Genomic DNA, 91,150 nt, shown 5'->3' on the forward strand with positions numbered 1-91,150 from the left:
GAAGTTAAGACCTCCAGGGCCAATGATACTTGGGGCATAGCCCCTGGGAAAGTAGGTCATCGCCAGGTAACAAGCGACAGACTATCTCTAACGAGGTAGTCTGTCTGTGTTTTTAATCCAGTGATTGTATGTAAGAATCTTGGGAGTTAGGGGTTCCACCCGTTCGATCCACACTGCAGGAGAATGCGTTATGGGACGCAGTGTGGCGAAAAGCTCATCCGCTTTTCGTATACCGAACACGGAAGTTAAGACCTCCAGGGCCAATGATACTTGGGGCATAGCCCCTGGGAAAGTAGGTTATTGCCAGGTAAACAAGCGAAAGAACTATCTCTAACGAGGTAGTTCTTTCTATGTTCCATAATACTGCTATCGAACACGGAAGTTAAGAATCCACACTGCAGGAGTATGCGTTATGAGTCGCAGTGTGGCGAAAAGCTCGTCCGCTTATCGTGTTCGATCCACATTGCAGGAGTATGCTTCATGAGTCGCAATGTGGCGAAAGGTTCCCCTTCGCCACGTAGGTTCTTTGTGGTTGGTGGCACTCGTCCTTCGCCGCTAAGGATTCTTTGGGGGATCAGCGGCTTCGGCGAAACTCTCCACCGGAGACTTTCGTCACCGGACACTATCGTGCCTTTCGTTCGAGGGCCGATGAATGCTTGGGGCATAGCCCCTGGGAAAGTAGGTTATCGCCAGGTAACAAGCGGAAAACTACCTTTAAGTGAGGTAGTCTTTCGCTTGTTTTTTAATTGATATGAAATGTATATACATAATGATGGTAGTCGAAGAGACTGTTATGCCAGGTATGATCTTTGATAATTAGCCACATCAATAAAGCCATTTTGCAAATAATTAATTAGTGTTACAAAACCCATGTATATGGCATAGACAGATGTTAAAACAAGCGCATGTAGCGACAGTAAATAGAATTTTTTATCATCGCGCGGCGAGAAGACTCCCATCCTCTATAGGTGGTGAGATGAATCGTCGCCCCAAAATATTACCAGAACACCTGTTTCGAAACTGTTCTTCCCGTGGTAAAATAAGGGGATAGAACATTGGAGGGGGTGTTCAAAATAATCCGAGTCTTAAAGACAACATTCCATACTACTAAAGACAACATAGAACGTCTCTTTGCCTGTAATCGCACATCTTCCAATGTTTGGAATGACTGTTTAGGATTGGCCAAAGAGCATTTTCAAAAAAACGGTAACTGGATTGACCGAGGGACGTTGCATTTAGCAACCAAAGGTCAATACCCAGTCCACAGTCAGTCCATACAGGCGGTCTACGAAAGATACATTGATGCTCGAGAAAATGCCCATAAAGCAAGGGCATTGGGATTCACCAAAATTCGGTACCCTTACAAAGAAAAAAAGCATTTCAATACTAAATGGAAAAAAGATGGGTTTCGGGTTGGCGAAAACGGAAAAATCGAGTTAAGTTTGGGGCTTTTCAGGGGTAAACGTCAAAAACCTATAGTGGTTCGAGTCAAGGATTTGCCCTCCGGCAAAATTAAAGAGATGGAACTTGTCTATGACCGGGGTCTGCGGTTAGCTATAGCCTATGATGACGGCATAACGCCCAAAGAAAATGATCATCTTGGTATTGCGGCTATAGACCTGGGTGAGATCCACACCATAGCTTCAGTTTGTGATAATGGTCAAGGAGTGATTATTACCGGTCGGAAGATCCGAAGTCTCAAACGATTACGTAATAAGAAAATGAAGGAACTGCAAAAGAAGATAGCCAAATGTCAAAAAGGTTCTCGTCAATGGAAAAAGTACCGGCAAGCTTTGAATTACGTCTTGGGTAAGAGTGATGCCCAGTTGACAGATGCCCTTCACAAAACCACCCGTAAATTCACAAATTGGTGTCTAGAAAATAAAGTGAAGGAAGTCGTTGTAGGCAACATGGAGGGTGTACAGCGAAATACTTCTCCCAAAAAGAAAAAGAACAAGCACAAACGTTCTCGCAAACATAATCAAAAAATGTCTCAATGGCAATTTGGTCGAATCACAACCTACCTGCAATACAAATTGGCAGCCGAGGGAATAAGTCTACAAAAAGTCGATGAATCCTATACAACACAAACGTGTCCCGTTTGTGGGAGGAGAAAGAAACCATCCTCTAGGAATTACAGTTGTACTTGCGGATATCAGGAACACCGGGATATCCACGGAGCGAAGAACATCTTGAGCAACTACAAATATGGGAAGTTCCAGGAACTATCATTAGATCAACAAAAGTATCTACGGATCGCCTAAAGCGGGAAGTAGTAGATGCCATGAATCTGGCCCGTATGCAATTGCATATAGTTGCCGGCCTTACCGAAATAACGTACTCGCGCCTCAGGTGAGGTATCTCTAAGGGAGATGCCATTGAGACATACATTTTGGGCTTGCCGGAAGCCCCTACCTCTAATGTAGTGTAGGTGGGGGAGGTTCACAGGACAATATAGTTTCGATTCGTACCTTTGTATTTGCTCCCCCAAACGCCGATGCGACTTTGAACACATTTGCAAGCAGGTCGGTTTTATATTCAATAGGGAAATAGTCTTTGGCCCCCATTATACTGTTGGTGGTTGTGATCTGGGGAAGTTCTTTCCAGACGACCACGGTTTTGGTGGTGAATTTTGAAATTAGGCTTAGCAAGCTGTATTCATTGGCAATGCCAAAAGGAAGCCAGAACCTGATCAAAGGAAGAATCCATAAGACATATACCGCAAAACGTGGCAGAGCTTTGAGCTTACGCTGAGACAAAACAACCAATCCGGTAATACTGGCGATAATACTCATATTAAGTACCCAGTAGAATAGTTCGGATAGCATAGACTACCTCTTTTCCAGCAGCTTTTTTAATGCCTCAAGTTCCTCTTCGGAAACATCGTTTTCAATAAATGAAGCGAAAAAGGCCTTTTTAGAGCCCTTATACAACTTGTCGATCAGGCTTTGAGTTTCAGCCTTCTGTACAGCTTCTTTTTTGACCAGGGAAGTGCAGATAAAGTTCGGTTCAGTCCGTTCAAGGGCTTTTTTCTCGATAAGCTTTTTGATAATCGTATAGGATGTGTTCTTATTCCAGCCGATGGTTTCGGCGGCGATAAGAGTGATTTCCTTTGCCGATACAGGCTCCTTATCCCACACAATGTCCATAATTTTTAGTTCACTGTCAAATAATTTTACTGTTTCCAATGTTAAACCTCCAGACTATTCGAGTAGTATGCCTATATACTACTCGAATAGTCTGGATTTGTAAAGAGTATTTTGGTAGTCTGAATTTATCAATTTCGAGACGGGGGTTGTTGCAAAACAGCTTTAGAAAATGATCTATACAAAAATCAGCCTGAGAGGACGCATAGTGAAGCCTTTGGGGCTGATTTGCGTTTGATGGTAAATATTACATTAATTATTTGATATTACTTTGCAACACTGACTAATAAGTTTAGGTAATTAATCGTCGCTCTGTGATCTGGATAGGAGAGGTGCTGATTCTTTGGATATTGAGAAACCTTCAATAATCCCATATTTAACGACCAGAAAATTGAACCCTGAAAACCAGGAAACTCCTATTCATTTTCTTCGTCAAACCATTACACCGACTGAGTATTTCTTTATCAGAAATCACTTTGAATATCCAAGCCAAACCCAAGAAGCTTTCTTTCTTCCTATATTAGGGGAAGTAATGAGACCGACAATCTTTAAATATCAAGACATAATACGCATGCCCTCAAAACACCTGACTCTGCCACTTGAATGTTCGGGTAATAATAGGGCCTTTTTTGATCCGAAGGTCTATGGGGAGCAATGGGAAGACGGAGCTATTAGTCAGGGATTATGGAGGGGGGTACCTCTTAAAGATCTCCTGGCCTTAATAGGATTGAAAAGCACTTCGCTGGAGGTCGTCTTTGAGGCATATGATTATGGTAAAAGAAAGGATTTGGAGGGAAAATTTCATTTTACCAGGAGCTTACCTATTCAAAAGGCACTTCATCCCGATACAATAATTGCCTATGAATTAAATGGCAAGCCCATTCCATTTAAGCATGGCTACCCTTTAAGGCTGATTGTACCTCAATGGTATGCCATGGCTTCAATTAAATGGCTCAAAAGAATTGTGGTTATTGATCATCACTTCAGGGGACCGTTTCAGGAAATTGACTATAACTATTACCCATATAAAGACAATGATCAAGGAAAAACACCAGTAGCTCAGATTAACGTTAATTCAGTGATACAGCAGCCGCAAAACCGTTCAATTCTGGATAATAGAAAGCATGTCATTGAAGGTTTTGCCTGGACAGGGAGGGGTGTAATCACAGAAGTTGAAGTGACCACAGATGGAGGCGAAAGCTGGCATAAGGCTAATCTTGTTCAGGAGCAATCACCGTTATATTCTTGGACATTCTGGAAATTCGTCTGGAAAGTGCCTAATAAAGGCGAGTATTTGATTATGTCGAGAGCCAAGGATTCTTTTGGAAATATCCAACCCTTTAAAGCAAAGTGGAATAGAAAAGGTTATGGATATAATGCCGTATATACTGTAAAAGTCAAGGTAGAATAGAATCTCATTGACCAAGTCCAATAGGCACTATACAATAAATCATACACCCTTATGACATCCATCAACTATTAGTAAGGTGTTAGAAATACATAGTAGGAGATTTACGGTGATTAGCGAAAAGGATTTCTTTGAAGAAATCAAGGCCAGAGGTTTTGTTTTAACAGATCAGCAAAAACGGGCTGTGGTTCATAACCAGGGCCCTCTTTTACTTCTAGCGGTTCCTGGCGCTGGGAAGACGACGGTTCTCACTGTTCGTTTAGCTTATTTGATTCTTGTAAAAAACATAGATCCTCGAAGGATTCTTTGCCTAACCTTCGGACGAGCTGCAGCCAAGGAAATGCGAGAACGGTTCTTTGAGAATTTTAGGGCTATGGTAAGCGCTCAAACTGAAGGCTGTGGAGAAATTCAATTTTCTACCATACACAGCTTCGCTTATGAGGTAGTTCGAACCGCTTTTCGACAAAGAGGTACCAGATTTGAAATTATTGAGGAACAAACCGGGGCTGAAAGCAAGACAGGAGTTCTGCGTAGGATCTACGAAAAGCATAATGCTTCCTCAATTACCGATGAGCAGCTGGAAGGGTTACAGAATACTATTTGTTACGTAAAAAATACGTTAAGCAAACCCGAAGAGCTTTCGAATTGTGACATTAAAAATTTCTCCCTTATATATAAGGATTATGAGGACTATAAGGAAAGCAGCCGCCCACGTCTGATTGATTATGACGATATGCTCTCCCTTGCCTTTCAGGAGTTAGTGGAAAACCCGGCCTGCTTAGAGTATTATCGAAAACGCTTCGACTATATGCTTACGGATGAGAGCCAAGATACATCCCTTCTTCAGCACAAAATCATCGAAAGGGTCGTTAAGCCCCAGAACAATATTTTTGTCGTAGGGGATGATGATCAATCAATTTTTGGGTTTCGAGCGGCGGAGCCAAAGTACCTCTTAGAGTTTGAACAGACGTACCCTGGAGCAAAGATTCTGCGCATGGAGCAGAACTTTCGCTCGACTCCCCAGATTGTGGCCGTAGCCTGCGGTTTTATTCGTTCTAATAAGCTGCGGTTTGATAAAGCCATGTTTACTAAGAATCCAAAAGGGGGCGTCCTTCAGAGCAAACAATTTGAAGGTATTGGAGAGCAATATCAATTTATTATTCAGAAACTCCAGAGGCAAAAGGATTTAGCCCAGGTAGGGATTTTGTATCGGAATAATTTATCCGCCATTTCTTTGGCTGATGAGCTAGATCGAGCAGATATTCCCTTTTATATGCGTGAGTCAGGTAAACAGAGGTTTTTCTCCCACTGGGCCATTAACGATATGTTAAATTTCCTTCGCTTCTCGTTTAATGACAAAAGCTTGCCCGTCTTGGAGCGGATTTGGTCCAAGTTAAGTTGTCCAATCCGCAAGCAACATCTTGATTTACTAAGGCAAATGCCAATCGATCGTTCAATTTTTGACATTCTGGCTGAACAACCGGGAGTGACCAATAAGGGAAAAATAGAGTTTTTAGACCTTAAAAAGTGGTTTAAGGAGCTTAATACTCTTTCACCTGCGAAGGCAATCCCTTATATCCGAAACCAACTAGATTATGATAAAGCGATGAAGCGAATGTGTGAGTCCCTAGGCTTTTCCGAAGACTATGTAGTAAGCCTCTTGGATGTTCTGAGTTCAATTGCTCAGAAGGAACCCACGATTGTGGAGTTTGCCAATCGTTTAACCCATCTGGACAAGCAAATGATGACTTCCTATAAAAATAGGCACAAAAATGTCGTGACCCTTTCAACCATCCATTCGGCCAAGGGGTTAGAATGGGATCAGGTCTACCTAATTGATCTTGTCGAAGGGATCATTCCTGAATGGGAGACAATCAAGGATGATCAAGATGGCAAGAAGGAATTGTTAGAGGAGGAAAGACGACTTTTTTATGTAGGCATGACTAGGGCCAAACGAGAGTTAACCTTATGTTCTATGAATTACTATTATCAGAAACGGGTGAAAGCCTCTCGCTTCCTTGGCGAGGTCAGCCTTGTGCTGCAAGGTAAAAAGCCTCAAGAAGTGATCTCTCAAGTATCAACCCCGCTGAGTGATTTAGTCCCCGGGTTGGTTGTACAGCATAAATCATTTGGAGAAGGAGTTATTCTTAAGGATGAAGGAAATATGATTGTCGTTCGTTTTAAGGATAGTTCACAGCGTTCCTTCATGAAAGATATCTGTGCTAAGCAAAGGTTGATTTGGGCTGTTTGATTCTTAGTCCCTCCATTCAACACCCTACGAATGGAGTAGCTGATGAGGCTCTAAAACCTGATAACCCCAAGAAAAAGGAATCATCAAAGTTATAGAATTTGATGATTCCCAGAATGAAGGAGCATCTAAGCACGGTAGTATTTTAAGCAAGTTTGAAGACATGGATAACAAGACAAGAGTTACATTTATGGTAGTAGCTTGCTAAAAGAGAAACCAATCATGGAGCAGAGTGTTTTTAAAGGCCTGAAAGTCGAACCCCCATGTCAAAGGCGTTTTGACAATCGATGGGGAACTGCTCAGCTTTGATCTGGGACTTGTGATTTACGTCGAACATGGATGCTTCATACTTGGAGTAATCTTCAAACTGATAGGTATCTGCGGAAATCATAAATTCAGAGGTTCCATTAAGTAGTTGCAGCACAGTTTTGTTTTGTTGAAATAAAGCTTCGTAGTTAACTTGTTGAATATACTCCTTGGGAACATTCATGGTATAAATGAAACCAGAGGATAATTTCCCAGGAAAAACAGAGCGATGACCTTCATTATAGGAAAGGTTGGAGAATAACAAACGTTCTAAGAAAGAACGCATTAAACCGGTTACATTGCTAAAATAGATAGGTGATCCCAACAAGAGAACATCCGATTGCTGAACTTTTTCTAGAACTGCAGTTAGGTCATCTTTCATAGCACAGTGTCCGACGAACTTCGAGTTCTTCCTTTTACAGGCAAAGCAGCTGGTACAACCTTTAAAATTCAAGTCATATAAATGAACAGATTCTGTTTGCGCTCCCACAGATTTAGCTCCTTCGAGGGCTTTTTGCAATAACGTATCGGTATTCCAATTCTTTCGCGGACTGCCATTAACAGAAAGTAATTTTATCATTAAAATTCGTCTCCTATCTCCTATAAGTTACTTAGTTTTGATTTGTTCAATGACATTTTCATTATAATGTTCAGGAAGAATTAAACAAGTACGCACATTTTTGTGCCTATGTATTAATTCAGTAACACATTAGCTAAGTGCAGAGAAAAAAGACCTATCCTAACTATTGCTTTCCAAGCCAGTTTTTCCTCCGTTAGTAGAGCTTCTTAAATTCTCCGGCAATCTTAAATGCAACAAAACTAGCCTACCTTTAGGTGCTTTTAGGTGGGCTAGTTTTTTGTGATCAAAAGTCTATTTAGGCCTTCAATACTGTTACACAAGATTCTCTAGGACTATAGATTTCTCTTCATAGTTCGTTTATGACAGTATTTGTTAATCTAAATATACTCCTCCCAAGCATAGTATAACAATGTCATTTAGCTTGAGGGGAGGAGCTCAATTGGGACTGTAAAAGGAGGAACCCTTCGTGGTCTAGTGCTGTTAATGCTGGCAATCCTCATGATTGCCGACGTCAGCAGAGCAGACGATGATTCAAAACTTAGAATTACTCAAGTAGAGTCGAACTTACCGAATCTAAAATTATTTGTGGAATTAGAAAACGTTTATCTGGATAACAGCAAACTTAAAAAGAATTTGAACATTAAACTTAATGATATTCCAGTCCAAATAACAGACATTCAGTCTGTTAAGAACGGAAACAAAGTTGCTGAAAATACGGCCTACCTAGTTCTAGTCGATACATCGGCATCAATGCAAAACTCTATAAGTGAAGTTCAGAGTATGTTGGAAGAATTATATGGCTTTGTCAGTTCAGAGGACAAAATAGCTGTTTTTAGTGTGAGCAACAAATTGCAACCGGTCAAGGATTTTATGAGCAATGATTCTTCAGATCAGGTAAGTAGAAACCTTAAAAATGCTTTATCTTTGGATGCCACTGCAGGAACCTATTTATATTCGGGGATTCGAGAAGCTTATGACCGAGGAAGGACAGCCCCAGACATCCCTTCCCGACGGATTATTATACTGGTAACCGACGGCGGGGTTGAAGGAGACTGTCTCAGTTGTGATGACCTGAAAAGCTACTTGGATGTCGACAGATTGCCTGTTTATACCTTAATTCTAAACCAGCAAGCCTCGGTAGATGAGGATTTTAAGAACGCAGCTGATCAAATCGGTGAGAGGACGGGTGGACAATCCTTTGTTAGCATGAGTGGAAATAAGCTCTTCGCTCAGTTCAAGGCTTCTCAGGAGAAGAGCAGTATCCTTATGCTGCGCTGTGATAATTTTAAACCCCTAAACCTGCAGGCTAACCTTACTGTATCCTTGCCAGGGAGTCAGGGTGAAATCGAGCAAACAGTTAAATTCACGGCCACTCCGGCTGCGGATAATACAACGAAGCTTAATAACCAGCAAAATTTACGAACGAGCTATTATGGAGTTATGGTGATCCTGATTCCAATGATCCTTAGTTTGTTCTTTATCCTGGCTATAGGATGGGTATTATTGACTAAGGGTGAGCAGCCCCTTTAAGGTAGTTCGGGTGCAGAGTGCGGTTAGCTAAACATTTTATACAGCCCATGCTGCCCCAAAATCGGAAACGTTTTCGATTTTGGAGCAGTCCGTCAATCACTACGCATTCTGCTCAAGGCCGCAAATAGCACATAGTTCCGCTAAACTTGTGATTGTATAGGTGCTTTGAATTTCCGCAGAGGATTTTTGCGGTTTGCTATTGATCCAACAGGTATCTATTCCTGACAAGAGGCCGCCTTTAATATCAGTATTTAAGGAATCCCCGATAATAAGCGCATCCCTTATTTCAAAATCCTTGATATGACCAATTACATAATCGAAAAATTCTTTTGATGGCTTTTGGAATCCGATGCTTTGAGAATCAAATATGTCTTCAAAAAATCTATCTAGTCCTGCATGCTTCAAACGCTTTATCTGAGTGTTTGTTATTCCATTTGTAATGATAAACAGTCTATGGGACTCAGATAAACTCTGACACAATTCTAAAGCTCCGTCCATGAGTTGATGCCCATTGCCTAGAAGTTCTCGATATTGATTTTCCCATTCTATACCATCCACAGTTTTGCCCAATTTCAACAAGGTTTCTGAAAACCTTGAATTTAATACATCATCTAAGGCAATAGTTCCATTTTCATAATCAGTCCACAGTTGTTTGTTGACGGAATTGTATACTCCAAACAGCTCATCTGAAAAAGTATATCCATGTTGATAAAACAATTTGTTTAACGAATCAATTTCGTTAGCACTGAAATCTAACAATGTATCATCTAAATCAAATAGCAATATTTTATAACTCATTTTTTTGCTCCCCATAATATAAATTATCTGTAACTCTATATATGCTAGATGTAGAGAGAAGCTCATTGGCATTGTGCAGCCAATATCGGCTAAATAGAAAGGTGATATCATATGACTCTTGAGAAAATTAGGATTAATGAAATCATGGACGAGGCTAGTCTGGTATGTAGCCTAAATGTTATCAAGAATTCATTCACTACAGTTGCGAGAGAGTTTAACCTAACTGAAGAAAATTGTTCTTCAAATCCTGCATTCATAAACTAACTTTGAAAACCTTACGACGATGAAAAATTAGGGGATCGCTATGTTTGGTTTGTTTGAAAAAAGCAATCAAATCGGATTCGTTGCCGTTGAAAAGGCAGTTGAGAGTAAATGATCTCATAGGACCTTTCCTTAAGATTTCGAAGAATAGGCCGTCAAGATTTGTTGAATAAGCTCTTGCCGGCTTTCAGGCGTCTCGATTTTGAAATGCTCAAGATAATCAGCTACTTGCTTCGGGGAACCTCTTCGGCCGACGATGGCATAGGCTAAGTAGAATAAAGAGGTACCCCAATTGATCTTTTCCCCTTGTTTGTTTTTGAGACCGTTGCGAGGGAAATTCAAGAGATCATCTCCGATGTCTTGAACGATTTCATCGAGTTCCCCAATAGTTTTTACTCCGAGGTAACTAAAGACTGTAGTGAGATAGCCGAAAAAACGATCCTTTAATTCTAAATCGGCGTTGACGATATGACTAATCTTCTGGTCGAGTTCACGGATGTGTAGGGATTTTAGAACATAGGATTTTAGCGATGCCTGATTGATAAGCACCGTAGTGGGGGTCTTCTCAATTTGAGCTTCAACTTCGGCCTCGTAATTAGCCAGGTTAGAACGAATTTTGATAAACTCTTCATCTGCTAACTCCAGCAATCCGGCTAGTCGAGAGAAGCTTCTCCGGATTTCCCGGGGCACGGCGTGTTCATTTTTATACCCTAAGTCATGTTCGATTTCAGCCCAGGTATGTTGAAGAATGGAGCGGACTTGAATTTCCAACTTGCAATCTTTGAAGCGTTGGTACTCAATAAGCTGGAGCCTAAAGGAGGGGAGCTTGACCACATAGTGAAGGGATAGATAGCCAAATTTCTCAGGGTCAATTAATTCCCGCTTGTCCACGGAATTTGAACGATCTACTTCAAATTCCTCCTCCACGAAACTGGCGATAAGATCCACTTGGTCAGCAAAATAGGTGATAATCCGAATCCCGGCTAAATCGGTGATGTCCTCTAGCTTTGTGTATTTATCATCTTCCCGATTGACCTTTCTCTTTAAGCTTTCTCGGTTTTTTACCCGGGAAGTGATGGAGTGAACGTTGATACCCTTAAGCTGAAGTATTCCTTTTAACAAGTTTTCGGTGACATTGGTAAAATCGGAATATACCGGATAAACTTGATCAAATTTTGCAATGATGTCGGCTGAATTTTGATTGGTCATCTTAAATTTCCCTTCGGCTGCTTTAGTTTCTTTTAGCTATTATGTTATCATATTAACGGATATTTTTGGCCTCGATATAAAAATACACTGAAATGACCTTCTAAAGTCGAATATATATCTTTCGATGATGAAGAAAACCCAATATAACCATATAAAATATCACGTAAGAAAGCGAAAAATATAAAGAATCTAACCCATGTGCCCACGGACTTATGAGCCTTTCTGTGAACCAGATTCTAAAGGACATGGTTTTGCCGGAAATAGAATCATATATCGGAATTAGCCATAATGACCTTCCCATAAGTCCTGAAGTAAAGTAGATGAAAATTGCACTGGCCCCTATAACCTTGAATGGTATTAGGAATCTATCCCTTTTGAGGATATCTGTTACCAGATATAAAAAGGCTAATAATAAAATCCCCAGGCCAGATGTCAGTAGGACAAAGGAGCTAGACCAGAGGTTTTTATTATAGGGAAAGAATGCATTAGATAACTCTGCGGAGAATAGCAGCAATAAACCACTGCCAATGAGGAAAGACAGCCTAATAAGTCGCCTATAGGGTCTTTGAAGTATCATTCCGGCAACAACCCCTATAAGGCCTGAACTTAAAGCAGGGATTGTACTGAGAATACCTTCCGGATCCCAATTTGGCGTATATAAATGACCTTCAAGATATTTTAGGTCAATGTATTGAACAAGATTGCCTTGGAGATCCATTACTCCCCTTTCATATCCAGGAACGTGAACATATTTTAGTAAAAGATAATATAAAATGAGCAATAGAGCCGATGTTAGAAGTTGAACATTTATTTGTAATGTTTCTTTTTTGAAAACTGATCTGAGTAGTATATAGATAAGGGCTGAGACTAAATAAACCACAGCAATTCTCTGGAGAACTCCAGGAATCCTTATGACGGTTAAATCGAAGAAGGGAAACCCATTTAATAATAACCCTAAGAGAAATATTAGACTGCTGCGGCTTAAAATGTGGCCAATGATGGCTCCTCGGCTGGTGCCTTTTTCTAATCGATTTCTGGTTGATATCGGCACGACAACGCCCATGATAAAGATAAAAAAAGGGAATACCAGATCGGCTACCGTAACTCCATTCCAAGGAGCGTGTTTCAATTGTTGGGGAATATTGGAGGGATTCCCCGGATTACTAACCATGATCATTAGTGCTATAGTTAGCCCCCTAAAAATATCAATACACTCCATGCGTAAGCTTTTTTGCATATTTTAGCCTCAATTTTCCTGAGTTTTCTTATCATAACCATTGTGCATATTTCCTTCGGCTATTATACTTTGGCTTTGTTTTATTTCCTTTGGTAAATATCCCGGACAAATTTACCTTTTCAGAGGAAGGTCATTAATGATAAGATTAGATACGGCAGAAATTAATACTGGTTTTTGCCTTCCATGGCTGCAGCCTTCAAAAAATTTTAGGAGAGACTGACAAAGTACATGAAACATATAAATGAAATTTTTAGTGATTATGAAGCTGAGGGTAACCTTAATACTGCTATTGTACAAGCAGTGGTCTTAACTAAAAGTACGAAAACCTTAGAGATGAAAATCAGCTCTGATAAATATATTGAAACAAGAGAAATTGAAGCCCTCAATCGGTTTATCAGAGAACGATTAGCCTTAGAGGATTCGATCATCACGGTAGTTTACCCTGAGGGAACCCAGAGAAAACCCTTAGAAGAGGAACTCAAACATATTTTGTCAGTGTTGGCGAATAAACATCCCATCCTAAACGGAGCGCTTAGAAGTTGTGACTACGAAATCGCCGAAAATCATGGGATCAAATTTACATTTAAAACGGCAGTTTCCTACCTATTAAAAGCCAGAGGTTATGACAAGAAAATTCAGGAGGCCATCAAAAACCTCTACGGGGCTGCCTATCAGATTAATTTTGTCGATGATGTAAGCAGTGAAGAATTAAAAAGGTTGCAAGAAGCTACCGAAGCAAACGAGACTATGCTTCTTCAAAGGCAAGTTGCTGCTACAACAGCCACTGAATCCCCTATAGAATCTACGCCAATAAAATCGGAAGCTAAAGGGGACGACGGAAAAAAAGGTGATCCTTCCTTGATCTTAGGCAGAAACTCGACGATTAAGGACACGGTCATTAAAATTACGGACATCACACCGGATGAAGGCAGGGTAGCTATCCAGGGTGAGCTATCTAATATCGAAGCCAAGGAATTAAGAAGCGGAAAAACTTTAATTTCCTTTGATTTATATGACGGCTCAAGTTCCATGACCTGTAAGGCTTTCATTAAGCCCGGTGAAGATGGGGAGATAGTATCCCGGCTAAAAAAGGCTAAGGGTGTCAAGCTGGCCGGAAATGCCGGCTTTAGCCAGTTTTCCGGGGAAATTGAGCTGATTGCCAATACCATCGTAGAAACAGCAGGCAGGAAGAAGGCTCAGCGGCAGGATAAAGCAGAGGAGAAGCGGGTCGAGCTGCACATGCATACCCAGATGAGTCAGATGGATGCCATGACCAGTGCTACCGATCTGATTAAAAGAGCTATGAGCTGGGGGATGAAATCTATTGCCATTACGGATCATGGCGTAGTACAGTCATTTCCCGAGGCTCATAAGCTCTTAGGTCGAGATAATCCGAACATGAAGGTTATCTATGGCGTGGAAGCCTATTTGGCCCCGGATAAAAAGTCCTCCCTCACCAACGCTAAAGGCCAGAGCCTTGATACTACCTATTGCGTGTTGGACTTGGAAACCACCGGTTTCTCAGCAGTAACGGAAAAAATCACGGAAATAGGAATCATGAAACTCCAAGATGGCAAGGTCATCGACGAGTTCAGCTGTTTTGTTAATCCGGAAAAGCCGATTCCGGCAAGGGTTGTAGAGGTTACCAACATCACGGATGATATGGTAAAAGATGCCGAGACCATAGACCAGGTCTTTCCTAAACTGCTGGAATTTATTGAAGGAAGCGTTTTGGTTGCTCATAACGCTGAGTTTGATATCGGCTTCTTAAAGCATAATGCTAGAGTCTTAGGCTACGGCTTTGATTACACCTATTTGGATACCTTGTCCTTGGCCAAGGAGCTCTTTCCTGATTTTAAAACCTATAAATTAGGCAGAATCGCTAAGAACCTAGGCTTCAAGGTGGAGGTAGCTCACAGGGCCTTAGATGACGTGGATACCACGGTGAAAGTCTTTAAGGTTATGATGGAAAAACTTAAGCAACGGGGAGCGGAAACCCTTGAGGATATTGATCGCTACGGCTCCGATGCAGACGCCAAGAGCGTTGAGTATAAGAAGCTTAAAACTTATCATGCCATCATCTTAGCCAAGGACTATGTGGGCTTAAAGAATTTATATAAGCTGGTTTCCTATTCTCACTTAGATTATTTTTATAAAAAACCGCGGATCTTAAAGAGCCTGTTTAAAAAATACTCAGAAGGCTTAATCCTGGGCAGTGCCTGCAGTGAAGGGGAGCTTTACCAGGCCATCTTACTGGGAAAGTCCAATGAGGAAATTGAAGCCATTGCCGAGGCTTATGATTATTTTGAAATCCAGCCTCTCGACAACAATGAGTATCTAGTCAGAACCGAGCAGGTACCGGACAAAGACTATTTAAAGGAAATTAATCGTAAAATTGTAGCTCTTGGTGAAAAATTAAACAAGCCTGTAGTGGCCACCGGGGATGTTCACTTCCTGGATCCGGAAGATGAGATCTATCGGCGAATCCTGGAAGCCGGTCAAGGCTTTAAAGATGCGGATAATCAGGCACCCTTATATTTGAAAACTACCGAAGAGATGCTGGAGGAGTTTTCCTATCTAGGAGGAGCAAAAGCCTATGAAGTGGTGGTAACCAACACCAATCTGATAGCCGATATGTGCCAGCAGATCAGTCCTATTTCAGCGGAGAAGTGCGCGCCTCATATTGAAGGCTGCGAACAGACTATTAAGGACATTACCTTTGAGAAGGCCTATGCCCTCTATGGAGACCCCTTGCCGGAAATTGTTCAGCAAAGGCTGGATAGAGAGCTGGATTCCATTATTAAAAATGGCTTTTCTGTGATGTATATCATCGCTCAAAAGCTGGTCTGGAAATCCAACGAGGACGGCTATCTGGTAGGCTCCCGAGGATCCGTGGGTTCCTCGGTGGTTGCCTATATGACTGGGATTACGGAAGTAAATGCCTTGCAGGCCCATTACCGCTGCCCCGGCTGCCGATATTCGGACTTCTCTGATCATGGGGTTAAAATCGGCTTTGACCTACCGGATAAGGAATGTCCGGTTTGCGGAGAAAAGCTGGCCAAGGACGGCATCGATATCCCCTTCGAGACCTTCTTAGGCTTCAATGGGGATAAAGAGCCGGATATTGACTTAAACTTCTCAGGAGAATATCAGGCCAAGGCCCATAAATATACCGAGGTTATTTTTGGCAAGGGGACCACCTTTAAGGCCGGAACCATCGGTACCATCGCTGAAAAAACAGCCTTTGGCTATGTGAAAAAATATTATGAGGAAAAAAACCGTACCGTTAGCAAGGCAGAAACTCTGAGAGTCTCCAAGGGCTGCACCGGGATCAAAAGAACCTCAGGACAGCACCCGGGAGGAATCATCGTCGTGCCGAAGGGACGGGAAATCTTTGAATTCTGTCCCGTCCAGCATCCTGCTGATGACTCTAGTTCGGATATCATAACCACCCATTTCGATTATCACTCCATTGATTCTAACCTCTTAAAACTGGATATCCTAGGGCATGACGACCCGACGGTTATCCGAATGCTTCAGGATATCACCGGTGTGGATCCGCAAAAGATACCCATGGATGACCCGGAGACCATGTCCATATTCTCCTCCACGGAAGCCTTAAAGGTATCCCCGGAGCAGATCAATTCCAAGGTGGGGACCTTCGGCATTCCGGAGTTTGGTACGAAGTTTGTCCGAGGAATGCTTTTAGATACCCGGCCCAAAGCCTTCGAAGATTTAATCTGTATATCCGGTCTTTCCCACGGGACAGATGTCTGGTTGGGAAATGCCAAGGATCTAATAGATGCGGGAACCGTGACCTTAAGCGAAGCCGTCTGTACCCGGGATGAAATCATGACCTATTTGATTAAAAAGGGCCTGCCGCCCAATACGGCCTTTAAGATCATGGAGCTGGTGCGTAAGGGGAAAGCTTTATCCAACCCTGAAAAATGGGCTGAATATGAAGCCTTGATGAGGGAGCATAAGGTGCCGGAATGGTATATCGATTCCTGCCGAAAAATCAAATACATGTTCCCTAAAGCCCATGCTGCCGCCTACGTCATGATGGCCTTCCGCATTGCCTGGTTTAAGGTGCACATACCTCAAGCTTATTACGCAGCCTACTTCACCATTCGAGCCAAGGCCTTTGACGCTGAATTTATGATCTTCGGCAAAGAAAAGGTTAAGGCTAAGATGAAAGAGATTGAGGAACTGGGTAACACTGTCACCCCTAAAGATAAGGATATGTACGATGACTTGGAATTGGTTTTAGAAATGTATGAAAGGGGCTTTAAATTCCTGCCCATTGATTTGTACAAGTCCCATGCCACAAAATTTCTGCTGGAGGAAGAGGGTATAAGACCGCCTATCAACAGTATATCCGGCATGGGAACTGTGGCTGCGGAAGGTCTCTATAATGCCGCCCAGGAAAAGCCCTTCAACTCCATAGAGGATGTGAAGAAACGGGCGAAGATTGGGAATGCTACTATAGATTCACTGCGGAAATTCAGCTGCTTTAAGGGAATTCCGGAAAGTGATCAGATGAGTCTTTTTGATGTGATTTAAGATGTGATTAAAAAAGAAAAAAGAACGAACTAGCCACTGTTTTACTGTGCAACGTTGACTTATGGATCAAATAAATATATACTAATGGTTAGGTTTGAAAGAGTTTTGTCTTATAAAAAGTTAATAATTAAAGTTCTCTAGGGTTCCGCAGTTTCAACTGGTCTGTGACCAAGAGAGAACTCACAGTTTTATAGCTGTGTCACGGAAGGACAAAAGCCTGGGAGATATCAAGATGGTATCTTTCAGGTTTTATTTTTGTAATGAAGGTTAAAACATGGCTTTGATCCCCGATTCGTACACAACAAAAGAGCAATCCAGCTTACCTAAAGCATAGTTGGATGGAATTTAAGTTAATGAAAGTGAGGGTAAATTAATGTTTAGAGAAATGAGAAGAGGTAAGCAATTATTATCAACAGAAGACACCGTAGCTGTAATGGATAGATGCACAAATGGTGTCCTGGCGTGTTTAGGTGATGACGATTATCCTTACGCAGTTCCACTTAGCTATGTCTATCTGAATGACAAAATCTATTTTCATTCAGCCAAAGCCGGACATAAAATAGATGGTATGACGAAGAACCCAAAGGTATCTTTTTCAGTAATAGATGAAGATACGATAGTAAGTGAAAAATTCACTTCTTATTTTCGCAGCGTTATCGCTTTTGGAAAAGCTAGAATTGTAGAAGGTGGTGAAAGGATTGAAGCTTTTGAGGCTTTAGTTGAAAAGTATTCAGCAAATCAACCTGAAGAAGCCAAGCATAAGGAAATATCCGGATGTACGCAATCCTCTATGGTTGCAATTGACGTCGAGCACATAACTGGCAAGGAAGCTATTGAATATGTTAACGCTAAAAGATTAAGTGTGATGAACTGAAATTGAAAATCTTATCTAACTAATTCAAAAGGAAGTTGAAGAGGATATCAATAGAATCTATAAGTCAATTTGTGTTATAATATGGTAATACCATCAATCTTTGCAGATGAGGGGTGTTTATGTTGAGCTTAACTGAACCTCAAGCCATTACAATAGCCGAATATAACAAACTCAGAGAAAATTCCGAGAGTAGATTGGAATACATTGATGGGATTGTGTATATGACTCCATCTCCTTCGACGAAACATCAAAGGATTTCCAGTAGATTACATGCAAAGTTATTCAATTTCCTTGAAGGAAAAGAATGCGAAGTGTTTCCTGCACCCTTTGACATTGAACTTAGGACAGATGATGACCAAGGGGATCAGTCTGAAAAAACCAAGGTTGTTATTCCGGATTTATCAGTTATCTGTGATAAAACGAAACTGGCCGAAAATAAGTATGTTGGTTCACCTGAACTCATCATTGAAATATTATCTCCATCAAATCAAGCTCATGATCTCGTTAAAAAACTCAATTTATATATGCAACATGGCGTTAAAGAATATTGGATTGTCAATCCTCTTTTGAATACTGTACAAATCTATGTTTTAAATGGGGAAGGGCAGTATCACCAATTAGAGGTATTGAAGGAAACAGGGACAGCCCATTCCGAGGTTTTGAAGGGATTTAGTATAAATCTTGAAGACTTACTTAAATAAGTGGATAAAAGGATCTACCGTTCGAGCAAAGGCCATTGGTGCTAAATTTTATAAGAATAAGAACAAGCCACCGTTTAACCAAAAACGGTGGCTTATATAGTTAGTAGATGTGCTATTTTTTCTCCGTTAGTCCCTCCAGAAATAAATCTAACTTGTACTCAAGGTTCTCCTGGAAAGGGATTTGTGAACGGCTGGTTATAGCGGATTGGATCAGGCCCATGAACATCTCTGTTACCATTTCAATTGGAATAGTGACTCTAAATTCTCCTTTTTCTTGCCCCTCCCGAATAACACTTACTAAAAAATCTTTAAACTCCGGACCATGGGGCGGTTGTATTGGTGATAGTGACTGGTTACGGTATACTTTAAATAATTGTTGATTCTCTTCAAATATCTTACCTAAAATCAATAAAAGCTGAGAGATTTTTTGTGGGGGATTAGCCGATGATTGGTTCAGTTCTTCCAGCGACCTTTTAACCTCACTGATTTTCTCAGCTAGGGCATATTTGAGAATGTCTTCTTTAGATTGAAAATAGTTATAAAAAGTACCTATACCAAAGTCAGCACCTTCCATAATTTCAGCCACAGTTGTTTCCTCAACGCCTTTTTCTATGAACAGTTTAATTGCCACATCAACAATCGATTTCTGCACCTGCAGTTTTTTCCTTTGTCTACGATCCATTAAGTCCTCCGTAAGCTTATCTCCAATAAAGCTAATTCAACAATGAATTTATTCATTGATAATTATAGACAGTTATTCAATCATCGTCAAATGTTAGCATAACCCTTCTATAGCCTTTGAGTATGGATAGTAAAATCTTGTGGAGGCATTAAAAATGCATACCTATGTAGTAGAATTTGTCAGGTATGCATTTTCAAATTATCATTGAGGTATTATTACCAAATTTCTTCTACAAACTGTACGGAATCCCTAATTACGTTATTACATATTTTGTCAAATATCCCTGACTCATGGGCAAGTTTAACATTTTCCGGCTTTGTAAAATCTAAACCCGTAAGATCTTTGCAGGTATAACATCCATGCTTTGCTTTAATTTTCTCGATTAGCTCCTGGGTAAGATAGAAAGTTTTCCCTTGAGAGTCTGGGTCGGAGAGGCCCTCATGGTTCCCGTGTTTTAATCCTATGGCTAAAATTCCGCCACTAACAGCCCCACAAATATCACCATGACATGATATTCCTGCACCTAGACCCGTTGAAATCTTTAAGGCTAACTTTTGTTCTAAGCCAAGTTCTTCACTTAGTGCAGCAAAAACAGACTGACTGCATAAAAACCCATTTTTCATCATCATAACAGCCTTTTCAGAAACAGACATATTGTATCCTCCTCAAAATATGAATATGTTCATATTTGTATTATATTCATAAGTCTTAAGACTGTCAATCAAAAATGAATGTATTCATAAATGAAATGAAATGAATCCTTCCTATAGTTGTTTTAGTAATGAAGAACCACCCTAAATCAGCAGTGCCTATTTTGATGATGTGTGTGGTACTTGGAAGTTTAGTTGGGTTTGTAAAAGTGTCTACTTAAGAGCATAAGAGGAATAACAACAAGCCACCGTTCACAGTAAACGGTGGCTTGTAAAGTTTAAGTGGCGTTTAATGGCAACTTAGAACTTAATTATTTTTGGTTCACCGACAAAGGTAGCTATCGTAGCTACTGCATCCTTTAGATACAACACCTGGGTGTTGGGATCTGTTGCGGAATACCGAGACTGAAGTGAAGGATAGCTTTCCAGCATACTTTCCTTTGCTTCAATACGGTCATCCTCTACAGCAACGGCCTGGATACGAATCCACTCTTGCCCATTAAAAGCGCAGATTTCTATTTTGGGATTTGCAGTCATTTGCTTGGAAACGTCCTTTACCTTACCAGTTTGAATATAAAGCTTGCCCTCAAAAATATTGACAGTTCCGAAGGGACGAACTCGTGGTTGATCCCCATCAACTGTAGCTAAGTAATAGGTCTGGCAGTTCTTTAAGAAATCAAAAACTTCTTGCATTAAAGAAATCTCCTTTCAAGTTTATACAACAAATTTATAATAAAAGTCTTGAAATAACAAGTACGATTATTTATCATACATAGTATCTAAAAAGATACTATTAGGAGGGACTATGGAAGCGGAGAAAGATTTATTTGGGAAATGCCCTTATATGACAGCACAGAAGGTTCTATCTGGTAAGTGGTCAATAATGATTCTCTACCATCTCGGAAAAAAGACCATGCGCTTTGGAGAATTGCAGCGGCAGTTGCCTGATTTAACCCAGTCAACGCTGACTAAACAGTTACGCGCTTTGGAGGAGAACGGATTAATTGAAAGAAAGATTTATCCCCAAGTCCCACCAAAGGTCGAATACTCTTTAAGTGATATCGGGATAAAGTTTAAAAAAGTATTGGTTGAATTGGCAATTTGGGGGGGCGAATACATCGAAACTTTAAAGGATAAAGCAGATAGATCATGAATTATTTATAGCTTTACGCCAATATTGGTAAATTATTCAGCTCTTCTCTGAATTATAGATTCATAGGTTCCTTGACTAAGTAACGGAGTAATTTAGTACAGATAATATGAGAATTAATCACAACTCTTGTGGAGAAGAAGCTTGACTTTTAATCTAGACGAAGGGGTTGATTAGGAGTATTCTAAGATTGGTCGAAATTATCCCATAGAATAGTTTTTTCAATCTGAGAAAGAGGCGCAGTAATTTGAGCAATTTGTATTTGATTTTTTTGAGCATTGGTCATCTCGTTGTGGATTTAGGTCAGGGGATCCTGCCGATTTTAACACCTGTGTTAGCGAAAAGTTTTGATCTCAGCTATTTTCAAGTTGGTATAATCGCCCTTGCGTTTACCTTTAGTTCAGCTATTATCCAGCCGATTTTCGGAGTACTTAGCGACCGATACAGCATGCCCTGGTTAATGCCTGTGAGTCTTTTCCTTTCAGGTTTTGGTTTGGCCATGACAGGTATGGTTCATTCATACGGACTATTGTTGTTGGCGGTGCTATTAAGCGGTATTGGGGTAGCGGGCTATCATCCGGAAGGATCGAAGTTAGCCCATTTTCTCAGCGAGGACAGCAAAGCGGGATCATCAATGGCAATTTTCTCTGTGGGAGGTAATCTCGGCTTTGGTCTTGGTCCTATGCTGGCCGTGTTTGTCTTGAGTTTTGCCGGACTGAAGTCGATTCAAGGTGTTATGATCCCCGGGGCTTTGGCCGCGTTGCTCTTCGTGTTTTTACTGCCTAAATATAAGGCCATCTTGGCAGAAAAAAGCCACAAACAGAAAAAGGCTACAAAACAAACAGTAAAAAGCAAGGTTAGAACCGGAAGCTTAATCTTATTGCTGTTGTATGTAACCATAAGATCATGGATACAATCCGGTCTGGTTTATTTCATTCCATTTTACTTTCCAAGTTTTAGAGGAATTTCTGATCCCGAATATATAGTCAGTATATTTTTAATTGCAGGGGCAGTAGGCACGATTTTGGGCGGGCCTTTTGCTGACCGTTTTGGAGGAAAAAACGGGCTGCTGGTTTCTATGATTGTTAGCCTAATTGCAATCTATCCCTTTTTGCATTTAAACAGCACATTGATTCCTGTTCTGGCTTTTATTGTCGGAGCAGCACTGATTTCGACTTTTTCCACGACTGTGGTGTTCGGACAAAGGTTGCTGCCTAATAATATTGGACTTGCTTCCGGTATGTTGCTTGGTTTTGGAGTCGGTATGGGTTCAATTGGGGTTACCTTACTTGGAGGAATCGCTGACCACTTTGGTCTGCCCTTAACTATAAACATAATCAGTCTCCTGCCAATTCTAGGAATTATCCTGGCTGTTACTCTGCCGGATATTAGAGCACGGGAAGCTGTTGTTGAGCCGAATCCCGCTGCCTAGCAGAAGTCTGTCTCGTATGCAGAAAATGACCTGCCTCTGAAAATTTACCCTTTTCAGAGGCAGGTCTTCGATTGTATAGTTCAATTTGATCATAATATCGAAGGGTTTTGGTTGAGACCTTTCCAATTTTAGAAAACTGTCCGATTGTGTACACATTTCCTCCTCCTTTTTTGTCGACAGTATAAGTATAAACCTTCCAGTTAAGGGTAAAGTCAATACTAATCATTCTTAGTTCAGGAATATAATAATGGAGGACATGCCGTGAAAAAAGCAGATTATCATATACATTCTGATTTCTCTCCGGACTCTACACTTACCATGGATCAAGCCTGTGAGATAGCCATTAGTTTAGGTCTTGAGGAACTTTGTTTCACAGATCACTTTGAAATAGCTGAGGACATAAGAATCGACTATACCAAATACCGACAAGCTGTGTTTAGAGCAAGGGAGCGTTATGGAAAACAACTATCTCTAAAGGTTGGTTTAGAAGTAGGTTTTGATAAATACTCTCAACATCAGATTCAGGAGTACTTAGGAGACAAGGACTTCGATTTTGTGATTGGGTCCTTGCACAGGGCGGAGGGTTTAGATTTATTTAATGGAGACTTTTTTAGAGGAAAAGAACTAAAGGTTGCCTTCAGTGACTACTTCAAGGTTATTCATGAGTCCATTCCCAGCTTCGGTTTTTCTGTATTAGGTCATATAACGCTCATTAAACGTTTCTTCTTACTGCTTAAGGTTAATCCGTCGGATATCGATTGGAGTTATTACGACGAAGAAATACAGGCTATACTGCAGGACTTAATCGCCGGAGGAAAGGGAATAGAACTGAATCTGCGAAATCCCCTGATTGATTTGGATTTCCGAGTCCTTCGCCTCTACAAGGAGTTAGGGGGAGAAATCATCACCTTAGGGACAGATTCTCATCATACAACAAGTATGCATACAATGGAGGAGGGATTTCAAGCTCTTCGGGAAGTAGGCTTCCGATATTATTGCGTTTTTGACCAGTTAAAGCCTCTTTTCGTTTCAATCTAGCTTATTTTAAACATTTGAAGGAATTTTGTAAAACATGTCGAAAGAATTTACATAGTAACGAAGATATTCATTTTTTTAAATCTAAAAAGGAATAGTGAGCAATAGGGCTCTTCATTCAACCCTGGTTACCAGGGTTAAATGAAGAGCTCTTTTTTAATATAGGGAAGATTAAGAGGGGGGAGTTTTTTGAGTAATTGGTTGAAACGTTATCTTGTACTTATCGTATTTTCAGGGGTTATGCTTTCCTTAGGGGTCATGTTTAGGAATAGCAATTTTATTTTTCCGTTGCTTTTAGTTAGTATCGGCGGCTTCATGACTATTTGTCTATTACATATCAGAAAAACCTTCGAGCTATTAGATTACTCTATCGAATATCTAAAACGGGGATCTCTAGGGGATTATATGGTTTTAGAAAAGGGCGTAAAACTGGTTGAGCAGTTAAACGACCAAATAACAGCAATTCTGCAAAGTAATAATTTAGACCGTGAAATGATTATCAATATTCAGAAGAAATTGCTAAGGGAAAATCCTGAATTCATGGCTTTAAGTTCTTTTTGGGAACCCAATGCTTTTGACCAGAGAGACAGCAGTTTCCAAAATATCGATTACTATGATAAAGGTACTTTTACGGCCTATGTTTACCGTGATGAGGATGAAGGCGTTAAGGTCATTAGTCTTGGGGATATCTATAATCAGCCATGGTACACAGGGCCAAAGAAAACCCGCAAAATCACAATAACTGAGCCTTATGAGGAAAATATTAAAGGTAAAAAGATTTTAATGGCCAGTGTTGTTATGCCAATTATTTTTAAGGGTAAGTTCCTGGGGGTTATTCCCACAGACATTGTCTTGAATGAGATTGAAGAAATACAAACAGATGTCGTATTGTATAAAAATAGGTTCCAAAATACACTAACCGAAACAATCGTCACGTGTTTGATCAATAGAAACGATGAGTTTGGTATTCTCGGACAAGCAATCAAAGCGACAAATGTCAATCAAAAACAGATCTTGAATCGGTTGTTGCAAACAACAAACCAGGTTACGGAAACTTCTAAAGGACTAACAGTCATATCACAAGAGTCTGCCAAAGCTGTTGAAGAGATTTCTAAGACAATCGAACAAATTGCCTCCAGTGCAACCACCCAGGCCTTAGAGACAGATAATGGCGTCAATGAGATTACGGAGTTAGGTAAGATTATTGAACTGGATCAACAATATTTGAATGACCTAAATAATTCAGCTGAAACAGTTGAAAGAATGAAAAACGAAGGTATAATCGCTATAACCGAACTAATAGAGCGCACACGAGAAAGAGAACAATATACTGATCGGATAGAAGAAGGAATTATCAAAACGAATGTAAGCGCTGAGAAAATTTATTCTGCAAGTAAACAAATTCAAAATGTTGCAGATCAAACCAATTTGTTAGCTCTAAACGCGGCTATTGAAGCAGCCCGGGCTGGTGAAGCCGGAAGAGGATTTTCCGTTGTGGCAGAAGAAATTCGAAAGCTGGCGGAACAATCAAGCAACTTGACCAGCGAAATTAATTCCGTAATCGATGAGTTACAGTCGAATTCACAAAGTGCCGTAGAAATCATTGGCAAAAGTTCAGTCATTGCTGAGAAGCAAGAAAGCAGTGTTAAGATTACCAGTGAGCGCTTTGAAGGAATAGCCCAAGCCGTAGAACAGACCAAAGAAATTATTGGAAACCTAAATGTATCTGGTCAAAGTATGAAGAAGAAAGAGAATCAACTTATTAACATAGTAAAGAAATTAGATCAAATTGCCGAAGAGAATGCCGCCAGTACACAGCAAGTATCGGCAGCTTCTGAAGAGCAAACAGCATCAATGATCGAAATTGCCAATGCAAGTCAAGGTCTTTCTACTTTAGCTTATGAATTGCAACAGGCTATTAATAAATTTAAGTAAAGCTTTTATTACGAACCAAATTCCGGCCTAGATCCAAAAATACACTAAATATCACAAACCTTATCAAAGAACTATCTTGCATAGTGTGAATAGTCATCCCAAAAAGCAAATACCAGGCCTTCTGAAATTCAGGAAGCCTGGTATTTGCTTTTTCGTTAAAAGAGTACCACTAAGTAAGAGATAATGACCGTTCAGAATTACGATCCTTCATTTTAGGGGTGGGAAAGTAGTGGGAGGAATTTAGAAGGTTTAAACAATACTTAATAATTTCGCTGCGACGGACAATACCAATAAATATTCCGTTATCGTCGACAACAGAGACAAAATTTTGTTCCGTGGCGTAAGAGAAGAGATCTTCCATTTGGGCATCTACGTTAACCGGAATGTTAAACGAATGCCGTTCTATGTCTTTGAGGGGAATCTTTTGGGTATTCATAAAGGTTAGCTCAGGTGAATTTTTCATTTTCCAAAGGAGATCACCTTCTGTTAAAACTCCCACATATTTACCATCATCGTCGATGATAGGTACAGAGGTATACCGATGATATTTCATTCGCTCTAATGCCTGGCGCATGGTTGAATTTATGTTTAAGTGAATAACATCTTTTTTGGGTAAAAGGAAAAATGCAATATTCATTTCAAAACCTCCAATCAGGTTGGATTTACATAATTGCGTTTTGATATTACAAAGGTTACAAATGTAGCGAGAGATAATAAAAATGTACTACTTGTAAAGATATTCACAAGTATAGCCTAACATTTATGGGAACAAAAGTCCATAGAGTAATGGCATGGTAGATATAAAAGTATTCTATGGACTTCTCGAGGTCTGACGACTTAAAAAAAAGCGTGGTCAAGGATTGTCACCCTTGACCACGCTTTATTACTTATAGATTATCCTATTTACCTGCTAACATATTGGGAAGGTCAGTCTTCACATTTCCGGTCAATTGAAGATTGAAGTTATCTTGGAGGACACTCAATACACCAGGAGTAATGAATTCCGGAGCTTTTGGCCCAACGTAGATGTTCTTTACACCTAAGCTAAAGAGTCCCAATAGAATGGCCACGGCTTTTTGTTCAAACCAGGAGAGAACAATAGTTAGTGGAAGGTCGTTGACACCGCAGCCAAAGGCATCTGCTAAAGCTAAAGCAATTTTTACGGCTGAACCAGAATTATTGCATTGACCTAAATCGATATAACGGGGAATTCCATCAATCGTACCAAAATCATGGTCATTAAAACGGAACTTACCGCAGGAAGTTGTTAATATGACACAGTCTTGAGGAAGGGAGAGAGCTAATTCACGATAATAGTCGCCACCTTTTCCTGGTGCATCACAGCCGGCAATAACAAAGAAGCGCTTGATTTTCCCAGCTTTTACGGCTTCAATAATTTGTGGGGCAATACCTAAAACTGTGGTATGGTGAAATCCCGTCAGCAAAGTCTTATTTGATTTGACATCTGCTTTAGGCAAAGACAGAGCCTTTTCAATGATTGGAGTAAAATCGTCATTGGCGATTTTTTCGACTCCCTCCAAACCTGCCACATCGTAGGACCAGAATCGATTGCTATAACTTCCTTTAATCGGCATTACGCAGTTGGTTGTGCCAAGGATTGCTCCGGGAAAAGATTCAAAGAGCTGCCGCTGATCAAACCAAGATTTACCGATATTACCCTTCAAATGCTCATATTTTTTAAGATGGGGATAACCATGTGCCGGCAACATTTCAGAGTGGGTATAAATATTAACGCCTTTGCCCTCGCTTTGTTTTAGAAGCTGTTCTAGGGCAAACAGGTTATGCCCGGTGACTACAATACAATGCCCCTCAATTTTGTCTTCGGAAACGGTCACTGGTGTTGGTGTTCCCAGTAAAGCTGTATGAGCTTGGTCTAAGACATCCATAATCTTGACGGTTGCCGTTCCAACTTTAAGGGCCATGCCAATTGTTTCGGCAAGATTAAAATTTGAGTTGGTTAAGGTTGAATACAACGCTTCATGAGTTATTTTCTCGACTTCCGGGTCGCTATAACCCAGTTGCCGTGCATGTGTGGCGTAGGCCGCTACCCCTTTTAAACCAAAGATTATGGTGTCTTGCAGGCTGGCGATATCCGGGTTCTTACCGCAGACTCCGAATTTAGTGCACCCGCCACTAGGGGTTTGTTCACATTGATAACAAAACATTTGATTGATTTCTTTTGCAGAGGCTGTAACGTTTGGGGATTTACCACCAAATGTGAAAAGATCTTTTAATGACATTGTGTTTTAATCTCCTTTTGTTATGTGACTTATGAATTTATGATACTTTATGAAGAGGGATTAAGCTGTGACTAGTCAGCCCTTTTTTTAGTGCTATAAATCACCTTTGAACTGTTAACTGAATCACAAAACGTGTAGCGGCGCGTGTAGCGGGGACGGTCCTTTTAACACAAGAAATAGTGTTAAAAGGACCGTCCCCGCTACACGTTCTCTGTAGTGGTCAAATTTTGAGAGGGGGAATTCCTGTGGATAATCCATTAGGTACAGTGCCGGTCAGAGCAAAGAATTACGCCCGGGTCAGGGAAGCCTATCTAAAAGCTGCTATGGGAATAGTGTCCCTCCCTTAAACAGTTCGACAAGCTGAGCTTGTTCACTCTTGTCTATAATATACAATTCATCATTCATAAAGAATTCCGTGCTTCGCTGTTAAACTACGTACAAAGAGGTTCAGGGATAAACGGCAGTTAGTCTCACTGTCTGGCCTACCTTATCTCACTCAGGGTTAAATTTAAGGATGTATCAACTTAAGTTTCAGAGTTATTTAGGAATTGCAGGTTAAATTTTTCTTATCTAAATAAAGTCTTGAAATACCTTGATTATCTATGTATATTATACCTAGAAGATCAAGGTATTAATATTAAGGAGGGTTAATGTGAAAATTGATAAAGGTCTGCTCGGAGGAAGCACGCTTTTGTTATTATTGTCGTTACTGGCAGAAAGTGATAGGTATGGGTATGAGATAATCAAAGAGCTTGAACACCGTTCTGACAGTACCTTTCAATTTAAGGAAGGGACACTTTACCCTGTTTTACATAAACTTGAAAATAACGGCTATGTCAGATCATATATGGCCAAAGGGGACGCAGGCAAAGAGCGTAAATATTATCAAATTACAAATCAAGGAAAAAAGCAGCTTGTTGAGGAAAAGAAACAATGGCAAATCTATTCGATGGCAGTCAATAAAGTAATAGGCGGTGACGCCCATGCTTTCGCCTAAGGGGGAGAAGTATATTGAGGATATCTTATCCTATGTTAAATTTTCCTTTGATAGATATGCTATAAAAACTGAACTAGAAAGCCACCTCTTAGACAAAATAGAGGATTACACTAAAGCGGGTCAGGGAGAAGACGCTGAACAGTTAGCTATCACCGATATGGGAGATGCTAAGGAAATCGGTCTTGAACTTAACAAGCAGCATAGTCCCCTCGTTGGTTGGCTTTGGATGATCACGCGATTAGCGGTAGTACTATTGATCATAGTCGATCTTTTCTTTGTGGGATTACCGATTGCCATGTCCTTATTTGATAATAATCCCCTCAAGGATATTGCTAAAGCTAATATTGTGTATAACATCGCGGTGAATAAAACGGTTCAATTGGATGATAGAGTTATCAACTTTCGGAATGTTATATACGAACGAAATGGGAATCTGAATATTATTTATGATTATTATGAGGCCCGGTTCTGGGGGGCTCGGTGGAGTCTAGGAAGTATCGGGATCATTTCCGACAACTTAGGAAACAAGTATTTTGCAGGATCGGGCGGAGGAGGCGAAGGAATAAGGCCAATTCGTAGAAGAACGGTTGAGAATTTTTCCAATGAAGCGGAGACTTTAATTATAGATTATGACCAATACAATCGAAAATACAGAGTCGAAATCCCGTTAAAGGGAGGAATTAAGAATGAGTAGATCCAAGAAAATTGTTAGAAACCTGGTGATTTTTTTAGGATTATGTTTGTTATTTATAACACAAACAGCGCTTTATTTGACTCCTTTATCCGCTCACGAGCATTCTGAACGAAGTTTACATTATGGACCATCAGAGGTAGTTCATGTTGAAGATTTTGACGAAGGGAAATACATTCTTGCCAAATATGACAAATGGTTTTCTTGCAATAGTGTAGAAAGAACCCTCGGTTTCTTTTGGAGATCTGGTGGCGGTTCGAATGGTACAGAAAACGATAAGACTAAAGCTGTTGCTTTTTCCTGGTCGGCGTCATATGAACATTGCGTTGCTTACGGCATTATCAATGATGATCGAGTTAAAAGGATAGAACTTACGCTAAGCAATGGTCAGGTTCTGACCCAAACAAAGTTTTACGACAGGATGTTTTTAATTCTTTGGACTGAAAAGAATGGTAATAATTATTTCGAAAAACTTATAGGGTATGATGCTTCTGATAAAGTAATCTTTGAATCGGAATTACCTTGACGGATATTAACCAAACAACATTTGATATTTACAGAAATTCCGAACATATGTGACTAAAAGTATTTAAATGACACAAAAAGGAGACTGTTAAGATGATTTTTAGACAGGCGCTGCCCCAAGAGATAAATTATATCTTCAGTGAAGGTTTCAAAGAGTGGAGCAAAAACAGGACGTTTGAACAATATTGTTGCGATAATGCCAAGGAAGATGTGTATGGCACAAGATATGTCCTAGACGTCGATAACGAAATTGTCAGCTCACTGATACTATTAAAACTTAAGGATATTGCTGGAAGAAAAGCATTTGGTATTGGGTCTGTATTGACACCAAAAATTCACGCCGGCAAAGGCTATGCAACCAAATTGTTAAAAAACTGCATACAAAAAGAAAAAGAAGACTGCTTCTTTTTCTTATTCTCAGATATAAATCCTGAATTCTATATAAAATTCAATTTTAAGATATTGCCATCAAAATTTCAAAGATATGAAAAAAGTGTTTGCATGGTATATTGCAACGATGTCAACTGGAATGAACTTCTAAATTGTTCAATTGATTCTATTCCGAACTATTTTTGAACATGTTCGGCTGTTGTTAGTTGAATATCAGTTTGCTTCCAATCCTGGGAATAGTGCTTGCTGCTACTCTGCCGGATATTAGAGCACGGGAATCCTCTTCCGAGCCCAATTTCGCTTTATAGAAGATGTGTCTGTAAGGGTATCTAAAGATGAATATTGCTCTTGCGTTTCTTTTCTTTTATAATAGGCTGTTCTAACAAATTCATTTATTGGAGAAAACAATGATCAAAATTACTGACTTAATAGTAGCGCTTACCTATAATTTAAAAATGCTGAAGGCCATTGTGGCCAAAAGGCTACATATAGAGGATAGTCGAATAGAGCACCTCAGTATTCTAAAGCGCACGGTAAATGCAGGTAACAAACAGGATATCCATTTTAATATGACGGTGGTTGTACGCGTTTCTGGAGACGAAAATGAAGTCATTTCAAGAAACAAGCACAAAGATATCTCTAAAGAAATAGAGCAGATTTATACATTACCAAAGAACAAAAAACTGAAAGAGCGGCCTGTGGTTATCGGCTGTGGCCCTGCAGGGATGTTTGCAGCCTTGATTCTGGCCCAAGCAGGGGCTCGACCGATTCTACTGGAGCGGGGACTCGATGTCGATAGCCGCAAGAGAAAAGTGTCAAACTTTTGGCGGACAGGAATTCTTGATACTCAAACAAATGTACAGTTTGGTGAGGGAGGCGCAGGTGCCTTTTCGGACGGCAAGCTGAAAATCGGGCAGAAGAATTCTCGTAAGATGAAAGTGCTCAATGAGTTTGTGCAGGCCGGTGCCCCCCCGGAAATTGTGTATTTAAGTAAGCCGCATATCGGCACCGACCGATTGAATGAAACAGTTAAGCGCCTTAGAGAGCATGTGATAAGTCTTGGGGGCGAGGTTCGCTTTAATGCAACTGTAACAGAGGTATTGATCCAAGACGGACAGGTGACGGGGGTACGCTTTGACGAAAAGGGTCAGAAATCCGAAGTTTCTACAGATAATGTTGTGCTGGCCATTGGACATAGCGCCCGGGATACATTTAAGAGTTTGCTGGATAGCGGCGTCTATATGGAACAAAAGCCTTTTGCGCTGGGAGTGCGTATTGAGCACCCCCAAGCGATGATCGACAAGATTCAGTACGGCGGCTTCGCCGGGCACCCTCAACTGGGCGCAGCTGATTACAAAATGGTCGTGCATCTGCCAAACGGAAGAGGGGTTTATACTTTCTGCATGTGCCCGGGAGGAACAGTTGTTGCGGCAACGTCAGAGGAAAACCGACTGACTACGAACGGAATGAGCGTATTCGCGCGAGACGGTAGAAATGCCAATACAGCGCTCTTGGTGACTATCGGGAAGAATGACTTAGACAACGATGATCCGCTTGCCGGTTGCGCTTTTCAGCGCAGAATAGAGACAGCGGCCTTTGAAGCGGGTGGCGGAGGATATAAAGCACCAGTCCAAAGGTTGGAAGATTTTCTGCAAAAGCGTAAAACAACAGCTTTTGGGGATGTCCTGCCTACCTATTTGCCCGGAACGGAGTTTGCGGAGCTGGATTCCTTTTTACCGGACTTTATCACTGATTCGCTGCGGCAAGCAATCTTAGAGATGGATCTTTGGATGCCCGGCTTTGCCTATCCGGATGCACTGCTGACGGGAGCCGAGACCCGCAGTTCTTCCCCGGTGCGTATTACCAGAGGGGACAGCCTAGAGGCGATTGGTATCAAAGGCCTCTATCCCTGTGGGGAAGGAGCAGGATACGCTGGAGGGATCATATCAGCTGCAGTGGACGGATTGCTTTGTGCAGAACAGATTCTGAGATGATTGAGTTGATGAGCGCAACAGGCGGCAATCAGATTTATAGGCTGATTGCCGCCTGTTTGTCCTCTTTCCTATATAGTTTAGGCTACTTAATTTTCGCAAAGGCATCTTGAATGATAAAATACGAGGGTTTTAAGCGTTCGTGAAACGTGGGAGTATCCCATTCTTGCCAAGAAAATAAGTTCATCGTCGTTGATTCTACTACGTGATTATCCTTGAGTAAGATTCCTCCGATGTAAAACCCGTTTGTCTTAATTGATTGAATTCCCGCTTTATATAAATCGTCCATCACCATTGCGGTAGAAGGGTCGGTTACGTTTAACAGCGCCCAAGGGATTCGGATTTCTAAATTATTATCTTGGACGAAGAAATCGGCCAAAGAGTTGTAGTATTTGCTTAGAGGATTTCCGTTACCATACAGCAATTTTCCAGTTTCATATTTACTGAAGGGGAGTTTTTGTTTATCTACGGGTAAATATAGTTCTTTGTTTAAAGTTAGATATTCAGGATTGAAAATCCCGGAATTTCTTGCTTCATACGCAGGGTTGGCCTCAATTAGCTTGACACGTTTAGCGTATAAATAGTAAAACGAATCGTAGTAACTGTCGACCAAAACTCTTGAATTTTCCTTCCCGTTGAGAATAATGACAAACTCGGAGGGCCTCTCAAACGTTACGTTGTACTTAGGATAGGTACTGTTTCCCTGATTAGAAATAGAATCTATTGGGATTAAGATTGTATCCTTTTCAAAATCATAGGTTTGAGCTGCAATTCTCAAATACAGGTATTTTTCGTCAGATTTCACATAGATAGAAAAGTTAGGGTCACTGACAAGGGGTTCTGTATTTTCCCATTCTGAGACAACCCCGTCAACATAGGAGACAGAGGTCTTATTTCCCGGGTCAAAGGCCATTAACCCAAATTCTTGTTCGCTGGTTTGCGGATTAGACCAAAAGGGCCGTCGATCGGGAAGATCGAAATCCATAGTGTTCCAGCAGCGTTTGAACCACTCATCTTGCCAGGAGAAGATAAGCGCACCTGCATAACCTTCTTCATAAATATCTTGGAGCATCTGGGCATTCATGGTGCCTTGATCCTGCTCACTAAGCATTCCCTGGTTAAACCCCATTTTGCTGAGATGGGCCATTCCACGGGAAGCAGGTACTCCAAACTCCGCGACGAGTACCGGCATATCATGTTCTTTAATTAAATCTGCCAGATAGGCATTATAGGTATTTACTTTACCATCTTTGCTTTTGTAGTTAATATAGTCTTCTTGATAGTTCATAAAGTCAGGATAATAGGGATAAATGTGGTATGACGCGAACAATCCGGGTTTAAAATCTTGGGTTGCTTTGATATGACTGGGATTAACAGTTGCTGAATCTTCTTCCATGAGAGGTTCGTTTGTATGAACTAACATATCTGTGGTTACCCAATTAGCAAAGGATAATGGTCGTTGCATTTTGAAAGTCGATGTTTCATAACTAATTGCATAATCCCCAACTTCCGCTTGGAAAGCTTCAAAGGGAGAGGCACCTGCTTGGGTGTAAAGATATTGTCCCTTAAAGGTAGTCTTTGTGGGGTTTTTCGCATTTGTTTGGTTAATAAAATTAGCATCGATCTCTATCCCCAGAATAAAGCCGAGAACATACGAAGAAACATCTTTGGTATAGGTTCCACTGGCGTGTCCAGGTTGTGGGGCTATCGTTTGGTCTCCATGAAGTACTCCGATAATTTTCTCAATGTCATCTTTAAATGTATCGAGTATTTGAGGAGCATAGGCGTCTTGATAGGTTTGTACGTCCTCTTCATTCATCCATAAACCTTGAATTAAGTAAAGCTTATTTGTAGCAGTTTGATTGTATTTGTAAAAGGCCTCATAAAATTCGGGGCTTAGAATGGTATAGACACGGATGGTGTTAGAATTCATTTCTCCGATATAATTAAACCATCGCAAATATTCTTCCTTAGTTATCGCCATTTCACCGGGGAATTTGCCAGGAACGCTGGCACCCATGTTTACTCCTTTGATAAACTCCTTTTGCCATTGTTCATCTTTGTACAGAAAGAATGACTTTGAATCTACCTTGGCCGAATAAGAAAGACCATTTTCAGTATAAGAAGTCGTAGTTTGAGTCGAATTCTGACTAGTAGTAGTGTCTTTAGACTTTGGGGTACAGCCAATAAGTAATGTGGACATTAAGAAAAAAATAGATAGTATTCCAATAGTTTTTTTCACGCTTCACTCTCCTTATTTCAAACAGCCACTTCTTAAGTTAACCGCTGGTGGAAAAACCCTTTCTGTTCATTTCTCCCCAGGATCTTTTTCCAATAACGTATTCCAACAGGGCAATTAAGCGCCACCATGCTAGTAATTGACGGTAGCCAAAATTCTCAAGTATTCCATAAAGAAATAGTATTAATATATCACCTGTCTTTGGGTAACGTCGGAATGATAACTCTTCAAGTAACAGGGATGAAGCAGATAGTAATACACCAAGGAGTATGGCCATGCTTAAAAATAATAGCGCAAAAGGCCAGTTAACCCAACCCATAAATAAACTAAAGACAAAAACACCATAACCCAATATCTCAACGACGGGGCCTAATAATTCGAAGAAGAAAAAGAATGGATAAGCAAGCAGTCCCACCACTCCGGCGCGGGGGTTAAAAAACAAGGGTTTGTTGGCTTTAAGACTGTCATAAAGCCCCTTTTGCCACCGTTTACGTTGTTTGCATAACACTTGATGTTCTTCGGGAGCCTCGGTCCAGCAAACCGGATCGGGGACGAAGACTACTCGATAAGGAATCTTGTTTAAACGATAATGGCGATGCATGCGAACCACTAATTCCATGTCTTCACCGATGCAATCCTTGCGATACCCTCCGACAGTCAAAACTGCCGATTTGAGGAAAATACCAAACGCTCCACTAATTACCATAATTGCGTTTAAGTTGTTCCAGCCCATCCGCCCAAACAAGAAAGCACGCAGATATTCGACCACCTGAAAGCGAACCCAAGGGTTTTTGGATAAAGCGACCTCTGTGACACGGCCATTTGTCACTTTGCAACCATTGGCTATGCGGACGGTTCCACCTGTAGCAATGACTAATTTATCTTCCAAGAAGGGGCGTGTCGCCCTTAAAAGACCATCAGTTTCAATCACTGAGTCAGCATCGATAGAGCAAAGCAAAGGGTATTGGGAAAAGTTTACCCCAGCGTTTAGGGCATCGGCCTTTCCGCCGTTTTGTTTATCGACAACATGGAGCTGAGGAAATAACAGTGATCCGTAAACGGCATGGACTGGTTGAGTTTTAAGTTTTACTTGATAAACCCGATTAGAAGGCACTAGTCGAAACTCTTGTTTAAGGACTTCCAATGTTTGATCGGTTGATCCATCATTGATTACAAGAATTTCAAACTCCGGATACTGTAAATTTAGTAACGAATGAACACTAGAGACAATCGTGGCAGATTCGTTATAGGCAGGAGCAATTACTGTTAGGGGCTTATAAAAGCCTAATTCGAAGATTCTCTTAAGATTAACACTGCGAAGGTGATGGACATATCTCTGAATTTCCAGGAAAGCTCTTATAGTTAAGAACAAATAAATGCCATTCAAAACAAAGAAATAAATTAGTACTGTCCAATTATAGAACGTGAATAGTTGGAATAACACAAGTTGCCCCTCCCTCTCTTGTGAGAATGTAGCGCAACATATCTTTGGCGTATCTGTCCTCTAGTGGATTGTCTAGCATAATATGCAGTTCTTCACGTGGAGAAAGGTTAAGCATGGTTTGGGCGGCACGTAAGCGTACCCACCAATTACTGTCCCTAAGTAAGGGTCGTGCAAGAAGTGCTTGGTCAACTGCCCCGCTTGAGCTCAAAGCTGTGACGGCAGCTGCCCTAATTTCCCAGTCTGGGTTCTTCATAGCAGAAGCAATTCCTTCAAAAAAAGTTAGCTTCAATTGATTCCAAGCCCTTAGTGCTCGAATCTGAAGTTCATGGTCCTTGGAATAAAGAATATACTCTTTTAAAATGGCTTCTGCCCCTTGGTAGCCAAAATGTGCCAGCACAGCTAAGGCCAAACGTTCAATTTTCGGTGAGGTCTCTCCTTTGGATAATGCTGTTAGAAGTGCTGGGCAGACTTCTTCTCCCATTTCTGCAAAAATGCTAACACCCAAGTGTTCAGTCCAGTCTGAGCGGTTTCTTAAAGCCTCTAAAACTCTAGGTAAATTCTGTAGATCATTACGCGCTAAAGCAATAACTGAGGGATAAAACCAAAACATATTATCTGAATCGAGCCCAGTCTGGAGCAGAGGAAGAACTTGTGGTTCACGAATCAACCCTAGAAAGTAGATAGCTTGGGCTTGTTCCCAATCCTTTGCGGAATTTGCCTCTTGTAAAAGCCGCTTTACTAGGCCAGAGTAGTGAGCAACTGCCACAAGTTTCTCAAATGATTCACCCTTTAAGGATTCTAGATAGGGAAGTAAAAACTCCTGCAGATAACCGAGTTCATGAGCAGGAATGCGCACTGCCCATTGGTAGGGAAGGATCTCCTCGGCAAAAAGTGATAAGAGGAAGGTTTCCATTTTGGCAAATGCTTGCTTGCGATGATAGTTATCCTTTTTGAACTTGAATCGCAGCCTAAGTATAGATAGAAAGATCAAGCCAGTTAAGACAAAAACGCACAATACAATAAGGGTAAGTATGGGAATTATCATAAGCTAATACCTACAGGGGATTCCTTTTTGAGCATTATGAGAACAGTTTTAAAAAGCTGGGTTAAATCAACAGGTTTACTAAGAAAATGGGCATCAAATTCTGCTACACGAAGCTGATCAACATAACCAGATCGGTGAGATACGACTAATATTGGCAAGTAGGAGTAAGGTGAACAACGAATTGACCGTAAGAGGCTGAGGCCATCTTGTCCGTTTAACAGAAGTTCCATGATAAGTAAATCATAGTGGTCAGAGCTCAGTAAATTTAGTAATTCTTCATGATTGGCCATGACTCGAACGACATAGCCTAGGCGGGTAAGCTGACTTGCTAGTAAACGTGAAAAATAAATATTGTCGTCGACAATGAGGATGTTGTGTCCCATATTACCAAGCCTTTCTTTAGAATTACTTTAAAGACATCATAAGCTATAGAGTTCTTTATGTCGATATTTATTTTGTACAATAATAGAGACAAGTGGTATTGGAAAGGAATGAACAATAAAACAAATTTATTGTAGGATTGTGTGGAAGTATTTAGGGAATTTTGGTTATATTTTGAGACAAAATGGAAAGGATTTGATTTTCGAAAGATTATATCTATCGCATATCTGAGAAAATACTTGGCAAGACCCTAGCCAAAATATCCGGAATCTTAAAGTCCTTGGGACAAAAGGAAAGAATCCACGTTTTGGCTGTTAAGTCTATGCCTTAATTGGGAATTGTTAATTCAATAACAAAGGGGCTGATGCTCTACGAACAGAGTTCGTAGAGCATCGGCCCCTCGTTTATTAATTAATGAAAATTAAGTTGTGAAAATGATCAAGATTACGATCTCACCTAACTTTATTATTTTCAAAAAGGAAAGAGATAGAGTAAACCCCTGCTATACCTACTAGTGTATAAATAATTCTACTTAATCCAGATGAGGACCTTAGTGTATCTCCGCCAAAAAGAGTAGTGACAAGGTCCCATTGAAAGACGCCGACTAACAACCAGTTTATAGCTCCGATAATCACAAGTATTAAAGCAGTTTTTGACAACCAATTCATTAAAGTTTCCCCCTTAAAATTATAGTATAAGCATATCTCTATTATTGGTATATTTTAGTATTTTATACTCGCTCATAGATCCCGATTTCTCGAATAACCTAGGCAAACGATCCGGCCTTTTTCTTTTATTTTAGAATATTCAGCTAAAGTTGAAGGAATACAAGCAAAAATGTGGAACAAATCATTAAGAAAACTTGTTTTGATTATCTTGTCTTTGAAGAACAATCTAATTAGCTAGAGTTTCATATAATTTCCATAGAAGCTGGGGACTTCCATGGAGTTATTAATAAAAGAAATTGATTAAGTATGAATGAGGTGAGACCCATGTTTAACGCTTTCAATTCTTTAAAACAATTTTTTGAACCTGAATCAATAGCTATTCTCGGAGCTTCAAGTGATACAACTAAACCTAGCTCAAAACCCCATGTTTCGCTGATAAACAGAGGATATAAAGGTAAGATTTATCCTGTTAACCCAAAATACAAAGAAATATTTGGCCACAAATGTTACCCTTCTTTGGCAGATATACCTGGTAAAGTGGATTTGGTAATAATCTCAATACCTGCTCAAGGAGTCTATACCGCTTTGGAACAGTGCATTGCCAAAGGTATTTGCACAGCAGTCATTTTCAGTTCGGGATTTGCAGAAACCGGTTTAGAGGGGCGTATACTTCAGGACAAAATCACAGCGTTGGCTAAGGAGTCCGGTATTCGACTATGCGGACCTAATAGCGTCGGGTTGATTAATACCATTAACGGAGTTATGGCTTCTTTTGCTCATATTGTAGATATTCCAGACGTAGCTTCGAAATCTGTAGGTTTTGTTACCCAAAGCGGCGCTTATGGTGTTTTGATCTATGCTCAGGCACTTGCCAACGGTATTGGATTTAATTATTTCGTTAGTGTGGGCAATGAAGCGGACACGGAATTTGCTGATTTTTTAGGATATATGATTCATGATAGCGCCACCAAGCTGGTAGGAGGATATCTTGAGGGTGCGAGAGATGGGGCGAAATTACGCAGAGTGGCTGAGGAAGCAGCGAAACTTGAAAAACCCATAATGATTATGAAAGTGGGGCGAAGTAAGGTTGGAGCAAAGGCTGCCTCCTCACATACCGGGTCTCTGGCAGGGGTCGACCAGATCTATGACGGTTTTTTTAAACAAACAGGGATCATCAGAATTGATGGGTACGAAGAGATGATTGCTTTTGCCCCATTTACTTCAGCAGGCCGATTACCTCAGGGAAAAAACGTTGCCATAGTGAGCATTTCCGGTGGTATCGGAATTACTCTAGCCGATGCGTGCGAGGGGCTGGGTTTAACTCTTCCCATGCTTAAAGAAAGCACTATGGCAAAGATGAAAGAGGTTCTTCCTTTCTTCGCATCTGCCCAGAACCCCATCGATATGACAGGCAAGTTCATGACTCATCCCCATATACTATTGACCTGCTTAAATGCTTTACTTGAGGATGATAACATAGATATTATTTTTGCAAACTTTGAATTATATGAACCATACGGAGTTGAAATTGCCCGAGGAATTATTGATATTTATAACTCTACCAGTAAGACCATAGTCCTTAATCCCTGGGTTTACCCCGGTACTGACGAAGGCGAAGGGGTCAGAGAACTGCGTAGGGCCGGGTTGCCTGTGTTCTTTAATCCAACCTTGACAGTTCGTGCACTCGCTCAGATGGCAGATTATGCCGAGTTTCTGCGTAAACGGAAAAATAGAGAATATCAAATACCTGTTATAAATCAAGGGGAAAGAAGCAAAGTTGAGTTAAATGGCTTAGCAGGTGTTTTAAGCGAAGGGATATCTAAGAACCTCCTAGCCAGTTTCGGCATTCCGGTTACCAAGGAAAGCTTGGCCCAAAATGAGGATGAAGCTGCTTTCATGGCTGGGCAGATAGGATATCCTGTAGTTCTCAAGGTGGATTCACCGGATATTCCTCACAAAACCGAAGCCAATGCTTTAATGCTTAATCTGTCCTCGGAAGAAGAAGTAAGAAGGGCGTACAAGCTTGTACTGCAAAATGCAAAAAAACATAAGCCGGATGCCAGGATTAACGGGGTGTTAGTACAGGAAATGTTGTCGGAGGGTATAGAAGTAATAATTGGGGTTACCAGGGACAAAGTATTTGGCCCAACAATTATGTTTGGCTTGGGCGGAATTTATGTAGAAGTGTTAAAGGACGTTTCCTTCCGTGTAGCACCACTCAGTCCAGGAGATGCCCGGGATATGATAGAGGAAATAAAGGGTTTCGGGCTGCTCAAGGGAGTAAGAGGAAAGCCGCCCGCCGATTTAGATGCGCTTGTGGATGTAATTATGAAGGTATCTGCCATGGTAACGGAACTGAAGGATCAAGTTGAAGAGTTGGATATTAATCCCTTAATAGTATATCCTGCTCAAATGGGGGCTAAGGCTGCAGATGCTATGGTTGTTCTACGAAGCAGTTAAAATATTACTCGGCGGAACATATTAGGAGTCATCTTACGTGTCATTCAATTGCCTAGCAGAAGTACGAGTCAGAAGGAGATAGTGTTATGAGTCTAAAAATAATAGCCTGTGAGGTTATAAAAGAAGAACTACTTGAAATTGCCTCAGGTCGGGATATTGATTTTGAGTTTCTTCCCCAAGGAAAGCATAATTATCCGGATAAATTAGGTCAGGAATTGCAGGGCATTTTGGATGGGTTAAGGGGTTATTCTCATGTTATCCTGGCCTTTGGTCTGTGCGGCAATGCAACAAAGAATTTACGGGCGGGTGATTTTAAGCTGACCATCCCCAGGGTTCACGACTGCATTCCCCTGCTGCTTGGCTCACAGGAAAGCTTTGATAAACATCACCGAGAAGAGGTAGGAACCTTGTATATGTCCTGCGGTTGGACAAACAGCGAAGGCTCTGTTTTAGGAGAGTATAAACGTACTGTTCAAAAGTATGGGGCCCAAAAGGCCGCTCGAATTTATGACATGATGTATAATGGTTATAAGCGGGTATTATTTATTCGGACAGGACTTGCAAATGAAGAAAACTATCTGAAGATCTCCAAAGGGATCGGAGAATTACTAAAATTGGATCATCAAATCATCCAAGGGGATTTGACATATATTAAAAGGCTAGTCAATGGGCCTTGGCCTGACCGGGAGTTTATTAACATTCCTGCCTACGGAAGCATTGATGAGTCTTATTTTATGAGGTGAATCTCTAATTAGGCTATAAGGTTGAGATTGTCAAGGCACTGGTAAAAAGGGTAGTCCGGGGGTATGTCAGTATGAACAAAAATTCAAAATCCTCCAGAATCGAGTTTCTGGAGGATTTACTGTTTCTTCTGCTAATTAGACAGAATGGGGTTAAGCGGCAATAGCGTTAAAAGAGAACTTTAGTATTGGACAGTTATAACTAAAATAAGAATAGAACGTTTGACAAAATAAATTTTTGATTATAATATAAATTTAAAATATTCCTTTTGTTTATACCTGTATATATAAGAATAATTCTTGCAAAACCCTAAAATGGTTTGGGGAGGAAAAAGATGAATGACTTTACAGAGATAAAGGAATCACTAGTCAACTATGTGGAACAATTAGACGAAGAAAAGTCCCTGGAATTGGCTAGAGAAGCCTTAAATGCAGGGATTGATCCTCTAAGCCTCATTGATGTAATGAATGAAGGAATGAAGAGGGTAGGGATACTTTACGACTCTAAGGACTATTTTATTGCCGATCTAATCATGGCAGGGATGATTTTTAGACAAGTACTAGGGCTAAAGGAAATAACAGATTATTTCCATAGAACTAATCATAAAAAAATTGGAAAAGTAGTTATTGGAACTGTCAAAGGAGATATCCACGATATTGGAAAAGATATTTTCAGGTATATGTTAGAGGCCAATGGCTTTGATGTAATTGATCTGGGGGTAGATGTAGCGAGAGAAGTCTTTATTAAAAATGTCCAAAAGCATAGTCCGGATATCTTGGCCCTTAGTGGTGTTTTAACGAGTACCGTAGATGAAATGCGAGAAGTCGTAAAGGCTTTGACGGAAGTACAGCTTAGAGATAAAGTTAAGATCATTATTGGTGCTAATCATCTTACGGAAAATTCTTTCAGGTTCATAGGTGCTGATGGATTTGCTACAGATGCTTCAGTAGGCGCCAAATTGTGTAGGGAATGGATGAATCTTGGCCACGGGCAAGGAGTAGAAGGTAATGGGTGATCCAGTTTATATAAAAATTGTCGAAGATATTAAAAAGAAAGTTAACAGTGCAGAATTGAAGCCCGGTGACACCGTTCCTCCTGAAGCCGCGCTTTGTAAAGAATATGGTGTTAGCAGAATGACGGTCAGAAAAGGGTTAGCTATTTTATCGAGTGAGGGATATATTTATTCTGTTCCGGGTAAAGGAAGTTATGTCCAAAAACCAGAAGTTAACAAATATACGTTATATTATGATGAGATGAATAACCCAATTAATAGTGTAGATAAGGCAAAATTGTTGGAAGTAACGATTATCATGCCCGATGAAAAATTAGCAGATGAGTTGCAGATTACAAGAAATAAGCATGTTATTATGATTCGCAGGTTGTTCTATACTGATGGAAGCCCAGTAGCATACGATGTTAAATATCTGCTGTATAACAAAGGGATGCCTATTGTTGAAAAAGAGATTGAGCAGGCTACATTCCAGGAAATGGTGGCAAATTCTTTGCCTATTTTCGCAATAAAGAAGAAGATAAGTATTAGTGCAGAGATACCTAATGAAGATATTAAAAGATTTCTCAATATCTATGATGATCTGGCTTTATTGGTAGTTAAACTGAAACTTTACAACAATGAGAATAAACCTATTGGGATAGGCTTTACTAGTTACAGGGGAGATTATATAAAATTACAGGGTAGCAGTGATTAATTTAAGTCTCTTGGTCAGATGTTGAAGATATAGGGGGCGGAACATCGTGAACTATCACACAGTTGTTTTTCAACCAGGTGATGTGCTGCTGGAAGTGCCGGAAGGCAAAACGCTAAAAGAGGCCATGAATGATGCAGGTTTGGAGTTCGATTTTCCCTGCGGCGGCAGAGGAACATGCGGGAAATGCCGTGTCAGAATTTCTAAGGGATTGGCCGCACCGATTCCTAGAGAACAAGAGATAATTCAAGCTCAAGAATTAGATGAAGGTATTCGCTTAGCCTGTTTAACCACTGTAGTCAATGATTTGCTAGTTGAACTTCCAAACAAAAATCAACTTAAACACAATATCCTAATAACATCTGAGGCAAGGTCTTTCCAAATTGCTCCCCACCTGCAAAAACTGTATCTTGAAATTGAAAAACCCTCCCGTGAGGCTCACAGTTCTGATTGGCATCGCATAAAGGATAGTTTAATAAAACAGGGCTACAAGGAGCGAGAATTGGAGTCGGAGGTTTCAATTTTCAGGAAGATGCCAGATGTGCTTAGAGAGGCGGATAACTGTGTCACTGCGGTTATGTATGGAAGTGAAGTAGTTGGGATCGAACCGCTGGATTCCAGGAATACATTGCTGGGTATGGCCTTTGATATCGGAACCACTACTATTGTGGGCTATCTCCTCGATCTGTCTTCTGGGGAAGAGTTGAATGTAGTTTCGGCCCTTAATCCACAGACGGCTTTTGGGGCCGATGTTATTTCCCGCCTTACCTTTGCAAGCCATGAAGAAAGTGGCTTAAACAAACTGCACAACGCGGTGATTGAAGCTATTAATAAACTTATTGCCGAGGCAATCCAGAAGACCTCTATAGCAAGAGAGCAAATCTATGGAATCTCTATAGCAGCAAATACTTGTATGCATCATATCTTTTTAGGCATAAATCCTCAGAGCATTGCAGTATCTCCCTATGTTCCTGCACTCAGTGAGCCTTTGGTCTTAGATGCTTCAGACCTTAAAATTGACATTAATCAGGCAGGAAAGGTTTTTGTGCTGCCGAATATTGCTGGTTTTGTGGGGGCTGACACGGTAGCTGTGTTATTGAGCACTGAGTTGGATCAGAGTAAAGATATTAAGCTTGTTATTGATATCGGGACTAATGGCGAAATTGCCCTTGGCTCAAGAGAAAAGATAGTTGCCTGTTCAGCTGCAGCTGGCCCTGCCTTTGAGGGTGCCCAGATTAGTAGTGGGATGAGGGGCGCTGTAGGGGCGATGGATCATGTTTATTATCGAGACAGGCTTGAGTATTCTGTCATAGGAGGCGGCAAACCTTTGGGAGTGTGCGGCTCCGCTTTACTGGATACCGTTGCCGGATTAGTAGAACTTGGTATCCTAAATAAGAGAGGTAAAATCTTAGCGCCCGACCAATTAACAAATCCTGTGGCTCAAAGATTTAAGGAAAACCTTATTGAGTATGAGGGACAAGTGGCCTTTCTGCTGGCTAAGGAGAATGAAACAGGGCATGGCAGACCCATTATGATTACCCAGAGTGATATCCGAGAACTTCAGATGGCCAAGGGGGCTATGGCTGCCGGGGTTAGAGTTTTACTGGATGCCTATGGGATTGTGGTTCAAGATATTCAAGAAGTACTTTTGGCTGGGGCCTTTGGAAACTACTTAAACCCACATAGTGCTTGTGTCATAGGATTAATTCCTCCTGAGCTGGAAAGTAAGATTAAGATGATCGGCAATGCAGCAGGTACCGGTGCAAAGTTAGCATTGCTTTCGGCCAATGAATATGGAAGGGCAAGGGATATTGCTGAAGATGTAAAGTTTGTGGAATTAGGCAGTTACCCAAGATTTAATAGTATTTTTGGAGAATGCACTTATTTTAAAGTTCCATAACCTAAGGGCAAAATAAAGCAAGGACGAAGCACTATCTAGGTAGGCGCTTCGTCCTTGCTTTATTTGCCCAAAAACACAACAATCAAAGCATAAAAGACTAGCTCAGGAATTTAATATTTTAAAAATTTACAATATTGGCTTTTGTGAAAAAGATAATTTGACAAAAATATTGAATATTGCTAATATATGAACAAGATACATGTATATACAGGAATAGATATGCTTCGGGGAGGGATGTCTTTTATGATTATTATCGGAGAAAAAATTAATGGAACAATCCCGAGTGTTAAGAAAGCCATAGAGCAAAAGGATGAAGAGTTTATTCGTGACCTGGCCCTACGGCAGACGGAAGCAGGTGCAGATTATCTTGATATCTGTGCCAGCACTTCACCGGAAATAGAAGAAGAAACTTTAATATGGCTTATGCACATTGTGCAGAATGCTGTGGATACGCCCCTTTGTATTGATAGCCCTAATCCACTGATTATTGAGAAAGTTTTTCCCTATGCTAAGCGACCAGGATTAATAAACTCGGTATCTGAGGAAGGGGGGAAATGTGAAATAATTTACCCCATCATTAAAGGCACAAAATGGGAAGTTATTGCCTTAACTTGTGATAATAGGGGTATCCCTAAAGACACTCGAACAAGGGTGGTAATTACTGAGGTCATGGTTGAAAAAGCCCTTAAATATGATATAACTCCTGACCGAATCCATATTGATCCCCTTGTGATGGCCCTATCCGCAGATAATCAGTCTCTAGTAAACTTTGTGGAGACCTTAAAGGAAGTAAAATCCTTATTTCCTACAATTAAAGTAACTTCAGGTTTGAGTAATATATCCTTTGGAGCACCTTTAAGAAAAGTCATTAATCAACACTTCTTAACCTTGGCAATGTATGCAGGAATGGATTCAGCCATCCTAGATCCCTGTAACCGAGATATAGTGACGACTTTGTATGTAACAGATGCTTTAATGGGAAAGGACCGCTTTTGCAGAAATTACTTGAATGCTTACCGTAAAAACAAGATTGGTCCTGTAAAAGTACAAGAATAAGACTGGGCGGAAGAATTTTTTTGCAACCAACTTGTATATACAGATAAATAATGGTGTATCTAAGAGTACTTTTTCTCCCGATGGAACAACACCATACTATACAACATTTTAAAGAGACGATTTAACTAATTAGAGGAGGTTTCATCATGATCGATTTACAGGCACTAACTCAAGCAGTAGGAGACCTTGACGAAAAAACTATCATAACCATGATTGAGGACTTTGTAGCGACAAACCCCAGCGGTGAAGAGGCACAAAAGATTGTTTTTGCCTGCCAGCAAGGCATGGGGATCGTCGGAGAGTTGTTCGAAAAAAATGAGTACTATGTGGGCGACTTGATTTTTGCCGGAGAATTGCTATCCAAGACTATTGATCTGTTAAAACCTGTCCTAAACGATGTAGCCACGGAAAAAGTAGGATCTATTGTCATTGGTACCGTTCAAGGAGATTTACACGACATTGGAAAAAATATTTTTGGCAGTATGGCCGAGGCTGCTGGTTTTGACGTATACGAATTAGGGGTTGACGTATCTCCAAGTGCATTTGTTGAGAAAGTAAAAGAAGTTAAGCCACAAATTGTCGGGATGAGCGGGGTTTTGACCCTGGCGATTGATTCTATGAAAGAAACAGTCAAGGCCATCACGGAAGCAGGTTTAAGGGATAGTGTAAAGATCATTATTGGTGGAAATCCTGTCAATGAAGATGCCTGTAAACAAATCGGCGCAGATGCTTTTACTACAAACGCCGCAGAAGGGCTGAAAACTTGTCAAGGGTGGGTGAGTTAAGATGACTGATGCCATAGCAAGGACAAATGAACGAAACCAATTATTTAAAGATCTGTTCAGTGGAAACACTCCCAAAAGAGTACCGATTAGTAATCCTGCAACTCAGGACTTTGCAATTCAGTATGCGGGGTTGGACTTAGCTGAATGTCAATGGGATTTAACAAAGTTAGAGCCAGTCTACGATAAGTTTTGTCAAGATTTCTATACTGACACCTATCCTGGCGGTTCGATCAGAATTCCCTCCCATTATCAAATTTTAGGCTCTACTCCTATTGTCATGAGTTCCAGCGGATTCATGCAGCATCCGGATGTGGTTGGCATGTTGGCTGAGGAATACGACGAGTTTATTGCCTCCCCTTACGACTGTATAGTCGAAACCATTTTGCCCAGATTGTACACGGAGTTTAACGGGCCTCCCGGAAAAGTGGCAATGGCCTTAGCCAAAGCAATGAAGGCTCAAGCCGACGATCTAGCTTCATTAGGAGCAATAAGAGCAAAAATGAACGCAAAATATGGTTTTGCTACTATGGTTGGTGCTTTGACAGAAGCTCCCTTTGACTTTATGTCTGATTTTCTTAGAAGCTTTAAAGGGATTTCAGGGGATGTTCGCCGGTATCCGGATAAAGTTGCGGCTGCTTGTGAAGCAGTACTGCCCCTAATGATTAAAAAAGGTACGCTGCCGAACCCTTCTATGTTAGGCTACACCTTTGTTCCCCTTCACATGGCTCCCTATTTGCGGGAAAAGGACTTTGCTGCCTTATACTGGCCAACCTTTAAAAAGATGGTGGAAACCTTGGCTGGGATGGGACAAAGTGTCCAATTATTTGTGGAACAAGATTGGATGAGATACATCGACTACCTATATGAATTGCCGGAAAATACCATCATGAGGTTTGAATACGGAGATCCGAAACTTATTAAAGAAAAGCTCGGTAAAAAGCACATTATTTCGGGACTCTATCCTGTGACATTGCTGCAAACCGGGACAAAGCAACAGTGTGTAGATAAAGCCAAGGAATTATTGGATATACTCGCTCCTGGCGGAAGATATTGGTGGCAGGCGGATAAGAGCATTATCCATTTGGATATCAATGGTCCGGTAGTAGAAAATCTCAGAGCTGTCTTGGACTATGTGCATGAAAACGGAACCTACTAACCTTGAAAGGAGAGGATGAAATGGATACCAAATACTACACAACCTGGGAAGAATATTTGGCAGAACATCCGGAATTAGAGGGAAAACCTGAACAAGCGATCGCGCCAAAAATTGTGAAATATGAAGACGCAATGTTTACTTTTATTATGGATTTGTTATTGTAGGTCTTTAATGAAGTGTTATAGGGCAACACTGTACCTCGTAAAATCATTGCACTAAGCTGCAAAGAAATACTAAATCGAGGACGGAGGTTGCCCTCCATTTAACCCCGTATATTTCTGAATATTCCCAGTTGGGAAACAAATCTGAGTTTTAAACAGAAGGGAGTAAGGTTTACGGAAGATAAGAGATAGTAAAAAGAAATGATTTGAGAGGAGATTTTACTATGGAAAAGGGATTAAAGAAGTCCGTTATCAATCTTTACGGATTACCATCTTTCGGATTTCAGTTATTCGTCAATATGGAAGTGTTCTATTTTGCGGCGTTTCTAACTGATTTTGCTAAGCTCCCTATGGCCCTGGTCGGCACTGTCTTATTGATTACCAGTATCTGTGATATTCTGTGGGTTCCTACAGCCGGAGTCCTTTTGGAAAAGAGCAATATGAGATGGGGTAAATATCGTTCCTGGTTGCTTGTGGGTCCACCCTTTGCGGCTTTGTTCTTCATTTTACAGTTTTCTAAAATCGGCTCCCCAACAATCAATGCTATTATCATTACCATCGGATTCGCAGTCAGTCACTTAATTTGGAATATTTTCTACGCCGGGCATGTGGCCTTAAACTCGTCAATGACAACAGTCCGAGAAGAAAGAATCGCCATGTCAACGAATAGAGGGATGTTTAATTCTCTAGGTGCTATTGCATTTTCTTTAATTGGTATGAAGATGATCCTGTCACTTGGTAAAGGCAATCCTGCCATGGGATATACCCTTACCGTAGTAATTACAGGTGCTGTCATGATTGCTTGTTATTATACCTTGTTCTTTATGACCAAAGACTATGCTTTTCATGGAACTTCTGTTCAAACAGGTCAAATTGAAAAGAAAATGTCCATTGGCGAAATGTTGAAACAGATCATCGTCAATCCGCCGCTTATTGGCTTGATGTTAGGTGAAATTGGAAGATATTTAGGCAGGTTTGTTATCTTTGGCTTAGCGTTCTATTACTTTAAATACGTAGTTAATAATCTGGCCGTTATTGCTGTTTTCATGACTGGGCTAAACGTAGTAACTTTCGTCGGGGCCTTGATTGCTAACCCACTTGCCAAAAAATTCGGCGAGAGAAATACCTACATTTTATCCCTCTCAATCTTTATAGTGGGGCTGTTGGCTGTCTGGGCTTTACCTATGAATTATATCTCCTTCATGGTCATTATGTTCATTGCCTATTTGGGATACGGCATGCCTGATGCCTTAGGTGTAGTTATGTATTCATCTACCGTTGACTACGGTGAATGGAAAACAGGTAAGAATGCCAGAGGATTCATCATGTCCTTAATCAATTTCCCGATCAAAGTAGCAATTCTTGTCAGAAGCGTCATAATCACGGGTGTACTTGCCGGAGCAGGATATGTTGCCAATATGGAGGCAACACCTTTACTGGTAGAATCTATAAAGAATGGATTAACCCTAATCCCTGCAGTCATCATGTTAGTAGCATTAATCCTCATCACTCTTCTTTTCAGAATTACTCCTAAAAGCCTTGCTGAAATGCAAAATGAGATCGCGGCTAGAAAGGCATAGACTGACTCCTAAGTTAGGTCTAATGAGTCTCAAAAATTAAGAGAGATGACATGCTTCATCTCTCTTTCCTCTTAAAGCTTGGACAGTAGAGACTAAAGGAAATGGCTGTTACAACTGATGAAATTTTCTCAGTTTCTAAGCATTTGTAAGATTTTGCTGAGGTTCAAACAGTTGAGGAACTAATCACTCAGAAGAAGATATAACTACTTCTTACCTATTAAGAATGGATTATAGGAGGAGATGGTTAAAATGGCGGTGCTTAAAGAGAAGGGCTGGCAAAAGTATCACACGATTTGGATCATGCTCTTTATTGGTTGGGTAGTATCCTATGCTGACCGAACATTGACTGGCCCGGTGGTTACTTGGATGATTGCCAATAACGTTGGTTTTTTAGAAGCTGCCAGTAACCCTCATGCCCTGGGTGGACTGTTGGGAAGCTTATTTTTCGCCGGATATATGCTGACCCAATTTCCAGGAGGGTACTTTGGGGATAAATATGGTTATAGGACAATCGTCGTTATCAGTATCTTTTGGGCTGGTATCACCACCCTATTGACGGGCTTAACCGGTGGCTTGGTGGCATTTATTGCCTTGAGGGTTTTCACTGGACTTGGCGAAGGAGTTCTCTACTCAAATGACCGCTCCCTGGTTGCCGAGGTGACTCCGCCCAATAAGCTGGGCTTGGGTATGGGAGTAGTAATGGGCGGACTTACTGTGGGCTTGTCGGGAGCCTTGGTAGGGACAGTATACTTAATTGAGTTAGCTCAACCGGTGATGGGTGTCAACGCTTGGAAAGCCCCTTTTCTTATCTTGGGAACAGTTACAATTATTGCAGCAGTCTTTATCCGTCAGGCTCTAAAGCCTCAAGGAAATTTAGGGTCAGAGAATTTTGGCAAGGCCTTATTCAACTTGCTAAAATATGCCCTTGTCTTCTTGGTAGCGATTATGGCTGTTTATTTTATCACAGATGCTATGCATTTAAATGATGTGATGATTGCAGTTATCCTAACCTGTTTAGCCTTTGTCTTAATTGCTTTTATCTTTATCAGGAAAGGCAATGAAGTCAACCCGATTTTAAAGGACAAAAACCTTGTGCTTATCTATGTCTCCTATATTGCGGTGTTATGGCATCTCTGGTTTTATGGTTTTTGGGGAGGAGCTGTAATCAAGGATTTTGGTGGCGGTACTCTGGCATCTGCCCTCTTGGTTATCTCCTTTAACGCTATTGCTGGAGTAATCGGTTTTCCTTTAGGGGGAAAGATTTCTGATATGGTAGCCCATAAACCCAATGGTCGCCGCAATGTCTTAATCGGTATGGAAGCTCTATTGACGGTGTTTATCTTTGTTTTTGCTGCCTATGTCATGTCCGGAAGAAATGATATGGTTGTCCAATCGATTATTCTCTTTGTTTCAGGTTTAATCTTTTTTGCTTTACAAGCAGTTGCTCACGCTCTTACTTCAGAAATTGCTCCCGTTCATTTGCGGGGAGCTGCTTTTGGAATGCTGAATCTTGTATCGGAAATAGGAGCCGTATTATCTCCAGTGATTTCGGGAGCAATTCGAGATAGTACAGGAAGTTGGGGAACCCCCTTAATTTTGGACGGCGTTTTAATGGGAATCAGCTGCATCATGATTATGGGAGTAAGTACAAAACTCGCGAGTAATAAGGAGTAAATAAGGTGTATCTCGGTGTGTTGGTATCTGAATAAAAATAATTAAGCAAGAATAGGAGAATGCAACATGAAAAGTGACATCGAAATCGCCCAAGCAGCAGTAATGAAACCAATCCTGGAGATCGCCAAAAACCTTGACTTAAAAGACGATGAGGTAGAGTTATATGGCAAGTATAAAGCCAAAATCAATTTAAGTGTTTGGAACCGCTTAAAAGATAAGCCCAATGGCAAGCTCATCTTAGTTACCGCAATTAATCCTACCCCCGCCGGAGAAGGTAAAACGACAACTACAGTAGGATTAGGGCAAGCACTCTCGAAAATGGGCAAGAAGGCAATGATTGCGGTACGGGAACCATCTCTAGGGCCGTGTTTCGGAGTTAAAGGCGGAGCGGCTGGAGGCGGATATGCTCAAGTTGTGCCTATGGAAGATATTAATCTCCATTTCACGGGAGATTTTCATGCCATTACTTCAGCCCATAGTCTCTTAGCAGCGATGCTGGACAACAGTATTCAACAAGGAAATCCTTTAAATATTGATCCGCGGCAAGTGGTTTTCCGTCGTGTTGTGGATATGAATGACCGCGCCTTACGTAAAATTGTCATGGGCTTAGGGGGCAAGATGGAAGGAGTACCCCGTGAAAGCGGGTATGACATTACAGTAGCCTCGGAGGTCATGGCCATTCTCTGCTTGGCAAAGGACCTTATGGATCTCAAAGAACGATTTGGCAAGATTGTCGTAGCTTATACCTATGAAGGAGAACCTGTAACCGCTCATGATTTAGAAGCGGAAGGAGCCATGGCGCTTCTCATGAAAGATGCAATTAAACCAAATCTTGTCCAAACTTTAGAAAATACCCCAGTCTTTATTCATGGCGGACCGTTTGCCAATATTGCCCACGGGTGTAATAGCATCATGGCCACAAAACTTGGTCTAAAACTGGCAGATTATCTGGTCACAGAAGCCGGTTTTGGAGCAGACCTGGGGGCAGAAAAGTTTTTTGATCTAAAATGCCGTTATGGTGGCTTGAAACCTGAGGCTGTTGTCATTGTGGCAACTGTTCGGGCCTTAAAGATGAACGGCGGCCTGGCTAAAGATCAATTAGGTACAGAAGACTTGGGAGCCTTGGCACGAGGGGTAGTCAATCTCGAAAAACACATTGAAAACATGGCGAAATTCGGTGTGCCAGCGGTTGTGGCTATCAATAGATTCCCAACAGATTCGGAAGCTGAACTAAACCTAGTTCGCGAGAGATGCCAGGAGTTAGGGGCAGAAGTTGCCCTTTCCGAAGTGTTTATGCGCGGTGGAGAAGGAGGCGTTGAGCTTGCTGAAACAGTCCTTTCCGTGCTCCAACGGGAAGAAGCTAAATTTAAGGTGCTCTATGAATTAGATTTGTCCATTGAAGAGAAAATCCAGAAAATAGCCAAAGATATTTATGGGGCAGATGGAGTTATCTTCGATAAAGCTGCTCAAGCTTCTATGAAGAAATATGTGGAAATGGGTTATGGTAATTTGCCGATTTGCATGGCCAAGACTCAGTATTCTTTCACTGACGATCCCACTCGCTTAGGCAGACCGACAGGTTTTACCATCACTGTTCGGGAATTGCGTCTTTCCGCCGGTGCCGGGTTCCTGGTTGCAGTTACAGGTACGATTATGACCATGCCGGGATTACCAAAACGACCGGCAGCCACGAGAATGGATATTAATGCTGACGGAACAATTACAGGGTTGTTCTAATCCTAGGTGCATTCGTAAGTTAACTCTTTTGTTTTATAATTAAAGTCCTCATTTCCTGACTTATAGAAGATAAAAGGAAAAAGGCCGCCGATACCTTTGTAACATAAGGAATTCGGCGGTCTTTAAAATGTCTCAGCATAAAAACAATTAAAGAATAACTAAGCTAATATGAGTGTACAATGACGCTAGAGTAATATCAGAAAAAGAGTAATTCCCCTATGAGTCAACTAAGAATAGGAAAATAAACCTCCTGTGAGTTTTATCATTGTAAAATGCCAAAAAGAAGGATAAAGTGGAAAAAAGATTACGAGGTAACGAATATGACATTTCAACCGATAGACTATGCTTTTTTTCAACAACCTACCCTTAGCTTAGCTTCTGCTTTATTGGGGAAATTGCTAGTGAAGGAAACAGAGTTTGGCACAGCGTCGGGATGGATTGTAGAAACTGAAGCCTACATTGGACCGGAAGACCGGGCGGCCCATAGTTATGGCAACCGAAGGACTAAAAGAACTGAAGTAATGTTTGGACCACCTGGGTATGCCTACACTTATGTTATGCATACCCATTGTCTTATGAATGTAGTTAGTGGAGAAATCGGGTACCCAGAGGCGGTGTTAATCAGAGCCCTGGAGCCCTGTTCCGGATTTGATCTGATGTATCAACGCCGGGGAAAAGTAAAAAAAGAACCGGAGTTAACAAATGGACCGGGAAAGTTAACTAAATCTCTAGGTATAGTTAAGGAAGATTACGGGAGAGGGATGTTTGAGTATCCACTTTTTATAGCGGAAGGGAAAGAAGTAGGGTCCATTGCCGTAGGTCCAAGAATAGGTATTAATAACAGCAGAGAAGCCGTACACTATCCATGGCGTTTTTGGGTAGAGGGCAATCCCTTTGTATCTAAATAAGGGACAATGGCCAAGGACCTGCAGAAGAAGGCGGACCTCCGGAAGACAGTGGAAGACCATAGGGCAAGGAGTAACAAGGGCTTGAAGGAGAAATCGCCGGTTTGTTGAATATAGTGAGCATACCCGGATTACGAGTGAAAACAAAGGAATGGTTTGGATGTGTTGACGTTACTGGCACAAGTGCTTAGCAACGAGGATGCTTTAGGAATCATGTCCGAATAATATTGGAGAGGAGTGTTAACCTTGAACAAATATGTTCTAAATGAGGCTGAAGTTGTCCTATTGGTCATCGATATCCAAGAAAAATTAGTTCCTGTGATGAAATACGGAGAAAAGGTTATTCAAAACACCAACACATTAATTTCCGTTGCCAAGAAATTAGGTATTCCTATCCTTGCCACAGAGCAATATCCTAAAGGCCTGGGGAAGACTGTTTCAGAGCTAAGTAGCCAACTCGAGGGATCGTTGACCTACGAAAAGATGACCTTTTCAGGTTGGACAAGTGAGGTAACTTCGGCACTGAAGGGACTGGGACGAAAGAAAATCCTGATCACAGGAACGGAAACCCATGTTTGTGTTTTTCAAACGGTCAGGGATTTACTGGCCAATGGCTACCAGGTTTTCGTAGTGGGTGATGCGGTGTGTTCAAGAACTAAGGGGAATTATCTAAATGGATTATCCCTGATGTCCTCTATGGGAGCAGTAGTTACCAACACAGAAACAGTCTTTTTTGATTTGATAAAGCAATCGGGTACACCTCTGTTCAAGGAACTCTCCAGACTGATAAAATGACGCTCCTTTTCAAGGGTGTTATACTATACACATCGCAGTGAATGGGGCACAGGGGGACGGTTCTCTTGAGTCAAATTTGAATGCATGGTAGAATTTGAGAAAAGGAGAGAAGGGCGTGAAGGAATGCCAAGGAAGCCAAGAAAGAAGAGTGAAACAGGAATCTACCATGTTATAGTACGGGGAGTCGGCCAGCAGGATATTTTTCACGAAGAAGATGATTTTCTGAGATACCTGGATACCACAAAAAAGTTATCGCTAGACAGCGGGGTAAGCGTGCTAGGGTATTGCTTGATGACCAATCATGTTCATTTATTGCTAAGAGAAGGCTATGGCGATATATCAGTGTTTATGAAACGCTTGGGTATAAGTTACGCTTACTGGTACAACTGGAAATACGAAAGAATTGGACACGTGTTTCAAGATCGGTTTAAGAGTGAATGCGTGGAGGACGACGTATACCTACTAACAGTCATTCGCTACATCCACGAGAATCCGGTTAAAGCATTCGTTATCAGCAAACCAGAGGAATATGAATGGAGCAGTTGTTCTGCTTATTACAAAGCGGATCGAAATACTGCCACATTTCCTGATACCAGTCTAATCTTAAGCATTGTACATAGCGAAAAGAAAAAAGCAATTGAAGGACTTAAAAAACTCACAGAAGAGGGTAACGAAGACCACTGCCTCGATTGCGATAAGACAAAACGAATCAGCGAAAGAGAAGCATATGAAATCACCAAGAGAATAATGAAAGGTAAACCAGTAACGGCTTTACAGAAGATGGACCAGGATGCACGAAACAATATATTTAGTTGTTTAAGAAATGATGGATTAAGTCTAAGGCAAATATGCAGGATCACTGGCTTTCCATTTCACATTGTCCGAAAGGCTTAGACATTGACACAGAAGAACCGTCCCCTTGTGCTCGCCTTGTGCTCACCACACTAACACTAACACTTAGGTATTAAATCCATATACTATTAGGAATTAATGAAAGAGTGGGGCGGGTGACAAAGTTGCGGACATTAAGGCGGGGGACATGGGGAGACGATGTAAGATTACTGCAGACCAGTTTAATAAGCCTAGGGTATAACCCGGGACCAAATGACGGAATTTTTGGATCAAAAACAACAGCGGCTGTAATCCAATTTCAGCAAAATAACGGCCTAGTGCCTGATGGCATTGTTGGTCCATTAACCTGGAGTGCTATACAACGGCAACTTAATACCTTGGAGATTTATACCATACAGACGGGGGATACGTTCTACAAGATAGCGCTGGCTAAAAAAGTTCCTCTTTCGGAGCTCCTTGCAGTGAATCCAGGAATTGATCCGAATCGTTTGATGGTGGGTCAAACAATCAAGCTTCCTAAATCCACCGTTGAAGCTGTCCCGATCCCTATCACGATAGCCACTTTAGGATTTATCCCTGCAGATTCAGTGCTTGATTTAGTTAAGCCAATTCTCTATATGACAGATAATGCTAATCGTAGACTTTATGCAGTAAATTATCAAACGAAAACAATTTCCTTTATGCAGTTTGATCTTGCTCCAGAACGACTAACCTATGCTAAAGAAAAACTTTATATAGCCTTGCTTAAGTCTGGACATCAGTATTATACAACATCCCCATTAGAAGGCGGAATCGCCATAGTTGATACTAAGACGTTTACATTAATCACACAATTTGCCATAAACACTGACCCTTACGATATTGTAGTGGATCACGACGGGTATATCTATACAATGCCGGGTTCAAATCAATGGGAACCGATCGATAGTTTTACGGAAGATGGCCAAAAAGTCGCAAGTTCCGGTAATACAAGGTTCTGGAGTCCGTCTGAAATGCACCCTCTGATAAATAGAATTTACTCGGTGGATACAGATTCTTCGCCGAGAGATATGGAGTATTTTGATGTTTTAAATGGATTAGTACAATCGCAGAAAGATTCTCCCTATCACGGGGATTATAATATGGCAACAAACTTTAGATTGTCTCCGGATGGAAACTATGTATTTAACGGTTCAGGCGAAATATTTGATGCTAATCTAGGACATGTTACATCCCTGAATACTAAGTTCACAGACGTAACGTTTGATTTGGCAAACAATAAGTTCTACCTGGGGAATAAAGCTGGGAAGGGGATCATGGTTTTTGATTATGGTACTGACCTTAATAGAGTATTTAAACAGATAGGTTCGATTTCTACCAATGGTTATGTCCAAAACCTCTTCTTCCAAAACAATTCGCTAATTGCTTTGAGTAAAAATGACCCTGGACAATATATCATAGAAGTATTAAATCTTAGATAATCGTTTTGGTTTGGCGTGAAGTATTTTCCGACTACGAGTATTGGATAGTGTGGCACCATGACTCTGGAAATTGGAATAAAATAAACGGCATGTTAATTTCAGCGATTGACATGCTGCTTCGAAAGGCTTAGACATTGACACAGAAGAACCGTCCCCTTGTGCCTTGTGCTACCAGATTGAAGGCATAAATGATTCAATCAGTTATGAAGGCAGTAGTGTCAGTGAACTAAAGTCAGCATTTGAAGGAGCGGTTGAGGATTATCTTGAACTGTGCAATTTGAACGGTAAAGAACCTGAAAAGATGTATAAAGGTAGCTTTAATGTAAGAATAACCCCTGAGCTTCATAAACAAGCAGCACAAAGGGCCTAGATAGAGGGCAAATCATTGAATCAGTATGTTGAAGAAGCGATAGAACAGTATTCAGCAAAAGAACAAAAATGAATGTCTCCTTTAAATATCCATTCTTATTTTGAGTCGCCCTTCTGCAAAGTCCTAATAATTAAAATAACGATTTTTAGTGCTATTCCAAACGTAACTATAAAAAAGATAATTTCTATGAATGGATTATATTTTTTCATTAGTAAAGTAAAGTATTGAGCAAGAAAAACATACAAATAGATGAATATAGCTCCTAAAGCCATCGTCCTAAAAATAGATTTCATCAAAATCACCCATAACCATTATAAACAAATAGAAGGGGTAAAATCACCCCTTCTAAGCCACTTTCAAAACTTTGCTTTGTTATATGTCTATCCCTTTCGATTCATCCTCTTTCGTAGAGGCAGCCAACTTTTCTAATTGTCAGAGATAATCTCAGCCAGGCGGATTTTAATGCCTGACTCTAGGAAATAGAAGCCCATGCCTCGGGAAAGCTCGGCATTAGATCGGCCAATAATATCTTTAGCGATCCGGGATTGGGATGATGACAGTTTGAATGTGATGGTCGTCGAAGAAGGGAAGTATCGAGATAGATGTCTGGCGGTGGGACGAATGGGGATTTAGTTTACCTGCTGAAGGACAGCATTGCGAGATATATCCTTAAGTATTCCAACAATTGGATAGCAGGATGATTTTCTTTACTAAACGAAGTGAGTTAAACTAATAGTGAAAAAGGCAACTATAAAGATTGAGGAGAAAACTAACTTGAAAAAAATCATCCAGATATTCACCGTTTTAGTTTTTGTAAGTTTCCTAAGCTTGGCAGGGTGTTCACCAGTACAATCTGAATCTGACAAGAATCCTGCCTATCAAACTATTACCAGTGAAACTGCCAAGAAACGTTTAGACAATGAAAATGGTATCATTCTGCTGGATGTAAGGTCTGAAGCCGAATACGCAGAGAAGCATATCCCCGGAAGTTTGTTAATCCCCGTTGAGACTATCGAGACACAGGCAACGGAAAAGCTTAAAGACAAGGATGCAGCCATATTCGTTTATTGTCGAAGCGGAAATCGAAGCGCTATTGCCGCTCAGGCACTCGCCAATATGAATTATACCAATGTCTATGATTTAGGCGGTATCAATAGCTGGCCATATGAAACGGAAACGACTCCCAGTACCATCAAATGAAGCTTGAAAGGGCACCAATCAGAGTTTTTAATCTGATTGGTGCCCTTTGCTAGCTTTTGAAATATTTGGTGATTGATGGAAGGAAATGCGTGAAGTTCGGCGAAAACGAAAATATATGACAAATGTTGTCTCTGAGGCCAGAATCGCCTGAGGGATGAATTCATATCTAATTAGGAGTTAGACAAGCCCTGATAAGTCATGGAATGATGACTCATAGGGTATAACTAAACCAGTTCTTAATGTTAAACGCAAACAACGTCATGCCCTCATGGAATTTGCCTTAGGAGTGGAAAGGATTAAGCGCTTTGTAAGTCGCGTAGGTGCCCAAGAACTTTACTAAGCTAGGAGTGCATAAATGAACAACACTTTAGACGTCAAAAACATCAACAAAACCTATGATGGGGTAAAAGTGATCAACGATATTTCCTTTGCAGTTAAAGCGGGGGAAATCATGGGTATTATGGGTCCTAATGGGGCCGGCAAGACGACTACGATTAGAATGATCATGGGAATTACTGCTCCCGATCAAGGCGAACTACATTTCTTCTTAAATGGAGAGAGCAGAAACCGAATTCCTCAAGCCAGTGTTGGATATCTACCTGAGGAAAGGGGTCTTTATAAAGAAGCCAAGGTAATGGAGATTTTACTGTTTTTATCTGGCCTAAAAGGTTTAGATAAAGTCATAGCAAGAAAGAGAATCATGGAATGGTTAGAAAAATTTCAATTGGCCGACAAAGCGAACTCTAAAGTTCAACAGCTTTCCAAGGGCATGGCTCAAAAGGTCCAGTTTATCGCCTCCGTACTGCACCAACCTGCTCTGGTTGTCTTAGATGAGCCCTTTTCTGGCTTAGATCCCGTAAGTCAGGATGTTTTCAAACAGGAAATTCGTCAGTTGGCGGATCAGGGCATGGCCATCTTGATATCCAGTCATCAAATGAATTTAGTCGAAGAAATCTGTAATCGAATATTTATCATCAACAAAGGGGAAAAGGTATTATATGGCCCTCTTCAAGATATCAAGGCCCAGTATGGCAGTTATCAGGTAAACATAATTGCCGAACAGGAGATTCCCGAATTAACCCGATCCCCCTTGGTTCAGAGTTTTCAGAGGCTGGGAAAGAAATGGTCCTTAGTATTAAAGGATAATACTGCACCGGCCCAATTTTTGGCCACTATACCACCGGAATCACCCATCGATGAACTCTCTGTGGCTAGGATCTCCTTACATGATATCTTCGTAAGAATTGCCAAAGGAGGGTCCTCGGATGAAATTAACTTGGAAAATCGCTAAATGGGAATTTACGAGAAATTTTACGAACAAGCAATTCTTGATTGGCCTATTACTGACCCCTATCATTATGCTTCTCTTTGCCGGCGTGCCCCAATTGATCTCTAAGTTAGATAAACCTCAACAGGAAGTCTTTTATGTCATTGATGAAATCTCTGAGTTCGGGCAATTAGTGGAAGCTGCAACGGATACAAATCTTAAGTTTGTGCAGTATCAGGGGGAACTAGCAGAATTAGATGAATTAGTCTTGGAAGAAGAAGCCACGGGATATTTTATCTTGAACCAAGCCTTTCTAAAAACAGGCCAAGTTCAAGTTCACACTGCTGAAAAAAAAGTCATGTTTAAGGAATTACAAGGTTTATTAAGTAATTTATTACAAGGACTAAGGGTTCAAGAAATAGGAATAAAACAAGAGCAGGTCGCCTACTTAACCTCACCGGCCCTTCTGTCATCAGTGCATATTGGTGGTGAGAGCAACGGAGATCAATCCAACCGCATTGGTGTATCAATAGCCCTAGCAGGAATCGTCCTGTTTTTGATTTTCACCTCAGGTGCCATGCTTTTGCAAAGTGCCTTACAAGAAAAACAAGATCGAATGGCAGAGATCATCCTTTCCTCGGTAAGCTCGGATAACTTAATGCAAGGTAAGATTATCGGTCACTTTCTCTTGGGAATTTCCCAACTGGTGCTTTGGCTTTCTATTGGATTGCCGGCAGCTTGGTATTTTATGGATATACCCGTCTGGGCTATGATTTCTCTGGGTCAATTACCAATCTTGATATTCTTTGCCTTAACGGGTTATCTGCTATTTGCTGCGCTTTTTGTGGGGATTGGTTCAACTATGACGGATATGCAAAGTGCCAGCAATACCCAAGGCATGGTCTTTATGTTACCCATGCTAGGATTTATATTTGTTGGTCCGGTGATTTCGAACCCTAATGGTCTAGCGGCTCAAATAGGTACATTCTTCCCTTTAACCAGTCCGACCATTACTATACTGCGACTTGGTTTAGCGGAGGTTCCTACCTGGGAACTTGTTGTTGCGGCAATAATCTTATTATTTACGACATTATTGGTGATTAAAGCTGCCGCAAAATTATTTCGAGTAGGGATGCTAATGTATGGAAAAACAGCCAGTGTAGCCGAGATGTGGAAATGGATGCGATATTAAGTCATTGGCTACTATTAAGAAGGATGCAGAATGGGCCGAAGCAAAAAAGAAATGCAGGCTTAACGAAGAAACCTTGAAAATGGCTAAAGAGATGGGTTTAAATCCCAGAAGTTTAATAAAAAACATACCTACTAAAAGTGAACAGTGGAAGGCTCCTGTAAGTGTCTGGATCCGGGAAATGTATGAAAAACGACAAGAAAAGGGACTTCGGAAAAAAACCCGCAAGAGAGAAAATCACACCTTTAGGAAAGAAGGGGAGGAAAATAGGTGAATGTATTTTTTGCAAGCTCCCAGAGATAGCTATCCTTGTCCAGAACGATCTAGCCCTGGCCTTTTTTGATAAGTTCCCAGTTAATGAAGGGCATGTTCTGATTATTCCCAAGAGGCATGTCGTAAGCTTCTTTGACCTAACGGAAGAAGAAGTTCTGGGCACCTGGAGATTAGTTCAGGAAGTAAAAGATTTGTTAGATAGCCGCTTCCATCCCGTCGCCTACAATGTGGGGGTTAACGTGGGAGCAGCTGCAGGACAGAGCGTTTTTCACGCGCATATTCATGTTATTCCCCGTTATGAGGGGGATGTCTCAAATCCCCTGGGCGGAGTGCGGAATGTTAAGAAGAGTATCGTTCCATATGCTGGGGATGGGGAGAAGTAGATAAGAGCAAAGCAAAGTACTCCGAGCTATTTGACGGAGTACTTTGCCTTGCAGAAGATCACCGATTCGTTTTAAACTTCCAGGCTAAGTATTATGGGCATTGGCTGAACAGTTAAACAAAAAGTCTTAGATAATGACAAGAGGATGTGATCTGAATGCCTGGGCAAAATCATCAGATATCTGAATTAGAAAGTATTATGCTTCGAAATAATTTATTTAAGAAATTCAAATCGAGCAAATTGGGAGTATTCGGTTCTACGGCAAGAGGAGAAATGTCTAATGACATAGACATCCTCATTGAGGACAATGTTGATTACCGATCACTGTCAGTCTTTAGAGATGAGCTCCAAAAACTTACAAATAAGCGCATAGATATTGTAATTGAAAAGTATGCCTATCCCATAGTATTAAATAAGTACGGAAGTGCTGCCTTAATTTTAAGGAATTCGGAAAACTGACAATGTCAGTTTTTTTTATACTGAATTAAACCTCGAGAGACAACAGGGGATAGGGTCATGTCTCCTTGCTATCTGAGCCCATATTTGGATCTATTTACCAAACAATGAATAGAGTAAATTCCTAGTCCTAAGCGAATTATTCCTTAAAGGAGCGTAAGGAGGATGAGTTTGAAAAAAATAGTTGTAATAATATCTACTCTTTCGGTTCTATTAATGGGTTGCAGCACACAATCAATTTCTAAGGATAAAGCCGTTGTTATACCCATCTCAGAAGAAATTCAGGAAGAGCCAAAACCAGAATCAAGTATACCAAGTGAGCCCACAACGAATAACTTGACTGTTAAAAGTACTGATAAGCAGTCAAGTGTAAATTCAGAACCAAACCAGACTAAAGCTCCAGTAGCACAGCCCACAAAAAAACCACAAAAAAGTGGAGACCAGGTGTTAGGAGCAACTGATCCAAATGTTTCAGAAGTACCTGATTGGTTCAACATTGAAGCCCCATCAACTTATAGTGTTCATCCCAAGAAAAATCTTATAATCAAGTGGAATGGAAGCTCACCTAACTTTTTCTTATATATCCGAGATATGTCCAATGTGGAAATGAAGAGTATCTTTTCGGCTTATGTAGGCAATGTAAATAGTTATACCATCCCTGCGAATCTTCTTACTGAAGGTCACAAATATGGAATTTCACTTTATGCTACAAGTGGTACAAACAGAAGTGATCCAAATTATAAACAGCTTAGTTCAAGTAATATGGAACAGGTATTATACGGGAGATCTGTTACAATTCATACCTTGACTCCACCCGTTGTAACATCTCCCCAAAACGCTTCTGAACTTCCGAAAGCGGACGTGATCTTAAAATGGGTGAAGACCGGCTGGGTCGATAATAGAAACCTACCAATAGTCAGATACAAGATCGAAGTGGCAGACTCAACGGACAATAACCCAATATTCTATGAAGAGACTTCTGAAGACAGTGTTAAAATAGAAGGGTCTATACTGATTTCAGGTCATTCGTATAGCGTAAAAGTAACAGCACTAATTCAGCCATACATTTACGAAGAAACCGCAATAACAGATAATACTAAATCAACCATAATAACCTTTAAAGTGAAATAAGAGTGTAGTGGAGCGAAACTATAGGATATTTATACTCAGTTTCATCGTATTGGCTGAATGTTTTGGATCACCTTAGTCCGGAGGGCAAGCCCTCTATGCGTCAGGACATAGAAGCAACTGTTATATCGGAATCGGGATTGCGGATAGTCTAAACGGAAAAGTTTTTGTGCAAATGAATATTGGAGAGCAAAGCAAAGTACTCCGAGCTATTTGACTGGGCCCGGAGTACTTTGCTTTGCTAAGATCACCGATGTAAAATGTAAAATCCCAGACCAATCTGGGAGTATTAAGATTAAGATCATTCTATTAAAATATGCTTCATCCGATTTTATCCATGAGTTGTTAGATGAGTGTGACTTTTTTCACAGTAAAAATATCACAACTATCACGATACATCTTTTAATTTTGATCTAAACTTAACTTATCACCAGAGAAATAATATATATAGGAAGGAAAACAAGAAATGAGGATAGTTGGATTACAATAACATCAAGTTTTAGCTTGCTGATAAAGTAGTAGATACCGTTGAATCTGGACCCAATTGTGGTTAAGGTTGCTCAAAGGTAGTACATAGTGGCGCTTTTTCCTTCGATTAACTATGAGTCGTTTGGAGGCTTTACATTAGCCGTAAAAACAATGGATGATAATGCAGGATGATGTGAAGGGATGATAAAATTGAAACTCAAGACTAAACTGTTATTAGTGTTTTCTATTATGGTTTTTCTATCAATTGCAACCGTTGGATTGAATTTAATCACCTACAAATCATTAGACAGTGATGCTGTCTTTGTAAACAGCGCCGGAAAATTGAGAGCAAACAGCTACAGAATGGCATTCCTTTCAGAACGAATTATTATTGGTGGAGTTGATCAACAAACAAAGAGTAAAGAGTTACTGGAAAGGGTTGCGTTCTTTGATAACTTGATTAAGTCATTGATCAATGGGGATGAATCTCTTGGACTAAAGAAACTAGAACAGCCAGAAATGCTGGAAAAATTGCAAGCCATTGAAGGCAAATGGAGTAATCAATACAAAACTGCCTATGAAGTGATAGCCAGGGATGGAAGTAAACAAGGACTAAGTAGTATTGAGGATTCAGTGGATAGCTTTGTAGCTGAAGTTGACCAACTTGTTGGTGCATATTCGACCCTATCCCAGAGTAAAGTAACCAATGCAAAAGTTATTAGCAATATTATGCTCTTAATCACGGTTTTCTTCGGAATATTTGGTGTGATTATGGTTAGGGCACAAGTAATACGTCCGATTGAACGTCTATCCATGGAAATGAAAGGTATTTCTTCTGGAAACGGTGATTTAACGACGATGATCAAAATTGTAAGACAGGATGAACTTGGTGAATTGATCCTGCATTTCAACAACTTCTTAGCTAGCATTAGGGAGATAGTCATTAAGATATCAAAGTCCTCCGATGTGCTTAGTAACTCGATGCAGGGTATTTCCGGAACTAGCTATGAACTGTCAAAGTCCACAGAAATGATTGCCAATGCCGTAATGGAAGTTTCTAACGGCAGCGTAGAGCAAACTGAAATGATAGGCAGTCTCAATGCTTTGGTGGAACAGATGAATGATGATGTGGGAAAGGTGCTTTATAAGGCTGAGAAGCTGCTTCAGGGTTCGGCAAGTTCTAAAGCTTCTGCGGGAGAAGGAAATCAACTTCTGGAGCTTCAATCAAGAGACTTAACGAAAGTTGTTTCGAGCTTAGCAGATGCAAATACATCAGTAAAAAGGCTTGAAGGCTATTCCAATGATATTAAAGGTATTTTGGAGATAATCAATAACATATCTAGTCAAACTAATTTACTGGCGTTAAATGCCGCAATAGAGGCGGCTCGTGCGGGTGAGTCCGGAAGAGGATTCGCGGTAGTTGCAGGAGAAATAAGAAAACTAGCAGAGGGTACAAGTCAAGCTACAGTACAAATATCCGAAATTATAACCAATATCACCGGTCAAACAGTCATGGTAAGAGATAACATGGCACAAATGGCTGAGAGTATTGAAAGTCAGTCTCAAAGCATGGATGTTGTGATGAGTAAATTAAGTGAAATAGTTAACAAAGCTGAAACTACTTATATAGATGCCAAAGAAATTGAGTCCATTAATTTGTCAGTCAAAAAACAATTCGGAACAATTGCAAGTTCGGCAAGTAAGATTTCCGAAGTTGTGACGAATAACTCCAGCAACACACAAAACGTTGCGGCTGCGGTACAAGAACAGACAGCTTCTTTCCAAGAGGTAAGTGCGAATATGAGTGCATTGAATGATCTTTCGAGTGATCTTAAGCTTGTCGTTGGTCGTTTCAAAATTTGATAATGGTTATTGGGCACAGAGGAATGGTTCAATCTGCTGGGCTGGCGTGCTTGCAACACGTCAGTCCTTTTGTTTGCCTGCTTTTCTTAGGTTCTCTTTAAGTCTTTAATTAACATTTTGTAAGAATAGCAATAACTGCAGCAGGGTTTAGCGGAAAAAAGCAGAAATAATGTATGAGTAAAGAGTGCTAGAAACTGTGCAAAAGACAATTTTCTGATTGGCTTGCTCAAAGAATGCAGAGAAATGGGAGGAACGTTCAATGAGAGCCGTGTGTATAGATTTTGAAACTGCGAACGGATTTATTGGCAGCGCCTGCTCGGTTGGAATTGCAGTTCTAGAAGAAGGACAGATTGTCGATACTAACTATTGGCTGATAAAACCACATCCCCGGTATAGTTACTTTGACCCTTTGAATGTCTCAATCCATGGAATTAAAGCGCAAGATGTAAAAGATGCTCCGGAATTCGATTTCATTTATGGGCAGATTAGCCCTCTATTTGATAATGCTTATGTTATTGCGCACAACGCTTCCTTTGATATGTCGGTGTTGCGTCATGTTTTGGACTTATATGAAATCCCATATCCTGAAATAGACTATTTATGTACCTATAAAACGGCACTTAAGACGTGGAGTGGCTTAGATAACTATAAACTTGATACGGTTTGCAGATTTCTAAACCATGATTTTGCCCATCATAACGCCTTAGAAGATGCCATTGCCTGTGGCAATGTCCTATTATCAGCCTTATCTGCCAGGGGAGTGACCACAATAAAAGAGCTCGCGGCTCTTGTGGGAATGAGGCTTGGTAAATTGTACGCAGGAGGATATAACCCGTGCAGCGTAGCGAAGCGAACATCTAAAAAGGCTTAGAATCTCGTCTTAATTAGATATAGGATTAAGTTCTTGGACTTAGGAGGAAAAAAATGCAAATATGCTGTACAAAAAAACTATATGACGAAATGGGAATAGTGCCCGGAAAAGGAACTGAAGAAAACGATTTATTTTGTTGGAGCGTGCATTTAATCACGGTGAAGCGCAGAAAGACACTTGTCGCAGTCAATGACAGCAATCGCTATGGATTTGTTCTGCATGGTTTGAAAGCCAAGGATTTCAAACACATCAATGAGTTACTTGTCCAAGGAATTAGAAATTGTTTGCGAGACGAGAAAATAAAGAGCGAAATCATCGAAAGATATTTGAAAGCAGCTGGAGAGTTTGTATTTTCAAAGACAAGAGGTGCTAAATATGTCGCTCGCCTCAATAAAGCCTGTGAACGGGTAAACATATTTGATGATCGCTTAGAAACAAAGGAACTTTATCAGACTAATGTTGCCCAAAGGATGAATGATGACCTCATGAAAATCCCCCAGGAATCTGATTATACATTCCCACACGCCCTTTTATACAGAGATTTCAAGCGTTTTGCCGGGGAAGAAATCGTTAAGTGTGAGGCAGTCGATATAATGGTCAAGCTGAATTTAGATCGCCACACAGCCTGGAGACGAGTTATTACTCCTGTAGATATTACGTTCAAACAGCTTCATATCATATTACAAGCTGTATTTGGTTGGAAAAGTTATCATTTGTATGATTTTAATATTTTTGATGAGGCAAGTAAGTGCGTTTTAAAGGTGATTAGTGAATTTGAAGAAGTTTTTGAACCAAGGCCGGACTGCCCCATGCGATTAGATTCAGAGGTTAACTTCTCTCAATATGCCCGGCAGCCTTATAAAATAATGTATTGCTATGATTACGGCGACAACTGGGAGCACGAAATTACCATTCGAGGGACAAATACTGAATATAATAAAACCTATCCGGTTTGCTTAATGGGGGAAGGTAATGCACCACCGGAAGATGTGGGGGGCATTCCCGGATACTTGGAATTTTTAAAAATCATGGCAGATCCGGACCATGCTGACTATAAAACGATGCAGAAGTGGGCTCAGAGCCAATGGTATAGAAACTTTGATATGCAATTAATCAATAAAAGGTTAGAAACTATCTTGCGTGTATAGTGATGTTAGTTGAGAACTGCCCGGATCGGCGATGAGACAAAGGCGTACCAATGACTAATTACTTTAAAGGTATATCATAGATTCTAAATATCCACGAAGCAAAGCATGTCCGGAATGACAACGTTGTCGTTTCTGGGGCATGCTTATTTCTAATGATCTGATGTAATCTCAACAAGACGGATTTTAATACCTAACTCCAGGAAATAGAAGCCCATACCTCGGGAAAGCTCTGAGTTAGCCCCCCTTGCCTGCATATATGCGACTCCCAGTTTCCATAAATCTTGGGAGCTATGTTCGGCTAAAAACGAATAGCGCTTTCGGACATATTCATAGCCAATCTCAAAATCACTGAGGTCTTGTCTAGACATCGTTTTCCTCCGGCTTTTCAGGGTATTGTTCTCCGATCAGTTCGGCAATACTAACACCGAGAGCTGCAGCGAGTTAGTTAACGTTTGAATTGAGCCTGTAGAAAGACCATTTTAGATTATATTTATCATGCTTCATCGATATCAACTAAGTCAGCAAGTTGTTTTGAGTCATTTTTAGTGTCGTTCATATCTTTATATTTCTGTTTATTAGTATTTTTCAATAATACTACTAGTTAAAAGAATATAGAATTATATTCTAGTTGTCAATAGAAAAAGATGAATTAAACTCATGATATTTACATTTGCGCGATTCAGATATAATTGAACATGAATTATATTCAGGATGTGATGAAATGAATTACGGACAGCGAATAAAGTTCTTTCGTAATACAGTTGGAATTTCAGCCAATGCTTTAGCGAAGAAAGTTGGACTGGATCCGACTACAATTTATAAAATTGAAGCCAACGATTCTAAACCCTCTCTTGGTTCCCTCGAAAGCATATGCGCTGCTCTCAGCATTAGTCTTGCGGAATTCTTCACTGAAGAAGAACAGGTCTTAGGACCGGAAATCCAACGATTACTGGGTACTGCGAAAAAGCTTTCACCAGAACAAATCGACTATCTTCAGAAGTTACTGGAATCGCTTAGTAAAGATTGATTTTTGGACTTTTAGGGTACCTATAGGGTACCCTTTTATTGTTTAATCTATCAAGAGTAGTCGGCGGAACATGCTTACGGTCGTCCATTGCGTAAAACTCGTAAATTTTAGTTCCTCCAAAGAAAAAAGATGTCGACGATTTCAAAGCGTCGGCATCTTATAGAATTTCACTCATCCTGCGGCTGCTTAGGAAACTAAATTTTTACCTGATTGGTAAGGGCACTGGTGATATTGGCTTTACCCTCTGTAAAGTCAAATTTCATGACCTGCCCCACCAGTCTGTCGCAAAGGGCTTTAAACTGTCCGGGTACATGACCTGAATAGCTTCTCGTTATGCAGGCTTCTAAATGCTTAAGAGTCCCCCGGTTCGGTTTCCTGTGCCATTTCGCAATTAATTTCCAGCTGCTTGTTTACCCACTCATCAAGATTCTTTAAGATAGGAAGCAAACTTTTGCCGTTGTCCGTTAAGGAATATTCCACCCTAGGCGGCATTTCCAGGTATTGAACGCGCTTGATTATTTTGTAATGCTCTAATTCCTGCAGGCAGTTACTTAGGGACATATTTGTAATTCCGGCTAATTCTCGTTTTAACTCATTAAAACGCAGGACGTCTTTTTTGCTTAAGGTACATAGTATGGGCAATTTCCATTTGCTGCCGAGTACTTGCAACAAATATTGAACAGGGGTAGTTAACGGCTTATCACTTCGGTTATTTCCCATCTATCGAACCCCTTTAGTAAATAAAATATACTTAGTAAAAAATAATATACTTAGTCAAAATAATTTGCGTACTTGTATAGTTTTGACCAAGTATTATAATTATAGCATGAATTAAGGTAACGAAAATAGCTGTACAAAATGTGATTTTAAAAGTTAAGCAGTATTTAAAAATTCAAAATCATTGAAGGAGAGAACTATAGTAAGATTATTGCTCTTAACGGCAGTCCGCGAAAAACCTGGAATACAGCAACCTTGCTGAACAAAGCTCTTGAAGGGGCTGCTTCCCAAGGAGCTGAAACTGAATTGATTCATCTCAATGATTTGAATTTCAAAGGGTGCATCAGCTGCTTTGCGTGTAAACGAAAAGACGGGCAGCATGGAAAATGTGCCATGAAAGATGATTTAGCAGAGATACTGAAAAAATTAGAAACAGTTGATGGGATTATTTTTGGTTCACCGATTTACTATATGAGCATTACAGCCAGTATGAGGGCACTTTTAGAGCGATTCTTGTTTTCTCATAGCATCTATAATCCGGAAATACCAACAGTGTATCCCAGGAAAATCCCAGCCGGGTTTATCTATACTATGAACGCATCAGAAAAACAAATCGAGCAATTTGGGCTTAAACAAAGTTTAAATTTACATGAAATGATGATTGCCAAAACCATTGGAAATCCTCTTACAACTCTATACAGCTATGATACTTATCAATTTTCTGATTATGAAAACTATGAATCATCGATGTTCTCTGAAGAGGCTAAAGCAAAACAGAAAGTTGAACAATTTCCCCTTGACTGCCAAAGAGCGTTGGAAATGGGAATCAAGCTGGCATCCACTGAGATTTAACAACAGGGGGACTCACCAAATTACTCAGGATGAAAGGGAGACAAGAGCTTCCACATCAATATATCGGTAAGCATATGAAGAATTTGCATAAGTCCGGAAAAGAGAGAAGTAGGAGTGATGAATGTATGAGTATGGATCTGATTCAAGTTAGCCAGGAAAAATGTATCCGCTGTGGAATCTGTGCGGAAATCTGTCCCACTGGAAGTATCATGATCGAAAACCAAATGCCCCAGGCCACAGAAAGGAATTGTATTGCCTGTGGACACTGCGTAGCTGTGTGTCCTGTGGCGGCAATAGATAACCTGAAGGCACCGCTGGTCAAACAGTTGCCCCTTGAAAATGTACCTGTCCTTGACGCTGACACTGCAGCCCGCTTTCTCCGCTCCCGACGGTCTATTCGCCGCTACAAAGAAAATCCCGTACCCCGGGAAAAAATAGTGCAGCTCCTCGATATGGCGCGTTTGGCCCCAAGCGGAGGCAACACTCAGGGGGTTGCTTATCTCGTCATTTATAACGCTGAAATACTTGGCAAAATAACGGCTGCTACAGTTGATTGGATGGAAGAACAATTAAAAAAGGGTTCTGCATGGGCACAGTATTATAGCAGAGTGGTGGAAACTTATCGCCAAACCGGTCAAGATGTGATATTACGAAACGCTCCATGTCTGATTGTGGCTATGACTGCAAAGGACTTTCACCCCCGTGGACGGGATAATACCCATTTTTCCCTGGCCTACGCTGAGCTCTACGCCCCGGCTATTGAATTGGGAACATGTTGGGCGGGATTCTTTGAAGGGTGCGCCGCTGCCAATTATCAGCCCTTGCTGAGTATCTTAAACCTGCCGGAAAACATGGTAGTCACCGGTGGATTGTTAGTAGGTTTTCCAAAGTATACTTATCAACGATTAGTGGACAGAAAACCCTTGCAAGTGTCGTGGTGGGGCTAAAGGGGTGCTTGGTACCAATTAAAATCAAACAACCCTCGCTTTTCAGGCGAGGGTTTTCATAACATTACTGTTTTGTCAGTGCTATCGGTGAGGTTTATTGTTCGGTCATTTCTGGGGATTAATCTATACACTCAGATAAGGAGAACCCCATCCATGAGGGGGCCCTAACCCAGTGGAATCGTCGAGAGTTTCCATCCTTTTGTTGGAAGACTATGCTATAATATTTGCAACAGGTTGTCGAGGGACGGTTAGCCACACCCTTTAGAAGGGGGGTGGTAAGATGATCTCAATGGTTGAGGCTATGTATCTCATGATTGCATTTGCTACACTCATTGTTATGATCTTGAAGAAGAAATAACCGCCCCCGTCCAAGGATTGCGGTTATTTCTTAGTAACTCGTAGTTCCGGCTAACCCTTCGGTTAGACAATCTGCCGGGCTGGCGTGCTTCCAACACGTCAGTCCTTATTAAATATTATATCCATAGATTGTAAACTATGCAACCGGCTCACATATAAAAGGCCTGAAAGAGAGAAGATCACATTGTTAGGAAAGAAGGGGAAGCAAAGTAAATGAATGTATTTTTTGTAATCTCCCAGAGATAGCTATCCTTGTCCAGAACGATCTGGCCCTGGCCTTTTTTTCCCGGTCAATGAAGGACATGTTCTGATTATTCCCAAGAGGCATGTAGTAAGCTTCTTTGACCTAACCGAAGAAGAAGTTCTGGGCACCTGGAGATTAGTTCAGGAAGTAAAAGATTTGTTAGACAGCCGCTTCCATCCCATCGCTTACAATGTGGGGGTTAATGTAGGAGCAGCTGCCGGGCAGAGCGTTTTTCACGCGCATATTCATATTATTCCCCGTTATGAGGGGGATGTCACAAACCCCCTGGGCGGAGTCCGGAATGTTAAGAAGAGTATTGTTCCATATGCCGGGGATGGGGAGAAGTAAAGCATGGCCTAGAATGACAATGTTGTCGTTTCTGGGCCATGCTTATTTTCTAATGATCTGATGAGACATATCTGAGCGTATTCCTTACCTGATGTACAATGCAGCGCTGGTATTCCGTATTAGGAAAAGCCGCCGAAATAGTTTCTTTTATCCCTGTAAGCCCGTCTGCACAGATCAGCATGATATCCTTAACTCCCCGGTTCTTCAGATCGTTCAGAATTCCAAGCCAGTATTTGCCGCTTTCGTTTTCTCCTATCTGCAGGTTTACGACTTCCTTCTTGCCGGACAGTGTGATCGTTGGAGAAAGATTAATAAAAGATTAAAAAACTCTTTTGATATTCTAATCTTTTTTTTATGTAACATTAATTTGCAACAACTATACTGAAATCGGTATGTAAACCAAACCAATTATACGGAGGTCATGTAATGAATATTAATACTAAGAAATTAGCAAAAACGACCATTCCTTTTTTTCTAATAATGTTCTCGGTTGTTTTTAGCTCCCTTATTGAGGCGATTTTCGAAAATGCAGTTCAACTTAGCATTATGGCAGCTCTAATAATATTTATTTTGTTTGCCATTATCTTCAAAAGAAGCTTTTGTGGTTTTTTGTGCATGGTGGGGGCGCTGCAAAGAATTGTTGGATATATAGGATTCAAGATTTTAAAAAAAAGGGTCAAAGTTCCTGCAACACTCGATAAATATCTTAGAGCAGTGAAATACATCATACTTACAGGTTTTGTAGCATTATCCATTGCAAGCGGCAAGTTTCTGCTACAAGTCAGTGTTGACGATGTGTTTGAGCAATATAGCATAATATTGCCTGGATTAGCCTGGATAAGTATTATGTTGATGTTTGTAACAATTATTGGCTCATTTTTTATTGATTATTTCTTCTGCAAATATATCTGCATACAGGGTGCTATCGCCGGAGTTGCAGGTCGGTTTAGCCCCAGTGGTATCGTCCGATGCGAAGATAAGTGCATCAATTGTACGTTATGTACAAAGAAATGTCCCTCAAATCTAGAGGTGCATAAAATGAAGAAGGTAATATCGGCTGAATGTTTTAACTGCCAAAAATGCATTGTTGTATGTCCAAAGAAAGGGGCATTAACTAATAGTTTTGCAGGCAGAAAAATACCGTTAGTTTTGTTTGTAGCAATGGCAGGAATGCTTTACATATTGTTAACCTTTTTAATACCGCTATTTTTAGAGATGGTGCTGTGAGCAGGTGTCGATTCATTTCTTTAACAATTAAGAATTGGTTATACAAATAGCCAATTCTTAATATAGCATAAAAATGATAGAAGCAAAAAGACTCAAACTACGAGGGTTCGAGTCCCTTTGCTTTATTTTAGTTTGGAAAGTTAGGTGAATATAGATGCCAAAAGTTCTGAAGGGCGCCAATCAGATTTAAGACTGACTGGCGCTCCTTAGCATAGTTTTTAAAATATTTGGTGATTGGTGGAAGGAAAAGCAGGAAGTTCGGCGAAAAAGAAAATATACGTCAAATGATGTCCAAAAGACTGTTCGCTTGAAAATTGACTAAAGCCAAAGACTTTGGGGGTTAAATAAATGCGTTATATCGGAATTGACTTAGCATGGACCTATGCCAATGAATCGGGAATTTGTGTGATCGCTGACAATGGAGAAATCGTCTATTGTGAGTCCCAGGTTTTCAGTGATGAAATGATTGCGGACATCGTTGCAGAGCATGCTCAAGAAGGAGCCATCGTAGGGATTGATGCTCCTTTAATCGTGAATAACGAAACAGGTGCCAGATACTGTGACGGAGCTATTATGAGAGAGAAAATACATGGTAAAAATCTGTCCGTTTTCACCTGTAGTAAAAGCTTTATGCTCAACCACTACGGAGTAGTCAGAGGAGAAGAGGTCGTCAAAGCCATTCGAAAGCGGATGCCGGCTTTTGCCCTCACAGGTGACCTAACCAATAAAAAGCACGTGATTATCGAAACTTTTCCCACGGGAATAACCTTAGGCCTTTTTCCCGATGCTTTTCCTGTTAAATATAAAATCAAACATAAAATCAAATTTGAAACAACTAAAACGGAGATGGGCAGTATGGTTAACCTGTTAAAAAGGTTAAGTGATTTCAATCCCCCCGTCCATAATATAGAAGATTTCTTCAATCATTCATTGAGCATTCAAGCTATGTCTAAGAAGGGGTTTAAGAACCTTGAGGACAAGCTGGATGCTTTTTTATACTGTCAGAAAGTATAAACTTGCGTTATATACTTTCTAAGCATAAGTGCAACTAAGGCTGCCACCGCGCCTGCGGCTTGGTGCCAGCCAAGTTTTCTATATGCGCTTACGCCGCTTATTGGCTGGCCAATCATAAAGGGAAGGTTTTCGGTGATGATCAGGATGGGTTTATTACAATTCCAATTATTGACGAGAATGAAGTCCGTGACGGCAAATCAGAGAAGATAAAAGTCTACAATAAACTGATTCGCGATAAGATACCCCAGATCATCGAAGACAGCGGTAAGAAAGCCATTATTGAAAAGGTTTCAGGCCCAGAGTACCTGGACTTATTAAACGCCAAGTTAGGGGAAGAGCTTCAGGAGTATCTTGACAGCCAGAAGGTTGAAGAACTGGCGGATTTAGTTGAAGTAGTCTACGCCATCTTGGATTATAAAGGGGTCTCTCGGCAGGAATTCGAGGATATCAGAAAGCAAAAGGTTGAGGAGAGAGGCGCTTTCCGGAATAAGCTCCTGCTTAAAGAAGTAAGCGATAGTTGAGGGGTTGAAGGGAATTGACAGAAAAGATCAAGCAGAAGGGCAGTTTGGGCAGTGTCGCTGAAGACCTCTTTGTCGAGCTGTTTTGTGATACCTTTGGTCCGGATCAAGCGGAGTATCTCTTTCTTCAGTATCCGGTCACCGATATTTATGGCAATAGACGCTCCATAGATTTTGCCCTGGAAAGTGAAGACTTAAAAATTGCCATTGAGATTGATGGTGAAACTTATCATAACCCCAATAAGGTTTCTTCTAATAAATATTATGATGACCTTACCAAGCAAAACAGCCTGATCTATCATAACTGGAAGATTTACCGCTGGGTATACAATCAATTGAAGCACCAACCTGAAAAGGTCAAGGACGAACTGCGGATATTTGTGGGAGAAATACCTGCCTTTAGAATGCTGGAGGATTATCTGCCTAAACAAAAGGGCAAGGTGATTGAACTTCGTGAGCATCAGCAAGCTGCTTTGGACAGCCTAGAGACCATGCGCGAGCAAGGGGAGAGTATCGCTCTGCTTTATCATGCTACGGGCACCGGAAAAACTGTGACTGCAGTCAGTGACGCCAAACGTCTGGGGAAAAGGACCTTGTTTTTGGCTCATACCAAGGAATTGATAACTCAGGCTAAAGGCACCTTTGAAGAACTTTGGGATCAGGCGGAGACAGGTCTCTATGTAAGAATATCCAATTCGATCGTATGTGGAAGAGGTACGTTCTGCACCTCAAGAGCTGGAGCGGTTGGACCAACGATCACTTACTCGAGCTGTGGAACGCGAAAGCATACCTCGGGATATTGCTCTGATTACGTTCATGCTAAACACTGGCCTTCGTATTAGCGAAGTGGCCGCTTTGGATATTGACTATCTCATTATTGGGGAGCGCTCCGGCAGTCTAAAGGTACGGGGGTAAATTCCGTACTGTCCCCCTTAATAGTGACACACGGTAAGTCCTGAGAGACAACATAAACAGTGGACCAAAAGGACCGTTGTTTTTAAGTCAGCGGGAGAAGTGAACAGGTCGTTTAACAGCTAGTGGAATTAGGCAGGTTATCGGTCAGTACGCTTAACTAGCGAAACTGCCCGAACTACATCCCCATGCCCTTAGGCATACGTTCGCTCAAAATCTCTTAAAAACTGGTGAAGGGTTGGAGATGGCCGCGGAATCTTGGGGCACTAGAGTTTGAATACAACAAGATTATACACTCGGCCGTCCGAGCGGGATAAGTTGAACGCGGTGGAGAAGCTGTCGCTAAGGAATTAAGAAGGAATCGTCAATATCTTAAAAGGGACTATGGGCATTTGTTCAGACTTGGATCTGCTGGGGATTTCGGCTGAAGTAAGTTTGTTAAATAGGAACTCAACTGAAGAATACGTTTCCGCGGACGGTGCACGTGGATATCTGTGTACTGCAATATACGGTAGGGGAAAAGGAAAACAGGTAACGGTTGAGGTTGGGATGAATAAGTAAATGGAATATTCTCCTCATATTAAAGGGCATCTGCTCAATGAAGGCAGGTGCTTTTCTATTTACCATTACTCGACGTATAGACTATAATAAAGGAGGCATTTTACACAAGTTGAATGTATAATTTAGATTTATGTCGAAGGACTGTGGTAATATATATTTTGTCTAAAATTAATACAATTGACAAATTGTTTAGTATTGGTTACCGTTTAAAAATGTAAGTTTTCACTCGACACCTATTCGTAAAAAAATGATAATTATGTCATCATAGGAGGAAAACATATGGCGGATAAAATAATGACTGTCTTGGCGAAGGAAACCGGAGGCAAAAGCTACAAGGCTCACAAATACGGACTTGATCACGCTGAACGCCCATTCATAGAATATGGAGATGATTCAATCATATGGAAAAAGACCGCTGAGACTACTCCTCACCGCAAATATGTTTCTCTTGAAGATTTAAGAAAAAAACTTGCGACAAGGAATGAGCAGTTGCTTACTTATTTTCTTGATGGTTCTCGTAGGGTGTTTAAAGTTGATGACATTGCCTATAAAGTGTCTAATGGCAGAAGTGTAATTTATCCAGTAATCGCTGGACAAATTGGAGTGGGCTGTTGTCGTAGAGTTAATAAGGTAGTCATTCCAGAGAAGTTCAAACGAGAGATAGTACTGTCATTGCCAGATATTGCTGACGCTGACGGAATACCGGGTTTCTTTAATGCAACAGCCAAAAAGCTAAATGAATGTGCAGAGTTAAGACGGGTTGGTATAGAGTTTTCTACGATATTGCCATATAAAACAGCAAAGAATACAGACAAGAAGTTTGAAGATAGGGGAACTGCGTGTATCCAAGACCGGATGATAGAACGTGAAAAAGAACTGGTCGCGGAGCTTGTTCGTGAGGGAAAGTTGAACCAAGATAACTATTTGGTTAAAGATGGCTCGCTTGAATATAGGCCAACCAAAGAGGACAAGGCTGATAAAAGGAAATATCAGATGTTCAAAAATAATTACAGTTGGGTATTAGGGGCCTCAAAGAATTTCAACCCAGAAATATGTTTAGATATTAATGGGAAACCAAACCCTGGATTTATTGCTGACTTACCACTTTATCACCGCACGCCTGTAGCCTGTTTTGTTAGCGATTTTTTAGGTGATGATATCCAGTTTGCGGTGTGGTACATTCGACTTAGGGATAAGAAACGGACTCGAACTCCTTTTGATGGAATATTGAAAGTCGAGAAAATTCTCGTGACACAAGAAGATGTAGACAATGGCATAGATAGTGACCTTGTAGATGTGCTTAGTGCGTACATGATAAACGAACGAAATCCTGTTTGCTATGGTTCAGATTTGCGTTGGGCGAATCACATCTATCCTGTATATCTCACTGAGTCTTTTGTCAAGTCAAAATACCTTAGTACAGAAAGTTTTCTGCATCTATTTTAAGGAGGATTAAAATTAATGGATAGTAAAAATAAACTGATCGGACGTGTACTTGCCACCGAAAAAACACCGACCACAATGGATAAGTTCAACTTCTGGACAAACTCAGATTTGAAGCTTCATGCGTTCGATATAGTTAAAGTTAAACATATTGACAACTCGTTTTCGTTTGGTGTGATTGAAAATATCTCTCATATAACCGACGCCCAGAGCTTTTTAACTAATTTCATCTCCAGCGACTTCGGAGATGTTAATGTAGAAGAGCCAACTTTGCGCGTAGGGATGAATTATGCTGAAGCAGCTATATCATTTAACGATAAAAATCTTTATACGCCTGTTCATAATAACGCTCGAGTATATCTGGCTACAGCTGAAGAAATAACTATGGCATTGGGGCTTGACAAAGTTCAGAACCCTCTTGTTTGCGGTTCCCTGAAAATGTATGAGGGAACCACTGACGAGATTACCTTGCCTGTGAATCTCAATTCGAAATTTATACTGGGTCCCGAGGGCGCACATCTAAATATCTCAGGTATTTCAGGACTTGCATCTAAGACGTCATACGCTATGTTTCTGATGAAAGCTATTCAGGACCATTACATAAAAGCCGATACCGATATGGATACCAATACCTATGATAGTGTTGCTTTTGTTATTTTTAATGTCAAAGGCAAAGATCTTATGGCAATTGATAGACCCAATGACTTTATTGCCGACAAGCCAGGCGAAAAAGAAAGAGTTTTTGCTGACTATGAAACCCTTAAACTTTCGACGGAGCCGTTCAAGAACGTCAAATACTATATTCCGTTTTCAAGCAATACATCAGCAAAAAGAAGCACCTATCTTGGCGCAGATGATGTAAAGGCATATATGGAATATCAACAACTTAAAAAATTCAAATATTCATATGAAGATGATAAGGAAAGCCTTGAAATGTTGTTTGCAGATGTTGATGACCCACAACAAACAATGGAGTCGATAATCAGTAAAATTATTGATGATTTGGACCCTGATTTTGGTGGTGGGCGCGTTGTAACATGGCAAGACTTCAGAGATAAGGTGAATGAGCTTTCGCAAAGGTCGCAACCTTCAACAAAGGGTCAGCAAAGGGTTTCTAATGAAATATCTGTGCTTAGTTGGAGAAAGTTTAAACGTATTATCAACAAAGCAACTAAAAATGATGATATGTTCGCGAATCGTCCAGATCAAAGCAAGCATGAATGCCGTTTAGCGGACGCTTTAAAACACATAAGTAAAAACGAGGTTTGTGTTATTGATGTTGCTAAACTTCCTGAGGACAAACAAGCATTTGTATTTGGAGACGCGGTGCGTACAATTTACAATTTGAAATTGGGTGAATATGACGGCGAGGATGGCGTTAATCCACCATCGAGAATCATTGTATTCATTGACGAACTCAATAAATACGCCTCGAAAGAGACTCCAAAGACATCACCAATTTTGAGGGAAATTCTGGATGTCACCGAACGTGGTCGCTCGCTAGGCGTTGTGCTTTTTGGTGCAGAACAGTTCCGTTCTAATATACATCAGCGAGTCACCGGCAATTGTTCTACTCACGCATATGGTCGAACAAACTCTATTGAAACTGCCACCAAGGATTACGGGAGTTTACCGAGTACATATAAAAACATGTTGACCAGATTAGAACAGGGTGATTATCTAATTCAAAATCCAATTTTCCGCTCCTTGCTGAAAATCAAATTTCCAAAACCGATTTATAAGCAATTCAAGGATTAACAAACAATTAAATTGAGAGGAGTGAATTAATGTACCAATATGTTTTCGGTGCAAATATATTAGAGAATCTTACGACAGGAATGTATCAAGATTCAAGAGTCATCTATCGCGAGTACATACAGAATGCATGTGATCAAATTGACAAGGCAGAACGGGACGGACTCTTGCTTCGAAGTGAAGGACGAATTCATATCTGGCTTGATCCCGATAGGCGTATAATCACTATCGAAGATAATGCAACTGGAATTCCGGCCTCTGATTTTCAGAAAACTTTAGGTAACATTGCCGATTCTGATAAGAAAATAGGTGAAGATAAAGGTTTTCGTGGTATTGGTAGGCTATGCGGGCTTGCTTACTGTAGAGAATTGGTTTTTACATCGACTGCAAAAGGCGAAACTATTATCTCCACTATGCGCTGCAATGCTCAAAAAATGCGTGAATTGATTGTTGCAAATGGCAAGGGTGAAAAACATACTGCAAGTGATGTTCTTCATTCTATAAACGAATTTACGACTGAAGATAAGTCGAATCCCAATGATCATTGGTTTAAGGTTGAACTTGTTGGTATTAACGATGCAAATACTGACTTGCTTGATTTTGCACAAATAAAGGAATATCTGTCTTTTGTGGCTCCTGTTCCGTATATTAACACTTTTATATTCCGAAAAGAGATTCATAAACATGCTGAAGAAATAAGGTATAATATTGATGAATATGATATCAAGCTGAATGGTGAAGCAGTGGTCAAGAAGTATAAGACGAACTTTAAAACTCACGCTAAAGGCGATGATGAGATTTTTTCCATTGAATTTAAAGATATCAGAGATTTAGATGGTAACCTTCTCACATGGATTTGGTGGGGGGTATCGCGTTTTAAGGCGGCTATTAATAAGGATTGCCAAATGCGAGGTCTTCGCTTGCGTAAAGAGAATATTCAGATAGGTGACGACGACGCACTGCAAAAACTATTTAAAGAAGACCGGGGGCATCATTATTTTATTGGCGAAGTTTTTGCTGTGGCGAAAGACCTGATACCGAACTCACAGAGAGATTACTTTAATGAAAATGAAACACGTAATCGATTTGAACGAGAACTTAAACTCTATTTTAACGATGAACTCAAAAGTATATATTATGGCGGTTCTGCCATAAATAGTGCGTTTGATAAGATAGATATCTTTGTGAGAAAAGAAGCGGAGTTTATAGTAAAAGAAGCGAATGGCGTGTTCGTAGATACCGCACACAGAGAAGCAGAACTCGATGAAATAAAGAAAGCAAAATCCAAAGCCGAAGAAGCAAAGAAAGAAATAGAAAAGAAAAAGCAAAAGGCTGATGAAAAAGATAATAACGTCATGGGAAGGTTAATCGAACGTATCGAAACGGAGCGTACTCAAAAACCACATATAATAATAAATGTAAAACCACCCGAACCAGATACTACAAAGGACACGAAGATTCCGTGGAGAACGGATAAGCTATCAAATTACAGTAAGAAAGAACGTAAACTTATATCAAAAATATTTGGCATTATTGTTAAATCTACTAACAAAGAGATAGCTGAAACTATAATTCAAAAGATCGAGGGCGAACTGCAAAATGAATCGAAGAGTGTTGCTCATTGAGCCAGATTATAAAAACAAATATCCACCTATGGGGTTAATGAAATTAGCCACATACTATCGTCGCCTTGAAGATGATGTGCGATTTTTTAAGGGAAATCTTAAAGAGTTTGCTGCGAGGCTCCTTTGTGAGGAGTTTTTTGATGAAGTTGGAGATACTTCTCTTGGCAAACACTTTCCTAAATTGATTGAACACATTAAGACGGGAAAATATGCTCCATTAGATGCTATCCCCGACTTTCGGAATAGCGAGTTGGAGAGAAAAATTAAAGTATATCGCCTTCGGTACAAGGCTGAGGACTTTCCAAAATTTGATATAGTAGGCATTACTACGCTGTTTACTTTTTACTGGAGTAAAACGGTTGACACAATTAACTTTGCAAAGAATTTTTGCAAGCACGACGGTAGAATGCTCGTGGGAGGTATTTCGTCAACCATTTTGCCAGATGAAATTATAAAAGAAACTGGAATTGACCCTCATAAAGGGTTGTTAAACGCACCCGGAATTTTAGATAACGACAATAAAGATATCATAGATGAATTGCCGTTAGATTACTCTATCCTTGATGAGATAGACTATAAGTATCCTGCAAATAATGCGTACTTTGGTTACATGACGAGGGGCTGTGTAAATAAGTGTGAATTTTGTGCTGTGCCAAGACTTGAACCAGATTACAGGGATTATATAGCTCTAAAACAACAAATCAAGGAGACAGAAGAACGCTTCGGTGCACAAAAAGACCTGCTTTTAATGGACAATAACGTTTTTGCATCAAAATTTTTTGATGGAATTATTGATGAAATAAAAGAATGTGGATTTGCGAAAGATGCAACGTATATGCCCCCAAGTGAGTATAGCCTCGCCATAGATAATCTGAAAGCTAATTATAATATTAGAGCGTATAGAAAAAAGATGATTGGAATCTATGACCGTCTTTCAAAAAAAATGAGCGAAGAAGACGCTGGTGACTTCTATCGCAAACGGGAAAAGCTAAATTTACTGTACGCCGAAGTGGCAACAAAAGACAATATCCTTGCTTTTGACGACATAGTTCGCCCACTATATGATAAAGCTTTTAGAAACATGAAACGCGCACGCTATATTGATTTTAACCAGGGTGTCGACGCAAGATTGGTCACTGACGCAAAAATGGCAAAACTATCAGAAATCAATATTCGCCCGCTTCGTATCGCATTTGACCATTATTCTATGAATAAGGTTTATATAAAGGCGATAAAATCAGCAGCTAAACACGGTATTACCGACCTTTCAAACTATCTACTTTATAACTATCAAGACAAGCCGGAAGAACTATACTATCGAATGAGGATTAACATAGATCTTTGCGAAGAACTTGGCGTCACAATTTACTCATTTCCAATGAAGTATCATCCGATTGATGACCCAAATTATTACCGCAATCGTGATTATGTTGGAAAAAACTGGAATCGTAAGTTTATTCGTGCAATACAAGCTGTACTTAATGCTACAAAAGGTAAAATTGGACGCGGCAAGGCATTTTTTGAGGAAGCGTTTGGAAAAGATATTGATGAATATAATAAAATTCTTTGGATGCCGGAAGCGTTTATTATTTACCGCCGAAAGTACGATGAAGAACTTCGGACTCGACTTGCGGATAGATACCAAAGTCATTATGATGATGAAAGTAATCTTGTGAACGAATGGTGGGATAAATTTAACGCTCTCGACGAGAAACAATTGCAAGTTGCAAAAGATATAATCGCGAGCAACCGATTTGCATACGAGGATATTGAACATTGTCGGGATAAGTTTGTGCGTGAAGTATTGGAGTATTACCGGATAAAGAGAGATTGATATTCAAGATATATGGAATGAGGATTGCTTTTTTACCCTTATTTTGCACTGATTACTACTCGGCGGAACATGCTTACGGGCAGTCACTTATTGTCGTTCCGCGTAGGTTCCATGATCCTCCGCGAAACAACAAGTTTCGCCGAGTAGTTCCCTATGAAATACCACCCAATCCAAGACCCAAAATATTTTAGGAACAGGACATTTATCGGAAAATATTGGAACAGGAAGTTTATACGCTCAATCCAAGCTATTCTTAATTCAACGAAGGGCAAGATAGGAAGGGGTAAATCTTTTTTTGAAAAAGCCTTCGGATGTGATGAGGATAAGTACGAAAAGCTTCTATAATATGCGTAATGATTATCTCAGATTTTACTATGAAGGGAGAAGGAGTGACCGATAGTTGGTGGAACATTTTTTCGGCTCTTCCTTCGCGTTCTCGAGTACTATACCATTAGCCGTAATGACGCAGAAGAGGCGATTAAGGCAATCAAAGATGCTGACAATTAGTAATATTTCGTTTGTCAAAGAAATTGTAAAATATAGATTGAAATATTAAAGTACTATCGGTAAAAGTAATGATCAAAACGGGGGAATGCAAAAATGGCACGAAATTATGAGTACAAGGAAGTAAATCTTTCTGACTTAATATTAGATGATGAAAACCCAAGATTTGCATCCAGCGTTTTGGTGCAGGACAGTACTACGAAGATTAGTCAGGATGCAATTATTAGCCACCTATTGCAATATGCTGATATTATTAAGCTTGCGAATAGAATAAATAGTGTTCAAGAATTACATGGTTCTGAACTTATCACCTGCTATAAAAGATATGATGGGTATGTTGTTCTAGAGGGTAACAGGCGTACATGTGCATGTAAGTTGCTGTTAGACCGTATGTTAATTCCGGATGATTATAAATCGAACTTTCCTTTTATAAAGGACGAAACTAAAGAAAACATCGGAAAAATCCTTGTAATTGTCTATCCAAACAGAGAATCGGTACAAGCGTATCTAAGCGATCGACATATTACTGGTGTAAAGAGATGGTCAGCACTGGAAAAGAATAATTATTATATGAATTTGTTCCAGACATATGGTGATGTTAGCAGAGTTCAAGAATTTACGAGTGATACTATAGGCACCATCAAGAAATCGATTAGAAAATATCAGTTTTTCATGGATGTTTTTCGTGTTTTGGAATCTCGGTATAACAATATTGAAATTGAAAAAATAGATTACCTACCTATGGTGGACAGATTCATGGATATATTAGTTGGGAATGATTCTGACATAGGCTTAAATCTTCATTTTGATGAAATAACCCAAAGATATTCATGTGAAAAGAACAAGTTGAAAAAATATAATGAGATTCTAATGCTCGTAGGTGAAGCTTTTTTACTACGTAAAGAAAAGAAAAATTGCAAAGACAGTGAATTGAGTAAAATTATAAGTACAGAAATCTATCGTATGGTTGATCAAAAGGAATTAATAATAAAAGATGAGCGAATCCCCGGACTTATCGATTTAATTAAAGAATATAAAAATTTAGTAATGCCTTCTACAGATAATAATGATCAATCAGGTGCACATCAAAGCCACGGTTCCGGTGACGACCACGATGATAAAGTTGATAAACCTAACGAAGACAATACAGATGATTCAGATGATAATGATGACACAAAAAACGGAGACGGTACAGATTCAGATAACAATACCAAAGACAAAGATGAATCTGATGAAGAGAAATATATGCCTCCTGCTAAGTATAAGTCAAAACAGACAAGGAAAGAATTCTTAAGTTTTACTGTTGATGAAGCAGAAAGTTTCGAAATAAATGGAAACTCAGATTATGAATCAAAAATAACAAGTTTGATTTATGACTTGTCCAATTTTTCTGTATATAAGCATCCTTATTCTTGTGCTCTATTATATAGAACATTGTTGGAAATAAGCACACGATTAGTATATGAGCGTTGTGCTTCTAGCGTGGGCAGACTATACAACGAAAATGATCTAGTTGGTAACATGAAATACTTAAACAACAATTTTCTGTTTATTTCTAAGACAGGCAAAGACATTCCAAAGCTTAAAGAATCGATTAAGACCTATTTAAATAGTACAGATATAATTCAAATTCTTAATCTTTATATACACTATCCCAATCCGGTGGACGAACAAATATTATTATCAACATGGAATAGTATGAAATTTTATATTCAGGCTTGCTTAGAAAAGAGCAAATAGAAATACTGCCAGGTTTACGTTTTATCATGGTTATAATAGCAGAATAACCAATAGAGAATAGGACAATTTATTTCTCACATAACCTTTCCTTAGGAGGATTGGGGGTGTGTTCCTATGCCCGGGCTTGTTGATAGGATTAGATTGTCCCAAATATTTCTGGACCCCTTATTTAGATGTGAAGAGGATACGCGATTAACGACAGATATCAGAAAGAACAAATTGGACAATCCATTAATCGTCGAGGGTCCAATCAACGATCACTATATTCTTGTAGACGGCTATAAGAGGTATATGAGCCTGGTTCACCTCGGATGGGAAAGTGTCCAATGTACTATCGAACCAGTATCGGATACTGCTTACCGCGTCGCAAAGCGGTTACGTCGGGACTACAATAAGCAAAAATTGCGGATTCCAGAACGGATCCGTTACGTCCATTGGTTGTTAGGTCTTCAGTGGGATATCAACAGGATTAGCGAGAAAACTGGCATTGCCCCTGCAGTTGTTCGTAAATATGAAAAGATTCGTGATATACCCCAGGAGTATAAGGATGTTATTAAGTCCTTAAAGCTTGGCCACGAGGCACTTTTAGCTTTAGATAGAATGCAAACCCGTGTTCCCGGTAGAACTTTTTATCAGATAGTCGATGAGCTCAAACGGAATAGATCGAATATCTTTGGATATCATGTAGAGGCGATTGAATATTTAACGAAGGTTCCTGAATTTAGTAGGCTGCCGGAAATAGCCGTCAAGCGTGCAATTCACAAAACTATCATCCATAATACGTTTAAGCAGAACGAAGCAAAAAAGATTGTTGATATAGAGGCTGTAGTTTCTGGAATAACGCAGGATGACTCATCAATTGAGCAATGCACGGATTACATTATTAAAGAGGCTAGCGAATTAGCCAATATTGTTTCACCAAACCTAATGAAAAACGTCACTTCACCGCAACGGAAGCAGATAGTGGCAGTATTTAAGAAGTGTCTGGAAAAAGCAAGATAAAATGCGACCAAGTGGAATTGGACACGTCTCTAATTATTAAATTTAGAGTTATGATTAAGTGAATATCAAAAGCCATGGACAAATGCGTCCATGGCTCTTAACCTTTAAAGCACATTATGAAACGTAGGATTAGTTAATATTAACCCAATCCCAGCCTCAATAAGGTCTTTTCAACAATGCTGACTGTGATGTATTTGGGATTAATCTTATTCCTGACTTTAGAAGTTAGAGGGGTAAAAAATAGCCGAATCGCTTGGAGCACAAGCGATTCGGCTATTTTAAAAATGTCCTATTATATTAGGCTTTTTGTTAAGTCTAATTTTGTGCATGAACGAAACTTAGTTAGTGTCATGTGTGTCTTCAGTTGAGGAAGCTTGAGGATCGTTGCCAAATCTAAATATACTTGGGATATCCGCGTCGGTGTGACTACATTGTTGGGATAGTCTCCCTGAACTAGGACTAGTGGATCCTGAATGGCCTGCATGATCTGAGCGGCAGAGATACTCTTTCCGCCAACCTCTTCAAGCAGGTATTGTGCATAGCGCAGCATACACAATGAAATGAAGCACATAGCAAAATGACCTTTTATGTGTTCATCATTCCACACAAAGACAGGACGCGCTCTAAGATCAGTCTTCAGTATCCGAAAACTCTCTTCGATCTTCCATAGTCCGCCGTATATCCTAGAAACTTGTTCAGTGCTTAAGTCCAAATTGTTAGTAATGACCGCATAATAACCGTCATAACGTGCGGCCTCTGCGATCTTCGCCTCATCTAGCTTCCAGTCTTCGGTGTCGATTTCCATCTGGAGGAACTGGTTGCAGCCTCTTTTTATGGCAGCCTTGAGCTGATATGGCTTGTCAAGGCGCTTCCTAAGCCTCTCAAGCATACGTTCTCTGTCGGAACGGTCTTTTTCAGCACGCTTGGCTGACCATGTTAGGTGTATCTTGACTGGAATGGTTTCGTGGTTATACTTCTTTGGCCTTCCCCGTTTCTTTTCAGTGGGGATCTCATCTTGTACGATGGGCACCTTGACCTCCAGTGACTGCTCTACAACCTTGGAGCGGAACGTTAGTTTGCCGTCGGAATCAATCGCTTCCTGCCACCCTTCTCCTTTCCACACGAGCTCCTTGAAAGCGTCGGGGGATCGCTTCAGGGTATAACTGATCACAAAATCGTGTCCGCCTTTGCAGAGGTATTCAAGATTACTCCCACTGTTGAGACCTCTGTCGGCAACCACAGTTATTTTATCCAATCGGTACAGGTTCTTGAGGTTTTCAACGGACTGTGTCAGCGTACTCTGATCCATTGTGTTGCCAGGAAACAACTCGTAGGTTATGGGGATGCCGTTGTTGTCCAGAAGCAAGCCCATAACTACCTGAACTTCGTTGTTCTTATGATCCTTCGAGAAGCCGAACATTCTCAGTTCACCCCAGCGTGTGCTCTCAAAGGCATATGTAGTGACGTCGTAGTAGGCTTCAGGGCCTTTGCGGTTAGTTTTCTTCTCGAAGAAATCTGCCAAGTGCCGTATTACCACATCTTTTTGATTTGAAAGAACATCCAGTACATCGTAGAGTACGTCGATACCCAATGGGTTTATTCCTGCATAGGATGTCTGTTCGGAAGCGCTTGCATGGATGCTAGAAGGTTCTGCACAACGATGGGCTACAAGATAGAACAGAGCTTGTGAGACGGCTGAAGCATTGCGCTTTCCACAACTCTCAATAAAAAATTTATCCAGTCCCAAAACGCTCCAGAGCTGCTTGATAAGTGCATGTCCAAATCTGAAGGAGGGTACAACGTCATTGGGTGAAGATATGTCCGAGACGGTTAGGTTGAGGGATATGGGTGCCTGAGATTCCTTTTTTGCCTTGGTAAGTTCAGCAGCCTCAACTTTGAGCTTGGCGATGGTATCAGGATCCTCAGCAAGCATTCGGTCATAGTTGCCTATGGTCTTTACGACATGAGTTTTCTTTTTAGTTGTTCCCGGTATGCGAGTATCTTCTCTGAACTGGACGAGAATTTTAAGGGTAAAAATACCCTGAAATCCGCTATATTAAGCGATTCTCAGGGTTCAAATTCCTCTATTTTGTTAAGAAACTCCTAAAGTCAGGATGCGTCCATGGCTCTTAACCTTTAAAGCACATTATGAAACGTAGGATTAGTTAATATTAACCCAATCCCAGCCTCAATAAGGCCTTTTCAACAATGCTGACTGTGATGTATTTCGGATTAATCTTATTAATATCTAGTATGATCTCTCTAGCATGTGTGGCAGGGAGTCGGCCAGATTCCACTAACATACAAATTAGTTCGATCCCCCAAATTAGCCTTACGCCTTCAGATTCACACATTTGCCTTAATGGTTTGTCATTTGTCACACAAGTCCAACCAAAACTTTTGGCGAGAATTAAACATAAGTTGTCTTGAAATGATAATGATCTTTTTTCTCTGCCGCCGTCATAACTTGGTCTAGTTCAGGTTCAACAAGTATAATCCCTAGTTCAGCGCAATCAATATCGTTAATTTCACTGATTTCATCTAAAACGGGTGTTGCTAAATATACTTGACCAACGTTAGTAGAAATCAATTTAATAATCGTTCGGTCACATTTTAAGAAATCAATAAGAATATTAGCATCTAATATTAAAAATTGACTCTTTGTAATTGCCATTCATTATACCCACGAAGAAACTATTTCTCGCATGGCTTCAAGATCAAGTCTGAGGATCTCAGCTCCACGGCTCATGGTAATTTCATCCCTTTCAATAGCTTTGCGGACCAATCTGGATAAACGATCTTCTACAAAGTGAGACGATGATAGGGAGTCTGGTTCAAGGGAACGTAATACTTCTGGAGTTTGTTGGAATTTGTCGGGTGACAAGGCCTCAGGTTCCTCAGTTATACTTAGGGTTTTGCCAGTCTTTAATTTATAGGCATGTTGGAATTTCCCCCAGATAGATTTTCCTGAACTTTCAGAAAGGCGGTACAGGACTGTTTTGTAACTAACCTGAAATATTCGCTTTACTTTGAGAACACGATTAATAAAAGGCAAGCCATAAGCGTCAGCCCATTCTGATTCAAAAGCAGCATCGGGCATTAAGAAATGGGACGCAAAAACATTAGCCTCTGTTTCTTGATCAGGTTCTTCAGCGCTTAATCCTACATCATAAGCGTCAAAATGCAAAAGTAAATGGCCAAGCTCGTGGGCAGCACTGAAAATCCATCGCTCAACAGAAATCCGTTCCCAAACGTTAACGATAATAGCAGGTCCCCCATCTTCTTCTGAAACGGATAAACCAAAGAAGCCATCGGATGCAAGACTTAGAGGGTATACTTTTATCCCACTTGAATCAAGTAAACCGGCGATATCGCGGATAGGTTCTTTCACTTTGAGTCCAAATAATTCTCTGGCCTGCTCAGCTGCGTATTTAGCTCTATTAGTTCTGTCATGCATTAAAGATAGTTTGTTGGCTAGCTCATGAAATAGATAATCTTCACGATCATTTAATAAACTTTCCAGATAATTATAATCGTCAAGCCATTGTGCTACTTCGTTCAATATATTGTCCCGACTATTCATTCTCTTCAACGCTCGAAATCGCACCTTATTTAAGGTTCGAATCGGGACGAACAAATCTTGGAGTTTTACTCCAACGCCAGAAGCAATATTTTGTAAGGTCGATACTTTTGGGGTTGAGATGCCATTTTCTATATTCCGATAGGCAACTCTAGAAATTCCGGCAGAATCGGCAACTTGTGCTTGACTTAAACCTTTGGCTTCACGAATTCGGCGGAGGTTCACGCCAATATTTTTTTGATCCATATACACCACCCTTTACCCTATTATATACAAAAAAACGATATTTGAATACATGATAACTAAACTTGTCAAGGAAATATTTGAGATGTATAATGTATTTGCTAAACTGATTTTTCAGACTATGTAGATACTCGGCGGAACATCCTTACGGGCATTCACTTTTTGTCGTTCCGCGTCGGGTCCAGGAACCTGCGCGAAACGACAAGTTCCCCGTTTGTGCTGAAGAAGACGGTGAAGGTCTTACCATGAACATTGCAAGATCTTAATTATTAATCCGTAAATTTGTCTTGATAGCGGGAGGCCATTCTTTTAGCATATTAGCCATGTTTTGCAGCATTTCCTGGGCAGCTGCCCGGTTTGTTTCTTTTTGTTCCGGGTTCATTTTGGCTAAGGCGGTAAGACTTCTCAGCAGCTCTTCAAAGGTCTTGCGGATGTTTTCGCGGTGAATGGAAAATTGGGCGTCGTAGGGTATGCTGGAGTTTTTGGCTTGTGCCGTTTTGAGCTGTTCTTCCAGCTCACTGATTTTCTCGGCTGAGGGAGCCGCTTCTGTAACTTCCTTCAGTTCCGACTGCTTTTCAGCGACTTTATCAAGCTCCTTTTGATACTTTAGTTTAAAGTCATCCACCTGTTTCTCCAGATCTTGGGTCTGGTTGCTTAAGCGGGCAATTTCCTTGTCTTTGCCGTCCAGTTCCTTTTTAAGGCTTTCTTTCTCCTCAATGGCTTGAGCTTTTTCTGCTTGGGCC

Annotated in this window: 79 protein-coding genes, 5 pseudogenes and 1 riboswitch; of the genes and pseudogenes, 60 read left to right on the plus strand and 24 right to left on the minus strand. The window is 40.5% G+C overall.

The features are described from left to right. The first annotated feature begins 190 nt into the window (after positions 1-190). The 3 genes from DP73_RS23320 (at position 191) to DP73_RS03945 (ending at position 2,264) form a co-directional block, all read left to right on the plus strand. Entirely contained in the window at positions 191-334 is a 144-nt protein-coding gene (locus DP73_RS23320) for a hypothetical protein (protein WP_165574381.1), read from the plus strand. 146 nt (positions 335-480) lie between these two features. After that, entirely contained in the window at positions 481-750 is a 270-nt protein-coding gene (locus DP73_RS03940) for a hypothetical protein (RefSeq protein ID WP_034597633.1), read from the plus strand. A gap of 314 nt (positions 751-1,064) precedes the next feature. Next, a complete protein-coding gene (locus DP73_RS03945) occupies positions 1,065-2,264 on the plus strand; it encodes an RNA-guided endonuclease TnpB family protein (RefSeq protein ID WP_034597739.1) in 1,200 nt (399 codons plus the stop codon). A 153-nt stretch (positions 2,265-2,417) separates the two neighbouring features. Here the strand turns inward: DP73_RS03945 and DP73_RS03950 are convergent, their stop codons facing one another. Together DP73_RS03950 and DP73_RS03955 are read right to left on the minus strand one after the other, a co-directional pair. Next, on the minus strand, positions 2,418-2,828 hold the full coding sequence (locus DP73_RS03950) for a hypothetical protein (RefSeq protein ID WP_242865689.1): 411 nt from the start codon (positions 2,826-2,828) through the stop codon (positions 2,418-2,420). A gap of 3 nt (positions 2,829-2,831) precedes the next feature. Beyond that, on the minus strand, positions 2,832-3,188 hold the full coding sequence (locus DP73_RS03955) for a BlaI/MecI/CopY family transcriptional regulator (RefSeq protein WP_081962945.1): 357 nt from the start codon (positions 3,186-3,188) through the stop codon (positions 2,832-2,834). 301 nt (positions 3,189-3,489) lie between these two features. Between DP73_RS03955 and DP73_RS03960 the strand changes: the two genes are divergently transcribed. Together DP73_RS03960 and DP73_RS03965 are read left to right on the plus strand one after the other, a co-directional pair. Continuing rightward, entirely contained in the window at positions 3,490-4,557 is a 1,068-nt protein-coding gene (locus DP73_RS03960; protein ID WP_081962946.1) for a sulfite oxidase, read from the plus strand. 106 nt (positions 4,558-4,663) lie between these two features. Next, positions 4,664-6,805 (plus strand): ATP-dependent helicase, encoded by a 2,142-nt coding sequence (locus DP73_RS03965; RefSeq protein ID WP_034597634.1) that lies wholly within the window; start codon positions 4,664-4,666, stop codon positions 6,803-6,805. 235 nt (positions 6,806-7,040) lie between these two features. On the opposite strand, the gene DP73_RS03970 is transcribed toward DP73_RS03965, so the two are convergent. Further along, positions 7,041-7,685: a flavodoxin family protein gene (locus DP73_RS03970; protein ID WP_034597743.1), complete on the minus strand. Its 645-nt coding sequence runs from the start codon at positions 7,683-7,685 to the stop codon at positions 7,041-7,043. Positions 7,686-8,171: 486 nt separating this feature from the next. On the opposite strand from DP73_RS03970, the gene DP73_RS03975 reads away from it, so the two are divergent. Further along, complete coding sequence (locus DP73_RS03975) at positions 8,172-9,218, plus strand: vWA domain-containing protein (protein ID WP_034597636.1); 1,047 nt, start codon at positions 8,172-8,174, stop codon at positions 9,216-9,218. A 99-nt stretch (positions 9,219-9,317) separates the two neighbouring features. Here the strand turns inward: DP73_RS03975 and DP73_RS03980 are convergent, their stop codons facing one another. The 3 genes from DP73_RS03980 to DP73_RS03990 form a co-directional block, all read right to left on the minus strand. Then, the gene (locus tag DP73_RS03980; RefSeq protein WP_034597637.1) at positions 9,318-10,016 is read right to left on the minus strand and encodes a YjjG family noncanonical pyrimidine nucleotidase; all 699 of its coding nucleotides are present in this window, start codon (positions 10,014-10,016) and stop codon (positions 9,318-9,320) included. 393 nt (positions 10,017-10,409) lie between these two features. Next, on the minus strand, positions 10,410-11,486 hold the full coding sequence (locus tag DP73_RS03985; RefSeq protein ID WP_034597638.1) for a hypothetical protein: 1,077 nt from the start codon (positions 11,484-11,486) through the stop codon (positions 10,410-10,412). Positions 11,487-11,586: 100 nt separating this feature from the next. Then, a complete protein-coding gene (locus tag DP73_RS03990; protein WP_034597640.1) occupies positions 11,587-12,723 on the minus strand; it encodes a DUF5009 domain-containing protein in 1,137 nt (378 codons plus the stop codon). A 228-nt stretch (positions 12,724-12,951) separates the two neighbouring features. On the opposite strand from DP73_RS03990, the gene polC reads away from it, so the two are divergent. The 3 genes from polC (at position 12,952) to DP73_RS04005 (ending at position 18,861) form a co-directional block, all read left to right on the plus strand. Beyond that, the gene (gene polC, locus DP73_RS03995) at positions 12,952-17,286 is read left to right on the plus strand and encodes a DNA polymerase III subunit alpha (RefSeq protein WP_034597642.1); all 4,335 of its coding nucleotides are present in this window, start codon (positions 12,952-12,954) and stop codon (positions 17,284-17,286) included. A gap of 126 nt (positions 17,287-17,412) precedes the next feature. Then, positions 17,413-17,512: riboswitch (guanidine-I (ykkC/yxkD leader) on the plus strand. A 147-nt stretch (positions 17,513-17,659) separates the two neighbouring features. Then, entirely contained in the window at positions 17,660-18,160 is a 501-nt protein-coding gene (locus DP73_RS04000) for a pyridoxamine 5'-phosphate oxidase family protein (RefSeq protein ID WP_034597644.1), read from the plus strand. Positions 18,161-18,279: 119 nt separating this feature from the next. After that, entirely contained in the window at positions 18,280-18,861 is a 582-nt protein-coding gene (locus DP73_RS04005; RefSeq protein ID WP_034597645.1) for a Uma2 family endonuclease, read from the plus strand. Positions 18,862-18,973: 112 nt separating this feature from the next. Here the strand turns inward: DP73_RS04005 and DP73_RS04010 are convergent, their stop codons facing one another. From DP73_RS04010 to DP73_RS04020, 3 genes are all read right to left on the minus strand, one after another. After that, positions 18,974-19,543: a TetR/AcrR family transcriptional regulator gene (locus DP73_RS04010; protein ID WP_034597647.1), complete on the minus strand. Its 570-nt coding sequence runs from the start codon at positions 19,541-19,543 to the stop codon at positions 18,974-18,976. 215 nt (positions 19,544-19,758) lie between these two features. After that, positions 19,759-20,196, minus strand: a complete 438-nt coding sequence (locus DP73_RS04015; protein ID WP_034597649.1) for a C-GCAxxG-C-C family protein — start codon at positions 20,194-20,196, stop codon at positions 19,759-19,761. 297 nt (positions 20,197-20,493) lie between these two features. Beyond that, positions 20,494-20,886: a pyridoxamine 5'-phosphate oxidase family protein gene (locus DP73_RS04020; protein WP_034597650.1), complete on the minus strand. Its 393-nt coding sequence runs from the start codon at positions 20,884-20,886 to the stop codon at positions 20,494-20,496. Between the two features lie 112 nt (positions 20,887-20,998). Here DP73_RS04020 and DP73_RS04025 point away from each other — a divergent pair, with 112 nt between their 5' ends. Both DP73_RS04025 and DP73_RS04030 read left to right on the plus strand, forming a co-directional pair. After that, positions 20,999-21,346: a helix-turn-helix domain-containing protein gene (locus DP73_RS04025; protein WP_034597652.1), complete on the plus strand. Its 348-nt coding sequence runs from the start codon at positions 20,999-21,001 to the stop codon at positions 21,344-21,346. A gap of 244 nt (positions 21,347-21,590) precedes the next feature. After that, entirely contained in the window at positions 21,591-22,775 is a 1,185-nt protein-coding gene (locus tag DP73_RS04030) for an MFS transporter (protein WP_034597654.1), read from the plus strand. Positions 22,776-22,851: 76 nt separating this feature from the next. Here the strand turns inward: DP73_RS04030 and DP73_RS24300 are convergent. Continuing rightward, a pseudogene (locus DP73_RS24300) lies at positions 22,852-22,929 on the minus strand (MerR family DNA-binding transcriptional regulator); the annotation flags it as partial. 107 nt (positions 22,930-23,036) lie between these two features. Between DP73_RS24300 and DP73_RS04035 the strand changes: the two are divergent. Further along, positions 23,037-23,813, plus strand: a complete 777-nt coding sequence (locus DP73_RS04035) for a histidinol-phosphatase HisJ family protein (RefSeq protein WP_034597656.1) — start codon at positions 23,037-23,039, stop codon at positions 23,811-23,813. A 186-nt stretch (positions 23,814-23,999) separates the two neighbouring features. Beyond that, positions 24,000-25,745, plus strand: a complete 1,746-nt coding sequence (locus DP73_RS04040) for a methyl-accepting chemotaxis protein (RefSeq protein ID WP_034597657.1) — start codon at positions 24,000-24,002, stop codon at positions 25,743-25,745. A 169-nt stretch (positions 25,746-25,914) separates the two neighbouring features. On the opposite strand, the gene DP73_RS04045 is transcribed toward DP73_RS04040, so the two are convergent. Beyond that, positions 25,915-26,382, minus strand: coding sequence for a CBS domain-containing protein (locus DP73_RS04045; protein WP_034597659.1), 468 nt, complete (start codon positions 26,380-26,382; stop codon positions 25,915-25,917). A gap of 262 nt (positions 26,383-26,644) precedes the next feature. Continuing rightward, the gene (gene hcp, locus DP73_RS04050) at positions 26,645-27,931 is read right to left on the minus strand and encodes a hydroxylamine reductase (protein ID WP_034597745.1); all 1,287 of its coding nucleotides are present in this window, start codon (positions 27,929-27,931) and stop codon (positions 26,645-26,647) included. 727 nt (positions 27,932-28,658) lie between these two features. On the opposite strand from hcp, the gene DP73_RS04055 reads away from it, so the two are divergent. The 5 genes from DP73_RS04055 to DP73_RS04075 all read left to right on the plus strand — a co-directional run bounded on the left by DP73_RS04055 (position 28,659) and on the right by DP73_RS04075 (position 32,603). Continuing rightward, positions 28,659-29,003 carry a PadR family transcriptional regulator gene (locus tag DP73_RS04055; protein WP_034597661.1) on the plus strand — a complete coding sequence of 115 codons (345 nt, stop codon included), beginning with the start codon at positions 28,659-28,661 and terminating at the stop codon, positions 29,001-29,003. After that, positions 28,990-29,697, plus strand: a complete 708-nt coding sequence (locus DP73_RS04060) for a permease prefix domain 1-containing protein (protein WP_034597663.1) — start codon at positions 28,990-28,992, stop codon at positions 29,695-29,697. The genes DP73_RS04055 and DP73_RS04060 overlap by 14 nt, the downstream gene beginning before the upstream one ends. Beyond that, positions 29,690-30,220, plus strand: coding sequence for a hypothetical protein (locus tag DP73_RS04065; RefSeq protein ID WP_034597665.1), 531 nt, complete (start codon positions 29,690-29,692; stop codon positions 30,218-30,220). Before DP73_RS04060 ends, DP73_RS04065 begins: the two co-directional genes overlap by 8 nt. 92 nt (positions 30,221-30,312) lie before the next feature. Beyond that, positions 30,313-30,795 (plus strand): GNAT family N-acetyltransferase, encoded by a 483-nt coding sequence (locus DP73_RS04070; protein ID WP_034597666.1) that lies wholly within the window; start codon positions 30,313-30,315, stop codon positions 30,793-30,795. A gap of 221 nt (positions 30,796-31,016) precedes the next feature. Then, positions 31,017-32,603: an FAD-dependent protein gene (locus tag DP73_RS04075; RefSeq protein WP_034597668.1), complete on the plus strand. Its 1,587-nt coding sequence runs from the start codon at positions 31,017-31,019 to the stop codon at positions 32,601-32,603. 82 nt (positions 32,604-32,685) lie between these two features. On the opposite strand, the gene DP73_RS04080 is transcribed toward DP73_RS04075, so the two are convergent. The 5 genes from DP73_RS04080 to DP73_RS04100 form a co-directional block, all read right to left on the minus strand. After that, complete coding sequence (locus tag DP73_RS04080) at positions 32,686-34,842, minus strand: hypothetical protein (protein ID WP_034597670.1); 2,157 nt, start codon at positions 34,840-34,842, stop codon at positions 32,686-32,688. Between the two features lie 37 nt (positions 34,843-34,879). Beyond that, the gene (locus tag DP73_RS04085; RefSeq protein WP_034597671.1) at positions 34,880-36,283 is read right to left on the minus strand and encodes a glycosyltransferase; all 1,404 of its coding nucleotides are present in this window, start codon (positions 36,281-36,283) and stop codon (positions 34,880-34,882) included. Further along, the gene (locus tag DP73_RS04090) at positions 36,255-37,328 is read right to left on the minus strand and encodes a HEAT repeat domain-containing protein (protein WP_034597673.1); all 1,074 of its coding nucleotides are present in this window, start codon (positions 37,326-37,328) and stop codon (positions 36,255-36,257) included. Before DP73_RS04090 ends, DP73_RS04085 begins: the two co-directional genes overlap by 29 nt. Continuing rightward, positions 37,325-37,711, minus strand: coding sequence for a response regulator (locus tag DP73_RS04095; protein ID WP_034597675.1), 387 nt, complete (start codon positions 37,709-37,711; stop codon positions 37,325-37,327). Before DP73_RS04095 ends, DP73_RS04090 begins: the two co-directional genes overlap by 4 nt. Positions 37,712-38,161: 450 nt before the next feature. Beyond that, on the minus strand, positions 38,162-38,377 hold the full coding sequence (locus tag DP73_RS04100; protein ID WP_034597677.1) for a DUF378 domain-containing protein: 216 nt from the start codon (positions 38,375-38,377) through the stop codon (positions 38,162-38,164). Between the two features lie 324 nt (positions 38,378-38,701). Here DP73_RS04100 and DP73_RS04105 point away from each other — a divergent pair, with 324 nt between their 5' ends. The 27 genes from DP73_RS04105 (at position 38,702) to DP73_RS04230 (ending at position 67,957) form a co-directional block, all read left to right on the plus strand. After that, positions 38,702-40,837, plus strand: coding sequence for an acetate--CoA ligase family protein (locus DP73_RS04105; protein WP_052090387.1), 2,136 nt, complete (start codon positions 38,702-38,704; stop codon positions 40,835-40,837). Positions 40,838-40,923: 86 nt separating this feature from the next. Continuing rightward, positions 40,924-41,580 carry a DUF1638 domain-containing protein gene (locus DP73_RS04110; RefSeq protein ID WP_034597680.1) on the plus strand — a complete coding sequence of 219 codons (657 nt, stop codon included), beginning with the start codon at positions 40,924-40,926 and terminating at the stop codon, positions 41,578-41,580. Positions 41,581-41,912: 332 nt separating this feature from the next. After that, positions 41,913-42,593 carry a cobalamin-dependent protein gene (locus tag DP73_RS04115; RefSeq protein ID WP_034597682.1) on the plus strand — a complete coding sequence of 227 codons (681 nt, stop codon included), beginning with the start codon at positions 41,913-41,915 and terminating at the stop codon, positions 42,591-42,593. Then, positions 42,586-43,284 carry a GntR family transcriptional regulator gene (locus DP73_RS04120; protein ID WP_034597684.1) on the plus strand — a complete coding sequence of 233 codons (699 nt, stop codon included), beginning with the start codon at positions 42,586-42,588 and terminating at the stop codon, positions 43,282-43,284. Before DP73_RS04115 ends, DP73_RS04120 begins: the two co-directional genes overlap by 8 nt. A gap of 46 nt (positions 43,285-43,330) precedes the next feature. After that, positions 43,331-45,181 (plus strand): ASKHA domain-containing protein, encoded by a 1,851-nt coding sequence (locus DP73_RS04125; protein WP_034597685.1) that lies wholly within the window; start codon positions 43,331-43,333, stop codon positions 45,179-45,181. A gap of 243 nt (positions 45,182-45,424) precedes the next feature. Beyond that, the gene (locus tag DP73_RS04130) at positions 45,425-46,237 is read left to right on the plus strand and encodes a methyltetrahydrofolate cobalamin methyltransferase (protein WP_034597687.1); all 813 of its coding nucleotides are present in this window, start codon (positions 45,425-45,427) and stop codon (positions 46,235-46,237) included. Between the two features lie 146 nt (positions 46,238-46,383). Continuing rightward, positions 46,384-47,022, plus strand: a complete 639-nt coding sequence (locus tag DP73_RS04135; protein WP_034597689.1) for a cobalamin-dependent protein — start codon at positions 46,384-46,386, stop codon at positions 47,020-47,022. 1 nt (position 47,023) lies between these two features. Continuing rightward, on the plus strand, positions 47,024-48,178 hold the full coding sequence (locus DP73_RS04140; RefSeq protein ID WP_034597690.1) for a uroporphyrinogen decarboxylase: 1,155 nt from the start codon (positions 47,024-47,026) through the stop codon (positions 48,176-48,178). A gap of 20 nt (positions 48,179-48,198) precedes the next feature. After that, on the plus strand, positions 48,199-48,342 hold the full coding sequence (locus tag DP73_RS23325; protein WP_014904243.1) for a hypothetical protein: 144 nt from the start codon (positions 48,199-48,201) through the stop codon (positions 48,340-48,342). Positions 48,343-48,563: 221 nt separating this feature from the next. Further along, the gene (locus tag DP73_RS04145) at positions 48,564-49,919 is read left to right on the plus strand and encodes a glycoside-pentoside-hexuronide (GPH):cation symporter (protein ID WP_034597692.1); all 1,356 of its coding nucleotides are present in this window, start codon (positions 48,564-48,566) and stop codon (positions 49,917-49,919) included. Between the two features lie 249 nt (positions 49,920-50,168). Further along, positions 50,169-51,593, plus strand: a complete 1,425-nt coding sequence (locus tag DP73_RS04150; RefSeq protein ID WP_034597694.1) for an MFS transporter — start codon at positions 50,169-50,171, stop codon at positions 51,591-51,593. Positions 51,594-51,659: 66 nt separating this feature from the next. Further along, positions 51,660-53,330, plus strand: a complete 1,671-nt coding sequence (locus DP73_RS04155; RefSeq protein ID WP_034597696.1) for a formate--tetrahydrofolate ligase — start codon at positions 51,660-51,662, stop codon at positions 53,328-53,330. Positions 53,331-53,650: 320 nt separating this feature from the next. Further along, on the plus strand, positions 53,651-54,238 hold the full coding sequence (locus DP73_RS04160; protein WP_034597698.1) for a DNA-3-methyladenine glycosylase: 588 nt from the start codon (positions 53,651-53,653) through the stop codon (positions 54,236-54,238). Positions 54,239-54,481: 243 nt separating this feature from the next. Further along, positions 54,482-55,030 (plus strand): hydrolase, encoded by a 549-nt coding sequence (locus tag DP73_RS04165; protein ID WP_034597701.1) that lies wholly within the window; start codon positions 54,482-54,484, stop codon positions 55,028-55,030. A 123-nt stretch (positions 55,031-55,153) separates the two neighbouring features. Then, positions 55,154-55,924, plus strand: a complete 771-nt coding sequence (locus DP73_RS04170) for a transposase (RefSeq protein ID WP_034597747.1) — start codon at positions 55,154-55,156, stop codon at positions 55,922-55,924. Positions 55,925-56,037: 113 nt separating this feature from the next. Next, positions 56,038-57,342: a peptidoglycan-binding protein gene (locus DP73_RS04175; protein ID WP_034597703.1), complete on the plus strand. Its 1,305-nt coding sequence runs from the start codon at positions 56,038-56,040 to the stop codon at positions 57,340-57,342. 163 nt (positions 57,343-57,505) lie between these two features. Then, the gene (locus DP73_RS24160; RefSeq protein ID WP_282432651.1) at positions 57,506-57,712 is read left to right on the plus strand and encodes a type II toxin-antitoxin system HicB family antitoxin; all 207 of its coding nucleotides are present in this window, start codon (positions 57,506-57,508) and stop codon (positions 57,710-57,712) included. Between the two features lie 489 nt (positions 57,713-58,201). Further along, entirely contained in the window at positions 58,202-58,345 is a 144-nt protein-coding gene (locus DP73_RS23330) for a hypothetical protein (RefSeq protein WP_165574380.1), read from the plus strand. Between the two features lie 141 nt (positions 58,346-58,486). Continuing rightward, the gene (locus tag DP73_RS04190) at positions 58,487-58,912 is read left to right on the plus strand and encodes a rhodanese-like domain-containing protein (RefSeq protein ID WP_034597706.1); all 426 of its coding nucleotides are present in this window, start codon (positions 58,487-58,489) and stop codon (positions 58,910-58,912) included. A gap of 355 nt (positions 58,913-59,267) precedes the next feature. Beyond that, the gene (locus DP73_RS04195; RefSeq protein ID WP_034597707.1) at positions 59,268-60,203 is read left to right on the plus strand and encodes an ATP-binding cassette domain-containing protein; all 936 of its coding nucleotides are present in this window, start codon (positions 59,268-59,270) and stop codon (positions 60,201-60,203) included. Then, a complete protein-coding gene (locus tag DP73_RS04200; protein ID WP_034597709.1) occupies positions 60,178-61,371 on the plus strand; it encodes an ABC transporter permease in 1,194 nt (397 codons plus the stop codon). The genes DP73_RS04195 and DP73_RS04200 overlap by 26 nt, the downstream gene beginning before the upstream one ends. A gap of 263 nt (positions 61,372-61,634) precedes the next feature. After that, entirely contained in the window at positions 61,635-62,024 is a 390-nt protein-coding gene (locus DP73_RS04205; protein ID WP_034597748.1) for an HIT family protein, read from the plus strand. Positions 62,025-62,179: 155 nt separating this feature from the next. After that, the gene (locus DP73_RS04210; RefSeq protein WP_052090391.1) at positions 62,180-62,482 is read left to right on the plus strand and encodes a nucleotidyltransferase domain-containing protein; all 303 of its coding nucleotides are present in this window, start codon (positions 62,180-62,182) and stop codon (positions 62,480-62,482) included. Positions 62,483-62,650: 168 nt separating this feature from the next. Then, positions 62,651-63,610, plus strand: a complete 960-nt coding sequence (locus DP73_RS04215; RefSeq protein ID WP_034597710.1) for a hypothetical protein — start codon at positions 62,651-62,653, stop codon at positions 63,608-63,610. Between the two features lie 666 nt (positions 63,611-64,276). Then, positions 64,277-65,938 carry a methyl-accepting chemotaxis protein gene (locus DP73_RS04220; RefSeq protein ID WP_034597712.1) on the plus strand — a complete coding sequence of 554 codons (1,662 nt, stop codon included), beginning with the start codon at positions 64,277-64,279 and terminating at the stop codon, positions 65,936-65,938. Positions 65,939-66,197: 259 nt separating this feature from the next. After that, positions 66,198-66,809 (plus strand): 3'-5' exonuclease, encoded by a 612-nt coding sequence (locus tag DP73_RS04225; protein ID WP_034597715.1) that lies wholly within the window; start codon positions 66,198-66,200, stop codon positions 66,807-66,809. Positions 66,810-66,862: 53 nt separating this feature from the next. After that, positions 66,863-67,957 carry a plasmid pRiA4b ORF-3 family protein gene (locus DP73_RS04230; RefSeq protein WP_034597717.1) on the plus strand — a complete coding sequence of 365 codons (1,095 nt, stop codon included), beginning with the start codon at positions 66,863-66,865 and terminating at the stop codon, positions 67,955-67,957. A 149-nt stretch (positions 67,958-68,106) separates the two neighbouring features. Here the strand turns inward: DP73_RS04230 and DP73_RS04235 are convergent, their stop codons facing one another. Beyond that, positions 68,107-68,325 carry a hypothetical protein gene (locus DP73_RS04235; RefSeq protein WP_034597719.1) on the minus strand — a complete coding sequence of 73 codons (219 nt, stop codon included), beginning with the start codon at positions 68,323-68,325 and terminating at the stop codon, positions 68,107-68,109. Between the two features lie 353 nt (positions 68,326-68,678). Here DP73_RS04235 and DP73_RS04240 point away from each other — a divergent pair, with 353 nt between their 5' ends. Continuing rightward, a complete protein-coding gene (locus DP73_RS04240) occupies positions 68,679-68,984 on the plus strand; it encodes a helix-turn-helix transcriptional regulator (RefSeq protein ID WP_034597720.1) in 306 nt (101 codons plus the stop codon). A gap of 351 nt (positions 68,985-69,335) precedes the next feature. Here the strand turns inward: DP73_RS04240 and DP73_RS04245 are convergent, their stop codons facing one another. Next, the gene (locus tag DP73_RS04245) at positions 69,336-69,704 is read right to left on the minus strand and encodes a helix-turn-helix domain-containing protein (protein ID WP_034597721.1); all 369 of its coding nucleotides are present in this window, start codon (positions 69,702-69,704) and stop codon (positions 69,336-69,338) included. A 180-nt stretch (positions 69,705-69,884) separates the two neighbouring features. On the opposite strand from DP73_RS04245, the gene DP73_RS04250 reads away from it, so the two are divergent. The 3 genes and pseudogenes from DP73_RS04250 (at position 69,885) to DP73_RS04260 (ending at position 72,449) form a co-directional block, all read left to right on the plus strand. Next, the gene (locus DP73_RS04250; RefSeq protein WP_034597723.1) at positions 69,885-70,553 is read left to right on the plus strand and encodes a flavodoxin family protein; all 669 of its coding nucleotides are present in this window, start codon (positions 69,885-69,887) and stop codon (positions 70,551-70,553) included. Positions 70,554-70,684: 131 nt separating this feature from the next. Further along, a complete protein-coding gene (locus tag DP73_RS04255; protein WP_034597751.1) occupies positions 70,685-71,500 on the plus strand; it encodes a nitroreductase family protein in 816 nt (271 codons plus the stop codon). Positions 71,501-72,078: 578 nt separating this feature from the next. Continuing rightward, a pseudogene (locus DP73_RS04260) lies at positions 72,079-72,449 on the plus strand (HIT family protein). A 64-nt stretch (positions 72,450-72,513) separates the two neighbouring features. Here the strand turns inward: DP73_RS04260 and DP73_RS22355 are convergent. Then, positions 72,514-72,762, minus strand: a pseudogene (locus tag DP73_RS22355) (transposase); the annotation flags it as partial. 113 nt (positions 72,763-72,875) lie between these two features. Here DP73_RS22355 and DP73_RS04265 point away from each other — a divergent pair. The 11 genes and pseudogenes from DP73_RS04265 (at position 72,876) to DP73_RS04310 (ending at position 86,584) form a co-directional block, all read left to right on the plus strand. Next, positions 72,876-73,676: a 4Fe-4S binding protein gene (locus DP73_RS04265; protein ID WP_052090393.1), complete on the plus strand. Its 801-nt coding sequence runs from the start codon at positions 72,876-72,878 to the stop codon at positions 73,674-73,676. A gap of 348 nt (positions 73,677-74,024) precedes the next feature. Further along, the gene (locus DP73_RS23820) at positions 74,025-74,690 is read left to right on the plus strand and encodes a DUF429 domain-containing protein (RefSeq protein WP_242865691.1); all 666 of its coding nucleotides are present in this window, start codon (positions 74,025-74,027) and stop codon (positions 74,688-74,690) included. Positions 74,691-74,752: 62 nt separating this feature from the next. Next, positions 74,753-75,211 carry a nucleoside triphosphate pyrophosphohydrolase gene (locus tag DP73_RS23825; RefSeq protein ID WP_242865692.1) on the plus strand — a complete coding sequence of 153 codons (459 nt, stop codon included), beginning with the start codon at positions 74,753-74,755 and terminating at the stop codon, positions 75,209-75,211. Between the two features lie 14 nt (positions 75,212-75,225). Continuing rightward, positions 75,226-75,891, plus strand: a pseudogene (locus DP73_RS04280) (DEAD/DEAH box helicase family protein); the annotation flags it as partial. 613 nt (positions 75,892-76,504) lie between these two features. Further along, complete coding sequence (locus DP73_RS23335) at positions 76,505-76,681, plus strand: hypothetical protein (RefSeq protein WP_165574382.1); 177 nt, start codon at positions 76,505-76,507, stop codon at positions 76,679-76,681. A 279-nt stretch (positions 76,682-76,960) separates the two neighbouring features. Further along, a complete protein-coding gene (locus DP73_RS04285) occupies positions 76,961-78,127 on the plus strand; it encodes a hypothetical protein (RefSeq protein ID WP_034597725.1) in 1,167 nt (388 codons plus the stop codon). Between the two features lie 15 nt (positions 78,128-78,142). Continuing rightward, positions 78,143-79,882, plus strand: a complete 1,740-nt coding sequence (locus DP73_RS04290; RefSeq protein WP_034597727.1) for an ATP-binding protein — start codon at positions 78,143-78,145, stop codon at positions 79,880-79,882. A 29-nt stretch (positions 79,883-79,911) separates the two neighbouring features. Beyond that, positions 79,912-81,504: an ATP-binding protein gene (locus DP73_RS04295; protein WP_034597728.1), complete on the plus strand. Its 1,593-nt coding sequence runs from the start codon at positions 79,912-79,914 to the stop codon at positions 81,502-81,504. Continuing rightward, positions 81,479-83,338, plus strand: a complete 1,860-nt coding sequence (locus DP73_RS04300; protein WP_034597729.1) for a hypothetical protein — start codon at positions 81,479-81,481, stop codon at positions 83,336-83,338. Before DP73_RS04295 ends, DP73_RS04300 begins: the two co-directional genes overlap by 26 nt. Before the next feature lie 600 nt (positions 83,339-83,938). Further along, on the plus strand, positions 83,939-85,582 hold the full coding sequence (locus DP73_RS04305; protein WP_034597731.1) for a hypothetical protein: 1,644 nt from the start codon (positions 83,939-83,941) through the stop codon (positions 85,580-85,582). A gap of 114 nt (positions 85,583-85,696) precedes the next feature. Then, positions 85,697-86,584 (plus strand): ParB/RepB/Spo0J family partition protein, encoded by an 888-nt coding sequence (locus DP73_RS04310; protein WP_034597733.1) that lies wholly within the window; start codon positions 85,697-85,699, stop codon positions 86,582-86,584. A 292-nt stretch (positions 86,585-86,876) separates the two neighbouring features. Here the strand turns inward: DP73_RS04310 and DP73_RS04315 are convergent, their stop codons facing one another. From DP73_RS04315 to DP73_RS04330, 4 genes and pseudogenes are all read right to left on the minus strand, one after another. Further along, positions 86,877-88,517 (minus strand): IS1634 family transposase, encoded by a 1,641-nt coding sequence (locus DP73_RS04315; RefSeq protein ID WP_242865693.1) that lies wholly within the window; start codon positions 88,515-88,517, stop codon positions 86,877-86,879. 477 nt (positions 88,518-88,994) lie between these two features. Continuing rightward, on the minus strand, positions 88,995-89,258 hold the full coding sequence (locus tag DP73_RS23830; RefSeq protein ID WP_242865694.1) for a hypothetical protein: 264 nt from the start codon (positions 89,256-89,258) through the stop codon (positions 88,995-88,997). Positions 89,259-89,261: 3 nt separating this feature from the next. Further along, a complete protein-coding gene (locus tag DP73_RS04325; protein ID WP_034597735.1) occupies positions 89,262-90,410 on the minus strand; it encodes an XRE family transcriptional regulator in 1,149 nt (382 codons plus the stop codon). A gap of 259 nt (positions 90,411-90,669) precedes the next feature. After that, a pseudogene (locus DP73_RS04330) lies at positions 90,670-91,150 on the minus strand (hypothetical protein); the annotation flags it as partial.

The sequence above is a fragment of the Desulfosporosinus sp. HMP52 genome, assembly GCF_000765145.1.
Lineage (GTDB): Bacteria > Bacillota > Desulfitobacteriia > Desulfitobacteriales > Desulfitobacteriaceae > Desulfosporosinus.

Bases quoted from the DNA above. Each gene is read 5' to 3' on its own strand.
- DP73_RS04070 (WP_034597666.1), top strand. From the start codon at position 30,313: ATGATTTTTAGACAGGCGCTGCCCCAAGAGATAAATTATATCTTCAGT.
- DP73_RS04160 (WP_034597698.1), top strand. From the start codon at position 53,651: ATGACATTTCAACCGATAGACTATGCTTTTTTTCAACAACCTACCCTT.
- DP73_RS04015 (WP_034597649.1), bottom strand. From the start codon at position 20,196: ATGTCTGTTTCTGAAAAGGCTGTTATGATGATGAAAAATGGGTTTTTA.
- DP73_RS23820 (WP_242865691.1), top strand. From the start codon at position 74,025: ATGCGTTATATCGGAATTGACTTAGCATGGACCTATGCCAATGAATCG.
- DP73_RS04220 (WP_034597712.1), top strand. From the start codon at position 64,277: ATGATAAAATTGAAACTCAAGACTAAACTGTTATTAGTGTTTTCTATT.
- DP73_RS04120 (WP_034597684.1), top strand. From the start codon at position 42,586: ATGGGTGATCCAGTTTATATAAAAATTGTCGAAGATATTAAAAAGAAA.
- DP73_RS04130 (WP_034597687.1), top strand. From the start codon at position 45,425: ATGATTATTATCGGAGAAAAAATTAATGGAACAATCCCGAGTGTTAAG.
- DP73_RS23830 (WP_242865694.1), bottom strand. From the start codon at position 89,258: ATGGCAATTACAAAGAGTCAATTTTTAATATTAGATGCTAATATTCTT.
- DP73_RS23330 (WP_165574380.1), top strand. From the start codon at position 58,202: ATGCCTCGGGAAAGCTCGGCATTAGATCGGCCAATAATATCTTTAGCG.
- DP73_RS04060 (WP_034597663.1), top strand. From the start codon at position 28,990: ATGCTTTCGCCTAAGGGGGAGAAGTATATTGAGGATATCTTATCCTAT.
- DP73_RS04195 (WP_034597707.1), top strand. From the start codon at position 59,268: ATGAACAACACTTTAGACGTCAAAAACATCAACAAAACCTATGATGGG.
- DP73_RS04210 (WP_052090391.1), top strand. From the start codon at position 62,180: ATGCCTGGGCAAAATCATCAGATATCTGAATTAGAAAGTATTATGCTT.
- DP73_RS04240 (WP_034597720.1), top strand. From the start codon at position 68,679: ATGAATTACGGACAGCGAATAAAGTTCTTTCGTAATACAGTTGGAATT.
- DP73_RS04135 (WP_034597689.1), top strand. From the start codon at position 46,384: ATGATCGATTTACAGGCACTAACTCAAGCAGTAGGAGACCTTGACGAA.
- polC (WP_034597642.1), top strand. From the start codon at position 12,952: ATGAAACATATAAATGAAATTTTTAGTGATTATGAAGCTGAGGGTAAC.
- DP73_RS04000 (WP_034597644.1), top strand. From the start codon at position 17,660: ATGTTTAGAGAAATGAGAAGAGGTAAGCAATTATTATCAACAGAAGAC.
- DP73_RS04315 (WP_242865693.1), bottom strand. From the start codon at position 88,517: ATGCTTGCTGAGGATCCTGATACCATCGCCAAGCTCAAAGTTGAGGCT.
- DP73_RS04025 (WP_034597652.1), top strand. From the start codon at position 20,999: ATGGAAGCGGAGAAAGATTTATTTGGGAAATGCCCTTATATGACAGCA.
- DP73_RS04145 (WP_034597692.1), top strand. From the start codon at position 48,564: ATGGAAAAGGGATTAAAGAAGTCCGTTATCAATCTTTACGGATTACCA.
- DP73_RS04235 (WP_034597719.1), bottom strand. From the start codon at position 68,325: ATGTCTAGACAAGACCTCAGTGATTTTGAGATTGGCTATGAATATGTC.
- DP73_RS04255 (WP_034597751.1), top strand. From the start codon at position 70,685: ATGGATCTGATTCAAGTTAGCCAGGAAAAATGTATCCGCTGTGGAATC.
- DP73_RS03950 (WP_242865689.1), bottom strand. From the start codon at position 2,828: ATGCTATCCGAACTATTCTACTGGGTACTTAATATGAGTATTATCGCC.
- DP73_RS04155 (WP_034597696.1), top strand. From the start codon at position 51,660: ATGAAAAGTGACATCGAAATCGCCCAAGCAGCAGTAATGAAACCAATC.
- DP73_RS04020 (WP_034597650.1), bottom strand. From the start codon at position 20,886: ATGCAAGAAGTTTTTGATTTCTTAAAGAACTGCCAGACCTATTACTTA.
- DP73_RS04010 (WP_034597647.1), bottom strand. From the start codon at position 19,543: ATGGATCGTAGACAAAGGAAAAAACTGCAGGTGCAGAAATCGATTGTT.
- DP73_RS04095 (WP_034597675.1), bottom strand. From the start codon at position 37,711: ATGGGACACAACATCCTCATTGTCGACGACAATATTTATTTTTCACGT.
- DP73_RS04225 (WP_034597715.1), top strand. From the start codon at position 66,198: ATGAGAGCCGTGTGTATAGATTTTGAAACTGCGAACGGATTTATTGGC.
- DP73_RS04045 (WP_034597659.1), bottom strand. From the start codon at position 26,382: ATGAATATTGCATTTTTCCTTTTACCCAAAAAAGATGTTATTCACTTA.
- DP73_RS04075 (WP_034597668.1), top strand. From the start codon at position 31,017: ATGATCAAAATTACTGACTTAATAGTAGCGCTTACCTATAATTTAAAA.
- DP73_RS04110 (WP_034597680.1), top strand. From the start codon at position 40,924: ATGAGTCTAAAAATAATAGCCTGTGAGGTTATAAAAGAAGAACTACTT.
- DP73_RS04300 (WP_034597729.1), top strand. From the start codon at position 81,479: ATGAATCGAAGAGTGTTGCTCATTGAGCCAGATTATAAAAACAAATAT.
- DP73_RS04090 (WP_034597673.1), bottom strand. From the start codon at position 37,328: ATGATAATTCCCATACTTACCCTTATTGTATTGTGCGTTTTTGTCTTA.
- DP73_RS23325 (WP_014904243.1), top strand. From the start codon at position 48,199: ATGGATACCAAATACTACACAACCTGGGAAGAATATTTGGCAGAACAT.
- DP73_RS04105 (WP_052090387.1), top strand. From the start codon at position 38,702: ATGTTTAACGCTTTCAATTCTTTAAAACAATTTTTTGAACCTGAATCA.
- DP73_RS04005 (WP_034597645.1), top strand. From the start codon at position 18,280: ATGTTGAGCTTAACTGAACCTCAAGCCATTACAATAGCCGAATATAAC.
- hcp (WP_034597745.1), bottom strand. From the start codon at position 27,931: ATGTTTTGTTATCAATGTGAACAAACCCCTAGTGGCGGGTGCACTAAA.
- DP73_RS03980 (WP_034597637.1), bottom strand. From the start codon at position 10,016: ATGAGTTATAAAATATTGCTATTTGATTTAGATGATACATTGTTAGAT.
- DP73_RS03940 (WP_034597633.1), top strand. From the start codon at position 481: ATGAGTCGCAATGTGGCGAAAGGTTCCCCTTCGCCACGTAGGTTCTTT.
- DP73_RS04325 (WP_034597735.1), bottom strand. From the start codon at position 90,410: ATGGATCAAAAAAATATTGGCGTGAACCTCCGCCGAATTCGTGAAGCC.
- DP73_RS04230 (WP_034597717.1), top strand. From the start codon at position 66,863: ATGCAAATATGCTGTACAAAAAAACTATATGACGAAATGGGAATAGTG.
- DP73_RS23320 (WP_165574381.1), top strand. From the start codon at position 191: ATGGGACGCAGTGTGGCGAAAAGCTCATCCGCTTTTCGTATACCGAAC.
- DP73_RS03990 (WP_034597640.1), bottom strand. From the start codon at position 12,723: ATGCAAAAAAGCTTACGCATGGAGTGTATTGATATTTTTAGGGGGCTA.
- DP73_RS04115 (WP_034597682.1), top strand. From the start codon at position 41,913: ATGAATGACTTTACAGAGATAAAGGAATCACTAGTCAACTATGTGGAA.
- DP73_RS04200 (WP_034597709.1), top strand. From the start codon at position 60,178: ATGAAATTAACTTGGAAAATCGCTAAATGGGAATTTACGAGAAATTTT.
- DP73_RS03985 (WP_034597638.1), bottom strand. From the start codon at position 11,486: ATGACCAATCAAAATTCAGCCGACATCATTGCAAAATTTGATCAAGTT.
- DP73_RS04290 (WP_034597727.1), top strand. From the start codon at position 78,143: ATGGATAGTAAAAATAAACTGATCGGACGTGTACTTGCCACCGAAAAA.
- DP73_RS23335 (WP_165574382.1), top strand. From the start codon at position 76,505: ATGGGCATTTGTTCAGACTTGGATCTGCTGGGGATTTCGGCTGAAGTA.
- DP73_RS04150 (WP_034597694.1), top strand. From the start codon at position 50,169: ATGGCGGTGCTTAAAGAGAAGGGCTGGCAAAAGTATCACACGATTTGG.
- DP73_RS04170 (WP_034597747.1), top strand. From the start codon at position 55,154: ATGCCAAGGAAGCCAAGAAAGAAGAGTGAAACAGGAATCTACCATGTT.
- DP73_RS04295 (WP_034597728.1), top strand. From the start codon at position 79,912: ATGTACCAATATGTTTTCGGTGCAAATATATTAGAGAATCTTACGACA.
- DP73_RS04140 (WP_034597690.1), top strand. From the start codon at position 47,024: ATGACTGATGCCATAGCAAGGACAAATGAACGAAACCAATTATTTAAA.
- DP73_RS04100 (WP_034597677.1), bottom strand. From the start codon at position 38,377: ATGAATTGGTTGTCAAAAACTGCTTTAATACTTGTGATTATCGGAGCT.
- DP73_RS04285 (WP_034597725.1), top strand. From the start codon at position 76,961: ATGGCGGATAAAATAATGACTGTCTTGGCGAAGGAAACCGGAGGCAAA.
- DP73_RS04265 (WP_052090393.1), top strand. From the start codon at position 72,876: ATGAATATTAATACTAAGAAATTAGCAAAAACGACCATTCCTTTTTTT.
- DP73_RS03975 (WP_034597636.1), top strand. From the start codon at position 8,172: ATGCTGGCAATCCTCATGATTGCCGACGTCAGCAGAGCAGACGATGAT.
- DP73_RS04310 (WP_034597733.1), top strand. From the start codon at position 85,697: ATGCCCGGGCTTGTTGATAGGATTAGATTGTCCCAAATATTTCTGGAC.
- DP73_RS04245 (WP_034597721.1), bottom strand. From the start codon at position 69,704: ATGGGAAATAACCGAAGTGATAAGCCGTTAACTACCCCTGTTCAATAT.
- DP73_RS04065 (WP_034597665.1), top strand. From the start codon at position 29,690: ATGAGTAGATCCAAGAAAATTGTTAGAAACCTGGTGATTTTTTTAGGA.
- DP73_RS04305 (WP_034597731.1), top strand. From the start codon at position 83,939: ATGGCACGAAATTATGAGTACAAGGAAGTAAATCTTTCTGACTTAATA.